Origin of the sequence: Lysinibacillus sp. FN11 (assembly GCF_024628845.1) — a bacterium.
In the GTDB taxonomy this organism is placed as follows: domain Bacteria; phylum Bacillota; class Bacilli; order Bacillales_A; family Planococcaceae; genus Lysinibacillus; species Lysinibacillus capsici.
Genome location: NZ_CP102383.1, coordinates 1,095,757 through 1,211,099, shown reverse-complemented (window position 1 = coordinate 1,211,099; position 115,343 = coordinate 1,095,757). Strand labels below are relative to the sequence as shown.

Sequence of the window (115,343 nt, the reverse complement as noted above, 5' to 3'; positions counted from 1 at the left end):
ATATTGACGCTGTGTACATTCATTTTCATAAATACAAGAGGCCACTCCACCCGTAAAAACAATAGCATCCACAGGTTTATGCCAGTTTGGTAAATGCCCTAGTAATAACGGATGCTTTTCATCTCTGCATTGTCCATAAAGAATCATGGCAAGTGTTTGCACCATTTCTTCAATACAATGTGTCACTCGAATATCTTCGGCCGCATCACCAACCGCTAACGGATTAGCCCATCGTTCCATCAATCGCATGAGTGGCGGAGAAATTGATTGAATCTTGCCATCCTTAAACTCAATCAATCTACCACCAACATGTAAGGTACATGTACCTATGACCTCTCCAAATTGCATAACAGCAATATTCGCTGTCCCTCCACCAATGTCGATATTGGCGATGACTTTGGATGAATTCTTTGATTGCTGTAAAGTACCTGCCCCTTTGGCAGCAATGATGCCCTCTAAATCAGGACCTGCGGTAGCAACTAAAAAATGACCTGCGCCATCTGCAATGGTATGGACAACCTCACTTGCATTTTCCTTCGTAGCTGATTCACCAGTAATAATGATGGCCCCTGTTGCAATATCAGATGGAGCAATTTGTGCCAATTGATACTGTTGAGAAATAAATTCCTCTATCTTTTTCATATCAATGATGTCTTTATTGATGAAAGGTGTTCTGATAATTGGACTTTGATGCAACACCGTTTTCTCAATAATTTCAATCCTTGGCACATGTGTTACGCCAGCCACATTCTTTAACAGAAAACTACTGACAACCATTTTTGTGGTACTTGTCCCAATATCAATGCCTGCACTAAATATTTTTTCAGTTTTCACCCTACACCTCCCTCTCGCTACTGTGAGCAATACATGAGATACGGACTATCGCTTTCCTTAACAAATTGTCGAATTTCTTCATTTGTCTTGAGTTGAATCAATGGTTCAATTAATTCAATGCCAAGTTTTTGCCATGAAGAGGTTTTCACGATAGGGCCCTGCGTCATAACATTTTTTAATAAGGCGGTAGCCCTTTCTACATCTGCATTAGGGGCATCGATCTTGGTAATAACACCTATTTGTATTTTGGGAATCCCTAAGCTAAATTGCGGAGGGAATACATTCCTTGCTGATGTGGCATCCTGCAAGTAAATTACATGGGTTACTTCCAAAGATGTTGCCATAATATTTCTGTAATACATTGGATTTTCTACATATTCACCTGGTGTATCAACAATCCAGTCATCATAAACGAGTGCTTGTGTTTTGTTGGCACTGCTTTCTTTGCCCAACAATGTATTCATCAATGTTGACTTTCCTGCTTGCACACCGCCTATTATCATTACTCGATTTTTCATATGACACATCCTATGATTTTGTTATTTTTGATGGTGTATAACCTAATACCTCGGATAAAAAACGATTGATTTCTAACATCGCCATTTCTACCTCTGACACACTACCAACAATAACGAGACTACCTGTAAAACGATCTAAAAATCCTAATTTGACATTGGCAGCCTTGGTCGCTAAGTCTCCTGCAATAATTACCGTTTCACTTGGCGTACAAGTCATAATGCCAAGGGCACCTGCTTCTTGGATACCTAGCTTTTGAAACATTTCTGGATCAGGATTGGCAATAAGGTGACTCAATGTTAGCTGTTTACCCGGCACAAACTCCTGAATAAATCGTTTTTTCTCTTCACTCACACGTCATCACCTCACTTTTTCATTGATTATGATTTTGATCTGTTAAATACTCGCCTTCTTTAATAATGCCAGCCTTGCGATCCTCAATTTCTAGCCTTAATGCAGTTGGTACTGAAAGCTTATAGGCTAAAATAATCGCAATAACACCCGCTAAAAACTTTCCAGCGATAACAGGCAGGATAATCGTTGGCTGGAAGTTCGCCGTGAATGATAAGTGATCACCTAATAAGAAGGCCGAACATACACCAAACGCAATGTTAATTACTTTATCCTTTGGTGGCATATGGCGAACTAGTGTGAACATCGCCAAAATATTCGCAATCGTTGCTAATAACCCCGCACTTCCTACAGAGGATAAGCCTAATTTTTTACCACCTGCTTCAAGTGGCTTGGAAGCATATTTTCGAATTAGATACACCATTGGGAAGGCACCCGCTAGCATAATCCCGATATAACCGGCTGTTTCTAATGCTCGGAACTGATCGATTTCATCAGCCATGATTGGATCGAAGCCCCACGCGCCAAAAATCTTTGTAAAAATACCTGTAAAAATCTCAACAATAGAGAACACTAACACCAGTTTAATTCCGGCATCCATTACACGACCGAATACCATGAAGCCAGTAATCATGCCGTTTGGAATAAGCTTTAAGCCTAGTGCGATTAAGATAACGAAAATGAATAAAGGTAGTAAGTTAATTAATATTTGTAAAACAGAAATGGCAAATACATATGTAGGAGCCTCTGTTGTACTAATGACTTCACGTACTTCTGTGTTGAATAGCACAATCATGATAGAAGAAATAAATGCACCAATCGGAATTGTTAAAACGCCAGCCATAATCCCTAGCGCCATGTATTTATGATCACGTTTATCCAACATCGCAAGGCCCATTGGAATCGAGAATACGATAGTAGCACCTGACATAAAACCAACAACAAGAGCCATTACCCATCCCTCATAAGACTCCTTTAACGCATTGGCTAATTGGTAACCACCCATGTCCGATGCTAAAATCGTCGTCGCTGCAATTGCCGGATCTGCACCAATTAACTCAAAAATCGGACTAATAAAATGACTAATAAACCATGTTAAGTAAGGTATAGCTGCCATGATCCCTGCTGCTGGGACAAAAATATGACCAACTGTATGGATCCCATTCATAAATTCTTTCCCAATCCCATACTCAGCATCTCGGATAGCTCCGATTGCCCCTAAAACAGCACAAATCATAATAATATAAACGATAATCGTTCCTATCATTGCCATCTTACTCATCACCCCTTTTTTATTTATAAATTTATATAAAAAAAGGCACTTTAAAGAAGAAATCTCTTTAAAGCGCCTTTGCTTCAACTATTGACTTGTAGGTTGTTAATAATTTGCTGTGCAATATGCACCATTTCCTGTTGTGTTTGCATGCTTTCATTACGAATCTTACGGTAAGCCTCGTCCTCGCTTATATTTTCAGCCTGCATCAGCAAGCCCTTTGCTCGTTCAATGACTTTTCGCTTATCTAATTGTGTTTGCTTATGTAAGATCTCCCCATTGAGACGGTTGAATTTATCAATTTGATGAAAAGCAACCTCTAGCACAGGCAACACATTTTTTTCAGAAAACGGTTTCATTACATATCCTAATATATTATCCTGCTTCATGTATAGCAACAATTCTTTTTCACTATAGGCCGAGATGAAAAGAACGGGTATACCAAGCTGTTGTTCAATAATTTTACTTGCCTTTAAACCGTCAAGTTTAGGCATTTTAATGTCCATTAAGATTAACTGTGGTTTATGTAAAAAGGCTAATTCAATGGCTGTTTCCCCATTGTTCGCTTGAGCTACAACTTCGTAGCCGTTATCTTCTAACATAAACTTCAAATCAATCGCAATCAGTGATTCATCTTCGACAATCATAACTTTCCTAGTCATTTACGATAAATACCTCCTCACTTACAGGGAACTGAATTTGAGTATGTGTACCTTCATTACTAGGGATAATTGAAAATGAGCCAGCTAAATCATATTCTACAAGCCTTGTGATAATCTCCATACCAAAAGATGCCTTCACCTCTTGCATTCCAACGCCGTTGTCAGAAATATGAAGCGAAATTGTAGAATCTTCCTGAATGAATTGAATATCGATGACTCCTTCATCACGTCCGATAAACGCATACTTTAATGCATTTTGCAGTAGCTCACAAATAATGAGTGCTAAAGAGACTGCCTTTTTTGAATGGCAGAACAGCTGCAAATTTTCATGATGAAAGGCTAGTTGAATAGTTGCTGTATTAGACGTACCAATCATTTTATGACCAATTTTTTTAGCTAATGCGATAACATCCACTCTTTCTTCAGCGTTATCTTCATTTTCTAAAATCAGCTCATATACCGATGAAATACTATAGATTCGATTTAATGCCTCTTGAAACGCACTTGCATTTGAAGCAGACAGATCATTTCGCATTTGCAAACGTAATAGACTTGTCACTGTCTGAAGATTGTTTTTCACTCGGTGGTGAATTTCTCTTATCGCAAATGTTTTCATCATTAGCTCATTTTCTTTCAGCTTAAGCTCTGTTAGATCATGAATAATGAGTAGTGTGACTTTCTCGTTATGACTGCGAATAGGAATCTTCTTCACAATAAAGGATTTACGATCAATCGTAATTTCTAGGAAAAAGACATCGTCGCCTTTATCATAGACCTCCTGTAAAAAAGGTAAGATTTTATCCAACGCTATATTGTCAAAATTTTCTAATCCAGATAGCTCCGAAATAAAATGATAGCCTGCTGGATTACTATAAATCACTTTATTTTCGTGATTTGTGAGAATAATCGACTCTACGAGTAAATCAGAAACAACTGGAATTGGTTGAGAATTTGGTTCAACAATATGCTCAATTAATGCAAAGGGCATATTCTGAAAATCATCCTTCGGTGTCGTTTGCATCTTCACCATTTTTTCCTGAATCAACACAGCAATTACTTGCTGCTGCTCATTAAAAATTGGAATGACATTTTGCTCCACCGTTATGCCTTCCTGCGTAATTGCTCTGGAAATAGATGATTTTTCTTTATGTTTAAACGCAGCAAATACAGCTGGTTCAAAACTTTCAAATACGAATTTTCCGATAACTGATTTTTCGTATAAACCAATCTCTTTCTTCGGGAATGCCTCTGCCACAACAATTGCATGCGGTAAATTCTCCAACAGGCAATCTATGAACATGTAACAATCAGTCAACTCAGCATAATACGTTAGCGTAGCCTCTATTTCTATTAACTTGTCAATATCCGTTGCCGATAGATTTGTATATTTTCTACACAATGATTGAATGTTCGACAGGTTTAAGCCCCCTATCAATGAATAGTCAGCAAGCAATTTGACTATTCTTAAAAATCTTTGTCATTATTATAAACCTTTTGTGAAATTATTTTCAATATAAAAAATATATTCTTTCACAAGATTTCGTTGCATTACAAAGAACTATATAGCTTAAAAGAGAAATATTCAACAGTTTTTTAAAGATCCATAATTTAACTACACACATAATGTTATTTCAATATAATAAAAAAGAGCTTACCTTTTGGGTAAACTCGCTTCTTTCTATTTTATTTCTGGTACAACTGCTACTATATTTTCAAAGGCTGCACGCTGTTTTTGTTCATCTTCATTTAATAAAATGTGAATATCACCATGGTCATTCGATGTACGAATTAAGCGCCCCATCCCTTGCTGCAAGCGTAATTGCATGAAAGGTAATTCCACTTCCTCAAATGGGTTTTCTGCAAATGTACGTTTCGCATCAAACAATGGGTCCTGTGGAGGAAACGGTAAATCATAAATAATCACACGCGTTAATGCTTCCTCAGGCAAATCTAACCCTTCCCATAAATGATATGAACATAATGTTTTAACTGTTCCTTGCTGGAAGTCTCGAACAATGGCTGATAGCTCTCGATCTCCCTCAAATGCTACATACATACGTTCCATTATTGGTAATTCTGCCTTGAAGTTTAGCATGGCTTGCTTCGATTTAAATAAAATCAACGTTTGCTCGCCATCACGCAACAACTGCTGAACACGTGCTGTTTTGTCTCGTTGTGTAAGCTCATGTAAATAGATTTTCATAACCTCTTCATAGTCGAATGGGGATGGCACAGAAAATGATTGGTAATCTCGAATTCCTAAACTATAGGCAATATAAGAAAAGTCTTTATTGACCGATAGCGTGGCAGAAGAAAAAACGATTGGAAGCTTTTTAGAGAATAATTTTTCTGCTAAAACTTCTGTGATTAAACGAGGCATAATGACGAGCGTTTCTTCACCATCTGTTTCCTCTAACCAATCTACTGCATCTCCCTGTGCGATGAAAATACGCAACGAAGCCTCATATTGTTCTAAATATTCTTCTGCCATATTTAGCTCATATTCAGGAATCATGTACATTTCTGATTCAAAAACGAATTCTTCCATCAATGTTTCTACATCATCTATTAACTGCTTCCCGTAAGTAAGCAATGTTTTTGATTTGTTTATGCGTTTGCGATCTTCATTAGAAGCGACGATATCATCGCGAAGTTGATCAAAAAATAGCTCATGATCATCCTGTAATTTCTCCATTGCATACAGTGTGCGCTCGCGTACACCATCTACCATCAAGCGCTCCAGTAATTGCACAATAGTCGTCGCCTGTACTTTATAGGTCATCGCTTTTTGCGCAGCATACTCCAATAAATGTCCTTCATCCAGCACCATCATTGATACCTCAGGCAATAATGCTAGCTGACCTTCACGCTCACGAGATTCCTTTGTAGCCAAATGCTCCATTAGAAAATCTTGAGAACAAATAACAAGATCGGTTGATTTTCGATAATGAGAGCGATGCAACGTTTGCCCACAGCGATTCCGAAGATCACAAACCGAACATTGCATAATCGAATTGTAATTAACCTTTTGCCAATCCTCATCACTGACTGTTGGATAATCACTGCGTTCCCCATATGGATGAACAGCAATCATCGAACCTTGTGCATAAACACCATCAGGGATAGAAAAGGAAATATCATCAATCCATTCATCCGACTCCACTTTTTCTGCTTCCTCAAAGCGTTTTAAGCATAAATACTGATCTCTCGATTTTGCTAGGCGAACATCAATATCAAGTCCTAACGTTTTTTGGAGTTTATAAATATCGCCCCCCTCTTTTACAAGTTGGTCGATTAATGTTTCATCTGCACAAGCAATCAAGGCCGGTTTCCCTGTGTAACGTGCATAGGAAATAGCTGGAAGCAAATAAGCGATCGTTTTGCCAGTTCCCACTCCCGCCTCCGCAAAGAGAACATTTTTTTCTTTTAGTGCTTGTTCTATTTGATAAGCCATAAAGATTTGCTCATCACGGCATTCAAAGCCCTTTTCTGGTAATTCATCATAAAGAACATCGCCCATCCAGTCACCTAATGAATCAAAAAATGAACGGTCCTTTGATAATGCAAATGGTAAAGATTTACGCAATTAATGTTCCCCCTCTTACTATCTGTTGCTATTATACGCGACGAAACGGAAGATAAGAAAAAATCTTATCTTCCGTTACTATTCGTTAATCTCTTTTAGACTTTTGACCCCAGAACTGATAATAATTTGTTTCAATAAAACCATTAAATAATTTACGTTTTTTCGTCGCTTGGCGTCCATATAATTCTTCAAAATTCTTCATGGAGGATAGCATATAAACAGACCAAGTTGGATAGTTTTTCATGACCTTCCCAACATCACGGATCACCTGTTCCACTACTTCCACATCACCAATACGCTCTCCGTACGGCGGGTTCCCAATCATGACACCATCCGTTAACTGTGTTGTAAAATCACGTGCTTGCATTTGCTTAAACGTGATTAACTCTCCAAAGCCTGCTTCTATTGCGTTTTCTTGCGCAATGCTGACCATGCGGTGATCAATATCGGAACCAATAATTTCTAACGGCTGATCATAGTTCGCTAAACTATCTGCTTCATCACGAACCGTATCCCAGATTGCCGCTTTCATCCATGGCCATTCCTCAGAAATGAATTCACGGTTATAGCCTGGAGCTATATTTTGTCCAAACATCGCCGCTTCCAATGTAATAGTACCAGAGCCACAGAATGGGTCAACAAACGGACGATTTGGATTCCATTTTGAAATTTGTACAAGTGCAGCTGCTAATGTTTCTTTTAATGGTGCCTCACCTTGTGCCTGACGATAGCCACGCTTATGTAGGCCAGCACCAGATGTATCAATTGTTAGTGTCGCCACATCTTTTAAAATCGAAACCTCAACTTTGTAAGTCGCTCCAGATTCATCCAAAAAGCCAAGTCGCTTATAATGCTGTTTCATTCGCTCAACGATTGCCTTTTTGGTAATGGCTTGACAATCAGGTACACTAAACAATTTCGATTTTACGGACTTTCCTGAAACAGGAAAAGCAGCGTCCACTGGTAAATACTTCTCCCAAGGGAGTGCCTTCACACTTTCAAATAATTGTTCAAACGATTTTGCTGGGAATTGCCCAACGACAATCTTTACACGATCCGCTACACGTAGCCATAAATTGGTACGCGCAATCGCCGTTTCATCGCCTTCAAAATATACTTTGCCATTGTCAACGGTTGTTTCATAGCCAAGTGCTTTTACTTCTTGTGCCACAATAGCTTCTAAGCCCATTGCTGACGTAGCTACTAATTGATAGTTTGCCATAGATTATTTCCTTCCTTGATGCTCAATTTCCCAATACTCCATAAACTCCATCAATTCGTTTAATGGGAGTGGTTTGCTGTAATAATAGCCTTGGATTATATCACAGTTCATTTTACGTAGTATATCCACTTGTTGTGCTTGTTCTACACCTTCAGCAACAACTTTCATTTTTAAGCGATGGGACATTTGAATAATCGCATCTACAACTGCCTGTTTTTCATCGAGTGATCCAATATGCTGGATAAAGCTACGATCAATTTTTAAACAATCTAATGGGAAGCGAACTAAATAACTTAAAGATGAATAGCCAGTCCCAAAGTCATCGATTGAGATTTTAAAGCCTAATTGTTTTAAACGAACCAATTTACTAACTGTCTCATTGGCACTGTTCATCACCGTTCGCTCTGTCACTTCTATTTCAAAATTGTTAGCTGGCATATTATAGCGCTCTAATATTGTTTGGATCGACTCCAAAAAATTCTGCTGTTTAAAGTGAATGCTCGAGATATTAATGGCGACAGGTGTTTTCCAACCATATTGTCGCATTTGAATGACTGCCTCACATGCTTTTTCGATAATGAGCTCACTTAATGGAATGATTAGACCTGTATCCTCCGCATAAGTGATAAACTCAGCAGGTGAAACAAAGCCTAGCCTCTCGCTATTCCAGCGGACTAGTGCTTCTAAACCTTGAATTTGCTCATTTTCCATAGAAATCTTTGGCTGAAAATGTAGCTCAAATTCACGATTTTCTATTGCTCTTCTTAACTCAGAATCTAGCAATAGCACTCGTTGTGCGTCTGTTTGCAGCTCATCAAAATAGAAGGAATAGCCGTTTAATTCATTCTTTTTTGAATAAGTCATCGCTCTATCTGCACAATTGATCAGTTCTTCTGTGTTTTTACTATCAACTGGATAAACGCTAATACCAATACTCGTTGAAATAAAAACTTCCTGATCATTTATCATCATTGGCTGTTCAATACTACTAATAATTTGTTCAGCGAATTGTGCAGCCTCTTTAACATTTTTCACATTCGTTAATGTAATGACGAATTCATCTCCGCCATATCTTGCAATAATATCTTTATTTTTCAGTAATTTTTTTAGTCGATTTGCTACTTCTATTAAAATTGAATCTCCAACAGCATGGCCTAATGTATCATTAATTTGCTTAAATCGATCCAAATCTAAGAAATAGATCGCATGCTGCACTGAATGAGAAATAGCAGAAGTCGATTCCAAGAGATTATCCATTCTTTCGATATAGGCAAAACGATTGGATACATCTGTTAATGAATCCGTGAGCAAACGCTTTTCTAATTCATTTTCTACTATTTTTCTTTCAGACAAATCTGTGAAAATACCACAGTAATTTGTAACCTCACCCTCATCGTTGGTTACACAAACAATTGTTAACCATTCAGGATATACGTCTCCAGTTTTACGACGATTCCATATCTCACCTTGCCAAATGCCTTCTTGTCGTATCTGCTCCCACATCTCTAAATAGAACGGCAATTCATGTACACCAGATTGTAAAACGGCTGGCGTTTTTCCAACCACATCGTCACATGTATAGCCTGTCACAAATTCAAAGGCAGGATTAACCATTACTATTTTTTTGTACTCATCAGTAATCATGATACCTTCAGATACATTTTCGAAGATTTTAAGTATTAAGGTAGTCGGATATTTAGATATCAGTTTCAGTTTATCCGTACTTTCCCAATTGTTTACTCCGTTCATGTTTCCGCTCCATCCTATCTCTCTATACTCCTCTCAGAAGGGCATTTACGTCAGGCCAACCACTATGTAATCTATTACGCTCGGTGTAATTGTCACTGACGCTTCTCTTTCGTGCAATGAATGCGTCCAGATTTTTCGAACTTGCTCGAAAAGCGCCTCAAGTAAATCTATGACAATCGCCGAGGCATTCTCTTGATAAACAGGTAACCATACACCTTCAACTGATAAACCATTTAAAGAGGTGGTTGTTATTCCTGGCGTTTGCTTACATTACAAAATATGTGAGCAGTCAAGATCAATACATCACATTGATGCGATAACCGTTTTCAGATGTTGTGACTTAGAAGCGGTAGCGATACTTCTCAAACGTATAGCGCATACCAAGACTTGATTAACAAGGTTACTTTTTCCTCATGAATTCAAAATAAAAGCTCTCCACCGAATTGGAGAGCGCTTGTTATTTCGTAGATAAGCATCAAAAAATTCCATAAGCCATGTTTTGTTCCTGAGTACTCAAACAGCTTGCGCCTCGTACGATCAGGTGGTAATCATCTATCTACAGAGCAAACTCTGTCCCTCTATCCGTTCAATTCCTTCTAGAGAGTGCCCCTACCATAATTTGGGTTTCTCACTCGTGGGGTTTACCTCGTTCCACCTTGCAAGTTTCCAAGCAAGCTTCGTCACTGTGGCACTTTCAGGAAGTGTCAACCATATCCAGAGGACTTAGGTCTTCCTTCCGCCGTCAGCCTTAATAGCTGCCTTACCTTATTTTTTCAGTAAGCACGAACACTACGGTCATCTCAGAACCGTGCGAGCATGGACTTTCCTCTACGACGTCTAGCGCCGCAGCGATTACCAGAATTTCGTGATGATACGAAAGATTATACTAGAGTTTTATGTTAAATACAATATAATTAACTAAATTTATTCGTACAGCTTGCTACCAAATACATGTTTTTCTAAATTAGAAAGACGTTTTAAAATATCAAAATTCGTTGTACCAGCTGCCGCTGAAGCAACCGGTTGTCTCTTAGGTGTGCTTTCAATTTCTTCTTTTAACTGTCTATTTTCTTCACGTAGTTGGGCCACCACTTTTTCAAACGTTTCATAGTCTTGAATAATTTCATCAAGAAAAGAATCTACTTCTTCTACATTGTAGCCTTTAAAGTTCTTTTTAAATTCCTTTTCAAGGATCATTTTTGACGTTAATTTAATGTCCATTCACATCGCCCTTCCTCACACTACATACACGAATACATTATAGCATACTTCATCACATTATATCGTCTGAAAATACTAATTGTAAGGCTAAACTTGTCGTTTCATGCGCTTACCCAAGAATTTATTTCTTATTTCCTAATCTGTGTAGTCTCTTTTCCCAAGAAATTTCCCATTTTTGTTTTTGTTCTACTCTCCATTGCCCATTATTTTGAATGAGACGTATGCCTTCTTGCGTATAATAAAGGGCCTGCTCATAATCCTTCATTTGGTGCTCATAAAGTATGGCTAGCTGCTCAAGGGCATGTAACTTTGTTCTTGCTTCAACAAAATGAAGGGAGGCCACGAATGAGTCAATAGCTTCACTATAGCGTTTATTTTTCTTGTGCTGCAAAGCTAAATAATATTGAGCATGACCCGCTTCTAGTGCATCAAATTTCGATGTCACCTTTTCTAAAATCCTCACACTTTGTGTGCTTTCTCTTAAATCACCATACCATTTCCCAATGTTGGTGAAAGTTTTTGCCGATTCTTCATGGTCCTGCTCGAACAATAAATACGTAGAATGACTATACAGTGTGATAAGTGATAGTAAATCCCACTCATTATGGTGCAAAACCTTTATAAGAGCATCTGGAATGCCACTTTTCACTGCATCCAAATAAATAATAGGTGCGAGATGGCCTGGAATATCCCCTTTACGCGAAAAACCAAGCTTTTCTTCCTCAACAGATTTTAATTTTAAGCGCTCCATATCATTTTTCCATAAACGCTTCGAACTATGCAACAAATCGATCTGTCGCTGAGAGCGTAATTTTGGTAAGGTTTTTTGATGCAATGTCCATCGTGTTTCAAGCTGTGGCCAATCAAAGCTTTTCCCATTATAGGTAATCACAGTAGCTGACTTTTGCCAAAGCTTGGATTCAAATAAGAAGGCTGCTTCATGTGCAGGATCTGCCATAATATATTGTGTGAGGATAAAGGATTCTTCAGCTACCTCTAAAAATCCAAGCAAAAAAATATGGGTACCAACACCCTTTAAACCTGTTGTTTCCGTGTCAAAAAATAAGACGGACTCTTCCATATCGAGCGCATAAGGATGCTCAAACTCAGCATCTTGCCATTTTTTCAGGGCTTCAAAGAATGATTGCAGTTGATAATGTCCATGCTGATAGCTAAACGGATAGCTTACCTGACGCTTAAATACGATGCCGAAATCATTTTCAACAACCGTTAATCCCGCCTGTTTCCATTGCTCTGTATAGCTTGGCCTAGCAGGTTTTTGGAACGCTGGTTCTTCAACTTTTTGTTTAGCGGACATCGTTTTTTTTCCCAGCATTTTTTTCATTTGTAATATTTTATTTTCGTAAGACATGAATTTCACTCATTTTCTGCTTATTGTATAAGACATCTCTCTTGCAAGAGTATCATGATTGTTACCCCATTCAAAGTCATTATGTCTAGCTTTTCACGACTTAGGAGCAGAAGCTAACTATGCTATCCGCGAAATCAAGATAAAAAACGCAATGGAAAAAATCCCACTGTGTTTCTAACTGTATCACTTTCAATTAAATACATAGGCTTCAATTTGATGTAACCAATCTGACGCGCTTTCCTGCAGGTTATCTTCTGTATAGCATTCTACATTATTGAGGATAATAATGGTAAAATCAGTCTCTACATAACGGCATAACATCGTAGAATAACCAGGCCAACCACCACTATGAAATACCTTTTTTCCTATTTTGGTGATTGATCAATGAACCAACCAAAGCCACATGGTGTTTTTTTGGCCATCCTTTGTTACAGTTGCGGACATAGCCAATTCTAGTGATGAAGCACAAAGCAAATGACCATTTTTTAAGCGCTCTGTCAATCGAAAATAAGTCCATTATCGTTGAATGACCCATTCCATCCCCTTGGATTCCGTCTAAATAGTTCACAAATTCATAACCTGGAAGATCGTCAGGAAAGGTAAATAATGCACGATTCACATCACGGATATAGCCAAAAGCAAAATCCTCAACCTTTTCAGGCTGATATCTCCGATTCATGACCCTTATTCGTTGCATGGCTGACGGTTTAAATATATGGTGTAACATGAACATGGTATAGGACATACCTGATACTTCTTCAATGACCATCGCTAGGCAAACATAGCCTGTATTACTATATTGATATTTTTCACCTGGCTCAAAATTGGCCTGTGGTCTATGTTCGGTTAGTAAACGAAGTACATCTGTATTTGTTGCAATATCTCGATGATCCTTCATTCCCCCTCACTAACAAAAAAACATACTGTGCTCAGGGGAAGTGTACGCTAAGCTAGCAACGGCATCTTGTACAGTCTGGTATTCTAACAACCATTTCCTTGCTTCCAGCTCTGTATCTAGGATTTTCGCAATCTCGAGCAACTTTTCACGCCATGATAAACTACTCCACGCAAGTCGATAAACATGCCCTCGCTTTTGTAATACTGTCAGCTGCTCATCCGTCACATTATCTAAGCAAAATATATAATCATAATGCGGATTTATAAAATGTCCTCTTTAAGGGGACTCTCTACCAGCGACATAAGACTGTTACAAAGACGGATGATTTCTTCTGTTTGTTCAAGATTTATCACTTCTCCTCCATCATTCGTCTCCCATCGCTTTGCACTTTGAGAGAGGGCATTAAAGGTAATAAGGTAAACTGTAGTTAGCTTCTCTAAATCCACCTTTAAGATGCGAGCACTTTCAGCAGAGCAGAGGTAAACACCATTTTTGGGCAGTCTGTATTGGTGATCTCCAAGCATTAAATTAGCAGTCCCCCTTTGTGGTAAACAGTAAGCAATGGCTCTCAAGGCTTTGCTTGATAAAATCTTAATATCAAGAAAATGAAAAAGAAACTGCGTCATATGATCGAATAGCAAATCGACTTCCTCCTCCCCACAAATCTAGAAGGTAACCTTCGTTTACGTAACTAATAATATTTATAAAACATAAAAGGGCTTGAGGAACGAACTTACTTATTCCTTAAGCCCTCTTTATCTAATTTAACATCCTAAGTAAATCTGAAGCAGTATCCACTGTACCATCCGATCTACAAGATAAAGGGATAGCGTATTTATGGTTATTCTTTATCAAAAGCAGATTACAATACAGCATAAATTGTTAAATATTAGTTCCACTTTTCCGTGCGAAAATACAAAAATTTAATTTAATGGAAAAAGAAGAATCCCACAGAAAAACTTAATAATTAAACGTTTCTTTGTGAAAAATGAATCGTAACTTTTTACAATCATCGTGACTTTATTTTAAATATCGTATCTTTTTTATAAACATCAGATCTTTATTTCAAAGCTACTTTTCAGAGTAAACTAATGACATAGAAAACTCCCCCTTAAGATAAATCAGATTTTTATATTTTATCTGTCTACCTTAAGGGGAGCATATCAATATTATATTTTTTCTAATAATTGAAAGCGCTGTTCAATTAGACACCTTCCACGCAGAAATGTTTATTGGGAAAACTCTTAAAAATACTCGATTTAGCTTAAAACACTTTCTGGTGGATATGCAAAAAAATTATCCATTATTTGAAAAGACTCTTGTTTTGCTGGTGGATGAAAATGAAGTAACTGACAGACTAATAATTGATAAGAAATCTCTTTATTCGTTATAAATTGCATTCCACCTAAAAGTCTTGTTGCATCAGAAGCAACACCCTTAATAATATCTTCAATACTTTTACGTACAAAAATTACTTCTGACAACACATTTTCAGTATAATTCATGCTAAACTTGTGTGCCAAACCTTCAATTGCATTCATCGCTGCCTCTATCAATGATACCATGTTCCTCATTTCATAGGGAGGCAAACTGCCTTTTGAAATTACTTTCTCAATTAATGAGGAACAAACACCAATATAAGATGTAGAAACTATTAATTCAAACCATATTAATCCTCTTACAATTGAAGGATGCAATTCTTCTTCATTACCTGCAACAAACATTGACTCTTTTGGTACTTTTACATCTGTTAATACAATTTCTTCAGTCTCACTACCCTTTAATATCCAATGTTTCCAAAAGTCTCTCACTTCGATACCCTGACTATCTTTAGGGATTGTGAAAACACCAAGTCTTCCATCAGGTAACTTTACACTACCTGTTAAAATATCCATTGATTTCGATAAAGTACACGGTTTTTTGGTACCGTTAACAATATAATACTCTCCTATGTCTTCAGCACTTACTGAAGGAGAAAAAGTATTATTTGCGTTTCCTTCCGCAAAACAAGAAGATAATAATAATTTTTCTTCAACTATTAATTTTAATACACTATCTAAGTCCCCATTTGATTGAACAATTTCTACTAAAGATGCAACTGAAAAATGGTGCATCGTATATGCAATTGCTAGCGATGGAGATCTTGTTGCTATTGCTCTTTGAATGGATAGACTTTCAATAATATTGGCTCCAAGACCACCATATTTTTTGGGAATCAACAAAGAAGTGCCATTTATGTTTCTAAACTTGTTTATGAGTATTTCCGTTTCTTCTTCACGTTTTTCAAAAGTGAAAGATTTTAAGTAATCATCAAAACCCGGGAAATATTTTTCTAATACCGCACGTTCTTTTGCTAGAAATTGTGTCATCAAATCTCCTCCTTCAAGGCTAATGTCTGTATATTAATACTCCTAAAATGAATATTATCAAAGAGCCCTTTTAATATTTCTTGTATTGTATGTGCAAGAATATCACCTGCAATTGGATCCAGTATATCTTCTAATAAAGACATGCCCAAATCATATTCTGCTTCAAATGTTATTACTGAATCCTCCTCTTCCTGTGACACAATCCAAGTCCCAATAAATTTATCAATATCACCTTCGAATTTTTCAAAATTAATTCTTAACGCAGCCCTATCAAAAGAATCTTTTTCTTTCCAGCACAGAACTCCATTTTCAAAATCTACTTCCCACTTCGATATACTTGAATTATCATTTATTACTTCTACTGATATATCTCGTATCACATCTATAAAATTTGAATACTCACTAAAATCTGAAATTTTAAGATAGGTTTCTAGTGCTTTTGTCGCTGGTATACAAGATGTAATTATAATTTTCCCCATCATATAACTCCTTCGTATAATTATATTTTTACTCTGGTATTCGCAATTTGGTTCACTACTTCTTTGATAGAATTTTCTATATATACTATTTGTTCATCATCTAAAATAGCAGGTGGCGTAATACGAACTACTTTATTAGAATTTAAGGAATTTGATACTATGATTTTTTTCTTCAAAAGCCCCATCATAAATCTCCCAGATAGCCCACTATCTTTAAATTCGAATCCCCATAGTAATCCTCTTCCTCGTATATCGGTAAGGACGGCTTTATTTTCTTCTAGAACTTCTTCAAAATTTTTTTGAAATCTTTCTCCTATTATTTTTGCTTTTAAAATAAGACCCTCTTCTTGAATCACACTAATTGTTTCTTGTACAGCTACCATCGCCAAAGCATTTCCCGAATATGTAGAGGTATGAAGCAAAGGATTTTTATTCAATTGCTCAAATGTTTTCTTATTTGCCAGAACGGCAGAAACAGGCATAATTCCTCCACTTAATATTTTTCCTGTTAGCAGCATATCAGGGATAACCCCCTCTTGGTTTATCCCCCACCAATCACCTAATCTACCCAGACCCGTTTGTATTTCGTCAATTATTAATAATGCTTCATATTTATCACATAACTCTCTAACACCTAGTAAGTAACCTTGTGGCGGTATGTTTACTCCACCTTCAGCTTGAATAGGTTCCAATATGACAACTGCATTTGCCTGATGATTTTTTAATGTTGCTTCAAGATCTTCCAACGATCCATATGTAACATGAAAAACATTAGGTAAGAGTGGTTTAAAAGGTTCTTGAAACTCCTTTCTACCGGTCGCACTAAGTGCTCCAAGTGTTTTCCCATGAAAGCCTTGTTTTGTGGAGATTATTGTACTTCGATTATTAAGTCTTGCTATTTTCAAACCCGCTTCAACTGCTTCTGTTCCTGAATTTAAAAACAGCACGTAATCCAAACTCTCGGGGGTAATTTCTACTAATGCTTTAGCAGCTTTACCAATTTCCGGATTTATTAATAGCTTATTTGATAGTGCATCCTTATCTATTTGTTGCTTTATTCTTTCAATAATACGATGATGAGAATGACCTAATAAAAAGACACCGTATCCTCCACAATCTAAATATCTCTCTCCAGTCTCGTCATACACATAAGGTCCATTGGACTTAACTTGTAAGGGTACTTGCATTAGTTCAGACAGTTTTGCAAAACCACTATTCACATGATCTCGATACATATTTATTACAACTTCTCTCTCAATTTCACACATAAGATTCTCCCTTAAGAAATGTTATTTTAGTATCATTAGGCAATGAAAGGTTCTAATTAGGCCACTTCAGCGAAACGATAAAAGTCATTCACCGCTTGAACCAGATATAAACTGAATACTTTTCTTATATAATGTATGAAATTTTTAGCTATATTCTCTTAACATTCCATGTAATATGGTCTTTTCAAGTGCCATTTAGTCTTTTTCAAAGCCTCTAAAGCTCCCTCAATATTCATACAGTTATATTCGATTAGTTCAATACCGACGAGAATTTTGCTTTTTTCGCATATTATACGTACAGCCAGAATTAGTAAATAAAATACTTTAAAACTTACATTTAATTGCTTAAAAAAGATTAGTTTTTAAATCGCGCGCCCTTAATTATCATTCTTGCCTTACTTTTTTCGATAACAATGCATATGACAAAAGTATTCTCTAAATCCATTGAACAGGTATATTCCTATACAGATGCTTTTAATAATTCATTTTCTAAAATATTCTTTACATTACTATATATAACACCACTTACATCGGGATGTTCTTCCATCCCAATGGTATCTCTCAGAAATTCCATTGAACTAGGTAAAGAGCCACTAATATTTATGTACTTAAACATATACAATGCCACTTTTATTTCTCTTCGATATTGAAAGGGTAGTTTTGGTAAAAATACTGGTTTAATTAATCGGTCAAATATCTCACCAGAAACTATTTTCGGCATTGTAAGCGCCTGGCCTGTAATTTCTATACCTGAATGTATAATATTACTGACTACTTCCTCCAATTTCGGTGCATTATTTCCCAGTGTCACAAAAATTCTCCTTCTCTATTGTTACTTCTTATTAAATGAGAAATAACATCTGCAACATAGTCTTGAGATACTATGTCTATTTTTGAATCAGCATCACCAGGTATAATAGGGATTCGATTTTGTAATAATAATTTGGCAATAAAGTGAAATCCTTGTTGATTAGCAATTTCTCCAGTTTTAGAATCACCTAAAATAATTGAAGGTCGGATTACTGTAAGAGGGATACCACTGTCACATAAGTATCTTTCAGCTTCTATTTTTGAATCCTCATAACCGTTGCCCTTTGTAATATAAGAATCCTCTTGATTGAAATTGTGAACATATGCAGTGCTAACATGATACAAAGGTACTTTTGCATCCTTTGCTAGTTGCAAAATATTTAAAGTCCCAGTTACATTTGTAGTACAAACTTTTTCATACGACATATTAAAATTTGTAAGTGCAGCCATATGAACAATCAAATCTATATTTTCACACAATTCTAAATAATCTTCGTTATTTAACCCTAATTGTGGTAAACGTATATCACCTATAATCGTATTAACATTATTTTTTTTTAAAGGAGTATTGTGAACTAAACAGTGTAATTTAAAATCATGTAGTTTCTCAATGACAGAGGTTCCAAGTACCCCACTTCCCCCAGTAATAAATATATTATTATACAAGGCAAACCCTCCTATTTTTTGTTATTATAGAATCCAGTAAAGAGAATTAATGAATATGCCCACATTAACCATGATGCGAAAAATCTATCTGTTTCGACAGACAAATTTACAAAAACTTGATCAAAATAGATTAATACAACGGAGTCTATTAGCATTCCAGGAAGAGCTATAAACACAGCGGCTTTTATTCTATCCTCATTCTCTTGAATTTTTTTCAACTTATAAATTGGAAATGTAAGAACTAGAATCAACGGAACGACAAAAATATAAGACAATACAATTAATAACGTGTTATCAGGAATAAAAAAAACTTGACCTAAAAACCTAAAAATAAGGCTTGCACCTAACCACACAAGGAATCCCCATAAAAAGAAAAATGGCATTTTAATACCTCCCTATAAAAACTGATATTTCAACGGGTTGAATCTTTCCTTTAAATAGTGAAGAAATTTATTCACTTCGAAATACATATAGTATTTTTCGATTTCCTTGATTCTTTGTAATTCAAAGGAATACGAAAAAATCTTTTTTTCATATTTTTATTTTCTTGCTAGATGCTAGACTATTTTGCATTTCCAAAATATAATGATTAGCAGCATCCCTTATATTACCGTTATATTTATGTGTATTTTCCATTATATTTTCCAATGATAACTTAATATTTTTTTCCACTTTATCAAATATGTCTTCGAAATTTGCTTGTCCAGAAGCCAACATTCCAAAAAAAGCAGCTGCTCCACTATTACAAATGAAATCTGGAACAATAATAGTTCCTTCGTTTATAAGGAGGTTTTCTATACCTTTTTCAATTGGTATGTTTGCTGCTTCAACAATTACAGAAGCTTTCACTCTATCTACATTTGTTTCATTTATAGAATGTTTAATAGCAGCAGGTATTAACAAATCTGCATCCTCTAACCATGCTCCATTTGGTTTTAATATATAATGATCAAATATTTTTTCACGATTAATTATTCCAAATTTATCTGTTTTTGATATTAAATAAGGAATATCCAAACCTCTGTCACAGTAAATACATCCTTTTTTATCTTCAATTGATATAATTTTTCCACCCAGATTATAGATAGCTTCTGCGCTTACCTGACCGATTGTTCCAAATCCTTGAATTCCTACCTTGGTATCCTCTATAGACTTCTCTAACTTTTTTAAAACCATCAGTGTCGAATTAATGATAGTGGAGCCTACCAACTTTATTGAATTTTCCTTATTAAATAGTACATTTAATGTTGTATCTTGAGGAACTTCCACTTTTATTCCTTGTAATTCAAGCTTACTTTTCATTGCTGAGACTGGGTCAAAGTAAATTGATTTATAAATATTTTCTATATCTTCTATTGTTATTCCTAAGTCTTCGCCTATTAAATAATTCTCTGTTAAAAATGGCTTCGCTAATTCTGCAAATCTCTTTAATAACTTCTCTCGGTCGTGCTTTTCTGGATCATATACAATTCCTGATTTGGCTCCACCCATGCGTGCTCCAGAGATAATGTATTTTTTCGTCATCACTTGAGCCAATTGTTCTACCTCTTCTAACGTAACGTTGCTCGTCATCCTAAGACCACCTGCACTCATTCCATTTACAATAGTATCTATAACAATATAAGCTTCTAAATTAATTTCAGGATCACATAAAATCACTTTATACACAGACATCATTTTTCACTTCCTTTTTTTAGTTTTCCAACTTCAAATGTAAAAGCAAAAGACCGATCATCATTATTTAACTGGTTTATAATATTCTCTTTTCTCTCAATCTGTTCAAAATATTTTTCCGGAATTTTTCTCGTTGCTAAAAAATTCCGATAACAAAAGATACTTTCATTCTCACCTGTACGAATTATTTCGTTAAGAATTTTGTCAAAAAGCTTATCAGAAACCCAGCCTGAAATATCAGAAAGAGAATACTTATTAAAGAAATTATCTGGCATTGATTTCAAATAACAATCAATTGGACTGGTTACAATTTCTACTCGATTTGCGTATTTACGAATTTTCTCGTAATTTTCTTTTAATAAATAAACCGGTAATGAACGTTCATATATGTAATTTCCTGTTAATAAAAATGTAAGCAAATGATTATCTTTAACCGGATGATTTTTAAGCGTGTATTCTAGTCGGGAATGCAAAAATTCACCTAAAGAATTCACCTCGCTATAAACGAAGTAGCTAGGATCTTTTAAAATGTGCTTGTAAAACCCCTTCTTGCATAGTAATTTTAGATTCTTCTCCCAACGACCATTATTTAATTTTTCATAAGCAATTCTTTGTTCTTCAATCGTTCTACAATTAAGAATTTCCTTTATTCCCGCTCTGTGAAATAGTTTTATCCCCGGACCAACTATATGACGATAAAAAAGTTCCTGCCTGCCAGTAAATAAAATGCCTTTTTCAATCTCTTTTTTATGCTTATTCCAAAATTCCAACGCATTAGATGACAAATCAACTTTAATTTTTTGATAATAATTTAATCTTTCTTTGGTATGATATATACCTAGGAAAGCTAAAAGTTCTTCATAAGTTAAATGTTGAAAGGCACTTAATTTTAATTCCATTAAATAATTTTGTTTTTCATCCGCATCTATAGAATATAATCTTTTAGGACCTTTTGTTAATAAAGCTAAACTTCTACATGCACTTCCAGTAATTGATACAACAGAATCAGTCTCTGTTATATTCAAAGCATTTAACTCTGATTGAGAATCTTCATTAGAGGTTGTATACAATAACCACGAATCATCAGTTTGTCTCATTAAATGAATTACTTCTTTAAAAAATTTAAACATAGATTTAAATACATCCCCCTAATTCTTAAATTAAATGTAGACTAAAACCTTCATGAAATTCACGCAAATGAAAAGTGATTATTCAGACAATCGAATGTGCAAAAGAAATGCACGAAGTCAACTAGTGCTCAAAATGAAAAACACTTCGTTTATTAAAAACTACTATGTTGTTTCTCTTCATTTCTGATGGCTATACGAAAAAAACCCTATCGCCATCTATCCTTAAAGTAAAACAGTTGAACCTAACTGAAGCACAATTTTGAAGATGGACTATTCGATATGGCGGTTTTGAACTCTGGTTTATTTTTAAAGAATACAAAATCATAAAAATAGTAAAAGTTTTTGTTTACTTGGCGTACTGGATTACGAAAAAGGTACAATTTTTTTGATTATAGAAGAATGTTTCGTATACGTATTTTCTGTGATTATTGATCTTAATCATGATTCAAAGTATTTTCAGCCGTTTTCGCAGAGACCAAAGAGTGATTCATGACCCCTCGTTTGAATTTAAAAACTATGCCTAAATTCTCACATTATCTACAAGCAGTTTTATCCATCTTTTCAGTGTTTTCAAAAGCGTGTCAATATGTTTATACATGTTTTTAATTGAAACCATGGAAAAGTGTTCAATCGATTACTTTTAGCGTATGTTTCTTTAGTTCTTTCTTAGATGAGGTGTGATGTGGTGTGGTGTGGTGATGTGAGGTCTGATTATTTTTTTTATCCCCCTTTCTAGTTAGTCAACTAACTATCTCTAACATCAATATAACATTTAATGTAATTAATGTAAATAAATATAATCTATTTTCCACTTAAAATTATTTTTTAGGAAAAGTCTTTTCTACGGTTTAAATGGACATTGTCCTTTTACTCAATGGCAAAATCTTGTTTCGATTGGATGTAGCGATCGATTTATAGATGGAAAAATAAGTACGATTGGCTACGATGATAAAACATAGATATTCTAACTACTGCATATAGTACCATCCTGTTTTAAATCTATTGATTCGAGGAAGAATGATACAGCGCCAATTGAGTGTCGAAACCTTACATTTATTTGTAGTACCTGTAAAATCAAATTCCGCTAAAATTGTTTGAACTTCTTCCTCCAAAAGAAAGTTTTGAAGTAGGTTGAAAATCATGCTTTTCTTAGCCAATAGAGATTCCTCCTTCGTAAAAAGTTTGTTATGGTGATTTCTACTTTAAAAGAGGAACTCTCTTTTAAAGTAGAAACTAGATCATCTACAGACGTGATATTTTTCCATTGATTTTACAACTTAATCAACATTGATCATTGACAGAATTACTATCCAGCAAATCTAAAAACTAAGTTTTCACTCAATTTAAAAATCTCCATGATAGAAAATATCTCATGTGAATCCTCCATTACTAATTAATTATCTAATTGATGGATAGTATTAAGTATTTTTTCTAGTTCTTCATAGAAAGTATCTAATGGGAAATTTTCACATGTAACAAGCTGTATTGCTATACCATCAATCAATGCATTAAAAAAAATGCTCCATGTTGTTAAAGACACGCCTTTAATTGGAGATGATTTCCATATTCTTTTTAAACCAATAAGTAAACTATCATTTTCATTCGTTAAAACTTGTCCAAGTTGTTCTTTTATTAAGCGATTATTAAATCCTAGTGCTACCAATGCAATTAATAATTTATGATAGAATACATCGTTTTCATAACGACTTTTTACAGATTCAAGAGCAGCGCTTATTGTGAATTGATCATTTGCAAGTAGTTTTCCCCAAGAATCCTCACATATAAATTTAATTATTTCTAAAAGAATTTGTTCTTTTGTCTTGAAATGGTAATAAATAGTACCTTGTGTTACATCAGCATATGATGCGACCAATTTCAATGTAAAATTTCCTATCCCGTTGTCTACTAAACATTGCATTGCCGCCTGTACTAATTCCTGCTTTGATTTTCCCATTGGTTTCGCCATTAAAACATCTCCGATTCAGATAAAGTTAGTTATTTATATAACTAACTTTATTTAAAATTATTATGATAATTCCGATTTTCAATTACCTATCAAACCTTATACTATCTCATTTTCTTAGCATCAATTTGCCAATAAAAAATTGTACCATATATCTTGGTAATAACTTTGTACTTAATATAGTAGCTTTGTAACGTTTACCGGGTATATTAATTATTTTTTTCTTTATTAATGTTTTATAAGCTATTTTTGCTACCTTGTCTGGTTGGGTACCAACAATATTTGCTATTTGATCCAATTTATTCATATTATTATTTTTTGAAAAGTTTGTTTTAGTTGGTCCAGGGCAAATAGTTGTTACTAAAAAATCTCCTTTGTTCTGAAGTTCTATATTTAATGCTTCTGAAAAAGACAATACATAAGCTTTAGTTGCTCCATAGACAGCCATACTAGGTGTTGCAACAAAAGATGAAATAGAAGCTATATTCATTACACGACCGTAACCACTATTAAGCATATCCTGAATGCATAAATGAGTAAGTTCAGTTAAAGTCATAATATTCAATTGAATCATACGTAGCTGTTCTTGCTCTGACATTTGGTGAAAATACCCTTGTAACCCCATCCCTGCATTATTAACAAGTATATCAATTTGTTCTCCTTTAGACTTTATTTCATCATAAATTTCCTTTGCCGCTCCAATTTCTGATAAATCTTTCTCAATTATAATTACTTCAGTAAGTTGATTGAGATTTCGAAACACTTCATTTAATTTCATATGGTTACGGGCAATCAAAATTAGTCTATCACCTTTTGCAGCAAATATTTTTGCTAGTTCCAAGCCTATCCCTTCACTAGCTCCTGTCAATAAAACTGTTTTCTTTTTCATTTTATAGTCCTCTCTTTTATAAGTTTTTCCACATATATTAAAGTTTCTACAACTAAAATCTCATTCAAAATTAGGAATTCCTTACATTTTAGTATATCGCACACTTAGAAGAAGTACATACTCTTTTCTCCAAATAATTATATATTTAGCTATTAATGTATGGAAAGACCTCAATTAATTCATTAGAATTTAGCAAAGAAAGGTCGTGTCTGAACATCTTAATCATAAATTTAAATAAGCAATAGTTGAACTCTAACACTCTTTATTTATAGATAAGTTTCTTTTTAATTTGATAATTTTTTCCTATTCTAGTTATAAATTAAAATAATTATTGGGATTTTCACAAAATTGCATGCACAAAAAAATTCACCGATTTTTGTATACTTTAATTGTCTAGAAACAAGTAATAGTAAGGTGAACTTATGAATCCCAATATAAAAGATGTAGAGATTACTATTTCTATTTTAAAAGCTATCGTTTTGAATAAATATGTTAATAAAACGATAGCTTTCTTTATTTTTAAGAACTCTTTTCATAAGAAAGATTGATTATTATAAATCTTCTTATTCCACGAAAGCCCCTGTTAGTTCTATAGGTAAAGCTAACCTTCTTCAAGAATCGCACCAATTGTTGAAGATCACTTATTAAAGGAGAACTACTCTTCTTAAATGACCCCAACTTAGGGTTTTTTCATTAATAATTCACAATTTCATTAATTACAACCAAGCATATACTATATAATGGTTCAGTCTGATATAAAAAAACAGTAAGTGTATGAAATTTCAAATTGTTTTATTTGGTGGGATCGATTAAATTGCTGCAATTACTTTTGAGTTTTTTGCACCTGCAGCAATTTTTTACCTAAAAATGTAATAGTAGAGTTTATAACAGTTGCAGGGAAAAGACTAGTCAAAAGTGGCGTTAATGACATAGAAATTGATGCCATAGGAATAACCGATCCGAACGCTGAAGGTACTATTTTAATTATGGGTGGAGCTGGAGATATGTATGGTAATGGTAACAATTCGAATTATGCGCATGATTTTAAAAAACTTAGATAATAAATGATTCAGAAAAAAACTGAGGATTTTTTGAAGAAGAATTTTAAAGTTTTAAGTTGTATAGTTGGACATTATTCGCTTGCATACTCTTTGCACTCATTTATAATGACTAATCCTTCTATACTTTTATAAAACTGAGGAGGATAGGTAAATGAAGCAACGCAAATTCCTAATTACGATTTTATTAATTATTTCAGGAATGTGGGTAATGCATACACTAACAAAGAATTTTGTAGTTGATCCAAGTTTTCAGGGATTCCTATCAAAAAAAGATGAACTTCTTTCTAATCAAATGCTATGGGTATTGATGATACGAGTTCATATTATACTTGCGATAATTGCACTTCTTACAGGACCTCTCGGAATAATTAAGAGATTACGTTTAAAATCTTTAACATTTCACCGATGGAATGGTCGAGTCTATGTTTTATCTATTGTGTTAAACTTTATAGCCGGTTTATACGTTTCGTTCTTTGCGACAGGTGGCTGGCCAAGTACAATAGGGTTTCTTATCTTAAATACACTTTGGCTTATAACAACAATATTAGGCTATATATATATAAAAAGAAAAGATGTCTTACGGCATAGTCAATGGATCATCCGAAGTTTCTTTCTATCCTTTGCCAATATGATTATTTATATCATGGTCGCAATTACACATAATGGATTAGATCTTTCCTATGATCTTTCATATACGATTGCAGTATGGCTTTGCTGGATTTTCAGTTTAGCAATAGCCGAAATTGTGATTAGAAAAAAATACTTGTATGATATAAAATAATTACAAGCCTTTTTGACATTTGTTAAAATCGAGGTAATTGTCATAAAAAATGCTTATCGTTGGAAATTCGCATTTTCTGATGTTACCCCAAATTCCCTTTCATCCCTATATTTTGAGCAGCAATCACATTATTTTTGGTGCGGTCTCCAACAAATATACATTAGGAGAAACATTCAGAAGCTCCAAGGCTTTCTTAAATATTTGAGTGTCAGATTTTTTAATTCCTTTTCATTCAGATAATAAAATTGGTTCAAAATACCTAAAGTCCTTATATTATTACCTTAAACCCCTTTTCAATTTGTAATCATTCCTAGAACAAGATTGTTACTTCGTAATTTTTCTAACATGCTAATAAGATTTGGAAATGGGACGCAACTATTCTTAAATTGGCTTATGTAAGCTTGAAGTAAATATAGGTTACAAGGTTAGTAGACATCGATTCCTTAAATTATGTGCACAACAGTACTGTTTGCCATAATCTCCACTCAATGATTTTCGAATGTCAAATTTCTGGCCCGGTATGAGATCAAAAACATCCTCATGCTTTAGGACTAACTGGTATTAACCTCAAAAAGATTTATAAATTAATAAATGGAGAAGGCTTAAGGAACTAACACGGTCATCCCTTAAGCCTTCTTTTAATTTCATTTTAATTTAATTTGGTTTAATCATTTAATATTCGAAGAAGTTCTATTACCCTCTTCTTCCCTTCATGTAAACTATCTTGAGCCCCTATACAGGATGGACACCCTGACTCACAAGGACAATTCGCCACATGTTGAAAAGTTTTAGTCAATAGATCCTCCCATAAATCATAGACTTTTTCACTTAGCCCGATACCACCAGGATACTTATCATAGACAAAAAACGTAGGCAGCTCATTATGGGATGCTTTTACTTGCGGAACTACTGCTACGTCACTGCTATCACACTGAATGAATATTGGAATAAACGCATTCATTGCGTAAGCAACTCCAGTCATTGCATCCGTAAGCTCTGCCTCTGACCACTGAGGTGTGTTATTGAACGATAACCACGAAGCACTTGTATGCATTTCATCTGGTGGCAAATGTATAGGTCCTGAGCCAATATTGTCATGTGTGCCGAAGCGTATTTTCTTGAAAATCGTTGCTTGTGCAACTAAGCCAACATCGCCAAAGCAAATTGTACCACCTGCATATGAACGGCTACGATCTTCCTCTAAAACTTTCATTTCAACTGCTAGATTGGCATCTGTATAGTAATCAACATCTACTTCACGTACATAGGCTTTCTTTTCTTCCCAGTCAAGCTTCTCTACTTGGAACTGAATACCTTGGTGCAAGTAAATGGCTTCTTCATGCAAGAGTGTCATGGCACTATGTCGATCCATTTCACCAATAACCTTTGTCTGTGCAGGAATGGTAAGATCAATAATGACTACATTTTCTTGTGACGCTGAACGTAGGCTAATATCATGCGCCGGGAAACGATCACTCATCCAATGCCATTTATCACTCGTCTTAAAAACTACCCCTTCCTCTGCTAAATACTCCAACAATTCCTGTATGTCATATTCTCCATACATATCGCCTGTTGAGAAAGGTAGCTCGAAGGCAGCACATTTCAAATGATCCATTAAAATCAGCATATTTTCTGGATAAATACGTGCTTCCTCTGGTGTACTGCCTAGTAAAAATAGTGGATGATTGACCACATACTGGTCCAACGCGGAAGATTGCGCAACATAAATAATCAATGCCTCATCCTGACGTCTCCCTGCACGTCCTGCTTGCTGCCAAGCACTCGCAATATTTCCTGGGTAACCTGTCATAATACATGCTTGTAATTGACCGATATCGACACCTAATTCTAATGCATTGGTGCTAACTACTGTTTGGATTGTCCCATCACGCAAGCCTTTTTCGATGACACGTCGCTCAGATGGCAGATACCCACCTCGATAGCCACGTACAGATTCATCGAGCAGCTTATTATTACGTGTAAGTTCCTTTAAATAGGTTACAATCATTTCTACGCGTACCCGGCTTTTGGCAAAAATAATGGATTGAATGCCAGCCGTGTACAACCTCTTAGCTAAATCACTTACCTCTAATACAGCACTTCTACGCACGCCAAATGTTTTATGAATAATCGGCGGATTGTAAAAAAGAAAGGTTTTCTTACCAACTGGAGCACCCGAATCAGCAATGAGCATGTGTGATTCATTCGTTAGCAGCTCAGCAAGCTCTTTAGGATTTTTAATGGTAGCGGATGTACAAATAAACACAGGTTTACTCCCATAAAACTCACAAATTCTTTTTAATCTCCGAATAACATGCGCCACATGGGAACCAAACACACCTTTGTATGTATGCAATTCATCAATCACAATATATTGTAGATTTTCAAAAAGTGAAACCCATTTTGTATGATGCGGCAAAATCCCCGAATGAAGCATATCAGGATTCGTCATCACGATATGCCCTGCCTTACGAACCTTTTGGCGAATGCCTGGAGCCGTATCTCCATCATAGGTATAGCTTAAAATCTCCTCACCGCTTTGCTCAATAAGTTCATTCAAATCATTTTTCTGGTCCTGTGCCAGTGCCTTTGTTGGAAATAAATAAATGGCACGTGCATTTTTATCCTCCATTATTTTTTGTAGCACTGGCAGATGATAGCAATAGGATTTACCTGAAGCAGTTGGTGTAACCGCAGTAAAAGACGTACCACTCTGTGCCAAATCAAATGCCTCTCGCTGATGGGTATAAAGCTGCTCAATACCCCTTGCCTGTAGGGCTTTCACTAAAGAGGGGTGTAAATTCCTAGGAAATGGTGCATAGTTAGCTGGACGCCCTTCTAATGTTTGCCAATGCAGGATACGCTCTTTAAGTTCTTCATCATATCTCCACTCATGTAAAAGCTCACTAATCGTTCGTTTCTTCGATAGCATCCTTCTCTCCCTCCTTAACTAATCGTTCAAATATTTTCAAAGTATAGGAAGTAGAATGAATGGCATCTAAAAAACGTTTTTTACTTGTTTCTTTATAAAAAGATTGCACAACAAATTGCTCCATCGATTCAACGACTGAAGCAATTTGTTGCGTATGCATGTATTTTGGTCGATTTTTTTGAATCCATTTATTGGCTTCTTGCTGCCATTCCTTCAAAAGTTGATGGATTTCATCTGCATGTGGCTTTACCTCTTGAAAAAAATCAGGTGTCCGATCTTCCTCACGCATTTGCCAAAAACGTGAAACACACTGATCACATTCATCTATTAATTTGGATGTTTGCTGGATAACTAACAATTTTGCACCTCATCTCTCAACAATTACACATAGCAAATATATTTCATAGTGACGGCATATACATGGTGAGTATGTTTTGTTTTGCACGTCAGCAATGGAAATATCACTGTTTATGACACCTATTTACCACACCTTTATGGAAAATAATGTCTCAATCTTCATGCTATTGCGTTAGTTCAATTGCTTATGAGATAAGTGTACCAAAGTCTATGATTTTTCACTACTAATAGGCGAACAAGCATTCTTTACTTGCCAGTTCTTTTCTGCTAAGCTTACTTTCTGGCTAACTGCTTTAAGTTGCATAAAAAAATGCAAACTATGAGCATTGTTTTCCAGCGACACTCTCGTGAAAAGTAATTGATTGACCAGATCTAACTGCGCAACTAATTGTTCTAACTTGTTCAAAATAACGCCTCCTTTGCTTTAACTTTAGTATTCCTCGTATGTATAGAATTACCTTCATGCGTGACAAAATAAGCGTAAGTTAGCTGAAAGAAGAAGATTTTCGATAAAATTTTAATAGTGAACCTCTGACAAAAAAAATCGTCATGAATGAAAGGTCACTGTGTGAGTATATTTTCATCCCAATGACCTACTTAAATTTATCAGTTATTTTGGCGATTCTAGTAAGAATAAAGCTGGCGATTTTTCGACGCAAATTATTCCTACTTACCATTTGTTTTCTACTATTCTAGTAACAATTTCATGAATGATTGAGGTAGAGAACAGCTATTAAAACATGGTAAACTAGTGGATAGAAAAGCAGTAAGGTAAAGGGTGAGCTTAATGACAATTCGTTATCCAAACGGGAAATTGTATACCCCAAATGCTTCTGTACAGAAAACAGAAAAAAAGAGCAAAAACAAAGATTTATCTTTTAGTAATCGTGGGAAGACGCTAGAAGATGAAATTAATGAAGCAAACGACTATTATATAAAAAGACGACTTGCTATCATTCATAAGAAACCTGTTCCTGTGCAAATCGTCAAAGTAGAGTACCCTTCACGAAGTGCTGCTGTCATTCGTGAAGCTTATTTTCGAACACCCTCTACAACCGACTACAATGGTGTTTGGGAAGGGCATTATATAGATTTTGATGCAAAGGAAACTGCTTCCAAAACAAGTTTCCCCTTAAAAAATATTCATGAGCATCAAATGACACATATGCAGCAAGTGACGGAACAAAATGGTGTGGCTTTTATTATCGTTCGTTTTTCTGCTTTTGAACGATATTTTATTGTGCCATACAAAGTTTTACAAAAGGCCTGGCAAGCAATGGAAAATGGCAATCGTAAATCGATACCCTTTTCGATTATCGAAGAAGAGGCATATGAAATTCCCACGAGCTATTATCCGCGTATCGATTATTTACCCATTATCCAACAATTGATTGATGCAAAATGCTACGGGTCTGAAAGTGAGGAGAAATAAGAATGACTGAACGTCGTCGAACACGTGGAGAGCATCAAAAAGCTCTCGCTGAAAAAAATAAAAATAAAAAAACGAAACCAGCCTCATCCGCTAAGTCATGGTTTAAACGCATTTTTTTAACAGTCTTAGCAATCGGTGTAGCAGGCTTAATTGGAGGAGCTGCATTATTTGCCTTCTATGCAAGCACGGCTCCAGAGCTCGATGAAGAATTACTGAAAGATCCTGTTTCTTCCAGAGTTCTACGATAAAAACGGTGAATTATTTGCAACAATCGGTGCTGAAAACCGTAAATATATAAAATATGAAGATATACCTGAAGATATGATCAATGCGATTCTGGCTACAGAAGATGTACGCTTTTTTGAGCATCATGGGATGGATTTTTATCGTCTAGGCGGTGCAATCCTTGCAAACTTCCGTGATGGCTTTGGTGCGCAAGGTGCATCGACTTTAACACAGCAAGTAGTTAAAAACTCATTTTTACAAAACGAGAAGAAATTAAAGCGTAAAGCACAGGAAGCATGGCTTGCCTTCCAATTAGAGCGTAAGTATACAAAAGAAGAAATTTTTGAAATGTACTTCAACAAAATGCTTATGTCAGGTCGTATCTATGGCTTCGGCACAGCCGCACAATACTTCTATGGTAAAGAATTAAAAGATTTAACATTAGATGAAGAAGCATTATTAGCAGGGTTAGTGCAACGACCAAATGCGTATAATCCATTAAAAAACCCTGAGCTTGCAAAAAAACGACGTAATACCGTTTTAGGATTAATGTATCAACACGGAAAAATTTCTAAAGCCGAAATGGAAGAAGCAAAAAAAGCAGAAGTTCAATCAGGTTTAGCGGATGATGCAACACGTCAATCATTTGCAGGTTCCAAATATGATGCCTTCCTGGATATTGTTATTAATGAATTAGAAAATAATGGTGACGGTTCGGCAATGGCAGAAGGAATCAAAGTCTATACGACACTTGATCCAAATGCTCAACAAGTTGTAGAAAATGTCATGAATGATGATAGTAATTTCCCAACTGAAGAAATTCAGTCAGGTGTGGCGGTCGTTGATACAAAAACTGGTGCCATTCAAGCCGTTGGTGGCGGTCGTAAATATGGTGCAGAACGTGGCTGGAATTATGCCGAGGACTTAACAAATAATCAACCAGGTTCCACAATGAAACCATTAGTCGACTATGGGCCAGCAATTGAATATTTAAAATGGTCTACAGGTCAAACACTTGTCGACGAACCAATGAACTATACAAACACAAAGCAAACAATCACAAACTGGGATGGCAGATATATGGGTGCCATGACTGCACGTAAAGCATTATATGCTTCAAGAAACGTTCCAGCTGTTAAAGCATTACAGGAGGTTGGCACTGAAAAAGCCAAGGAATTTGTTGGACGTTTAGGGATAGAAACAGAAAACCTCTATGAGTCCGATGCAATTGGTGGTGGTGCTATTACTATCTCCCCTATTCAAATGGCAGCTTCCTATGCTGCTTTCGGTAATAACGGGGTCTATACAGATCCGCATTCGATTACAAAAATTGTTTATCGTGATGGTAAAACGTCTAAAAACTATACACCTGAGTCTAAAGTGGCTATGAATGATTATACGGCTTACATGGTAACAGACATGCTACGTGATGTAGTCGGCAATAAGCCTGATGCCTCAGGAACTGCAGCCAATGTGCCTGGCTTAGATATCGCAGGTAAAACAGGTACAACTAACTATTCAGCAGAAGACTTTAACAAATATAATTTACCGAATACAAGTGTGCCAGATTCATGGTTTGCTGGTTACACAACTAACTATTCCATCGCTATATGGAGTGGCTATGAAAAACACTTTGATCCAATTACAACGTGGGAAGAACGTCGATTACCACAAAACCTATTTAAGACAATTATGCAAGAGATTTCAGCAAATGTTGAGACAGCTAGCTTCAAAAAGCCAAGTACTGTTGTAGAAGCAACGGTGGAAGTAGGCTCTAATCCTTTAAGATTGGCAAGTGACTATACACCTAGCGAACTACGTCAAACAGAGTTATTCGTTCGCGGAACTGAACCAACAGAGGTTTCTGAGGTCTATGAGGCGCCAGAGCTATCTACACCTTATAATGTTTCAGCAAGCTTAGATTTAGGAGCACAGTCGATCAATATTTCTTGGGAACATGATGCCATCCTAAATCCAGAAACCGATGAACCATTACCAACTTCATTTGAAGTTTCTGCCACACGTGAAGGTGGAGAAACGGTTATCCTTGGCACAGCAGACACGAAAGGCTTAACTGTTGCTAACACGCTTGAAGATGGTAACTATACAATCTCTGTCGTAGCCATTGTAGACGGCACACGCAGTGAGCCTGGGACAACTACCTTCCAGATCACAAGTACCCCTGAGGAAGATTTGGAAACGGAAGATCCAGATGAACCAGATATTCATTTACCGATTGATCCTGATCAAGAGGACAATGATCAAGGTAATAACAATAATGGCAATGGCGACAACGGCAATAACAACAATAATAACGGGAATGGCAATGGGCATGGAAATAACGGCAACGGTGGAAACAATGGCAATAATGATGGAAATCAGCAGCCAACACCTCCTACCGAGCCTACCAACCCAAATGAAGAAGACCAAAGCTCAGAATAAAGAAAAAAACCGAGAAGCAGTGAATGAACTGCTTCTCGGTTTTTTTATTGATGAAGGCTCTGAGGCTATCCGTCAGTTTTGACGATCTATCCGCCACTCTACACGGTCTATCCGTCACTTTTCGCGTCCTATCCTTCACTTTACCTGTTCTATCCATTAGCTTGAATTCGCAGTCGTGCTGCGCGCTTTTTCGTTTCTTTAAATAGCTCATCTAGTTGACGATAGCATGCATATTGACCTGGCTTAGCTTTAATAAAGGCTAGTCGCTCAACACCATTAATCGGTAGCACTTCATCGCCTGCAGCTTGCACAAGTTGTTCAAATAGCTCGATGGCATCTTCCATTAGCCCTTTTGCCAGTCCATTTCTTGCATCATGTGCTTTATGGATAGCGGCTTGTAGAGAAGTCCATTGGGCAAACCATGCATCAACCTTTTCTTTTGCTATGGCTTCACTATTCACGCATCCTTCACCAGGCCTTTCTTTAAACGCTTTTGCCCTTCACGACAATCGTCCAGTAAAGGGCAAGTACGGCATCCAGGATTTTGGGCCTTACAATGATAACGTCCAAAGAAAATTAATTGGTGATGCGTTTTTGACCATTTCTCCATTGGCGTTTTCTTCATAATCGTTTCTTCCACTTCAAGCACCGAATCTTTCCATCGACAGAGCCCTAGGCGTTTGGATACTCGCTCCACATGGGTATCCACTGCAAGTGCTGGAATATCGAAGGCTACTGAAAGCACAACATTGGCCGTTTTTCGTCCTACACCTGGTAATGTCACCAAGGCTTCACGTGTTGCAGGGATTTCACCATCGTACTCATCTAGTAAACGTTGACATAGAGCCTGAATGTTCTTCGCCTTATTGCGATAAAGGCCAATAGAGCGAATATCCTGTTGCAATTCCTCTATAGAAACAGCTAAATAATCTTCTGGTGTTTTATATTTTTGAAATAAGGTTTTCGTTACTTTATTGACAAGTACATCTGTACATTGCGCAGATAATAATGTGGCAATTGTTAGCTCAAAAGCATTATCATGAACGAGCTCACAATGTGCGTCGGGAAACATTCGATCCATTTCTTCTAGACAATGCTCCCACTGTTTTTTCGTTAACAAACTGGATGCCCCCTATTCTCTTTCTTCCAACCAATTATAAAATGGAACTCTCCCCGTTGATTGCGTTTCTTGTTGAACTGTTCGAGCTGGTGCTCTGTTAAATGTCTGTTTCTCACGGAACTGTTCACTTTGCTTTTGTGCGGCTTGTGGTGTTGTAATATTTTTCTTTTTCCATTCTAATAAAATGCGATCAATATAGCGAATACTCAGTTTCCCAGCAAAGACAGCCTCCTTTAGCGCCTCTTTGATGAGTGCGGGACTATGCTTGTCCTCATCAAGCCAACATCCAATTTTTTCAAGTTCTAAAGGAGATAAAAGACGCCCCATTTCCTCTTCAAAAAGACGGAATATCTCTCCTTCTTCTTGTTGAAGTGTCACTGCCGTTTGTTGCTGCTCTTTCATATCGATCATCTGTAAAATGCGCTCCCATAGCGGGTATACGGAATACTTTTCATATAGCTTGCCGCCCGCGTCGACATCTCGTGTAATTTCAAGAAAACCCTTTTGCATTAATCGCTGTAAACGTGATGTGATATCATTATCAGACATTGTGAGACGATTTTTTAGATCATTAGGTGTTGGGAAGTCATTCTCTTCCATATGAAAGGCCAATAAATGCATGACAATCAGTGCCTCTTCATCCTCCATATTTAACTCCTTATAAAACTGAAAAAAAAGCTGAGGAATGGGAACCATTCTCTGCTCAGTCCATGTACGGAGCCGATGATTATTTATGTTCATTATTCTCCAGACTCCTTCTTTTAAGTAGAAAAGCCGCGTAGATAGTTCACTACGCGACTTTTAAATTGATTAGCTTATGGATATAAGCGGTTTAGTAAACGTGGGAATGGAATTGTTTCACGGATATGCTCTGTGCCTGAAATCCATGCTACAGTTCGCTCTAACCCAAGACCAAAACCTGAATGTGGGACAGAGCCATGTTTGCGAAGCTCTAAATACCAAGCATAGGCCTCTAATGATAGGTTATGCTCTTCCAGACGTGATTTTAATAAATCGTAGTCATGAATTCGCTCAGAACCACCAATAATTTCTCCGTAACCCTCTGGTGCAATTAAATCAGCACATAATACAACATCATCACGATCTGGGTGTGGTTGCATATAGAACGGTTTAATGCCTACTGGGTAACAAGTAATAAATACTGGTTTGTCAAATGAATTCGCAATCGCTGTTTCATGTGGCGCACCAAAATCATCGCCCCACTCAATATCGTCGAAGCCTTGTTCGTGTAAAAGCTTAATCGCATCATCATAAGAAATTCGAGGGAATGGCGCTTTAATGTTTTCAAGTGTTGATGTATCACGGCCAAGTCGCTCTAGATCTAATTTGCAGTTTGCAAGTACAGATTGTACGATATGCGCTACATATTGCTCTTGTACTTCTAAATTTTCTTCAAACTCTACGAATGCCATTTCAGGCTCAATCATCCAAAACTCGATTAAATGACGACGAGTCTTAGATTTTTCAGCACGGAAAGTTGGACCGAATGAGAATACTTTTCCTAAAGCCATCGCAGCAGCTTCCATGTATAGCTGACCAGATTGAGATAGATAAGCATCTTCATCAAAATATTTTGTATGGAACAGCTCTGAAGTACCTTCAGGCGCAGAACCTGTTAAAATTGGTGGGTCCATTTTTGTAAAACCGTTGTTATTGAAAAATTCGTAAGTAGCGCGAATAATTTCATTCCGAATTTTCATAATGGCATGTTGTTTACGGGAGCGCAGCCATAAATGACGGTTATCCATTAAGAATTCTGGACCATGTTCTTTTGGTGTGATTGGGAAATCTGTTGCTGCATGTAGTACCTCGATACCAGTAATAGCAAGCTCACAGCCAAAGCTTGAACGTTCGTCAGCTTTCACCTCACCAATCACATACATAGAAGTTTCTTGTGTCATCCCTTTTGCCGTAGCAAAAATTTCTTCGCCTACTTCTTCTTTCACTACAACGCCCTGTACAAAGCCAGAGCCATCACGAAGCTGTAGGAACGCGATTTTTCCGCTTGAACGTTTATTGGCTAACCAAGCGCCAATTTTGACTGTTTCACCGATATGCTGTGGCATATCTTTAATCATAATTTTTTTCATAGAAATCCTCCAAAGTTGACTAGAAGGATTAGTCTTGCCATTTTGATTTTACGAATGTATCAATACGACGGACTGCCTCTTCTAATAAGTCTAAAGATGTAGCATAAGATAATCGCATAGTAGTTGGTGTACCGAAGCCAGAGCCTGGAATCACTGCTACGTTTGCTTCTGTTAAAATATCCGCAGCAAATGCATCTACTGAATCATAGCCAGTGTGAGCCATAGCTTCTGCTACGTCTGGTAATAGGTAGAATGCACCCTGTGGCTTTAATACATGGAAGCCAGGAATAGCACTTAACTGTGGGTAAATTTTTTCAAGACGAGATTCAAATGCCTGACGCATTTCCTCTACCGTATCCTGAGAGCCATTATACGCCTCCACAGTTGCATATTGTGCTGTTGTTGTCGCATTAGATGTTGAGTGTGATGCAAGGTCAGTCATTGCTTTAATAATGTCTGCGTCACCTGCAGCATATCCAATACGCCAGCCTGTCATAGAGTGAGATTTTGCCACACCATTAACAACGATTGTACGTGCTTTCACTGCATCAGAAAGTTGTGCAATTGAAAAATGCTCAATACCATTGTATACAAGCTTCTCATAAATTTCATCTGACACGATTAAAATATCTTTTTCTTCTGCAACAGCAGCAAGTTCTGCAAGCTCTTCACGAGAATAAATCATCCCTGATGGGTTACTAGGAGAATTTATAATCACTGCTTTTGTCTTGTCTGTCACAGCTGCTCTCAGTTGATCCGCTGTAATTTTATAGCTTTGTTCACGTGTACCTTCAACATAAACTGGTACGCCGCCAGCTAATTTCACTTGTTCTGGATAAGACACCCAATAAGGAATAGGAATAATAACCTCGTCGCCTTCATTTAAAATCACTTGGAATAGCGTGTATAAAATATGCTTTGCCCCTACACCAACAATGATTTCATTTGGCTGATAAGTAAGGTTATTGTCGCGTTGAAGCTTATCAATAATGGCTTTTTTCAGAACTGGAAGTCCGCCAGCGGGTGTATATTTTGTATAACCTTTTTCCATTGAATCAATGGCAGCATTTAAAATATTTTGAGGTGTATTAAAGTCTGGTTCACCAGCTCCAAGACCAATAACATCAATACCTTGCTCTTTCAATGCTTTTGCTTTTGCAGTAATCGCTAATGTTGAAGATGGTGTTAAAGTTTTTACACGTGTTGCTAATAAATTTTTCATTCGGGATCTACTCCTCTTATAAATTCGTAATGCGCTTCCACCAGTCGCCATCCTTAAACAGAATATAGACATAGTTGAGCTGGTCGTGGTCGTTCAGATACGTAATTTCCCAAACTGCGCCAGGCTCCTCATAGCCTAATTTCATGTGGAGGACTTTTTGTACATTTCCTTCATTTTTAAAAACCGATAATGCTTGCTTTTCCGTAATACCATCTTCTAATAACACTTCCTGAATGGAATCCTCGTCTAGATTCGTCGGAACAAAGACAGCTTTTTTATCACCGTATTCGTCTACCCCGAACACAGTAACATACGAATGTTTGCCATTATATGTGTAGGACTCCGATACAATTGCGAGGGCTTTGGCATCGAGTGCCAACTGTTCAGCCTGCTCTTCAATTGAACGGAACGGAGCCTCGGCTTTCCAGAGTACTAAAATACTAATGACAAGTGACAACGAAACAATAAAGACAGAAATGAAAATTAACCAGTTTTTCATCTATTCACCTTATGTTTCACATCGAGCTGTTTTGGCATAACACATAGCTGATGCATGTGTGTGTCTATAACTGTGTAACCATTCATTTTGCTTTCCATTTTGTCAACCTGCTTTCTTTCCTCATACCACAACATTATACAACAATTTTGTGCTGTCGTGTTTCTTAATTTCATATATTGTACGTTGCTAGAACAACGTTTTCAAATGATGACTACAGTAAATTTCATTCCACCTCATAGAAGCCTCGTTTTGGGCATAAAAACATGGTCCAATCACAAGAAAAATTCCTATTTAACTATGTAAATAGGAACCTGTCATTATGATAATTCGTATAGCACACAGCTAGCACGGCCATTCGCTTTTGCTTGGTATAAACAGCTATCTGCTTGCTCAAATAGCTCCTTGTATTGATAGTCTTTCTGATTATTCACACAAGCACCCATACTAACCCTTAAAGGATAACTTTGCTGTTCTTGTTCGAGCTTTAATGAGAGCAAATAGGCATGTGTGTTATGGACCAATGTTTTGATATAGTCCTTTTGCGAATGCCTGAAACAAAGGATAAATTCATCTCCGCCATAGCGAATAATTTTCACATCTTCATCCTGTAAAAAATCCTTCAAGCTGTTAGCTAAAAGCTGTAAAATCATATCTCCAAATAAATGACCATGCGTGTCGTTAAATAGTTTAAAATAATCGACATCCAAAACCGTAATACATACATAGGATTGCGCTATTTCGGCTGCATTGAGCCATTCCTGTAGCTCATAGTCTAAAAAATGACGATTTAAAACACCTGTTAATGGATCATAATGTGCTTTTATCTCAAGCTTTTCCTTTTGACGCTTAAATTCCAAGTTCATTACTTGTTGTAATAAATTTGCAACACTCATTTTTTCTGAGAGATCAATATATTCACGCTGTACATCAAAAATTTCATCTCGCCAATCCAATTGATACAATACGTTTAACAGTAAGCGCATCACTTTTTTGTTATCGGCTTATCTCCATAAGATTGGGCAAGATCTATGGCTTGTTTATAATAGAATACGGCTTCTTCAAGCTTTTCCTGTTTTTCAAATAAAAAACCGTAGCCAAACAATGCCGCTACTTTTTCTCGTTTATGATGATGAATAATTGCAGAGGATAAAGTACTGTCCAGCAATGCCTTCCCCTTTTTAAAATCCCCTTCTAAAATATACACATCTGCTAAATTATTATTAATACGAATATCATGTAATTTTGCTAGCTCAGGAATTGTTCTAGCAAGAGATTTATTATATTCTCTAGCTAATAGCCCTGCTTGAAGTGCTTCCTTTGTACAGCCCTTCTCTACCTCTAAATAGCACAGATTATTATGACAGCGAACAAGCATGACAGGATCTTGTAGCTCCTGTGCATAGGCGATAGATTTCTTCGTCATTTCCACCGTTTTTTCACGGATGCCCACTAAATCATAGATTAATGACATCACTAAATGATAATGCATTAAATCTTTTGTCGTACCATAATTTTGACAAATGGCCTCATAATCATGAATAAGATTAACCATGCTTAATGTGTCACCTAAAGAATGATGAACTAATATTTTTTGATAGTACAAATCCATGACATATGCATAGTTATTGCTCTCTAATGCGACTAAAAGACCTTGATCTGCAAGCTTTAGTGCTTTCGTTAAATACCCCTTTGTGCGCATCTCCATTATCGTTTTATTTAATTCTTCTAATGTTAATTCCACCGTTTCATCACTTCTCCATGCCCCATATCATCCAGTTTACTTTGTGCTTTCTCAATTATAAGACATATTTATTCACTTCGTCCCCTTTTTCGTAAGATACCAACTATTACCTACAACGCAAAAATCTCTTGTGACGATTGTTTTAAAATCTTCCATCTGTTTGCTTTAAAATGAATCATTTTATTCCTATAATATGTAATTAATTTTTTTATGTTCTTTACACATTTTTCTCCATTTTTGTCCTCGTTACCTGTTGTTTTTACCCATATGATGAGTTTATTAGCTATTTTAGTATCGAAAAGGGATGTGATGTTGTGAGTATGCAAATTAACCCTTCTGATCCAGCAACGATTCCAAAATTTGTAGATGAACTTCCAAAACCAATGATCGCCAAACCAAAATACAGCAGAGGGCAACAGAAGAATGATTATTACGAATTGGTCATGATGGAAGGCCAGCATCGTTTTCATAAGCATTTTCCAAACTCATTAATTTGGGGCTATAATGGACTTTACCCAGGGCCAACCATAGAAGCTTCAAAAGATAAAACTATCTATGTGAAATACAAAAATCAGCTGCCCTTACAGCACTTTTTGCCAGTAGATTTTACGCTTCATGCTGCAAACGATTCACAAGAAGTAAGAACAGTTACTCACCTACATGGTGCCAATGTGGATTGGCAGAGTGATGGTCATCCTGAAGCATGGTACACAAAAGACTATCGGCATACTGGTCCAAAATTTAATAAGGAAATACATGAATATACGAATCATCAGCCTGGCACTACCATGTGGTATCATGACCATGCCATGGCTTTAACACGTTTAAATGTTTATGCAGGATTAGCAGGCTTTTATTTATTAAGGGATGCCCTTGAGGAACGCTCTAATTTACCATGTGGAGACTATGAATATCCGATTTTGATACAAGATAAATCGTTTAATGAGGATGGCTCATTGTTTTATCCTGACGAACCACCATTTCCCGTGCCTGTTCACCCCTCTATCACACCAGGCTTTGTTGGCAATACGATAGTGGTTAATGGAAAACTATGGCCTTATTTAGATGTAGAGCCACGTAAATATAGATTTCGTTTCCTAAATGGATCTAATCGACGAGGCTATGTCATTAGTCTTTCCAATGGTCAACCAATGTTTCAAATTGGTACAGATGGCGGTTTACTACCAGCCCCACAGCTTATCCAATCTGTCGAGTTGCTGCCAGCTGAACGCACGGATGTCATTATCGATTTTTCAAGCTGTGCTGGACAGGAGATTACCTTACTTAATACTGATACCGATTTCAGTGATGAACATACAAACGTGATTATGCAGTTTCGAGTAATTTTACCTTTGAAATGTGAAGATACAAGTGAAATTCCAGAAAGACTTGCCGTTTCTATGGATCTACATCCACACCATGCACATATAGAAAGACAACTGCCATTGACGGCGACTACCGATGAATTTGGGCGACCTATGTTGCTATTAAATGATCGTATGTACCATGATCCAGCAACGGAAAAACCTTCTTTAGATAGTGTTGAAATCTGGAACTTTATTAATGCTACACCCTTTATCCACCCTATTCACCTACATCTCATTCAATTTAAAATTTTGGAACGAAGGCCGTTTGATTTAGATATCTATCAAAATGAAGGCATCGTACAATTTACAGGGCCGCCTGAAGAACCAAGAGACTATGAGCGAGGTTGGAAGGACACGGTGAAGGCTGACGCTGGAAAGGTTACAAAAATTATTATGCATTGGAAAGATCATGTCGGGAATTATATGTGGCATTGTCATTTCCTTGAGCATGAGGATCATGATATGATGCGACCCATTCTCGTTATGAAAGACGTCCATGCTGTTCAGCAGCCTCATGCAGCAGTAGAACATCCCGTAACACATCAAGAATCAACAGCTCCGACAAGTACTACAAGTACTACAAGTACTACAAGTACTACAAGTACTACAAGTACTACAAGTACTACCCATCATAGCGAATTTTCAGCACCACTATTAAATGAGGTAGAACACTCAGTACTTGAGGAAGAAAAGGTAGCCTTACCTAATGAAGAGGAATCCATTACTATTCATATAGGAGATAATACACGACATATGCCAACGCTACTGTTACCAACCCTTCCTACCAATACTCCTACCAACAGGCATAGTCCTCGTCGTAGAACCAGAAGATTTTAGCTAGGTATCGCTTTACAAAGAAAACTACCAATGAAAAGGTGGTTTTCTTTGTTCTAGCAATTTACTTGGCCTCCAATCGCCATATTCTTTTCGTTACGAAAGCTAATAATAATACACACACAGAGATCATCAGGACTGGTATATAGATATTGGCTTGAAAGTACTCAAATAGCAACCCATACCCCATCTGTCCAAGTGGTGCCATACACTGTGATACTGCCATCATAATCGCCATGACCTTCCCCAATTGTTCATTTGGTGTTTCTTTTTGGACAAGGGTCATTACGTAAATGGAGATGATCGTCATCATCATCGCAATGATAAGCGCACACCCAATAAATAAGCTATACGAGGGATAATAGCCAATTTGAAGGGCGTGAGGGAGTACAGACATAGCCATAGGAATCACCAAAAAGGCTGACACCAATACCCAAATATAGAGGGTGTGCATACGCAGCTTTTTTGCAAAGTAACCCATCGTTAACGCGCCTAAAATCGTCGCAAAATCAATAATCCCCATTCCTATTCCATACAATGTATCACTACTTTTCATCGTGACACGAAGAATAATAGGCACACCAACGATAAAAAGTGGGGTCAATAGTAAATTCAATAAAGCAGCAAGTAGCGTACATTTTAAAATAAATGTTTGCTTCACCACATAAGTAAAACCTTCTTTCATGTCTTTGATTAATGTCGGTACCAAATGACCATCATAGCTACGTTTCACAAATGGGATCGTCATAAACATTTCTACAATAGCCGTAATGAAAAATAATAAACCACTTACTATGACGAGAAGTTTGAGGCCGAGCATTCCATATAAAATCCCACCTAGCACAGGTGCTGTCACCCCCGCTAATGCCTGGACCCCATTGACGATCCCATTAGCCTGCTCAAGCTTTTGCTCACTAACCAATAGCGGAATACTAGCCATTACAGCTGGCGTGTACATCGCACTAATGAATGAAAGAAGCACCATAACCGACCCAATCCATAGCACAGAATGATTGTCTGTTAGTAATACAATAAAAAAAATCAATACAATGCCACTACTGACAAAATCAAATAGGACCATTAAATTTCGCCGATTAAAACGATCTGCTATTGCGCCACCAAATGGTGTAAGTAAAACAGGTAGGCTTGAAATAGCAAAAAGCACAGCAAAAAGATCTGCCCGTCCTGTTATATCTAAAACAAAAAGTGAAAGAGCAAACCTTAAAAGTGCAGAGCCTAAAATAGAAATAATTTGCCCAACTACCATAATGATAAAATCTTTCGAAAAGCCTTTTTCTTTGACTAGCATTTCCATATGAAAAACACCCCTTATTATTTTTAGACCGACAGTCGGTCATTTAATATGTTAAAAAATTGTAGGCACAAGTTGAGGCTTTACAGCTTCTTGAACTTGCCCTACAAATTAGACTGACTGTCGGTTTATAAATAGTATATGTGAACTCTCCAAAAAAAGGAACATTTTTTTATATCTTCCTTTTTGTTCATCCTATTTGCTTTTAAAGTAATGTTTAATTTGCTCAATCATAGCCGTTGTTGCCTGACTAACATAGCGATCTACACTGAAAATAATGGATAGGCTTCGGCTTTGAGCATCATTTGAAAATCATCACCCGATTTGGCATGTATCATATGTACACCCTCTTTATGTGTAGGAGTACTACTATTTCGCTCCTGCTTCTAGTAGAATTTTTTCAATTTCAGTAAATCCTTTTTCTTTAGCCATTGTTAATGGTGTCACACCATATTGATCTACTAATTGTGTATCTGCTCCATGTTCAACTAATAGACGAACTATTTCTTGTTGCTCTTCTCCACCATCATTGAGGAGAATGGCTTCAATCAATGGTGTCCAGCCACAAATATTTGTATGGTTGACATTGATGTCTGTAGTCGTTACAAGTTCACGAACTACCTCTACAAAGCCCTTCTCACTTGCTGGATGAATCCCTACACCGCCAAAGCGTGTTAAACGCTCTAAATCTGTGTTTGCTTGTAGCATTATTTTCACAAGCTCTAACTTTCCATTTATACATCCATACAAAAATGGGTTCAAACAAATTTGATCTTGAAGGTCAATATCTGCACCTTCCTGAATCAAAAATTTTACTGTTTCTAATTGATCATTCATTGCAGCAAGTATAATTGCTGTACGTTTGCGCTTATTTTGAGAATTAATATCCACACCTTGTTGTAAATAACCTTTCAGAGCATTAATATCACCTGCTTCAGCTGCAGTTAAAAATTCTGAGACCACATTTATATCTACCAATTTCATTCCTCCATTTCTCTGACCTATTGTTCATTTTGACTAAAAAGAAATAAACTGCGAGAATGTTATTACTTTCACATTTCCGTCTTACAAGCTTTATTTTATTCTCTTATCCTGTAGATATCATTGTTTAGCAAAACCAAAAAGAATGTAGATCATTTAGGCAATATGTACAATGTTTTGTGATAAGATTATGGCGAAGGAGTGAAATCATTTGCTAACAATTAAAGATATATTAGAGATAAAAGCACTTGAAGGAATTAAAATTGTTGCTGGAGAGCAAGGAATTCACAATGAAATTGCACTTGTGAACATTATCGAAAATCCCGATGCATTTGATTGGCTGACACCGAATGAATTACTGTTAACGACTGGTTACATCTTCCAAGATGACGAAGCCTTACAAAATAAAATCATCCAAGAAATCTCTAAAATCAATTGTGCAGGCCTTGTTATTAAAATGAGACGCTATTTACAAAAGACGCCTCAAAACATGATCGATATTGCCAATCAGCATGGATTGCCGTTATTAGAGTTACCTTATAATTACACCCTTTCCAAGGTCATCTCGATTATCAATGAAAAGGCATCTGGACGTTATGATCTATTAAATAGAAAATCTTAGGACATGCACAATACGCTATTTAAGGTGGCACTTGAAGGAGGAGGCATTGAATCCATTTCCTCTAAATTAGCTGAAACAATTAATAACCCGATAATCTTTTTAGATAATGACTGGAATTTACTGCATTATACAGATCTTGATACGAATCCTGTACCACTTGCCTATGGGATCAACCTACAGAAGAATCGTCCAACATTTTCAAAGGATTTTATTGATACCATTCCAAACGATCTCAACGAAATGCAAAAATCCATTACACGAATCTATCAATTAGAAGATCTAGCAGTAACCTGTAGAATTCTCCCTGTCGCAGTGGCCAACTATATTTATGGCTATATTGTCATTTGGCAAACTGTACGGGATCTGAATGAGTTTGATTTCATCGTTTTAGAGCAAGCCTCCACGATTGTGGCACTAGAAAGGATAAAACAGAAGGAAATTGAGGGTGTACGTTTAAAGATTAAACAAGAGTTTTTTGATGATTTATTGACTGGAAAAATCACTTCGCTTGAAACGCTACAAACACTATGTGATCTCCACGGCTTAAAGATCAACCATAAATATTTTTGCATCGTCATCTCTATTAGCCATGAAAATTTGCAAAACCAGCATGATTTAATCTCTAGAAAATACGAAACCGATAATATTGCAAAAAATTGTATGAACTTAATTTATGAGCACTCTAGCACAATTAATGGGGAAATTACATGCCTTTATCGCAATAACCAAATCATTATATTAGTTGGACAGCAAGACGACAAACAAGATTTCACGATCAATGAAACAAAGCAATACGCAGAAAACATTCTCCAATTATTAGTACAACAACATACGCAAACCTCCTTCTTAATTGGAATTGGCAAAGAATATAAACATATACGTTTTGTCCATAAAAGCTTTGCAGAGGCACATGAAGCTCTCCGTCTTATGCACCGCTTCGAAGAGCGTGGAGCAGTGGCTCATTATGCAGATCACTCCATTTATCATTTTTTAGATTCAAATATTAATGAAGTGCAGCTAAAGGACTTTTTCTTAGAAAGCTTGGGTTCTGTCTTTGAGCACGATCTATTACACGGGACAAGCTATCTACTTACATTAGAAAATTACTTTATCAATCATATGAATATAAGTGAAACAGCCAAGGAAATGTTTATCCATCGCAACACGTTAATTTATCGAATTGAAAAGATTAAAGAAATTTTAAAAACCGATCTAAAAAGCTATGAGGAGCTGTTACAAATCCAGCTAGCTTTGAGAATCTATCGCTTGCTTGGTAAGTCTTTATACCACGATGAATTCGCAGACTAGTATCAAAAGGTGGTGATCGCATCACCTTTTTTGATGACCATTCATTTCATATTCAGTTCATAAACGCATGCTATAGTAAAGCCATAGAAACGAAATACATTGTTTTCAGACAATGAAGGAGGCTTATTTCTTTGCAAGAAACATCAAATGATATGTCTAAACAAAAAGATTGGCGCCGTTTTATACAATTAGTAAAACGTGCCGAACCACCGATTTGGCTACTTGTCATCGCTTTAGTGATGAGTTTAGCAACGACAGGTGTAGGGTTTATTGTTCCATTATTTACAAAACAATTAGTGGATGGCTTTTCGTTAGAATCGCTTAATTATTGGCAAATCATTATACTGGGTATTGCCTTTATTGCACAGGCTATTGCCAGTGGATTATCCATCTACTATTTAAATCGAGTTGGACATCATGTTGTGGCAAAATTACGCGACCAGCTATGGAGAAAGCTGTTGCATTTACCAATCCCCTATTATGATGAACATGATACCGGTGAAACATTGAGCCGTGTTACGAATGACACAGCGGTTGTGAAAGAGCTTATAACAGAGCATTTAGCCAACTGTTTATCTGGCGTTATCTCCATAATAGGTTCTATTATCATTCTTCTATTTTTAGATTGGAAAATGACTTTAGTCATGCTGATTGCCGTGCCATTGGCTATGGTGATCTTAATGCTGCTAGGGCGACGCATGTTTGTGATTTCAAAAGGGATGCAAGATGAAACAGCGAAATTTACGTCTGTATTAAATCAAGTATTACCTGAAACGCGCCTAGTCAAGGCTTCAAATGCTGAGCAAATTGAATATGAGCGTGGAAAAAAGGGCATTACTAATCTCTTTACATTCGGCTTAAAAGAAGCAAAAATCCACGCACTGATTTCCCCGCTGATTTCATTCGTTCTGATGTCCGTGCTTGTAGCTATTATTGGCTATGGTGGTGTTCGTGTTTCCTCTGGAGAGCTGACGGCTGGCGATATGGTGGCATTTATTTTATATTTAATCCAAATCATTATGCCAATGACGCAATTAACGATGTTCTTTACCCAGCTCCAAAAAGCCATGGGTGCTACAGAACGAATTAGTGCATTACTTGAATACGAGGAAGAACATATTGAAGAAGGCTTAACTGTAGAAAAAGTAGATCAACCCATTTATGTTAAAAATGTTGATTTTTCTTATGGTGAGGAACCCATTTTATCCGATATTAATTTCACAATTGAGCCAGGCAAAGTAACAGCCATTGTGGGTCCAAGTGGTGGCGGTAAAACAACTACATTTTCTCTGCTCGAACGATATTATCAGCCAACAAACGGTAGTATCATGCTAGGAGATACACCTATCGAAACATTCTCACTCCACTCTTGGCGCAGTCAAATCGGCTATGTAGCGCAGGAAAGTGCCCTGCTATCAGGAACGATTCGAGAAAATATTTGCTATGGTATTGACCGTGAAGTGCAAGATGATGAGCTAGAAAAAGTGGCTAAAATGGCCTATGCGGATCAATTTATTAACGAACTTCCAGACAAGTTTGACACTGAAGTTGGAGAACGAGGCATCAAGCTTTCAGGAGGACAACGTCAGCGTATCTCTATCGCAAGAGCGCTATTACGTAATCCGCAAATATTAATGCTGGATGAAGCAACATCAAGCTTAGATAGTAAATCAGAAATTTATGTACAAAAAGCATTAGACAACTTAATGCAAGGACGCACAACACTAGTCATTGCGCATCGTTTATCGACAGTGGTAGATGCCGATCAAATATTGTTTATTGAGAAAGGGCATATTACTGGCTGTGGTACACACGAAACACTCTTTGAAACACATGCTATGTATCGTGAGTTTGCCATGCAGCAATTACGCATTAAAGACGTTGAATAGAGGGGTTTGTTGAGATGACAAAACTATTAGTCGTGGATGATGATGCACATATTCGAGAATTGGTAAAAGTGTTTCTGCAAAATGAGGGCTTAGAAGTGATAGAGGCTATCGATGGTGTCGATGCACTGTCTAAATTAGACACTGAGAAAATCGATATGGTCGTGATGGATATTATGATGCCCAATATGGATGGCTGGGCATTATGCGAGGAAATACGTTCATTCAATACAGATCTACCAATCCTTATGCTAACAGCTAAAGGAGAAACCTCTCAAAAAATCAAGGGCTTTCATTTAGGGACAGATGATTACCTTGTAAAGCCATTCGAGCCTGCCGAGCTAATCGTACGTGTTAAGTCTATTTTAAAAAGATATCGTATCTCCCTTTCTCAAGTTTTAGAGGCTGGTAATGTCAAATTAAATCGCCATACATATGAAGTGGAAATGAACGGCGAGACGATTCTACTTCGTCTGAAGGAGTTCGAGCTATTATTTACACTTGCAAGCTATGTTGGCAAAACCTTTTCCCGTGAACAATTAATCGAAGAAATATGGGGCTACGACTATGAGGGAGATGAACGAACAGTTGATGTCCATATCAAAAGAATACGAGAACGCTTTCCACAGGAGACGAGCGGTATTACCATTCGCACCATTCGTGGTCTTGGTTACCGCCTGGAACTAGGCACATGAGAAAACGAAGATTCTTGTTAAGATTAGTGATGGTCTTTTGCCTGTTTCTTGTAGCAAACACCGTTTTCGCTTTTATTTCCTATCATGTAACTACGTGGCTATATGGTCGGTTAGGGGTAGAGCCTCAGGGATTTTGGCTACAACTAGCAACAGTGATTGGTGTATTTGCACTCTTTGCCTGTTCAGCAGCCATTATCTTTTTCATCGGACTAAATCGACAACGCAACTATTGGGACACGATTGTAGATGCATTAAGCCGTATGGCAAAAGGTGATTTTGATGTTCAACTGGATTTAAGAGCAGATGAGGAGGATCAATTTGGGCAATTGATTCATGGTATTAATCATATGGCCGTTGAGTTAGGTGAACTGGAAAGAATGCGTCAGGAGTTCATTTCCAACGTCTCCCATGAGATTCAATCACCTTTAACGTCTATTAATGGCTTTGCAAAGGCGCTGAAAAATATTAACCTACCTGAAGAAAAACGTCAGCATTATTTAGCTATAATCGAATTAGAAAGTAATCGTTTATCAAAAATTAGCGACAATTTGCTCAAGCTAACTTCCTTAGAATCGCAGCATCATCCATTTGAACCTATAACTTATCGACTCGATAAACAATTACGTAATGTAGTGTTGGCACTGGAACCGAATTGGTTAGCCAAACAGATTGACTTTGATCTCGATCTTGATAACCTGAGCATCACTGCAGATGAGGATTTGATGAATCAAGTCTGGATGAATTTGCTGACAAACAGTATTAAGTTTACACCTACCAATGGAACCATCACATTATCTATGAAAAAGCAATTCCACACGATAATGGTGATGGTTCAAGACACTGGTATTGGCTTAACAGAAGAACAACAAAAGCATATTTTCGAAAGATTTTATAAGGCCGATCACTCGCGAACTGCTGGAAATGGCGGTAGCGGATTAGGGCTAGCCATTGTCAAAAAAATAATTGAGATGCATCATGGAACCATTGCTGTAGAAAGCAAAATAGCAGAATATACAAGATTTTTGATTACTGTCCCCATCAACAGTACGCCAACTCGTGCAAACGACTAACACCGTCTGCATGAGTTATTTTTTCTAATAAGCTACTTTGCTAAAGTATCGATATACTTTATTTAGTTTTTGCTGTTGCTTCCCCTTTTTACTTTCCATATTACCAAACTCAAAAAACTTCACTTTTTTCATTCCAACAAACTTAAACAACGCCCTTTTCATTAAAATTTTATGTGCATTGTTCAACCATAAAAATGGATAATTGGTTGGCCCCTTCATCGTGGACACACAAACTACAGACTTCCCTTTTAAAAGACCCTCTGGAAATAACCCCTTTGTATCTCGATAAGCAAAATTTGCTGCAAATAATTGGTCGATATACCCTAACAGCATGGCTGGCGGTCTCCCCCACCAGATCGGATAAACAAATACAATTTGATCTGCCCAAGAGAGCTGTTGGCGGTATTTCTCCATTTTCGGATCCCGATACATATCACGACGTCGTTTATGTTCATGGAAAATTAAGCGTGGATCAAACTCTTCTTCATATAAATCGAGTATCTGAATCTCCTCAATTGCAGGGTTCTCACGACACCCCTTTATCACTTCTTGTAAAAAAGCATAATTTAAACTTTTATGGTTGGGGTATGTATAAACAATTAACGTTTTCATTGTGTGCCTCCTCATTACTTATCATTTGATAACAAAATAATAGTTCATTTCATTTTAGTTGTCAAATGATAATTGTTTTAGGACAAGTTATTTGTTATCTTGACAGTAAGAGGTGATCCCATTGAATAAAAGCGCTTTATTTCATCAGTTTGTAGCATTTACAGCAACAGTCCATCAAGTGACACATGATCTCACACAAAATGTTACCGCTGCGAATATCACACCGCTACACTATAAAATTCTTGAATATATTAAAGTAAGCCAACCTGTCACACCAACCGAAATCAGTGAGTGTCAGCATATGTCCTTACCCAACACTAGCCGTGAACTTCGGAAATTGCAGGAACGGCAGCTAATCGAAAAATTTAGTGACACAGCCGATCGTAGAAAACAGTATGTCCGTTTGTCCAAAGAAGGTGAAAAATTGATGGAGGAGGCATTTGTCTGTATAGAAGAACGCTTTTTACAGCTTATTCACCACGCAACACAGGATGATCTAAAGGACATCCAGCATGCTCTAACCATTTTAGAGGAAAAGGTTTTTCATCAAAACGACTAAGACTATACTTCTTTGATCACTATTGGCGTAGCAGGGGACGAGATCTTTTTTTGACTGAATTGCTTTTTCTTTGGTTTGAAGTGATCATTTTTTATTCAAAACCGCTCTTTCTCTGGCTCGGAGTGCTCACTTTTGAACCGCTACCGCTCTTTCTTTGGTTTAAAGTGCTCACTTCTTATTCACAGCCGCTCTTTCCTTGGCTTGTAGCTCTCTCTTTTAAATTGCTCATCTCCTTGCTCGAAGTGATCACTTCTAAACCAAAAACTGCTCATTCTTCTTCATGGAATCATTTTTCTTTTCACGCAAAAAGGTTAGCCATAATTTGACTTGATTCATTAAAAATCTTTAGTGTCACGCACCACAGATTCGTAACCACTTTGTCTTTTCTTTAATAGTATAAAGGTGAGTAGAAGGAGGAGTCTCAAGTGGAAGTAGTAGTATTTGATCGGGAGTGGATTGAAGAACAGTTTGAAACACTTCCATTATGGCAACAGTCGGCCTATACAGATTTTGCTGCCACGATTGCGGATGAAGCGAATACGTTTCCATGTATACCAGCAAGAATGGGCTTTTTATCAAACCATTTGCGCTATAGTTTTATCGGGGATCCACGGGAAGAGCAATCGATTAAAATGTTAGCACAATGCTTAAAGGACTATACGAAAGCATCACGAACTTTCGGGAAGTATACAACTCTTACTGTGTTCTTTCATACCCCTCACGATATGCAAGATAGCTTTGAGGTGGCAGATTATCAGCAGTTATTTTGGTCCATATTAAATAATTTAACCAATTTGGATGAGATGAATTGGCCTGAGGGAATACCAATGGAGCCTACTCACCATGAATGGGAGTTTTGCTTTCATGGTGAACCCTATTTTATCTCTTGTGCAACACCAGCTCATAAATTACGAAAGAGTCGTCATTTTTCCACTTTATTAATGGCCATTCAACCACGTTGGATATTCGATGATATAAACGACACCACAGCCTTTGGGCGAAAAATCAAAAAGCTCATTCGTCAGCGGATTGCAGACTACGACACAGTCCCAGGACATCCAGATTTAAAATGGTATGGGCAAGAAGATAGTTATGAATGGAAACAATACTTCTTAAGTGATGATAACCATAGTCCATCCAAATGTCCTTTTTTAAGGATGTCTCAGGCAAATGGTTCATTACGTAATGTTTTTTTGCCTTTTCACAACAATCCAGGTCGCCACACTGATTAAGACTATAAAGAGCAGGCTCACGTAAAAACCGAGTCTGCTTGTTTTTTCACCTAAAGTTCCAGATACCGTCACAGCAATGAGCAACATCCCCATACCATTCTTTACATGCCCCCACTTTGTTAACTCCATGAGCTTCCAGTAGGTCACTAAAATAAAAAGCCAATTATAGATCAACATTAAACCCGCCGCTGTAATCAAATATTCAAAGATTTTTTCTGGCATCAAAAAACCAATCACAATTGTGATTACTAGTCCACTCGTTAAAAATAAAAGGGCTGGAAAAGGAACTTTCATTTTTCCTTTCTTTGCAAGTACTGCCGGTGCATCATGATCCTCTGCAAGTGTAGTGAGAATGGTGATAACCGCATAAAGCGAGGCCACCATTGTTGAAAAACCAGCAATGATTAGCACACCATTAAATATATCTGCCACATAAGGGATATGGTATCCTTGAAGCGCTGTAATAAAAGGACTTTCATCGATCGAAAAGTCTTTCCACGTAACGAGTGCTAATGAAAGGGCGATGGCCATGATGAAAATAACGGTAATCACGATCAGCATAATTCTCCCCGCTTTTGGCGCCTCTTTTGGATTTTTCAAATCGATGACCATTAAACCCATCACTTCAATTCCTCCATAGGCATAAAAGGCATAAAGTAATCCGAGCCAAATACCTTTTAGTCCTTGTGAAAAAAATGCTTCATAATTAGCCTGAAGTGAAGCCATTGTAGTAGATGGTGTACCTCTCATGATGATGAACACTGCTACAATAATGAACATAATGATGGCAGCTGCCTTTAAGGCACCGAAGATATTTTGGAAATTTTCAAAGCCCTTCATGCCTGTGAGAATAACAACTAAACCAATAGCAGCATAAATCGAGGCAGCAACCCACAGGGGCAGCGCCGGAAACCAAAATTTCGTAAAAATGCCGAGCGCCATCAGCTGGCTTCCCATGATTAATAGCTCAGAAATTAAGTACACCCAGCCATTGCTAAATCCTGCCCAGCGTCCAAAGGCTTGCTTGGCATAGGTACGAAATGAGCCTTTATCTGGGTTTTCCACAGACATTTTAACAAGTGCATCATACACGATATACGTACAAATGGCCGCTAATAAAAAAGGAATTAATACGGCAGGCCCACTTTTATGAATGGCCATACTTGTCCCAAGAAAAAAGCCAGTGCCCAAAGTACAACCAATACCTAGAAGCGAAAGCTGCCACCAGGCCATACTTCCTTTAGCTGATTTTGAAGTCATTGTTCTCAACCCTTCGTTACGTTCTTACCAATGGCAATGTCATACATCGAATGCCACCACCGCCTTTTTCAAGCTCAGTGACATCAACTTCAAGCAAGTTTTTATTCTTCAGTAGTGGATGCGCCAATAATTGTGGCTTTGCCTGCTTACTTATTATGATTGTTTCTGGATTCAGGTTAATAAAGTTGATGTCTGGAATGGTCTTATACGAGTCAAGCCAGTAAACATCCAAACCATGACGCTTTAAAAATGACTCTACCATATCAAAACGACTGCTTTGAACTGTTAATACCTGAACAGGATAATGGCGTACAAAGCTTTTAGCAACAACCAGATTCGCGTTTACAACATTACAATTCATATCTAAATGCAGCGTATCATTGCTTTTCGGTAAATCAATTACGGCAATTTCAGAAAACCCCTCCTGAAAAATGCTTTCCTTTAAGCTTTCGATAGCTTCTATCGATGTTCTCATTCCAAGATTAATAAGCACAGCATCTTTATTTAAAATTAACAAATCTCCGCATTCGAAGGAATGAAGCGGTTGCAAATTAGCTTTCCATTGTTGTGGAAACCATTTTTCTAATAGTGAATGTGCAAGAGGGTACTCTGGTTTTCTAAGTGAGCTTCCAGCATTTCCAAGTAAAAGTCGATTCCCAATGACACAGGCTAGGTCACGCACAAAATAACGATTAAGCAGCTGTTCACTTAATAGCTGCTGATCATGGGCTAGTTCCCTTGCATAATCAAGTACATGTACCCCTGCGTTTTCGAATGTTGTCTTTAATGCCATGAAATTATCCATTGCCTTCTGATGGTTGACTGCATCACTCCAACCAACCTGCTCTGCTATTGTTAAATCCGTTACATCTACGACGGAAGGTGCACAAAGCATCACCACTTTCAGTTCTCCATGTTCTGACCAACAATTTAGTTGAAATGAATCCATTCAAGTATTCTCTCCTTCTTCACAACAATCTCTGTTAGCGTTACCATTGACTTTAAGATTATACAAGGACCATAATCAAGAAAATTTCCCCAATTAAATGTAGGTATTAAACAATCGTTTTACCTGGTTTGGTGGTCTATTACTGTAAAAAAGATAGAAGGGAGGATGGGGACTTCCTGGTAGTTTGCTGAAATTAGGCAAGGGCTTAAAGAATACTGTTAAAAGGACTAGCCATTACGAATTTACAGTTACTAGGTGGTTTTTCACGTACTAATTGTTACCTTAAAGTCAATTGTACGCCGTTACCGCATTCTTCTATACAAGAGATGGACTCGGTCATTTAGTGATTGATTACAATGAATCAGAGATACAGCAATATTTATCTCTTCTCCATTTACCAAACGATTTAAAAGACCATCGATATATCGCATAATTAATTTAGAGAGAAAACAAGCCGTTCTCTCTCTAATTGTCATGTAAAATATTCTAATTTTGCTTGAGGGAAAAACTTCTGCATGTAACCATACAGATGCTCTTTTATATCTTCCTCTTCCTCTTTTTGATAGATATATTTACCAATGCCGTATTTACCCCATTTATATCGTCTTACCGTCTCGTCGAGCTCTAGCTTTGTCATTGGATAATTTTTTTCAATCACTCGTTTTGCAGGTTTTGTAAAGCGATGTTGAATAAATTCAAAGGTGATGTCATCGCGCACATCCTTTGGCAATTCAGCATCCAATCGCTCAAACATACGATAATAGCCCTCCTGCCAGCCATCATGAAGATAGATTGGGGCAACAATAAATCCGAGTGGGTATCCAGCTCTTGCCACTTTCCCCGCTGCCTCAATGCGCTTTTCCAATGGTGATGTACCTGGCTCAAAGTGCTTAATCACATAATCAGCATTGACACTAAAACGAAACCTTGTACGACCATTATGCTTGGCATCTAATAAATGATCCACATGATGGAATTTTGTTACAAATCGTAACTGACCTAGCTCACTTTGTCCAAAATGCTCAATGGCTCGCTTTAAGGTATGTGTAAGATGATCAATCCCTACAATGTCAGAAGTACAGGATGCCTCAAAGCGAGTGATGTCAGGTGCTCGTTCTGCCATATAGTGATCGGCCTGTTCTAGGATTTCATCGACATTGACATACGTCCGAATATAAGGTTTGCTGCCCATAGTTGTTTGTAAATAGCAATAATGACAATGTCCCATACAGCCAGTCGCAAATGGGATGGCATATTCCGCTGAGGGCTTAGATGTATCAAACTTTAATGTTTTTCGGATACCCACTACTAAGGTCGATTTTGCTACCCGATACTTTTGAAAATCATTGTCTCCAGGAAGGTTTCTCACTTGATTATGGGAAGTGGTATAGCGAATTTCAATTCCCATCTGCTCAAACTTCTCTTTTAGCTCCTGACCTAATGGATACTGGAGGGCATCTGGCTCAAAATAAACAAGCTGAGGGGTAAATGGCTTCATCATGTGAGTCCTCCCTTAATGAAAATACTGGTGATAGGCCTGTTCAGCCGCCATCTCACTTGCAAAAATTACCATATCATTCGTGATTGGATAATAGGTTTCAAATAAAAATAGAGCTAGCTCCTCTGGTTTTTCTGGATGATAAACGACTGCTGCTTCCTGTATATTCGTTACATCTTGAATATGTGGATTGCGGTAAAAAATATAAACAATATCACCCACATCAAATGGTTGTTGCATCTCTTCACCTTCCTCTGCCTTTCCATTAGTTTGGTGAAAGTGTACAAAAAATATGTCATAAAAAATTTAGTTGGTAAAATCCAATATATTTTCGGTTATTTTTTAATAAAATAGCAAGCTAGTGATGGTATAAACAATTATGAGCAAGAAAATTGCCACTGCCTAAGCATTGTAACGTCGTCCTTCAATTTAACCTGCTTTATTCAACTCTCCTGCGTTGAATAGTGGGACGATATCCACTCAAAATCCCCTAACTCTTTTCAGTCCAGTTATAAGGAAAATAAGCCAGAAAAAGTATCAATACTGTGTGATGGTTAAATTTTCTTCAAAAGGTAAAAGAGTGAAACTTTTATGCTGCTCATACGTTAAATTAGGTGTCATGCTAAGTCAATCAAATGGCATGCAGAAGGGTGGAATTTATGAAAAAAATATGGACTTTACTTTTTGCTGCGATACTTATTGTACCGTTATTATTACAGCCGGCAACCGCACAAGCGGCAAAAGCCATCACAATTAATGTGGATGGGGTTCAATTAAAAACCGATCAGCCACCAGCGATGATTCAAGGACGTGTTATGTTGCCACTTAGAGCGATCTTTGAAGCATTGAATGCAAGCGTAAACTGGGACCAAAAGACTCAAACAGTCACAGGGATAAAAGGTGATACAACGGTAGTTCTCAAGATTAAATCAAAGACAGCTACTATTAATAACCAGACAGTAACGCTTGATGTACCAGCACAGGTATTAAAAGGTAGAACAATGGTGCCAGTACGCTTCGTCAGTGAAGCACTTGGTCAGGATGTTGATTGGAACTCGGAAAAGCAGCAAGTATCTATTAAAACTGACAAAGACATCCCAAGTAATAATAGTATTGCTCCAGTGAGCAATGTGTCAGTTCGAGATGTCAATGATCAGGGAGATGGGCGTGATCTTGAGGTTAACTTCTCTAAATCGTCTACAGAATCATACGTAGATCATTATCGGGTTATGGTTGTGAAGGCTTCTAAAAGTTTTAATGTTTCATCAGCTCTGAAAGTCTCCTCTTCTAATTATTCGGTGGTATCGACTTCAAATTCGAATCGTGCCGTAACTTTATCGCAAAGCACACGAGATGTGGACGGAGACTACATAAAAAATGATCAGTCTTATGTGGTTTATATACTTGCCATTGGCAAAGGTTCTTATTCTAGCGTATTATCAACTTCTTCACCGAAAATTACACTAACAAACATGTCTACTGTTACCGCGGTAACAAATGTGAAGATTAGCGATATTAATGATTTTGGCGATGGACGTGATGTCTCAGTTAGCTTTACTCGTCCACAAAATGATAGCAATACTTCCAATTACCGTGTGTTTATAGTAAAGACCAAGGATGCTAACAATTTTAGTCTTACCACTGCAAATAATTTATCCAGCAATTATTATACAACAGTGGACAAATCGGGAAGCAACGGCAGTACGTTGATAGCAACACTGTCCTCCTCAACACGAGATACTTCAGGTGACTTTATAAAGCATAACGAATCCTACACAGCGTTCGTTATGTCTGTAAGTAATACGAATTCGGGCATGAATAAACTCTCGCCTGCTTCATTATCAGTAACGCTTACTGTATCTACTCCGACTATTACACAAGTAGATGATGTTAATGATTTTGGTGATGGACGCGATTTGAGAGTTAGCTTCAACAAAGTGTCTGATGAATCTAATGTTAACTCTTACCGAATTTTTGTTGTAAGAGCTAACAACTATACGAACTTCACATTGACTAAAGCCAACAGTTTATCTAACACTTATTACACACAAGTGAACAAAACAGGCAACAATATTACTCAGGTACTCTCTGCAGGGGCAAAAGATACTGACGGTTATGCCATTCAAAATGGCGTTAGCTATCGTGTATTTATTATGGCAGTAACTAATAACTCTGCAAATAATGTGCTATCTTCAGCCTCCAATATGATTTCGCTGCTTAGCAACAATGTGGGTGCAGTGTCGAATATTATTGCCAGCGATGTGAGCGATTATGGTAACGGTCGCGACCTCTTTGTGTCATTCAATAAAGCTGTTGATGAGACACCTATTAATCACTATCGAATTATGGTGGTACCAACAGCAAATTACAATAGTTTTAGTCTGACGGATGCTAATAGCATATCCAGCAGCAATTACACGACTATTAACAAAACTGGGAAATCCACATATGAGCAAGCGTTATCTGAAAATACTCGGGATGTACGCGGAAATTCTATTAAAGAAGGTACGAACTACCGTATCTATGTATTGACGGTTGCCAATGGAAATACCATAGGAAACAATGCGCTAACTGCCGCAACATCTACGATTACACTAACTAAAAACTTCACTGTGCAAGCTGTAACTAATCTAAATGTTGCAGATATAGATGATAAAGGGGATGGCCGTGATGTGCAAGTAACATTCACGAAGCCTACGGATGAATCGAATGTTAATCATTATCGGATTCTAATGGTACCAACTGCATATTACAGTAGCTTTAATCTTTCACAAGCCAATAGTAGCTCTTATTACATCACAGAAGGCAAAGGTGGAAATTTAGTAGCAAATAGAACCTTGGATGGGATTAGGGATGTACGAGGTAATTTTATTACAGAAGGAACTAGCTATCGCGTCTATGTACTGACTGTTGCAAATGGTAATTCTTCAAATGCCTATGCACTGTCCTCTCCTTCATCTGTGATTACAATTAGTAAAAGCAAAGCTGTTCAGGCAGTAAGCAATATTAATGTAAGCGATGTTGGTGATTATGGAGATGGTCGAGATCTACAGATATCGTTTACAAAACCTTCTGATGAATCAAATATAGATAGCTACCGTATTCTAGTTGTACCCGCATCAAAGGCAAATAACTTTGATCTGAACACAGCTATTAGAGCAACTAATTATACAGGTTGGGGTAAAGGCCAGTATAGTATGAAATTGGGAGCTACTAGTAAAGATACAGACGGTAGACTTATAACGAATGGCGAAGAATATCGCGTATATATATTGTCTGTAGGCAGTGGGAATTCTAAGGAAATGTATAGCTTATCCTACCCATCTTCCTACATTGCTTTGGAAGACCTTTCAGCCTCTGGATCAGTGGAGAAAGTGACACTTAGTATTTTGAATAAGGGATATAAATATAACGATATAAACATTAGCTTTGATGTCAAAAATAGTCAAAGCGTAACGGAGTATAGAGTGTTTATGTTACCTAAGGATAAAGCAGATAGTTTCAAATTGGAGGATGCTATTAAAAGTACACATAGTACTAGAATTTTTCCGAATAGCCTTCCCAACGTTAGCCAAGCGCTAAGCACACCTTTAGATGCATTTGGTAATCAACTTGATTCATCTACAGAATATGTTGCTAAGGTTCTGATTTTGGCGAAAGGAACTTATTCGCTATCAAACACATCCAATAATTCAGTGCAACTCCAGAAATCTCCTGATAATATCAATAATGAGGCGGCCCAAGACCCTCAAATTAATTAATTGGTCCATTATTTTTTATAGCAGGTACTCCCTATGGCGTATACATCACCATAGGGAGTACTTTCTTGTTTTGTAATAATGGATTACTTTTTATGGCTCGTATACTGAACGACAACTTCCTATAGTTCCTTTGTCATCTGTACCTGCTCTGTTGTCACCTTTAATCCTTGCTTCAATAAATAGCTCGTTGCTGGATTGCTCGCTAAGAAATTCACTGTCGTCAAATGGACTTTATCTGTTGTAATACTTGCTAAAAACTGCGGGAGTAAATCTACATTACTATCTTCTAGTATTACCAATTGGTAAAGTAGAATACGTTCCACCTCACCACATTCATTCCACAAGGTTTTGTATAGCATATAGCCCAGTGGTTCATTGCTATCATTATAAAACACCCTTGCTTCTCCCTGCTTTACGCTCTGCCAGCTACACTGCCATGGAACATTTTCCTGATAGAAAGATCGATGTGCTAGCTGCTCTGGGCGAATGGCCTCTATTTGAAGGGCTACTGTAGGTATCGCCTTCGCTTCATACTCGCCGCTTAAAAATAGTAATTGATTGGCAACCACATAGCCATATTTTTTATACAAAGCAATGGCTACTTGATTTTCCTTAATCGCTTCTAACGTGCCCAATTCAACATTTTCTCTCTTATAGATAGCTAGGGTTTCCTCCATTAGTAGGCGCGAGACTCCCTTACCACGATACGCTGGAGAAATACCAGTCCCCCCATTCCAAGCTGTTTTTTGGCCATCGATGGTACGAAAGCCATTCACCACAATGGCAATTGGTTCCTCTTGATCAAAAACGACGATAGAATGCTCAGGAGATAGCCCCTCCCCCACTAGTCGCTGTAAAAACATTTCTGCTGTCATATTAATTTCAATAAAATAACCTTCAAAGCCTTTGTTCCATGCTTTCAATACTTCATCTAATGTGCATTGTGCAACTGTTTTAATCTTCATACTCTCCCTCTTTTCAAATGGAATCTAATGCTGCTAAATTTTCTAAGGTTAGTTTTTTCACAATCTCATAACCTTGTCCTTGACCTTTAGGCTTTATGACAACCGTCCCCATATTCGAAATGATACCCAGCCCCACATCTCTTGGAAAGCTATGACCAATAATTATGTTGTTTATGCCCTCGGGTGGGATGATTTCCAGCATTGTTGTAGAAATCGTTAATATACTGCTTTGCACTACTGTAGGAAGACTGCCACCTAGCATAAAGATTTCAAACAAGAAGGGGTCAATTTGGATATTGCTGTTTGGAAATGCCAAACGTGCTGTTTCAATGGTCCGACAAAAAGGACTGGTAGTGATGGTGGAAAGGATGGGAATTTGCCAATAGCGTAGCATTTGACCATAATAAATTGCCTCCCTACGACCTTGATCTGATAAATTCCGTTGATTTTGACAACTTTGAAATGTACTATATGCTTGATCTACACCAATAGTTGCTGTCCCGTGTCTTGCATATAAAGTGAGCCCACCCCTTCTCAATAACGCTAGGAGACCCTTTTCCATTTTCTTCATCTCCTTCATCATATCACTTTCTACTTTGTAATGTATGTGCTATACATAGAAAAAACTCCCACAACTTTTTGTAGGAAGCTTTTTTTCTGTTATTTTATTGGAATTCTGACAATAGCAGTCGTTTCTAAATGTTTTGATGAATCAATTGAAATATGACCATTATATTTAGTGATAATTTCTTTGACAATAAATAAGCCTTGTCCTCTTAGTCTACCATTCTCATGTTTTTTCGTTGAAAATCCTTGTTTAAATATTTGATCAGGATTCGCAATATTTGGCCCTGTATTGGTAATTTTAAATTCATACTGTGATTCATCTGCAGTACAGCAAATCTTAATTTTACGTTGTTCCTCAGGTAATTCAACAGCAGCATCAATCGCATTATCAATTAAATTGGATAGAATCTTGATTAAATCTGTCGTTTTAATCCTATTAAAGTCATTTTGAGAAATCGTAAAATCCATATCAATATGATGATTTTGAGCCGTTAATTTCTTCGTTTGCAATAAGATGGACAAACCTGGATGATCAATATTTAATTTTAATGACTTAATCGCTTGCACTTCTTTCGATAGTGAGGATAAATATTGTTTCGCCTGATCTGTTTTTTCTAATTGTAATAAACCATGTAACACTTGAATATGGTTTGTAAAATCATGACGTAGGGACGACACCGAAGTAATCAATGTTTTGATTTCTGCTAGATACGTGTCTTCTGTAGCGCCAACTTCCTTCGCCACCTCTTTTTGATACCATCTTTGTAAAAATAAAAAAGAACCGATGACAATTAAAATAAGTACACCATTAAAAATAAAATTAAATAGGTTGTCTTCAATGACTTTACCCTTAATACCATTTAGCGTATCTGCACTAATGTCAATGCCTAAATACCCGATAATTGTTCCATTATCATCTTTGATGGGTGCACCAACAGATAAATAAGACCCATGTTCAGAATCATGAATTACCTCTGTAACATAGGTTTCACCATTATAGGCCTTTTCTACATGCTTTGCAGGAACAGTACAAACTACTCCAATACCGAAGCCCTCTTTCATTTCTTTTGGCATGCCTGTAATCATGGCTATAGATACTTCAGGATTATCCACCTTTAAAGTGTAAACAAATAGTGCACCTAATTTTATCCTAGCATCGTTTAAATAATTTCTTACTTTCCAATAATAATCATTTTCCTGTGGATTATTTAAAAATTGCTGATAGGCATCCGTATCAATGGATGCAGCAATAGAATGGGCTGCCTCTAAACTTTGATTGGCAATCGACTCTTCAACGGTCTTTTTTATTTTTACATAGGATGTAAAGACGTTTAAACTTGTAAACAAACATAATAAAATCGTTGATAGAATTAATATTAGTTTTATTTTTCTATTTTTCATAAAAAACGGTACTTCCTCATCTATAAATATTCTAGAATATTATTATATTATAATTAACTCTATTTTTTTGTTTGTAAAGCAAACATTGCTTGTATATCCTACATAAATTAAAACACAAAATCAATTTTTATTTTATTCATACCCAAAATTACACACTGTAACAAATAGTTTAATAATCCCTGACAAGAAAGTAAACTAAAAAGGTAAGCAATAATGTTTTATGTCTCATTTCCTAATTTAAATGGAAAATTAAAAGACTAACAAAAAGATCAGGTATCCACTATACCTGATCTTTAATAAAATTACTTATTTTTTTTTTCTGAAGTACGTGTTCGATCCTGGGGCTTTAAAAAGGCAGGCCGTTTACTATAGCCCTTGGGAGAGAGTCGTAATAATGACTTACCAACATCCCCTTTTTCAAAATCTGCACTAAAGTTTACATACGGTACTCCTAAGACTTTCATATTTGTAGTATACAAAAGGATGAAAAACACGGCTATAAAAAAACCAAATAAACCAAAAAACGCCGAAGCCATAATAATGATTAATCGAAAAATACTCATAGCCGTTACAAACGATTGATTGACCAATGTAAATGCAGCGATACTGGAAATGGCAATTACAACAATCATTGAGGGGCTTGTAACACCTGCTTTAATAGCAGCATCTCCAATAATTAGCCCCCCTACCACACTAACTGAGCCACTGACTGCACTTGGAAGACGTAAGTTGGCTTCACGAAACAATTCAAACATAAATAGCATCATTAAAATTTCTAGAATAGTTGGAAAAGGCAATCCCGTTCTCGATTCGACAACTGTTGCAAGTAGTAGAAATGGAAGCTGTTCTTGATGATAAGTTGTCAATGCAAGCCAAAAACCTGGCAGCAGCATACTTATTAATATCCCGACAATTCTGAGTAATCGTTCCATCGAGCTAACAATGATTGGGTACTCATTATCCTCTGCCGATTTAAAGAGCAACATAATATTCGTAGGTGTAATTATAGCATAGGACACACCATCAATCATTAAGAGTATTCTTCCTCTAATTAACGCCTGCATTGCAAAATCAGGTCTACCTGTATAATCATGTCTTGGAAGAATTGTCGCTGTCTTTTCAACTGTTTCCATTAATAAGTCACCATTGATAACAATATCCGTATCAATTTTTTGTAATTGAAGTCGAATTTGTTCCAGCATATCTAAATTTACGATGTCTTCCATATATAAAATGGCTACGGTTGTTTTAGAACGCTTGCCAATTTCTAATGTCTCTACACTAAAAGAATTAGTGGGTAATCGTTTTCTTAATAAAGCAATATTAATAAAAACGTCTTCAATAAAGTCATCTCTAGGTCCCTTTACTACTAGTTCTAATGTTGTTTCCCCTGGCTCTCGATTGGGTCTTTTTGAAATATCACTAGAATAAAGTAATTGATTTTCTTCAAAATACAATAAGACATGTCCTTTATAGACCCTAGTTACCGCATCCTCTTTCGATAAAATCTTTTGTAAATAGGGAATGTGTAAATGCTGTTCGATTTCTTCCTCTAGCATGTCCTCAGTGACATTGCTTAACAAAGATTGAACACGTTGAACAACCACAGTTTGAAGAATTTGCTCATTGACCATTGCATCACAAGTTATCAAATGTACTGTATATTGCTGAAAATTATATTGTTGGAAAATCACATCAGCAGAGCGTTGAAATAGTGATTTCAACATTTTCAAATTAATTTGTTCCATTGATGAAATACTTCTCATCTCCTACTGAGCCAGCTCAAGATTAGTACATTTATGAAAACAATCACATTCAATAAATACACTTAAGCATATTTTTCCCATGGTTGTTCAAAATATTCAAAGAAACAAATGTTGTGACGACTATTTAAATTGTCCTGATCCAATCATTTTCTTTAGATTTGCCATCTCAATTGCAGACATTGCCGCATCATAGCCTTTATTACCAGATTTCGTTCCTGCACGTTCAATTGCCTGTTCAATATTTTCGGTAGTAACAATTCCAAAAATAACTGGTACATTCGTTGACAATGACACATTGGCAATGCCTTTTGCAGATTCATTACAAACATAATCATAGTGTGTTGTAGAGCCACGAATAACAGTACCTAAACCAATAATGGCATCATACTTCTTTGTTTCTGCTAGTTGTTTTGCCATAAAAGGAACTTCAAAAGCCCCTGGCACCCATGCAACATCAATAGATGCAGGATCAACCCCATGACGAATTAAACCATCCATTGCCCCATCCAATAATTTGCTAGTAATGAACTCATTAAAACGACCCACTACTACTGCAATTTTCAAATCCGTTCCAATTAATTGTGCTTCAAATGTTTGACCCATTGTTCTTTCTCCTTTTTACATAGAAATTTTAGATTTATTAGTGGATAATTGTTTACGATAAGCAACCAATGCTTCTATCGATATCATTTTTAAGCCATGATGTGCAGCGAACTTTGTCAGTTCTTCAAACCGAAGCATGTGCCCATCATCACCCATAATTTCGCAAATAACACCTGCAGTTACACTATGACAAAGCTTCGCTAGATCAATCGTCGCCTCTGTGTGCCCTCTCCGTTCCAGCACTCCTTGCTCTTTCGCAATCAACGGAAAAATATGGCCTGGTCGACGAAAATCAGTCGGCTTAGCTTGCTTTTCTATCATCCTTTGTATCGTTAGCGCACGCTCAAAGGCGCTAATCCCTGTCGTTGTTTCTACATGGTCGATACTTACCGTAAATGCGGTTTGATGGTTATCCGTATTGTGCTGAACCATCGGATATAAATCTAGCTGTTGTGCAAGCTGCTGCGAAATCGGCGTACAAATTAAACCTCTACCATTGGTTGCCATAAAGTTGATTGTTGCTGGTGTGATGAATTCAGCGAGTGCCAGAAGATCTCCTTCATTTTCCCGATCCTCATCATCAACCACCACAATCATATTGCCCTGCCTTAAATCCTCTATGGCTTCTTCAATTGAATGTAGCACGATGATCAACTCCTATTCTATGATTTAAAAACCATGTTGTGCTAAATAATCTCTTGTAATAGCTGGCGTTGTTTGCCCTTTTTTTAATTGCCCTATAATGTATTTTCCGACTAAATCGGTTTCGATATTAACGATTGCTCCAACCCTCTTCAAACCTAAAACGGTTTCTTTGTAAGTATGAGGAATGAGCGAAATCGTGACACTATTGGCTTCAACATGAAAAAGGGTTAAGCTTGTGCCATCAATTGTTATGGAACCCTTTGGAATACAAAAGTTGGTTAGTTCCTCTGACATTTCGATATCAATATAAACAGCGTTTGCCACTGGACGTTTTCGCAAAATTTTGCCGACTCCATCAACATGACCAGCAACAAAATGACCCCCAAATCGTCCATTAGCAGGCATGGCCCGCTCCAAATTAACAGAATCACCTATTGCCAGCTGCTGTAAATTTGTTGCTTTGACTGTTTCAAGCATAACATCCATCGTAAGCTGCTGTTGTGTGAAATGTGTCACCGTTAAACAAACTCCATTGACCGCTATACTGTCACCAAGCTTGACATCCTCCGTTATCTTGGCTGATTGAACCGTAATTTTCATACTGTTCCGATCGCTTTGCACGGCTTTTATGATACCAATATCCTCTACAAGTCCAGTAAACATTCCATCACCTACTCTACTTTATTAGCACTTCTATCCTTTACTTTTAAAGTTTATCCACCTGTTTTTGTGCCTTATCCTTCTCCCTTCTCTCGTTAACAATAAAAAATAAAAACCCCTTTACATCAAAGGGGTTTTGGGAGTATAAGACATCAACAAATAAGCCTATTTGAAAACAATTTTTTCATAGACTGTCATCTCATTCGTTCTTCTCCCATCCAGACTATCACTGTCGGTTTTGGATTTGCACCAAATCAGCTTGCGCTCACGGACTTTGAATTGCTTCATCACCGCCGATTGGGAATTTCACCCTACCCCGAAGAACATCTTCTATTCGATTGTAGCTAAATAAAAAAACTTCCCACAAGGTGATTGGGAAGTTTTGTAATAAATGCATAGTCAAATAAACCTTCTAAATTAGAATCAATTTAAAAAGTTCGCATTTTTACCCTTCTCCCATCCAGACTGTAACTGTCGGTTTTGGATTTGCACCAAATCAGCTTGCGCTCACGGACTTTGAATTGCTTCATCACCGCCGATCGGGAATTTCACCCTACCCCGAAGAATATTTTTATTTAGCTAGTCTTACGATAACACTATTTTATTATATTATCCATCCTTCTTTTTAAATTTTTTTGGAAGCATAAATTTTAAACAGCTCTGACGAGACTTAAAAAATGTAAAAGATGTTATTAAAATGATGACATTTAACCTGTTAATGGAACTTCTTAATCAAAAAAACGTTCCTTTACAAGTGACTATTCAGTCTAGCCGTTTGGAGGTCATTTACTTGACATTTTTAAAAAATATACCTTTTAAACAAGCTATTTGCTATGCCCTATTAGCATTCTGTTGTGGGGTTTCGATTGTTTTCGTACATCATAATGAACAATTTTATGATCGACCGATAGCGAAAATAACGCAAGTGGATGTAACAAAATCAGAACCAATGACAGACATGTATGAAAATAGGGATTTTTTATTTACACAGGAAATTATGGCCATTATCAAAAATGGTCAGCATAAGGGGCAATCCATTCATTTGACGAATGACTATTCTTCGTCTGGTGCTTTTGATCAAGAATACCATGTAGGCAATGAAATCTTTGTCACGCTAGATGATCGCACAGCACAATCAGTTTTAACAGGAACCATTGTCGATTTAAAACGTGATCAAACCATGGTAATGATTGCATGGATTTTTATTTTTGCCCTACTTATTATAGGTAAAAGACAAGGCTTATTTTCTATCATTAGCCTGGTGGTCAATGCTGTGATTTTATCATTCGCATTAGATCTTTATGTGAAGCATGGGGGCGTAAGCCTATTAGTAGTCAGCGGCATTTGTGCGGTGCTATTTACAATTATCTCGCTACTACTTATTAGTGGATTAAATACAAAAACATATGTAGCCATCGTGTCCACACTTTTAGGCACTATTCTAGCGCTTATCATAAGCTCTATTGTAATGTGGTTGACAGGTGAAAATGGTCTTCGTTATGAAGAAATGCAATTTTTAACGCGTCCCTATCGTACCGTCTTTATGGCAGGTTTATTTATTGGCTCACTCGGGGCAGTAATGGATGTTTCTATTACAATGGCTTCCTCGATTTTTGCTTTATACGAGCAAGATCCTACGATCCCTGTCAAAGCACTTAAATCTTCGGGACATGAAATCGGTAAAGATATCATGGGTACTATTACAAGTATTTTATTCTTTGCCTACCTTTGCGGCTCCATACCTATGATTATTCTCTATTTAAAAAATTCTTCCACATTAGGGCTTACATTGTCCTTAAATCTTTCTTTAGAATTAGCCCGTGCCTTAGCAGGGGGTATTGGTGTTGTCCTTACGATTCCTATTAGTCTGTATACCGCTATATTTTTCATTAATCGAAAGAGGGTTCGAGAATGAATGTTGTCGTCTTATTAGCAGTTATATTGTGCGTGTTAATGGTTCTAGTCGGCGGTAGACAGGGGATACGCTCATTTCTTTCTTTATTCCTAAACTTTGGTGTACTCTTTGTCACCATTTTTTTAATGACAAACCCTAAAAATAGCCCTATCATCTTGACGTTTATTGCCTGTACGATCATTAGCTGTATTAGCCTTTTCTATATCAATAAAACAAATAGTAAAACCATTACAGCCTTTATCTCGACGATGGTGACGATAGTTGTGTTACTACTCTTTATTACCTTTGTAACGGAAAAGTCGATGATCCAAGGGTTTGGCGAAGAATCAACTGAAGAAATCAGCATCTTTTCTCTCTACATTGGTGTTAATTTTGTGCAGATTGGTGCATCAGTCATCATTATGAGTACGATAGGTGCCATTATGGATGTAGCTATTTCTATCGCTACCTCCATGCATGAGATTTTTTATCGCAATCCTTCGATTAGTAGAAAAAAACTATTTGCAGCTGGCTTAAGTATAGGAAGAGATATATTAGGAACCGATACCAATACGTTATTTTTTGCTTTCTTTGGTGGCTATTTAAGCTTGTTAATCTGGTTCAAGGACCTCTCCTATTCGATTGGAGAAATTGTTAACTCCAAGGTTTTTAGTGCAGAAATGACAACCATTTTTTGTGCAGGTATCGGCATTGCACTGATTATTCCGATCGCCTCCTGCATCAATGCCTATTATTTAATTCGTACACGCGAAAAATCAGAAAAACTTTTATAAAAATTACCAGCACCTATCATAAAACAAACTTATGAGACACCTCTTTTTGTTGTAGCATTTCCATTGCAATCGCCTCATTTTCTGATAATATTTACCATAAGATGTTTACGTACGCTCAAAATGGTTGTTATTTCAGGATTACTAGATCGCCCATTCCATGTAACATTTTTTAGCATAGAACGTCAATACAACGAGATGAAAAAGGAGAAAGTTTGCAATGAAGCATATTATCTTTGATTTTGATGGGACGCTGGCAGATTCTACTGCTGTGTTTGCATCAGCATGGAATACTTTAGCCCAAAAATATAAATTTAAAGGCATTGAATTGAAGGAAATTGATACATTAAAAAAATTATCAATTTCAGAACGCAGTAAATTATTCGACTTTCCAATGTATAAGTTGCCTATGATTTTACCGCAATTTTATAAATTGTATCGCCAATCATTAAATGATGTTCATCTGTTCGAGGGAATGAAGGAAGTATTAATAGAGATTGATAAAAGAGGCTATAAAATCCTGATTATTTCCTCAAACTCTAAAGAGAATATTTTAGAATTTCTTAAAATGAACGGTATTCATTGTGTAGCAGATGTACTTTGCTCCAACCGCATTTTTGGTAAGGACAAAGTAATGAAAAAGTTTTTAAAGGAAGCGAATGTTGACTCATCTGACGTCGTATATATTGGAGACGAGCAAAGGGATATTGTTGCGTGTAAGAAAGCCGGAGTACCAATTATTTGGGTGGAATGGGGCTATGATGCCAAAGAGGTCGTGCAAAATGAAGAACCTGAATACAGTGTCACAACACCACAGGAAATTTTAGAGATCATTTAATCATGAAAAAGGATAATAGCACTTGTCTATTATCCTTTTTATATGACTATCCTTTGATGTCACTAATTTGCATAAGCTTTTCTGCTGTACTATTAACCCCTTTGTAGGCATCTGTTAATTCATGCATACTCGCAGCAAACTGCTGTGTAAACGCAGCAATTTGATTCGATGATGCATTGACCTGATCGATGGATTGTTTAATGTTTTCTAGTTGCACAGTTATGCTATCAGCACTTTCTGTACTACTCTGAGACATTTTTTGAATTTCAGAAGCGACCACCGCAAAGCCACGCCCATGCTCACCTGAACGTGCCGCTTCTATGGATGCGTTTAGACCAAGAATTCTCGATTTCATAGCTAAATCTTTTACTAAATGGACAATCACATTAATTTGCTCTATATCGCCTGTCATTGATTCTGAGAAATTAGACAACTCTTCCAAACGATTGGATACATCCTTACTGGCAGTGGCTAATCCTTCATTTGTAGCTGTCATTTCTTCTACAGCACTTGAAAGCTCGGTTGCCAGTAGGCGCATACTATCCATTTTTTCATTGGAAATAATGGCACTTACTACGCCAATAACACGTCCTCCTTCAAAAATAGGCTGGGCAGAGGCAATATAGGCCATACCAAAACCTTCTGCACCACGCTTCTCTTTTACAAATTTCCCTGAACTTAACGCTATTTCTGTTGCTGTACCTCGATATTTATGTACTGGATCACCAACCCCAACTTTTAAGTCAACCTTTTTTCCTGGTTTGTAGGCAAGCACTCTTTCCGTATCTGCCACGATGACACAAGCATCCTCTGGGTAAGTTGCTTGGTATAAATCAATCGAATCGATAGTTGCTTGTAGTTTAGGATGCATTGTCTTTTCCTCCCTAAAATTTTCTGAACTGTATCAATTTAACTATATCATGCGATCCGAAAAAAGACACCAACGTCCAGTGGTGTCTCATTACAAGATTATGATTTTTTCAATAATTCTACATATTTTTCTGCCGTTCGAATTTCAATTGTTAGAGAATTCGCTCCATAGCTTGCCTTAATTAAAAATGGTACATCATTTGAGTTTTGAAACCTAAAATCTAACGTATCATAAGATACCGTAGCATCTCTTCCTTTTGGGACATATCCTACATCTAACGAATGATGATGGCGCTCAACATATTTGATGGGAATTTGGTCTACTGCATTAAACAAGGTTGAAGAAGTTTGACAGATTCCACCGCCAATTCCCATGACTACCTTCTTATTAATAATTTCAGGTGCGGGTTGATAGCCATTTGCCTCATCTCTTGGACCTACAATTGTATTAAAAGAAAAATAATCGCCACTGCCTACAATCACATTATGAATGGCTCTGGCAGACAGCTCTATATTTTTATTTCTTCCTAAATCAGCACGATTGAAATAAGTAGTATAAGATGCAACAACCACTTCCTCTAATAAAGGAAGATCCTCAAAATAATAGCCACTTTCTGTTATATAGAGCGGCATTTCTACCTGACCACCAGTCGCAGAAGCTTCGAAAATACGCTCCACTAGCTCACTTTCCTTTAAAACAATTTGCGGCTTCCCCTTAATCACTTGCCCGTTTTCATCCAATCGATCAAGCAGCATACGCTGATCATAGCCATTTGATGTGTCCGTTCCTCTCGCCCATTCTCTTGCTAATTGTTCTAGATGTTTTTGATAGGCTTGTGGGTCAGTATCGAAGCCAAATTCCTTTGGAGATATTGTTTTAAGTAACTTACTCGTAGTTGGATCAACAACCTCTACAATAGGATCAATCATTTGTTCATATGTAACAGGTTGCTGAACTTCCTCACGTTGTTGAATTTCTTGTTCTAGCTTGTTATGATGGACTGCTTCTTTTTCACAACCTACTAGACCTATCATACAGATAACGCAGCATGTAGCTAACCACTTCTTTTTCAACCATAACACCACCTCTATCTTCATACTACAGAGACATCTTATTCGTCTATTGCTAATAGTGTGTTGTTTTTTGGTTATTTTTATTTGTCAAGACAGCAAAAACACGCTACATTATCCTTATACCTGACATATCTCCAGTTTGATGTTTCAAAAGATGATTATCAACCTGTAAAGTTGTTTTTACTGCTCAGTAAATTCCCATTTTTGCCTTGATTAACCTTTTAGTGATTTAGGAGAATTTAAAAAGTAATATACGCTTCCAATACGGTATACTTTAGAATTTAACGCGAAAAAGAGCATCTACTAGCTATCCCAAAAGCCAATAGATACTCTTTCTTTTTTATTTTTGAATAAACATTTGTGTCCAGTAGTTACCGTCCTGTACATAGCCTACACCAATATGTGTGTAGCTTTTATTAAGGATATTGGCACGGTGTCCTTCACTGTTCATCCAGGCCGTTACAACTTCCTGTGCGGAACGTTGGCCCTTCGCGATATTTTCGCCAGCAGATTTATACGCAATACCGAAGTTTTTCATCATTGTAAAAGGTGTACCATACGTTGGACTTGTGTGGTCAAAGTAATTTTTATCGTGCATATCTTGCGACTTATATTTAGCTACCCTTGATAGCTCCCAATCTTCTTGCAATGCTGATAGACCTGCTTTTGCCCGTTCTGCATTGACAAGTTTAACAACCTCTCGTTCAACTGTTGCCTGTTCTTTTACAGGGACGTTAATTTTTTGTCCTGGAGAAATTTGATTTGGGTTGGCAAGTTGTGGGTTGGCATCAATTAATTCCTGTACACCCGTTTCTGTTTTTAATGCTATTTTCCATAGAGTATCACCAGATGTCACTGTATAGGATTCGGCGGCCATTGCCGCAACTGGCACTAATAATAAAGTTGCTACTACTGAAGCTAGTGCTGCTTTTTTTAATTTTTTAAACATGTTAATCACCCTTCCTAATTGCTCTACCATTATCGTAAATAGTTTTTGAGCCATAATCATCACAAAATATTTGGAAGGATTTTTACAATTGTATGACAAGCTCGCCATATGTTTGGTTAAAGCCCTTTATCTCGCTATACTTTACCATTTGAATTGTCATCAAGTTGCAATATGTTTGTAATTGGCATACATTACTAATAGATTCAGTGATCAATAGCTGCACAATATATCCTACTTTGCTAATTGTTTACGCTGTAATCGATAAATTAAGAGAATATAAAGCCAATCATAAAAGAGCGTTGCTACAGAAATAATGGTAATTAATGGTGTGCGGAAGTATAGATAAAAGCCAACCGCTGCAAATAATGTACCTACCATCTTACAAACTGCTATCCCCATTGATTGACCAGCTAAATTCCCTCTTTGCAATAATAAAGCAATAAATAGTCCTGACATCATAAGATTTTGGAAGAATGCTACGTACTTTCCTTCGAAATCTTGAAATTCATAGACTATACCTAAAATGATCAGCATGCTAAAAATTAATGTGATCAAAAAGGAGAAATACAATAGCTTTTTTGATAGCATCTTTCGATATTCATTTGGAGCATACCGTAAAAATTGCATCAAGATAAAGACATCCAATACAAACCAAATCAGCGTAATATAGCGTTGCAGGTCATTTTGTGGATAGAAAAAGGCAAAGATAAATTCCCATGAAATATTGGCACAAATAGCGACCATAGGCATGCCATAGGTTTTATCTTGCCATCCTTTGTAAATAACAAGTATATATGTAAAAATCCAAAAAAGACCCATTCCTACTTGGCAAATTAATAATATGTCTTGTTCACTCAACATTCACGCTCTCCCCCTCTCTAGCATTCCTTCTACTATATGAGGGAATCGATTCTTTATGTCTAAAAGTTTGATAGACGGGTAAAGGAGTAGCTAAATAGTAAAAAACGGCAACCTATACATTCCATAAGCAATCCTATATAGTAAAATGAGGTGATTAAATGAAAATAAAAATGTATATAGATAATGAGCAATTTATCGCGGGAACGACCTTAAAAGATGAGATGGAAGTAGAACACAATAATATGGCTTTGCATAGTTGCCATGATATTCAAGCTATCATTAACAATCGTCAGCATTTAGCTGTGACATTGAACTGTGATTTACAAAATTTTATTTGTACAGAGCAAACACATAGTGCGAACTTTCATAAAGTCACATTAGCCGATCAAGGACGAGGAGCTGCGCAAATGGATACAGCGGTGAAGAATACAGACGCGCTTTATACCGTAGAGCCTAACTTACTATTATGTAGTTTTACGGCAGATTGCGTGCCCGTTATTTTTTATAATGCTGTGAATGGACTTGTCGGTGTGATTCATTCGGGATGGCAAGGAACAGTCAAAGAAATAACACCCAAACTGTTTCAGCATCTTATGAATGAAGAACAGTGTCAACCTGAGGACTTTCATGTTCAAATCGGTATGGCACTGAGTCAGCAGAAATTTGAGGTAGACGCAGATGTTTATGAAAAATTTCACAGTCTTGGTTATGCCGAAGAATTTATGTATTACAATGTAGAAACGAAAAAATACCATATTGATAATCAGCAAACAGTCAAAAAGCAATGTGAGCTTACGGGTATTCCAGCGAATCAAATACAAATTGATGAAACCTGTACATTCCTTAGTCCTGATGGCTTTTCTTATCGTCAAGACAAACAAGCTGGAAGACATTTAAGCTTTATTATGCGAAAAACACACTAACAGCAAAGACCTATTCTTATCGAATGGGTCTTTGCTGTTATTTTAAAGTACCTGTACTAATAATGGATGTTTCTACATGGACATTCACGTCTAATTTTCTAATAAGCTCTCTTGTTTTTTTCGATGTCCATTTTCCATGATGATACATTCTAAATTCTTCACTTAAGCCAGCTGGATCTACCTCTGTTTTATTTAATCGCGCTAAAAATTCACTAATATCCTGTTCCAGCTGTTTATTCACATCTTTTTCCAGATCACTAATCCTTTCAACTGTAAATAAATGTGATTCTCTTTCTCCCTTATATTCGCTTAATGTACCCTTTATTTTTAAGAAAATCGTTAATTTGGGTGATTCCATATTTTTATTACTCTCTTTTTTCACACTGCTCTCGATTAAATCAATCATTACCTTTTCCTCTCCATGTCCTGCATTTAAATCAAGGTGCAAAGGAGCAAGGTTTTTCTGTCCACTTAAAGCTTGAATAACTAGTGCTTCCTCAGGTTTAATTAATTCGTGCATATGATTCCCTTTAAATATGGCAACACCTTTAATCTCTAATTTCTCCCCTCGTTTTTCTACATAGGGTAATACTGTATCCACTACAGGATTTGTAATCGAGTACATAAAATCATGAATATTGGTATTGGGGTTAAAAGCAGTATTAATACTCGGCTCTAATAGATTGTTCAAATAAAAATTAATACTTGGCTTATCAGGATAATCCCCTTTTAAAATCGCTTCCGCATTATCCTTCACAACAGCTATTAATACTTTATTACCTACTTCCGCATTGCGATACAAGTGCTGAACAATTTTTCGAACATTCCCTTTCCGCGCAAAATCTTCGTTTACTAAGACAACGCGCAATTGATTAAAGACTATTTTCTTATCGGATTGCTTTTCTATTTCCACGATGCCGCTTGATACTAAATCTGTTGTGATAGAAAAAGTTTGTGTGTCTTTTTCTGCTTCCGGAGAATATTGGGGGATCGCTACTGTGAGTCTCATCTGGTTTTCATCGATATAATCAAAGGCCATCGAATCTACCATCCCAACATCCTCGAGAGGAACTTTTAATTCTTTTTTAGAACAGCCTGCAAGTAAAATTAAAATCAAAAAAGAAATGATGCATAGACGTTTATTTTTCATACCTGCACCTGCTTTTTGCGAATAACATATATCAGGATTAAAAGCACTGGCCAAATCAGCAGTACATAGCCCACATAGTTACTTGCCATAAATAATTTTTCTTGGAATTCACGCGAAAAGGGCATTTTTACAATAAAGAAAATGATACAGGCGATGATATACAGCTGATAACTTTGTTTTTTCTTTTTAAGGAAGGTATCCATACCCCTTTTTGCACACCATACATAGGCTGTAATCGAGGATAAGATTAGAAAAACCCAAAGCGTAATGCCAATAATATCGATTCGCTCGATAAAGGTAAATTCTCCTGCCTTAAATAGGTTTAATACTGAAAACTCTACATTTTTTAATTGCCACTCTGAATAATACATGACGCTAATAGCTGTTGTGATAAAACATAAAAATATACTAATCCAAATACCGATTAAGGAATGACGAAATGCCTTTTTTTGATCGATGATATATGGAAAATAAAATAGAATTAATTCGTAACCTAGTATAGAAAAATAACCTTGCTTTAACGCTTCATAAAATTCCCGAGGCGTAAAATTAAATAGAGGTAAAAAATGACTTGGATCACCTTTTTCAATGGCCCAGCGCGTAAAATAGAATAATCCAATGGTAATAAAAAATGTCATTATACAAAACCGTGCAATAGATTTAATACCCCCACTTACAATGTAAATTAGTAACACTAAAAAGCAAAGGACAGGCATGGTAATGGTTTGTTCTTGCAAAGCTGTACTTTGAATTAAGTGCATATAATTACTAATAATCCCTGCACTAAAAACAATAAATTGAATAATGACGAGTAGATTTATAAACTTTCCGAACCATTTCCCCAATAATAGTTCATTCATTCGAAATAAATCATCATTGGGAAACTTCGAACAAAGCCATACCATTGCAAATAGCGTCAGACTGGCAATCACGCCGAAGAGAAGTGGCATAAATGATTGTGTATAGCCCATGGAGCTTAATTTTTGAGGTAGTGAAAGGATACCAGTACCAATCATAATACTTTGTGCTAAGAAGATGACATGATAACGATTTAACACCTTTCCTTTTGTTGTATTCAAAGTTGACCACCTCATTCTCTTTTGGCGCTATTTTTTCTGTGCTTTTGAAATACCCGTCTTACTTCTTATATATTTAGTTGGAAATCGGATGACACTATCTAATAAATCGGTTGGCTTTCTTGGAATGGCAGGTGTCATATAATGCGTTCCTAAAGATTTGAGACTTAATAGATGGTGAATCAACCACGCAAAGGCGAGCATCTGTCCAAATAAGCCAAACAGCCCTGCTGATAAGATAAAAATATACCTTACAAAACGACTTGTATTACTCATTAAGAAAATTGGCGGTAAGAAGGAAAGTAGCGCTGAGGTAGCGACTAATACAATGAGTATATTACTAAGTAATCCAGCTTCTACAGCCGCTGTACCAATTACAATACCTCCTACGATACCAATTGTTTGTCCGACTTTGGCAGGCATTCGGGAGCCCGCTTCTCGCAACACTTCAATAATAAGCTCGATAAATAATACTTCAATCAGTGGAGGAAAAGGTACCTTACTTCTTGATTCCTGAAGATTTAGTAATAATTCGTATGGCAAAATTTCTGGATGGAAGGTTAAGGCTGATATATACATTGGTGTAATCATGATCGTTAAGAAAAAACCAAAAAAGCGCAGCATCCTTAATAAAGATGCTGTTGTCCAACGGTTGTAGTAATCCTCAATCGACACGAACATTTCAAAAAAAGATGTGGGACAGACAATGGCTAGTTGACTATTATCCATAAAAATGACGATTCTCCCATCCAGAAGATAACGGCAAATACTATCTGGACGGACTGTCATGTAGTATTGAGGAAAGGGCGATAATGGATTATCCTCAATTAATTGCTTCAACACGGATATATCCGTAAATAACGGATAATCTACCTGGTCAATACGGTTTCTTAAATCATCTAAATTTTCATGGCTCACGATATTATCCATATACATAATCGATATTTTAATATTGGCTTCTGACCCAACAATTCGATTTTCATTTTTTAGCATGGAGCTTTGAATACGTCTTCTCACTAACGATATATTCGTTTCTAATGATTCTGTAAATGCATCCTGTGGACCAATTACAGTCGACTCTGTTTCCGTATCCGTAATGGCCCTTGTAGGTGCGCTATACGTATCGACGCTTAATAGGGCGTTGGTTTCGTGAAAAAAAAGAAGGGTTTGCCCAGCATTCAATTTTTTAACGACACCTTTCACATCCTTCGGGTCCACATATTGAGCCATTTGATGAATTTGTTTCAAATTATTAGCTAGTGGAATCGTCACCATGGTTTGTAAGGTCATTTTTTCGATGAGTGAGGAGAAATAAATGACCGTCACATCCCCTTCTTCTGTAGCAATCATTTTCAGTTTTACGTCATCGACTTCGTTAATCTCCTGCTTTAATTTAGCGACAATCTGCTCGGGTATCTCGTTCATTTTCGCTCCACCCCTTTTGTTCCGATAAATACCAGTCCATATCATTCAATTTTTAGTAGTTTGTCTTTTTTTCATTTAATTATGTAAAAATTGTGCTAGCAAAAATAGCCATACAAAAAGGATGCATCCCATTTAGAGATGCATCCTTTTACGCTATTCTATAGAATCTTTGCTGTATCGGTTTTTACCAATACCAAATACGTAGTAGCTAATGGTTACAAGAACTAAGAAAATAATACCCACTATTAATGACACGCGTGTATCATCATTGAACCACATGCCGACTAGTACCATGATTAAAAAGATGATTGTTACATAGTTTGTAATCGGTGCGAACGGCATTTTGAAAGGATGCTTAGCTAGCTGCGCTCCCTTTTCTTTTCTAAAACGAATTTGACTTATTAAAATGATAAACCATGGAATCATCCCTGGTAAAACACTTGCACTATACACATAAACAAATAAGTTTTTAGGGGCAATATAGCTTAGTATAACACCAATAACTAACCCCACTAATACACCCGCTGTTCCAAATAAAGGCACGCCATTACTAGAAAGCTTTGCGAAAAATTTTGGTGCTTGTCCATTCATAGCAAGTGTATATAACATACGTCCAGCACTATAGATTCCACTGTTACACCCTGACATTGCAGCAGTGATGACGACGAAATTAATAATGCCTGCAGCAGCTGTGATACCTACCTTAGCAAATGTCGCAACGAAAGGACTACCAATTGTGCCAAGCTCGTCCCAAGGATACACTGTAACAATGACAAAGATTGCACCGATATAGAAAATTAAAATACGCCAAATGATACTTTGAATCGCATTGGTAATTGTTTTCTGCGGATTTTTTGCTTCTCCCGCCGTAATTCCAATGAGCTCCACCCCTTGATAGGCCGCAACAACTAAAGATAAGGCAAAGAAAAATCCTGTCCAGCCACCTGTAAAGAAGCCACCGTGACTCCACAGATTGGATAAGCCGATTGCTATCCCATCATTGCCAAAGCCAAAGAAGATAAGTCCGACCCCTGCAATAATCATTAAAATAATCGTAACAATTTTAATCATCGCAAACCAGAATTCAAATTCTCCAAATGATTTGACAGAAATGAAGTTCGCCACACCTAAAATCACCATTGCAATTAGACCAGGTATCCAAGCCGGTAATTCTGGATACCAATATTGCATATACGTTCCTACTGCTATAATTTCAGACATCCCAACAATAACCCATTGGAACCAGTTACTCCAAGCTGTTAAATACCCTGCTAAAGGATGAATATATTTATAGCCAAATGTGGCAAAAGAGCCTGTACTTGGCTCCATATAAAGCATCTCACCCATTGCCCTCATAATGAAAAAAATAAAAATACCTGCAATACCATAGGCAAGGAGTACAGAAGGTCCCGTCCATTGAATAGCACTTGCTGAGCCCATAAATAGCCCAACACCAATCGTACCGCCAAGTGCAATCATTTGAATATGACGTGCTTCTAATCCTCTTTTCAATTCCTTATTGGCCACTCCATAACGCCTCTTTTCCTGTTGTTCTTTCTACGATGTTTTTACTTTAAAATAATAATCAATTTTTCTAAAAAAGACAAATGTATTTTTAGGAAAAACAAAAAATATTGCTATTTTAATAGAATAACGAAAAATAGGTAATAACGACGATTTAATTGATGTTTGTACGAAATATGATGTTACTTCAACATTATTTAAATCAGAAAATTCAAAAAACTCTATTCCATTCAAGTCGAAAGGAATAGAGTTTGCTTCGTTATTGTAATAAAGTTTGTTCGTGTAATTTAGCAGAGAAGTATTTACGTGCATCTGCTGTTAGAATTTGTAGCAAAGTCACTTCTTCTTGACGTGCAAATTCTACAAACATCCCACTTAAATTTTCGTAGACATATTTGATTTTAAAGCCACTATCTAAATAATGATCTACTTTTTGAATTTCCTCTGTGCTTTGTTGGAATTCAGACATGCCATCACCTCACCTTCTTTTGAAAATGTCTTGATGTTGTCTCACTTACTCGGCACCCTTCATCTCTAACAGAGGATCTGGTTGCTCCACCAGTTCATCTTCATTTGGGACCGCCGTTGGAGCTGCTGGTTGGCCAAATATTTCATCTAAATTATATCCGACTGTAATACCTAAATATTTGGCATCACTTGGATCATCTAGCTCAGCTTGTGGATACTTTTTAAACCACCAATACTTCGCTAATACATAATATACAATCGCGCCTACAGCGAACCCTACTAAAGAAGAGTAAGTTGAAAATATATTGGCAACTGCACCACCGATTACCCAGGCGATTAACCCAGCCATATTAAAGCCCTTATAATATTTAAATTGCCCATCTAATTCATAAAGCTCTTTTACATGTACGCGCCGTTTACGAATCAGGTAGTAATCAGCAAATAAAATACCTACAATCGCTGTTAAAATACCGCCAATGATTAATAGGACATTGACCATGACATCAAATAGACTCCAAGGCTGTGCAAGAATACCAATAATCCCTGCAATAACTACCCCTACCCAGAATGGCACTTTTGGCCCCCCGATATTAGAGAAAATAGTAGCTGCTGGTACAACGTTGGCAGAGGTATTTGTCGACCATTGTGCTAATACAATCATCAGCAATAGAATCCCAAGAATAAAGCCGCTTGCACTTTGCTGTAAGGCATTAATTGGGTCTGCCGAGGCAACTGCCATATAGCAAACTGCACCAATCGTAACAATGAATGTGTTTGTAATGGGCATAACAATTAAAGAGCCTACAAGCTGTGTTTTATTACGCTTAAACCAATTACGCTCATTTTTAGGTGCCTTAAAGAATCGGGACAAGGATGGCATATCAGCTGCTAATGTTGCCCAAAAGCCCATATTTGCCATCACTACTACCATAAAGGCGGTAAAAGCAGCGAAGCCTGTTGTTGGGGTTTCCACCCACGTCCAAATATTTTTCCCCTGAGATGTTGCATTATCTGCCAATGTGTAATACATCCAACAAGAAATTAAAATAATGACAGGGGCTGCTAAATCGGCAAATCGCTCAATGGATTTAATACCAAGTGATGTATTAAAGAGTTGAAGCGCTGCAAACACAAGGAAGCAGATAAACCAATTATCAAAGTCAAACAATAAATTTAAAATTCCGTTTATCGCTAAGGCACCAAAGTACGTATTCAAACCAAACCAACAGGCAGCTGTAATACCACGTACAAGGGAAGGTATATGAGTACCGAATGTGCCAAATGGTGCACGCATATAAACAGGGAAAGATAATCCATGCTCTATTCCTATATCACCAATTAACGTCATAAAGACGCCAATTAAACAAGAACCTACCAATGTTGCCACAATCACCATGGGTAAGGATAAACTCATAATAGCCGAACCACCAATGGCAAAAGCCGCTAATACAATTGCCATTCCTATCCAAATTACCGCAAAACCAAATGTTCCAATATTTCTTTGTTGATGTGTCACTGGAAGTAAATCTGGGGATTTTAAATAATTCCCTTCACGTTCCATAATGTTTCTCTCCTTTTTTCCTAATTTCCGTGACAACCTACTTGAAGTGCCTTCCTTCACCCAAAATGCTGAAGGAAGGTGGAATTTCGATTTTAATCTTTCTTCAAAATTGAACAACGGTCCTTTATTTTGATAGACTGCTAAGAAGTGATTGGCGTTCATTCCATGTCATTGGCGGAATTGTGGATGGACGTTCAACCATTGAAATGGCACCATCGACAGGACAAACAATTGAGCATAAATTACAGCCTACGCAGTCTTCCTCACGAACCTTTAGCATTGGGCGACCATCCTCCGTATAAAGGTCAATACATTGATGGGATGTATCTTCGCAAGCAATATGACACTTATTGCAATTAATACAAACATCATTATTAATTTCTGCGACAATTTTATAATTTAAATCTAAATCACCCCAGTTTGAATACCTTTGCACAGAGCGACCAACTAATTCCATGACGGAAGCTAGACCTTTATCATCTAAATAATTATTTAGACCATCAATCATATCCTCTACAATACTAAAGCCATGGTGCATCGCTGCTGTACATACCTGCACGCCTGTCGCACCCATTAAAATAAATTCTGCTGCATCCTGCCAATTCGAGATGCCACCAATACCTGATATCGGTACATTGACTAATGGATTACGAGCACATTCTGCAACCATGTTTAGTGCAATTGGTTTAACTGCTGGACCACAATAGCCCCCATGAGCTCCTTTTCCAGCCACATGTGGTACGGTATTCCAAGAATCTAAATCAACACCGGCTAAACTGTTAATCGTATTAATCATACTCACAGCATCTGCTCCACCTCGTGTTGCCGCTTCCGCCGTCACGGTAATATCCGTAATGTTGGGCGTTAGTTTAACAATGACAGGTGTACGCGCCGCTTCCTTTACCCAGTACGTTTGTTTTTCCACCAATTCAGGGACTTGACCAGAGGCAGAACCCATGCCTCGTTCTGCCATCCCATGTGGACAACCAAAGTTAAGCTCAAGACCATCAACCCCCACATCTTCTACTCGTTTCACAATTTCATGCCATTTTTCTTGCTTTGGTTCCACCATTAACGAGGCAATAATTGCGTGGTTAGGAAACTTCTTTTTCGTTTCATAGATTTCTTGTAAATTCACTTCTAATGGTCGATCCGTAATTAATTCAATATTGTTAAAGCCTGCTACACGTTGGCCATTATAGCTAACTGCTGCAAAACGGGAAGACACATTTAAAATAGGTTCTCCTAACGTTTTCCAAACTGCGCCACCCCAGCCCGCTTCAAATGCACGTTGTACTTGATAGCCTGAATTCGTTGGTGGAGCAGATGCTAGCCAAAATGGATTCGGCGATTTGATGCCCGCTAAATTAATGCGTAAGTCTGCCATATAAGTTCCCCCTCTAACCGTACTAACAATCTTTTGTCAACTGAAAGCATAGTGCCAGATACAGGCTGTATGACCACCATTTCAGAACATAGGATACTGTATAATCATTCTGAAGAGGGTTAACAGCCTGTAAAAACCCGATTGGTGAATCTAACAATCAGTGGAGGAAGAACCTCCACTGATTGAAGGTTCACTTTATGCAATCTCACTTGGTTTTCTTAAACGTTCATGAATCTTATATGCTGCATCTTTTCCTTGCTGTACAGCGGTCACTACCATCGCTTCACCCTGTCCATTACCAAAGACAACATCTCCACATGCAAATACTTTGTCATTGGACGTTTGCATTGTTGTCTCATCAATGTCTACGACACCATTTGTATGAGCTAAACCAAAGGCTTCAATTAACGATACAAAACGAGTTTGCCCGATGGCTTTAATAACAGCATCCACTTCAATGATAAAATTGGAGCCCTTTACTTCTTCAGGGCGTTGTCGACCATCAGGACCTGCCTCACCGAGCTTCATTTTCACACATTCAATGCCTGTCACCTTTCCTGCTTCGTTGCCAATAATTTTTTTAGGTGCAGTTAGCCATTTAAATTCCACACCATCCTGCTTGGCAAATTCATATTCAAATTTGTATGCTGTCATTTCTTTTTCTGTTCTGCGATAGAGAATTTGTACATTGTCTGCACCTAAACGTACAGCACTTGTAGCACCATCTATCGCCGTGTTTCCAGCACCGATTACGGCTACTCGTTTCCCTACAATATCATTTGTAAGCGGTCCCATTTTTGTTTTTCGAATAAACTCAATTGCATCATGTACCCCTTCTAAATCTTCTCCATCAATGCCCAAGTTTGGGACAGCACCCATACCAACAGCTAAAATCACACTGTCATAGTGCGCCAAAATTTCATCTGCAGAAATATCCACACCTACAGCTGTATTCGTTTGAATGTCCACACCAAGCTGTTCAATCTGCTCTACTTCCCAATCTACGACATCATTTGGTAATCGGAATGCTACAATTCCATAGCTTCCTAAGCCCCCAGCCTTCGCTTCAGCTTCATAAATAGTTACTTGATAGCCTAAGCGACTGAGCTCACGAGCTGCAGACAAACCAGCAGGACCTGCCCCTACAATGGCTATTTTCTGTCCATTATGTGGACCTGCCTTAAATAGCTGAGCATTGGTTTCCATTGCCCAATCCGTTGCATAACGTTGTAACTCACCAATTTTAATTGGCTTTGTTGAAGAATTTAAGACACACGCCCCTTCACACAGTTCTTCCGTTGGACAAACTCTTGCACAGCTTGCACCAATTGGGTTTGCTTCTAATATAGTCGTAGCAGAACCCTTCATATTACCAGATGCAATTTTTTTTATAAAATTGGGTATTTGAATACTTGTTGGACATGCTTTAATACATGGTGCGTCATAGCAATACAGACAACGATTGGCTTCCTCAATAGCCTCATTCTTTGTCATCTTACCCTTTAATTCTACAAAATTACGTCTAAGCTGAACGGTCATTGCATTTTCTTGAATCGGAACCATTTCCACATCCCCCTCATGTGTTCATTTTTTCCGTACCCTAATTACGTAGACCGATTGCTTTGCTCTCCAGTCAAAACAATCGGTCCTATCCTGCAGGAAGCTAAATGTTTAGTGCTTCCGCAGCTACTGTTTTTAATGGACGTTTGATGTATCGTCCACTGCCAAGTACACCTACAAATTCTTTATTTTTAATGACATATTCCCCACGTACGAGTACACTAACAGGCTCACCTGTTACCTCCCAGCCTTCATATGGGTTATAGTCCACATTCATATGATGTGTTTTAGCTGAAATTTGGCGCTGTGCCTCTGGGTCAAAAATGACGATATCCGCATCTGAACCAATTGCAATCGTTCCTTTTTGCGGGAATAAGCCAAATATTTTTGCGGCACTAGTAGAGATCATATCTACAAATTCATTGATGGAAATTCTGCCTTTTGCCACGCCCTCTGAGTATAAAATACTGAAGCGGTCTTCAATGAATGGTCCGCCATTTGGAATTTTCGAGAAATCATTTAAGCCTAACTGCTTTTTACCTTTAAAGCTAAAGGAGCATTGGTCTGAGCCAATCGTCTGTAGCTGTTTTGCCTTTAAGGCATTCCATAAATGTTCTTGATGATATTTAGGTCGAAGTGGCGGTGACCAAACATATTTGGCTCCTTCAAAGCCTGGTTGCGCTAATGCGGATTGATCGAGCGTTAAATACGGTGGACAAGTTTCGCCATAAACATCATAGCCCTTTTCACGAGCAGCAATAATTTCATCTACCGCTTCTTTACATGTCACATGCACCACATAGAGCTTCGCACCAGCTATATGCGCTAATTCGATAGCACGTTTTGTTGCCTCTCCCTCCAATTCCGCTGGACGAGTTAGTGCATGATAGATCGGTTCCTTATGTCCTGCACGTCTTGCCTCCTCTACTAACTCATCTATAACAGAGCCATTTTCACAATGAACCATCACTATCGCACCAAGATCCTTAGCGATTTTAAAGGCTTTAAATAGTGTACGATCTGTTGCTTGGAATTCTTTTGCATAAGCCATGAAGACCTTGACAGAAGTAATGCCCTCTTGCTCCAATAATTGTGGTAATTCAGCTTCGGTTTCAGGTGTTAGATCACCAATCATCAAGTGGAAGCCATAGTCAATAGCAGACTTTCCTTTTGCCTTGTCGTGCCATTTCTCTACGGCTGTCGATAATTTTTCTTCTCCTGCTGTTAAACAGAAATCTAAAATAGTAGTTGTCCCACCAAAAGCCGCTGCAATGGTGCCTGATTTCCAATCATCATCCGTCACCGTGTTATTGAATGGCATGTCTAAATGCGTATGGGGATCAATGCCACCAGGCAATACGTACTTGCCTGTAGCATCAATAATTTCAGCACCAGCTTCGATTAAATTTTGTCCAATCTGAACAATTTTACCGTTCTCAATTAAAATATCTGCCTCAAATACATCAGCAGCTGTTGCTACTCGTCCACCTTTAATGATTTTTTTCACTATGCCTCTCACCCTTCATCACAAAATTAGAGAATGCTTGATAGTTAATGCAGTGTATATGTTTCGCCCATACTAAACTTCGTTTGTAGCGTTAACACCGTTTCCAATAAAATATCTGCGCCCTTTGCACAATCTTCAAAGGCCGTTTCCTCTTCTTCACAATGACTCTTCCCTTGAATACTTGGAACAAAAATCATCGCGGAAGGAACCATACTTGCCATATACTGTGCATCATGTCCTGCGCCACTAAACATACGATGAGATGAATAGCCAAAGCTTTGACAAGCTCTTTCTACTTCATTGCAAATCGCACTATCAAAATATACGGTATCTCTTCCCCATAATTTGACAGGCTGAATATGGCATCCGCCTGCTGTCTCAGGAAGCGCGTTGAGAATATCCTCAACCTGTTGCATGACCATTGGTTTTTGATGACGTGAATCAATTGTAAATGTCACCTTATTTGGGATGACGGTATGAATATTTGGGGAAACATTCATACGACCAAAAGTAAAAACAAGTTGTTCGTCAATTTTTCCTAATTGTTCATATAGCTCTTTAATGATGGTTGATGCCACAATCATTGGGTCTTTACGCATTGACATTGGGGTTGTACCTGCATGGTTTGATTGCCCTCTAATTGTAATTTCATAGCAGACCATACCTAGCACACCCTCAACCACACCAATTTCCTGCTGTTTTGCTTCTAATACTGGCCCTTGTTCAATATGCAATTCGATATACGCAAGTGCTTCCTTCAGACGATTGGCTTGCTCTCCCTCATAGCCACTTGCTTGTAAAGCTTGTTGAAAACGAATGCCGTTTTTATCCGTAGATTGGAGCATTTTTTCTTTGTCAAATTTCGAGGTGATGACGCCTGAACTCATCATGGCTGGATCAAAACGTGCCCCTTCTTCATTCGTGAAATTGACAATCGTAAGAGGAATGTCCACTTCGATATCATTTTCCTTTATTGTTCGAATGGCCTCGATCGCTGTTAGTACACCTAACACACCATCAAATTTTCCACCTTTTTCTACTGAATCTAGATGGGAACCCATGACAATGGGTGGCACATTCTTTTTACCAGGAAGAGTGGCGTAAATGTTACCCATATCGTCCACCTGAATATCCATTCCTAACGCTTTGCAACACTCACAAAAATAGTTTCTTGCTAATACATCCTCATTCGAAAGAGACAAACGTGTGACGCCACCATTTTCAGTGGCCCCAAATTGACTAAATTGTTCAATTAACTCTTGCAATCGTCTACTATTACATTTATACATATGCAAGTCCTCTCTTTCACAGTAGTTAATAAACATTCTAAAATAGATAAAATTTGTGAGATATGGATAGTAAACTAAAAAAATATGTGCAACTGCACATCATATATGGTAAGTTATGTTCATAATTAAGGGGGGAACGTATGGGAACGATTCGTAAAATTGTAGAGGGAGTTCATTTCCCAATGCTCACATTAGTCGCTGGACATAGTGGTACGTATCGCAGAGTTACTGGTATTAATGTTGTGGAAAGCAGTGATTTAATCATGTTTTGTAGACCCAATGAATTGGTTGTCACAACAGGCATTCATTTAGATGCGCAGCAAGACTCCTTGGAACATCTTGTCAAACAGGCATACACGAAAAAAGTAGCTGGCTTTATCATTAATACAGGACCATTCATTCCTAGCATTCCAGAAGCCGTCATCTCTTTTGCCAATCAACATGATTTCCCTATTTTTCAAATGCCATGGAATTATCGCATTGCTGATCTATTAAAAACTACCTTTCAATTTATTGCCAATCACCATCAAGAGCTTTCTATCGAAGAAAAGGTTCTTTTCAATCTACTATTTCATTACAAACAAAACACTAACACAATGAAAGATCAACTAGCACAGCTAGGATTTCCTCAAGGAAGAGAATTAGCGATCATAACTTGTACAACCATCGGCTCTCAAACAGCTATTGACCGTTATGAGGTCATGATCCAATTCGCTTTTCAAAATCGCTATCAACGCTTCTTAAAATTAAAGCATAAAAATCACCTCATCTTTTTAATTGATAAAGCACAAATCAATACACCTAATATCCCCTTCTCAAAAGTTGTGGAAGAAATCTATGAAAAAATCACACTAAAAAATGGTTACTTGGATATTATTATCGGCAAAGGTAACTTTCATAAAGAGCTAGAAAATGTTCGCCAAAGCTATGATGAGTCCTTAACCGTCATCCATTTAGCACAGCTTCATAACAACCGTTATTTGTATAAGTATAAAGAAATCGGTGCCTATAAAATATTGATGGCTGTGAAAAATCAGCCCCTAATGAAATCGTTCAGTCAGGATATTTTAGGACAGCTTTATCGCTACGATGAATTACATGGGACAGACTATGTACCTTTTTTACGGATTTTCGTTGAGGAAAATGGCAGTACAAGCAGGATTAGTGAACGTCAATTTATACATCGAAACACGGTCCTCTATAAAATTAAGAAAATTGAAATGCTATTAGATATGGACTTAGGCAATCCCTTTACGAAGACTAATTTGTATATTGCCTTTTTAATTGAGGATGTCTTAATGCATCAATAGCCTGTCACAATTTTAAATTAACTGAATTATCTTTCTCGTTAAATACTCCTTCTAAAATTCTGGAAGCATACATATAAAGTACAAATGGGGGCGACTGTGCATTTTTGTTGTCCACATCTGAGGAAAACATATGCATGCTAATCAACTACCTGTTTAGAAGGAGTGAAGCTTCGTGACAAATGTAACAAGTCCCAATTGGCAAGTAAAAGATGAACAATTTGTATGGCATTCTATGAAGCCCTACAATCCAAATGCAACAATGATCGTCCAATCCTCTAAAGGAGCATGGATTACTGACATTGAAGGTAAGCGCTATTTAGATGCAATGGCAGGTTTATGGTGTGTGAACGTTGGCTATGGACGTGAGGAGATTGCCAAAGTTGCCTATGAGCAACTGCTAGAAAATACGTATACCCCATTATCTATTGGGCACATCCCTGCTATTCAATTAAGTGAAAAAATTAATGAGCTTTTAGGGGATGATTATGTCATCTTTTTCTCTAATAGTGGCTCTGAGGCAAATGAGGCAGCCTTCAAAATTGCTAGACAATATCATCAACAAAAAGGTCAAGTCAATCGAACGAAAATTATTTCTCGTTACCGTGCCTATCATGGTAGCTCGATGGGTGCTCTTGCAGCAACTGGACAAGCTCAACGAAAATATAAATATGAGCCACTGGCACCAGGTTTTTTACATGTCACACCACCTGACACTTATCGTGCTAATGAGGACCATATTCAAAGTAAGGACCCTTGTGCATTACCATCCGTCCAAGCAATCGATCATGTTATGACTTGGGAAATGTCAGATTCCATAGCAGCAGTCATTATGGAGCCTATTATTACTGGCGGTGGGGTAATTATGCCCCACGACCGTTACTTACAAGGAGTTAAAGCTGTTTGTGAGAAGCATGGCGCACTACTCATTGTCGATGAAGTCATTTGTGGTTTTGGTCGTACAGGCAAAGCTTTTGGATTCCAAAACTACGGCATCCAGCCTGATATTGTGACTATGGCGAAAGGCTTAACAAGCGCTTATATGCCACTGTCTGCTACAGCTGTTCGTCGTGAAATTTATGAGGCGTTTGCTGGAACTGAGGAATATGACTTTTTCCGTCATGTCAACACATTCGGTGGATCACCAGCAGCATGTGCCGTCGCATTAAAAAATATTGAAATAATGGAAAAGGAAAATTTATTTGCCCACTCGGCTGCTCTAGGTGCTACATTACTCACTACATTACAGGAGCAATTAAAGGAGCACCCGAATGTTGGGGATGTTCGTGGGAAAGGCTTATTAATTGGCGTAGAGCTAGTACAAGATAAAGACAGCAAAACACCGCTCGACATGACACTTGTGAACAAAGTAATCACACAATGCAAGGAACAAGGGTTAATCATTGGGAAAAACGGGGTAACCGTGGCAGGTTTCAATAATGTGTTAACCTTATCTCCTCCTCTGAATATTTCCTCAGATGAGAAGAATTTCATTGTTGAAAAATTTGTACAAGCCTTACATTCTATTAAACTGTAGGAGGAATAACTAGATGGTAACGAATACAGACATACAGGATTTAGGTCATTTTATCAATGGACAAACAGTTCTAGGGAAAAGCGGACAGTTTTCAGATGTATTCAACCCAAGCACTGGTACTGTCATTGCTCGCGTACCTTTGGCAACAAAACAAGAGGTACAGGAGGCGATTGCTGCTGCCCAAGCGGCTTTTCCTGCTTGGCGTGCCTTATCAGTTGGTAAACGAGCTGAAATTATCCTTAAATTCCGCCAACTCATAACAGAAAATATCGATGAACTAATTGATATGATTTGTACAGAGAGTGGCAAAACGATTGAGGATGCCAAGGGCGAAATTACTCGCGGGTTAGAATCTGTTGATTTAGCTATCAATGCTCCACATTTACTTAAAGGAGAGTATTCGGTGAATGTTGGTGGTCATATCAATGCCTATTCTCTGAAAGAACCATTAGGCATTGTAGCGGCTATTTCACCATTTAATTTCCCTGTCATGGTACCGCTAGCAATTACAAGCATGGCGGTGGCTGTAGGAAACTGTGTGATTCTGAAGCCGTCAGAGCGGGTTCCTTGCTCCGCATTATTTTTATCAGAGCTGTGGAAAGAGGCAGGCTTACCAGATGGGGTTTGGACTGTTATTAATGGGGACAAAGATGCTGTGAATGAGCTGTTATGCCATCCAGCCATTGAAGCGATTTCCTTTGTAGGCTCTACGCCAGTTGCAGAAGCCATTTATGCTACAGCCTCTAAACATGGGAAGCGTGTCACAGCACTAGGGGGAGGTAAAAATAATATGGTGGTTATGCCAGATGCTGACTTAGAGCATGTAGCAAATGCCTTTTTAGGGGCTGCCTATGGAGCTGCCTCCCAGCGTTGTATGGCACTGTCTACCATTATTCCTGTTGGTGAGGATACAGCCAATAAATTAGTGGGTATTCTTGCCGATAAAATTGCCAAATTAAAAGTGGGTCCCTATACAGATGCCGAAGTTGATTTTGGACCAGTCATTACTCAGCAATCTAAGGATGCCATCATTGGCTATATCGATCGTAGCCTAGAAGAAGGCGCAACACTGGTCTGCGATGGGCGAAATCCGGAAATTGCCAAACAATCGAACGGTTTCTATCTTGGACCTACATTACTCGATCATGTAAAGCCTGGGATGGAAATTTATGAACAAGAGGTTTTTGGACCTGCACGGAATGTCGTCCGCGTGGCAACATTAGAGGAAGCTATAGCCCTTATTAATGCCCATGAATTAGGAAATGGTGTAACCATCTTTACAAACAATGGTGCAGCAGCTCGAAAGTTTACCACTGAAATTGAAGTAGGTATGGTAGGTGTCAATGTACCGATTCCTATTCCAGTAGGTTATCATAACTTTGGTGGCTGGAAACGTTCAAGATTTGGTGAGGGGTATATGTTTGGACCTGACCAAGTACGTTTCTTCACAAAAGCGAAAACCATTTCAGAAAAATGGATAGAACAAGGGAATGACGTTACCTCTTCCTTTGCATTTCCAAGTAATCAGGACTAATCCTAAAAAATAAATATTCGCGTAGTCAATAACTACGCGAATATTTTGAAAAAACTGACATACCAACATGGTCATCAGTTTTTACAGTTTAACTACTTGTTCTCTTTTTTCTCTTCCGTTTTTCTTACTTCTGAGAAATCTGTTTCTTCCCCAGCCTCCATGCCATAGCTAGGATTTCTATCCATACGAGTGAATGTATCCACATCATCCTCGTCTTCAAATCGCTTTACAAGAATTGGAATCGAAACTAGCCCAGCAAGACCAACGAGTGCATAAATCCAACGAGATAAGACCGCCGTTTGTCCACCAAATAAATAAGCCACTAAATCAAATCTAAAGAATCCAATGAGTCCCCAGTTGATTGCACCTATAATAACTAGTACTAAGGCGATTCTATAAAGCACGCTCATGTGTACACCTCCTTTATTTTCAATACTCCAAGCTATATTTCTTAGCAGGGAGGTGTCATAAGAAGCGATAAAATGACAAAGACTAGTCATTACAACCGCCGTTTTGACGGTCTTATTTTTTGCAATAACCTCTTTTTTATACTGTGTACAAATGGCGAAATAACGTACGCTGATGAATGGCGTTACTTGGATGGATTTTTATGTGTCTGCTCATGCTGAAGCAGCCATTCTTTGCGCCACATCCCGCCTCCATAACCTGTTAGCGTTCCATTGGAGCCGATAATTCGATGACATGGCACAACAATGCTGATATTATTTTTACCATTCGCACTACCAACAGCCCTTACAGCTTTTTCATTGTTAATAGCAATGGCGATATCCTTATATGAAGCCGTTTCACCAAATCCTACACTCTGTAAAACATGCCAAACAGCTTGTTGAAAATCTGTACCTTGAAAAACATAAGGAAATGAGAACTCCTGACGATCACCTAGAAAATACTCATGCAATTGCTTAACACATTCTAGTAAAACTTCAGGTGTGTCTTGCTGAGGAGCATTGACGACTTGCTCTCGCTCTACAAAGTTAATGGCATCAATTGCTGTATCACTTCCCTCAACTTCTATAATCCCAATTGGTGATGGATAATCTAATTTATACCGTTTCATACAGTGACCTCCATAAATAAAAGGTGGCATAAGCTTGCCAGCCTTGCCAATGTTCCGCATAGTTCTTTAATTCTTCAATTGTTGGTTTTCGTTCTAAGCCTAGTTGTGTTTTTAAAGCATTATGCAGACCAACATCTGCTATAGGAAATGCTGTCGGTTGTTGCAGACACTTCATAAGCACATAATCTGCTGTCCATGCTCCAATACCTCGAATGTCCATTAATCTTTTTTTCATGGCTTCGTAGTCCTCTTGTTGACACAGCAAATCTTTTGTCAATTGACCGCTTGCGATCATTTTGGCAATATCAATAATGTATTCTGATTTCCGCCGTGTAAATTGGAGGTTGATCAAATTATCTACCTCAATAACAGCTATTCTCTCTGGCGTTGGAAACAGCCAATAGCTTTGCCCTTCAAAGTAAATATATTCTCCAAATTGCTCGACAAATCTCTTTTTTAACGTATAGGCAAAAGATAAATTTATTTGTTGACCAATAATTGCCCAAACTAATGCTTCAAATAAATCAGGAATCCCGATTAACCGTAATCCGCTATATTTTTTCACAAGTGAACTTAAGATTTGATCGTTTTCAGCCATCTGGTAATACCCCTGTAAATCCTTTGTTAAATCAAACCACTCTGCGACATATTTTGCGATGATTGCCTGTTCATGGCTAGCTGGCTGTTTCATTGGAAATGTTACTATTATTTTATGGGCTTGCTCAGTTATTTCACATAAAATAAACTGTTCATCAATCTTCAATAATTTGTAGAGCACATTATCCTTTATATGGTGAAGAATTTCGTGATGTGAGCGCTTTATGAACTGCAAACACTCTCTATAATTAAATGCTTGTGGTAACTTGATCACTAAATAACCAACATCGTTTGTCCATTTCATATCATGTCCCCCTGTTACGATAAGTTACGGTATTCTGTAGGTGAACAATTTTTCATCCGTCGAAAAACTTTATAAAAATTAGATGGACTTTGAAAGCCAGCTTCATAACATATCTCTAAATTTGTAAAGTCGGTATGTTTTAATAGATGGGCAGCCTTATCAATTCTGATTTTCTCTAAATACGTTCGGGGTGTCTCAGCAGTCTCTTGTTTAAATAGTCGTTCAAGGTGAAAGGGACTGAGGCCAACATGCTCAGCCATATCCTGTAAAGTCACTCTTTGTTTATATTCGTTCATCATAAAAGTCGTGACATTTTTAATCAATTGCGAGTGTGGGGAATGTTCGATTTCAGGCTGACATCGTTTACATGCCCGATAGCCAGCCGCCTCTACCTTTTGGATATCTTCATAAAATTCAACATTCATCTTTTTCGGTTTTCTGGATTTACAGGAAGGACGACAATAAATCTTAGTAGTTTTAACCGCTGTATAAAAAAGCCCATCATAGGTTTGATCACACGTTATAATCTTTTCCCATTTTTCCTCAAATGATAAATTGACTGCATCGTCCATGATTATTTCACCTCATTCCCATCGACTAAATATATAACACAGAAGTATCTTGGTCTTTTAATAATTTTGCAGCATGCTGTGTTAAATGCGCAATTATTTTATCTGAAAGTGCATTACCAAAGCTAAAACGTTTCACCCCTAATTCTTTTAACAGCTTGACATTCGTTAAATTAGGTAAAGAAAGAAGATTAATGGGCGCATTTATATTACAAGTCACCGTGCTTATTTCATTGGCATCTGTTAAGCCTGGGATAAATATACCACTTGCTCCGCTCTCAATATAAGCTTTTGCTCTTGTTATTGTTTCCTCAAATGGTTGCTCCAATTGAAAGTACGTATCCGTTCGAGCATTTATAAAGAAATCTTTATAGCCATGATTATCTAATTCTTTCCTCATGTTTGTTAATAAATAACAGTGTTCAATTATGCTTCTTAAGCCTGTTTGATGTTTAAGGGAATCTTCAATGTTAATCCCTGCTACTCCCACATCTGCCGTTCTCAAAACATTGTCGATAATACTTTGTTCATCATGGCCATACCCTGCTTCAATATCTGCTGATACGGGTATGTTGACTTGCTCTGTAATGGATTGAATAATTGTTAGATGTCGTTGAAAATCGATTTGTTCACCGTCCGCATAGCCAAGTGAGTTCGCTATGCCCCAGCTTGTTGTGCCGATTGCTTGAAAGCCTGCCTTTTCTAATGATAATGCTGATAAAACATCCCAAGCATTCCCAATAAATAATAGCTCTTGTGAAAAATGTAAATCATAGAATTGCTGAATTTTTGACATAATATAAGCCTCCATGCTGTTTGTTAGACCTTATATTATCAGGAACTATCCTTTTATTTCGTCCTCAATCTTGCTGTTATGGTCTATAATGATGTTGTGGCAAATATCTTGTAATAGGCTATTCAATTGTTTACATATAATCTAGTAACTGTAGAATAGGAGCTATGACCCTTACATGGAAAATAAAATAGTCAGAAGAATAAATTTATTCACACTTATTATCCTAGTTATGTTCGCTCTCATCCCCCCTGTTAGTGCAATCAGCCCAACAGATAAGCTGCTAGATCCTATTGTGTTAGGACAGCATTATGAAATTTTTCGAGACACTTCCAAAAAGGCCTCTATCGAAGATTTATTGAGTGGTGTTCATGACCATTCTTTTGTTGCTAGTAATCAATCGTATCCATTCTTCTGGCATACGGAAGATACTATTTGGTTACGTTTATCCATGGATGATATTTTAATAGATAAAAATAAATCCTATTGGCTAGAGGTAACTGATAAACTAGATAGCATTAATATGTATGTCATTAAAGCAGATGGGACCTACGAGGTACAAAAAAGAGGAATCGCCAATCTAGGGGAGCAATCGATACCTTCACGATCTAATTTATTTCAAATCAATGATCCTGCTATTCGTGAAATCTATTTCAAGTTAGACGGAGCATTACCATTCAGTATAACATCCTATCTTTATAGTGAAATCAGTTTCATCAACAAGATCAGCGAATATAAATTTTTAACAGGTATCTTTTATGGTTTTTTATCCGCCCTCTTAATTTATAATTTATTTTTATATTTTTCATTAAAAGACAAAGCATATTTCTTCTATGTTTTATATATGCTGAGCTTTATTTTCTATCAAGCTACGTTAAATTCACTAGACATTGAATTATTAGGATCATGGTTGCCTAAAGCGTTCTTTATCAAATCTTTAACAGTCAGTGGAAATCTTTTGCTTGTATTTATGCTTTTATTCTGCATTCAATTTTTAGAGTTAAAAAAATTTCTACCGCTATTCCACAAAATAGGGAAATTGCTTTTATGGATTACGATCTGTTCTTTAATGGCCTCCTTTATCATTCCGGATGTGTCCATCACCAATAATTTTACAACTAGCTTTGCTGTTGTTGTCTTTATTTTTTTATGGTTGTCAGGCATTTTTGTATTAGTAAAGGGCCAAAAAATGGCTCGATTTTATCTAATTGGTTGGACGGTTTTACTTGGCTCCATTATCGTTCAAGCACTAGCCTTTTTAAGTGTGATCCCGTTCCATCCACGTATATTTGAGGAGGTTCCGGCTATTGGAGCTATTTTTGAATCAATCTTTTTATCTTTAGCATTAGGAGATAAAATCAATATTATCAAGAAAGAGCATCAAATCATGCAAGAAACGTTAAATGAGCAACTTGAAGAGAAAGTACACGCTCGCACCCAAGAGCTTGAATTAGCGAAGCTGAAGCTTGAAGTATTAGCTAACACAGATCATCTAACACAGATTCCAAATCGTGTACGCCTAGATGATGTATTAGAAAAAGAATTAGAACAAGCTCAAAGAAATGGAACACCTCTTTCTACGATTCTGTTAGATATTGATCACTTCAAAGCCGTTAATGATGAACATGGTCATCAGGTAGGCGATATTGTATTACAAACTGTAGCAGAGCTATTGAAAAATAATGTACGAGCTGAGGACATCGTTGGTAGATGGGGTGGTGAAGAGTTTTTAGTCATTTGCCCATGTTCCCATTTAAAGGATGCTGTGCAGCTATCTGAAAATCTAAGACAGCAGCTTGAACAGCATTCATTTCCAGTTGTTGGTCACAAAACAGGAAGCTTTGGTGTGACATGCTTTGTGATGGGCGATACAATTCATTCCTTATTATCTAGATGTGACATGGCTTTATATCAGGCCAAACACCATGGTAGAAATCGTGTGGAATTTTTACTAGATCATACAAAACCGGAGACGAAAACAGAGGCGTCATTACCTTGACGCCTCTTTGTCCTTGTTTACACATTGACATTTGAATAATTAATATATCGGCACCTAAAATAGTAAAAAAACTATTCGCAGCCTTTTTTTGCTTTGGAAGAAACCAACGTTAGCTCTCTGTTTATCTAAATTAAGTAAGTGCCTGTTCCTTCGAAAGCTTTCGTTGTAAGGCAATTTCTCGGCGTTTTTCTTTCGTCACACGCTGCCAAATGACTACAGTAATGAATCCTATAATAGCTAAGCCTAATAAAATACCAAAGAATACTTTATAGCCCGCAGTGCCACCCCAGTAATCTAAACAGGCTCCTGCAATAATTGGCATAAAGATTTCACCACTATAACCAATTATCATCAGTGGCATAGACACAGTTCCTGTTGTTTCTACTGGATAATCGCCTTCTACTAGAATTGCAAAATGCATCGCTTGTAAAGCATACATAGATGTATAGATAATCCCAATGAACACTAAAAGCATAAGGATAAAAGAAGCTTTTCCTGGCAACAAAATGAGCCCTACTAAACCAAACGCTAATAAAATATAGCCGATTAACACCATATTCGACACACCAATTCGGTCGCCTATGATTCCTGCACTAAAACTACCAATTGGACGACAATATTGCGAAAAGTAGCCCAAAGCCGCAGCAATTAACGTAGACGCACCAAATGCGGCCGTTGCATAAGGTGTAATGTAATAATAGCTAATAATCATCGCATAGGACGTAAAGATAAGGATAGTCGCAAGCCAAGTAGTTGGCATCTTCAACACTTTCCAAAGGACTGCCCAATCAAACGTTTTACTGCTCTCCCTATCTTCTGGACTGACAGTTGCTTGATCTGGATCTTTATACAGCATCATAATCATGAGGCCCAACAAAAGACAAATGACAGAATACACCGTAATCACTGCTGAGAGAGCCATTTTATCACTCATATGTTTTGCAAAAAAAGCAAAGATTCCTAAAATCACAGCGGATTGAATAATATTGGTTACACCACGTCCGCCTTCAAAAAAACCAAAAGCTTTTCCTTGTTCATTTTCAGAGCCTAAAGAACGAACCGCTTTTACTAATGCTCCCCAGAACGTCATAATGGACGTGATTCCCCAAGCAGCATGTATTAGTAGAAGTACTGGATAGGGTGGATACAATAATAATGTAAACCCTAATAATCCTGTGGCTACTAAAGAAATGGTTAATAAATATTTCGTTTTCCAACGATCTGCACAAAAGCCTCCAAAAATGTAGGAAATTAAACAACAAACACCATACGCACTACCAAGTGTCCCCATTTGTGTATTGGTTAAATGAAATGCATCCAGAAAGACATCATAATAGTAGTTTCTAAAATAAGGCAATGCGTAAATTAATGCACCTGAAACAGCTAAAATAACTAAAGTAGCTGTATTCTTTTTTAACTTAGCCTCCATATGTTTACCCCTTATATGTTATTTACAAGCCATGACGTTTAATTTTTTGATTCCATTCCTTATGGAAGACTTGTTTGTCATTTTCTTTGATGGCCATTTCCCCAACAATTTGGAAGTTTTCCTGATCTGATGTTTTGGTAACAGTAATATCAGCGTCAATCCACCAGCCTTCACGACCAATTTTCATCTTTTGATAGATTGTATACTGAGCAGATAGTGGATCAGCATTCGTTAAGGTTAATTCTCGTTTCAAATTATGTTCTACAGTGACATCAATATCATCAAAGCGATAAATGCCTTCACCAAATACGCCTCCAACTCCATCTGTAATACATGTCCATGTATCTGTTAAAATATCATAGGCTATAGAACGATCGACTCTTCCTTCTTGTAGCGTTGTGATTGGTGTTAACGGTGCACTTTCAGGATTCATATTAGGTCCTACTACTTGCTGACCATGGAAGGTTGGCAATGATAAGGTAGCCGTTTCAAGATTCAATGTCAATGTAGCATCTTCCGGCATTGGCCAAAACATCGGCCAAAACGTTGTCGCTAAGGATAAGCGTAAACGATGCCCTGCTTTAAATTGATGTCCACAGCAATCTAACTGAACAAAGGCCTTCACTTTTTCACCAGGTGTTAACAGGTCAACACGATCATGCCCATTTAAGTGTGTTAAATTCATCACGCCATAGGATACACGTGTGACAGCTCCATTAGGCGCTACATCTGATAGCTGTGCAAACAGCATTGCATGTGGTTTGTCACTCATTAATTCCACTTCAAATTTTGGATAGCCCACAATCTCTAATGCATTCTCTAGCCTATCCGTTTCAAAAACCATTGCCATCCCATCATCTAATCGTTGGTCTGCTGGACTTTCTCCTAATACGCCAGCTCCCATCCATTCACCTGATAAAAGACCATGATTTTGAGGAGTTTTCAAGAGAACTTGCTCTTTTTGATCGCCGCGATTTTCTACTAGTTTGCCATGTGTCAGTTGATATCCCTTTGTTTGTACCGCTTCCGCAGTTGGCCACGATTCTAATCCAACCCAATAGCCTTTGCTGATTGGTTTCTTAACGGATGGTTCCATGCTTTCTTCTACCCAGACATTCACCATTGGTCCATCCATTACATCATTGTCTATTCCTTTTAACCAATGATCCCACCATTTCACAGCTTCTTGCAGAAAGCCCATTGCTGGACCTGGCACGCCATCATGTGGATAAACATGTGCCCATGGGCCAATGATGCCTTTTCTAGGAACAGAAAGCCCTTCCATTAAACTTAAGACTGTGTTTGTATAAGAATCTTCCCAGCCATCTAACGCAAAAACAGGGATTTCTATGTCATTATAATTCTCACAAACCGAACCATGTTTCCAATAGTCGTCTCTTGTTTGATGCTCCATCCATTGTGCCATCCACAAAGGCATATTTTCTAATCGTTCCATCCATTTATCACGCCAGCTATCGCCAACAATATGTGGATCAATCGGACGAAGCTGGTAGGCTAACATAATAGCGCCCCACCAGAAGTTATCGTTTAATAAACAACCGCCCTTATAGTGAATATCATTATTAGATGCCTCACTCGGGAAATCTGCTGAAATGTTTGTTGTGAAACCTCTTGAAAGTCAGTGTTCTCGGGGTTTTGATTTATACTCAAAAATATGCGTAGGAAAACAAAAGAAAAAGAATGAAGTTATTTGAGGAACTTTGTGGGGAACTAAAATCTAAACATTTAATATTTTAATTACACAGGCAGGTATGTATACAAGTCACTAAACAAAAGTGACTTGTGTAATTTATTGAACATGATATTTTTTAAAAGCTTGTTTTTTTCTTTCTTCTGATACGGGTGCGTATCTTAAAGTGGTGGCTGGATCTTCATGGCCCAACAAATGTTGTAAATCTGTTAATTCAATTCCTGAATCCATAGACAATGTGGCGAATGTATGACGCATGACATGTGGTGTTAATGGCTTTCCAACCTGTGAAAGCTGTTCTATTTTATTTACCTGATATTGAATTCCCCTATTAGTTAATCTTCGAATTGGGTGTCTAGAGGTAACAAATAAAGCGTTACATTCATCGTTTCGTGATTTTAAGTATCGTTTGAGATGATATAAAGCCTTGAAGCTAAAGAAAACCCTCCTCTCTTTATTTCCTTTTCCGATGACGACTGCGCTCATATCCTGCCAGTTAATATCCTCTATATTCAAATTCTTTAACTCGCTTAATCTACACGCTGTACTATAGAGTACTTCAATTAAAGCTCGCTGACGTAGTGAATCACATGACTCTCTCACTAATTCTAATTCCTCAATTGTCAGGCCCTCTCTTAATCGTTTAGGAACTTTTGGTTGCTTTATTCTCAGTGTGGGATTCTTTAAAAGTATTTCCTCTCGTACTAACCAAGCATAAAATGCTCTAATAATTGTTAATTTAGTGGCCACTGTTCCACTTTTTAGATGACCATATTCAGCAAGGTATTTTCGTATATCTGCTGTTTCAACTTTCAATAGTGATTTATTAATAAACTTCAAAAATCGTTTCAATTCATATTGGTAATTAGTGATAGTGGTATCAGAATAATTTTCTATCTTAATAGCATTTATGTACATACATAGATAGTCTGCATTATCAGATGTATATTGTCTTTCATCTTTTGGCTCTATACTATAGTTCGTCAATAAGTCATCTAAAAATAATGAAAGCTTTACCTCTTCGATTTCTTTCGAAGCCATTTTCACTACTGTAATTATTTCATTTAATAAAAGTAATTTTGACAAAAGTGTTTCCCCCTTTAACTAAACAAAATCAGTCATGCTAATGATCGCGGAATCAATTGACGAGGCTATTACTGTAGTAATGAAGGTCGTTCCTAAAAAAAAATAACCAGGTACTCATTCGAGCGCCTAGTTATTAGTTTATTGCTTCTGGAATTTTATCAAAATCGAAACCTTTAAATGATACAATCCTTAAAGAACCTGATGCGGTTTTCTCTAAATATTGAACTTTACAATGTAACCTTGGCTCTATCCACTTCACATCTCGCTCAACCTTGGTAACGATTTGTTTAGCTATTTCTCTGAATGCAGTTTTTTCTTCAGGCTTGAACCCGAATTCAACATTTGCAAGTGGTTTATATTTACCATTGTTTAACTGTTTACCAACCAACATAGTAAACGGATTTTCCTTATAACCTAAAATAACTGCATCTGTGATTTTAAAATGCTTATATTTTAACCAATCATGTGATCGATGATTAGTTTTGTATGTGGAGTTACTTCGCTTTCCCACAATACCTTCCATGTTTCGTTCTTTAGTTATCTTAAAGACATTACTGCCATTCCCTACAACTGATGGTGTGACAAGTAAACTGTTTGATGGTTCTATAATTGAAGATAATATTTCTTTCCGTTCCATTAATGGCTTGTTTGTGTGAGGTGTATCAGTCGCTAGTACATCGAATGTTATAAAAGTAGCTGGATGGGTTAAAGTAGCCTGTTCAATCTTGCTTGTGTTAGTGAGCCTACCCCTATATGCAAAGTCATCAAATACAGATACACCATTCCTTAACACCACACCTTCGCAATCAATAACTGCAGTATGTGACTGAATAGAACGGCCAATCTCTTGAAGTTCAGGAAACTTAGCTGTCACATTGTTACCATGTCGAGTGAAAGCCTCTATCCGTTCGCCTTGCTTGTGTAAAAGGATGCGCCAACCATCCCATTTTATATCGTAAATCCAACTTGGATCATCATTTATTTCATCGTTGTTACCCATGTGAAGTAACATTGGTTTAATTGGAGTAAATAACATTATCTATTCCCCCTCATGTACCATTATCTCATAGCAAAGAAGACAAAAATACATGTAAATCAAGGTACTAGTGGTAATCATTTAGATATCTAAATATCAACTCTTCTGTATGGGTTTTTAGCGCTTGATTGGCATATTGTTGCACTTCATCCTCGCCAGGTGTTCGTATTGTTACCTCGCTAAAATGCTCACTTATTTTCACCCACCTTACTACCTCAATCTTTTGTTTAGCAAGATAACGCTTTTTGTTGTAATAATCGTTTCGTATATCCTTTAAAAGTGCATCTATAATATTGATGTATACTTTGCCCATTTTCAGATTTGTTAAGCTGTCATAATCACGCTGCAATGATTTGATGGCCATATCTAATTTTATATACTCATAAAGTGCTTGGCGATCTTCTCTTTTAATCATCGCCGTCTACTATGGAAGCTTTTTGAATGTTATCGAATGTAACGCGTTTTATTGAAAAATCAGTGTCTAACAACAACTCTTTTTTATAAACGTCAGTACCAGTGACTGTGCCTACCTCATTATGCAATTTGTGATTATCCCATAAAGTTAATTTAACAAGCTTTTGCATCTTACAAGCACGCTGGATGATTTGCTCTATTTCTTCAAGTTCCCACTCTGTTAATTCTCGCTTTTTATCGTAAAATTGTTCCTCTTTCCACTTCTTAATCTCTACAAGATGCTCTGGAAGCATCATTGCTGTCCATTTCATGTTCCCACGGTCTCTTAGCATCACAAACAACCTCCACTAATATTCAGTATCTGAAATACTTAAAATATCTAAGAAATGTACCTTATGAATGCCCATATACCTGTCTTTTATGTGGATTAATTTAGTGTTAGCATCCATTTTTGTTATGGTACCTTCCAGATTTTCATCATGTTTATAGATGCTAAAGACTTTGGTTTGATTTTCTTCCAGCGCTTCAGTTAATGCGTTTGCGATTTCTTCTAAGTCGAATTCATCACGATCTGGGTGCTTAGGCTCCTTTTTCTTTGCAGGTGTTTTTGTTTTTGCCATTTAAACCTCTCCTTTTAAGAACATTTGTTTGTATACATTATAGAACTAATGTTCTGTTTTTGGCAATAAAAAAAGGACCTAAAATTTTAGATCCTAAAATAAATTTATCTCGCGCTTATATCGCTATTTAAACTTAATATTCCATCTGTAGGTAATATGTGGATTGGTGAATTTTTTTCATTCATCAATTCAACCACTTCAGTAAATAACGGTTCACATATATCAGGTCTAACCGTGGTTCTCATTTTAGTGGGTATTGTTACTCCACTTATACCGAACTTTTTATCACAATCAATAATCGACTTTCTTTGGAAAGGATTCCTAGTTACATCGGCATTTTCTATTATGTAATTAAAAGGTTCTTTATTATTTAGCAAATGATGTGGTTTATATGTTTGGCATTTTGCTAAATGCTTATCTTGACCGTCTTCTAAACATACATACATATGAGCAGAGATGGCGAGTGCCGAACTGATATTCGGAAATGGCACTCGCATCCTAACAACATCTTTCTTATTAATCAATTTCTAGAACGCCGTCCTCTCCTAAAGATACGAAAACCGGATTGTTTAATTCTTGATCTGCAATTGTGAATAAAGCCAATCTCTGCTCTTCTGTCAGCTGTTGATTTAAATTTTTTTCTAATACGAAATTAGTTTGATTAATCGTTAATACTTCTACTTCATTTAAATTGATATCTTGATACATATGGAATAATTCCGTTACGAAACTATGATCAGAAAAATCAATATCTGTTTCATACATTGGTATATGAAGTATTCCTCTATGAATATTACCTCTATGCACTTTCCACATATTAAGCTCATGTGTTAAATCAGATAATTCGTCTTCATTTAATATGGACACAATGAAATTAGCATAGTCTGCTAAATATTCCTCTACATCATTTCTAACATCTAGATTCTGTAGTACAGCGATAAAACTTTCTTGTCTATAGGTAAAATCACCATAAACATCACTGTAAACTGGCCCATTTTTATAAGCTTTTAGTGAGGAGAAATCAGCAGTACCTTTTTCAATTTTAGAAAACATTTCGTATAAAAATAAAAATTTCTGCAATTTCAACTGACTGAAAAATTGAGAATTATTCTTTTCTAAAAACCAAGCAGATAGTTGTTGACGATGGTTACTGGAAATCATCATAACATTATCAACTCCTTTAGCTGTTGTCGAAGTAAACAAAATGTCACCTCCTTTGTTAAATTATTCAATTTACCTTATCAAAATTCCTTCTTTTTTTCAATAAATATAATTCACGCTCTGTTAACGCCTTCTAAAACAAAAAAAGACCAGCTCAGCTAAAGTAGCTTTGCTGGTCCGTACATTTTAGTTACTACGCTGACTAATAATAATTTTCAAACCTTCATAATCACCTGTAGTTAATTCTCTTTTATCAAATTTTTCAAGCCATGACTTATCAATTTTCCCTTTATCTACAGCCTGTTTAATGTAATCACGTACTGCTGCTTTAGTTGTCTCGTTTGTGAATTTCATAAAATCATCATCCTTTTCATTTAGAATTGGCTTATTATCATCCTTGATCAATTGCACTTTAACAGAACTACTTGTAGGTACAGTCACTTGTCCCTCTAACTTGTAACCTTTAGGCATTGACCAATTCGTAGGTATTTCAAAATGAGGTGCATCATATTTTCCAGCTTCCCAATACCCACCCCATTCAATACCTAACTTCTTAGCAATGGCACCAATTTTTGAAAGTGTTGAAATATCATAAAGATTTCTAGGCGGTGCCACTGCAATATCCCATGCTCTGCGTGATGTATGATTACTGTTACGTGTCCAGGTAACTACTTGGCCTGGTCTTGTTCGACCTTGCTCATATAGATAATTTTGGCGTGCTTGGCTACGGTATGTCTCTGTGATGAAAACAAAGTCAATGCCTGCCTTGTAGCATTCTTGAAAGAGTAATCGGCATGCTGTTTGTGCTGCTGCTGTTAATTCGCTTAAGTCACGACATGTAGTAGTTACACTTGTCATTTTGCATCATCCTTCGGTTTTTTATATTTTAATGCTTGTTCACTATCACTGACATCGCTAGTGGTTGGATCAATGACAATACCTAACAAAATCAAAATGCTTAAAATGGTATTAAAAATAGCAGTGGCTTGTTCGCCAACTGCCTCAGGTAAATTGTATCCAAATGCTGTTGTCACTTGCTGTACCAGCAATAACAAAAATGCGAATAATGATACTAAAAATGGCTTGTGTTTTAATCGGACTTTCCAGTTGATTTTCATTTTATTTCCTCCTATAACATTTTATTTGCTGCAAAAATTATTCCTATTGCTCCAGTAATAATCCCAGTAACAATTCCACCAATAATCAAGCGAACAATCCAAGTTGTATTGGATTTAATTGCAGTCAAATCGTCTTTCATATCCTTAATGTTGTTTTCTGCAATAGAAATTCGAACCTCATGAGCATTTACTTTTTCTTTCAACATATTGTGTTCTGAGACACTTACATATGATCCTTCCATGCCCTCACCTATCCTTTGCCCTAAAATAAAAAGCCATGAGATGCATCAAGATACAGTAACATGTACTGCTGCCCATCTCGATTGCTCTCATAGCTATAAAAAACATAAAAAACAACGCTAAGCTTCTGCTTGCGTTTCACCTTCGTCTAACTTCTTATAAACAATTTCACGTAAATTAGATAGATTAGGTACCTGTTCGCGCTTGTCAGGATTCATTTTTACAAAGTTGCACCAAATTCCTACTAAGCCGCTGTTTTCATTAAACATCACTTTCACCCCCAGGTAACGACATGGAAATCAATGTGGAAAGCTCCATTATTGCATTCTCTTGTCCTTGTAGACGTTGTTCTTGCATTGCCATATAAGATGACATTTCCATCATGCTACCAAGTAACAATTTATTTTCTTGCTCTAAACGAGCAGCCTTTTCCTCTGCTGTTTCTTCAATCCCGAATTTTTTCATTGCACCTATAGATCCGTCTGGATTACGTACTTTGTACTCAAATGGCATTTAGTCCACCGCCCCTGATATTAAGTGAATTTTATGATTGAACGATAAATCTGTACGTGATGGCGTTATTTTTAGAATAATATTTTGCTTTTCTTCTGACACTGTGTATTCAAAAGTATCTTCTATAGTGTCATTATTAGTTGGTGCTGTATTAACTGGTGTGAGGGTGATGTATTGCTCCTGTTCTCCTGTCAAAGTCATTGATAACTCGACTTTTACTGCCAACCCTGCGTCACGTTCAATAAATAATAAAACACCCTTCGCTGATCCCCTCGGAGGCTCAATCTTATATCGAGCGACAGATTGCAAAATAGGCGTTTTTACTTCGTTTTTATTTAATTTAATAGTTTTGCTGACCTTAAAATTATAGCTATCTGTTAGTTCTACAACGATAGTATTTTGACCTATGAGCAATTGAGCGAGTGCAATATCAAAAGCCCATTTACCCTCTACAATTTCTAAAGCTATGCTGTTTCCTCCATTAATACGATAAGAAGCAGTTAATGGATTGTCATCTGGGTCACTAGAAGTACCAGTGATTTTAAACTTATCAGTATTTATTATGCCACTTGGTTGTACAGCATCCACTGTTAAAATTGGAGGTCTATTTGGTACTACATAAAATGCACGTTCAACTATTGTGGATTGTCCACCATCACCATCTTGCGCCCAAATTTTTAAAGTGTGTGGTAAGCCATCGGTAAGATTACCTGTAATGACGGTATCGCCATCATACAGTTTGGCGCCCTTAAATTTGAGCTGCTTGCTAAAAGATATTGGAGTATTACTTAAGCCTATACCTAGCACGATACGTTGTTCCAAATTAATCTGGGCGTATATTGTTACTGATTGATTGGCATTAACATCAGAAGCTGAACCTGTGATATTAAAAACATCATTCTCATACAATGTGACGTTTGCAGAGGGCGATGATACAGATACCGTTGGTGCTGTATTTGTCACATTCAATGTAAATGTCTGTGATGTTGTTAATTTTCCATCGTTTGCTGTGACAGTTATTGTGACATTCCCAATTGTTTTACCTATTAGTGATAACGTATTGCCCGATACAGTTGCTGTAGCGATGTCAGTATTGCTTGACGATGCAGTATATGATAAAACATCATTATCAGCATCACTAGAGTAATTTGCGAGATTCAACGTTATGCTTTGATCTTTTTTTGTGCTCTGTGTCGGGATGTTTTGCCACATTGGAGGTGAGTTTTTTGATTCTCGTTCAACTATCAATGTTACATTCATGACTTGTCCAGTTCCAGGAATAGGGCTGTTAGTAGTAGGACCATAGATAGTTTGGTTTTCCGTTAAAGAATTTTCTATATTCAAGTAGTTAAAATAATTTTCATAGTTTAATATAGTAAAACGATATCGATAATGAGAGTAATCGAACTCAGATGACTGGTAAGGAACTAAAACTTGTGTAGATTCATTTTCTCCAACCCCTCCATGGCCAATATATATGACAAATCGTAATTGTGACGGCTGCGCCAATAGATAAAAATTTGTTTTTAAACCAGTTTTTCCTAACGTAACTGGAATTGTTTTAAATCTTTCCCACGCCATTCTTATACCACCTCCACTAATTCCACATTGTATAAATGCCAATAGCCAATACCCATCTCAGCGTTCGTAATATCAATATTTACATTACTACGAGCCACTTTAGAGCCCTTTTTATACGCAAAAGCAAGTGCCTGTACAGTGATAGTCTTAGTACTTGCATCAATTGCTGTAATTAATACATCTTCATTATTTACATCATCAAAAATAGTGACCTGTGTAAATGGTGTAAAACCATCAACACTAGCTACTTTTAAGGTAGTTGTGCTAGCTGTAACAGCTTCAATAATGTCCGTTAAGGCTTTATCCAAACTGATTTTGTTTGAGCTGCCATCTAACGTATCACTAAATGTTCCTGAATTACCTGGCACACGTCCATCTAACTCAAGTTGAACTTGTATACGTTGCATTTGACGAGCGTGTTCTATTAAAACACGATAAGCGTTGTAGATTCCCCACTCAAAATTGTTAGCATACTCAGACATGTATGGTGTGCCATCTTCAATGACTTCTCCGGTTACTGGGTCCGTTACGTCATCATGCCATTGTGTACGATCATACGGATTTTTCTTAAAATTCAATGGTATTTCACCATTCATTAGATTACGCATTTACTTTCACTTCCTTTGCTTCGAGCTGCAATGGGAATGCAATCACATACCCCTGAACCCCTTTTTGGTAGTTCATGGTTTTCACATACAACTCACGACCGTAGTTGTCTACCAATGCAGCACGTGTTACCAAGCCTTGTTCTATCGATAACTTTACGTACTTTCTTAGTCCAAACTTTGTGCTAGTATGATAGATTTCTTTGTCATGTACGACCCCATCAATCGTTACCTTGGCTCCTGCTACAAGATTACTTAAAAATTGCTGAGTTAAATCTATCATCAATGGTTGTATTTCATTCAATTCCTCACACCTCCTGCTCTAAATCGGCCACAAATACGATTGTTCATATCGAAACCATAAGCATCGTTTGAAACGCTTAATATTTCATTGCCTAATGCGCCGTGGGTTTTAGCTGTTTTAAATCGGCCACAAATTTTTGTTGGTAACGTCCATGAATATGATCCTCCTACCATCTGAATTACGTCTTTTAAAATCCCCTCTGCAATTATCATATAAATATTCAAAGGAATCATAGGCTCTAAAATTTCCGATACTTCACGATAATAATTCTGTTCACTCGGTAACAACAATTCTAAAATGTACTCTTGTGGGTCTAAGTTGATTTGATAATTACCCTCACCAAAAATAGAATTCAGTAATTGTTGTAACGAACGCCAAGTGTAAGGGAGTTTGTTATTAATTTTTGAAAGAACTTTCATTCGACGGGTTTCAAGTGTATCTGATGGACGTCGTTTTAACTTCAACATTTTCTCCCAACGAGCAATACCTATTTCGTCTGTTGCGTTTACAAATCGCATAGAAAATAGTTGTAATAACTCAATTTTAACCCGATTAAAATTAGTGTTTTCAACTTTAGCTATTTCAATAAATTCCTCAAAATCACTAATAGTCGTTGGGTAAAGTTTTGAAATATCCATCTCATTTGTTAACGGTTCATACATTAGTAACCTCACCTCTTTTTGGAATAGAATCGTTGTCTAAAGTGAAATTACTTGCAGTTCCGTTAATGGTTGTATTTTGCACATCAATTATTCCATTGATTTCAAGCATTCGAGATTCTAAATGTACTATTCGTAAAATAAGTGGTGATAAATCTTCCCAACTCTTTTTAAGCTCAAGCAAATAATCATCTACCATTTGTTGTACATCTATTTCAACATCTGCCCATTCAAACCCCTCATCAAAAGTGATGTTAGGGAAGTTAATATTAATTACTGTATTACTTACACCTTCAACTAATACGGTATGTCCGATTGGCGCAATACCTAACCCCTCACCTTGATTGGTTACTGGGTCTATATCAGTCTGCAATGATTCTAGCAATGTTGGTGAAGGGACATTGTAAGTTGCATCTAAAACAACCAATTTCGCATTGTAAATTCCTTCTCTTATGCGGTAAGCCTTTACACCACCCACACCTTGAAGTTTATGAACTTTATCCAAATAATCTTTTCGGTTTCCACCATAAGCTAATGCTTCAAAACTGTCTAAATACCGTTTTCGCAAGCTTTCTGTATCTTCCTCATCTTCACCAGGTATTAATAATTCAGTTAATTCAGCATTTGTTAATCCGTCTATATATTCAATTGGAATTAATGGACCGAAATAATTGTTACCAATCATTCCTGGCGTTTCACATTCCAATTTAAAAACACCGAAACTGATTTTTTCAGTAACGGTGTAATTGTGAATATCTAACGAAAAACGGCTTCCAATAGGTACGTCTAAATTAAATATTCCTTTTAAGATTGCCTTTTCAGCAGAATAGGGTGATATACCTCTATCTTTACATAAGCGAATTAAAAATTCTCTAGATGCTGTATCACCAAACATTTCTTGTAGCATACCTTCCATAGAAAGATATAGCTCATATAACTGTATAGTGTGAGGTGAAAGTGCATCCCAGATAATTGAACCTTCTCGCTTGTCTACGTTTGATTTCACCATTTCTAGTGCATCATCTAGTAATTGCTCCTGCGTAATATGCTCAAACATTAAGAAACCGCCACCTCTTTTGTTATTTCAATTTCGCCTGCTATTGTATGAGCTGTAAATTGCACATGTACTTTATTCTTTACGTGACTAAAAGAAAAAGCATCAACACTGTCGATTCGATCATCGTGTGTTAACGCTTCGGTTATAAGTCTTTTTAATTCACTGTATACATACGGAATAGGCTGACCAAACAGTTTTGCTATTTCGGCACCGTAGTTCCATGTGTAAATTAAATGATCATAGCGCTCTGTACTTAATGCTTTATAGATAGCCTGTTCAATGGCTTCTCGTCCATCACAATAACCGACAATACGCTTTCGTTCTAAATCTAATTTGTAGGTGCGAGAGGGTTGGACCACTTCTTCGAAATCCGCTGTTAACTCTTCATCCAAAATATTTTGTGGAATCATCAAACCACCTCTTTATTGATAATTAAGTACTGTTGACCGCCATGAGCACGAATCATAGTCACCTTGTCACCTTCAATAAGACCATTGTGGATTTTAATCTTCTTTCGGCCTTTATATTCGTGGATATGGCCGTCTGTTTCTTCCGTTTCATGGTCAACTGTTATTTCTACTTCATAATCCATCACAGCACGAGTGAGCTTTAACTGTTCTTCTTTTAGAGTAAGTTTTTGGTCAATTTGAACCTCCAACGGACTTACACTTAAAACAGTACCATACACAACCGTAGAGAGCTTTTGAGCATTGATAACACCAAGGACTAGCTTCTGAATTTCTTTTAAAATGTCTTCCATGCTACGCAATGAAATCACCGCCTATTAACTTCAAATCCATTCGATGATCAGATTCTTTGAAGATGTGTTTTACCGATTCAACCATCATGAAATTCGCCACAGTCAAATCACCAACATACAACTGGACAGCTACCTGACTGCCACCACGTACAATTGGATTGCCAAACACTTTATTAATGTGGAGCTTACGTGATTTGCGGTTATAAAGCTGTAACATGCCATCTGCCTTTGCTTTAGCGTTATCCTTTTCTCCTAACTTCTCTGTGAGTTGCAAAACGCCCCACTCGTTGATTTTGCTGCTGTCTTGGGCAATATAAATTTCACGTTTCCCTTTCTTCTTATCTTCACGTATCAGCTTAATTTTGTTGTACGTATTTTCATCAATGGATGTCGTGTATTCAAACGATTCACCTGTACTTTCATCAATCAGTAAGTCCGTTTTAAGTGTCCTGGCTTCACGTAAATTAAGAGAGCCGAAGTCATCATAAAGCACATATAAACTTTTAGTGTGTAGAGTCGTTTCAGCTAAAGCATTAGCCATTATAGTAAACAATTCTTGATTATCCTCGACCATAGAGGGAATGACATGCTTTGTATTATCTACAGTGCCTGTCTTTAATCTAAAGTCCTTCGCAATCATTTGAAGTACTTGAGCAGCCGTCTTTTTGGAATATACATATGTGTCCTTATTTTTAAAGTAGCGCAGCTGATCATAGCAAGTAACAGTAATAACCCTGTTATTCGTACGCTTCTTGGTAAAGACAAAACCGTAAAATATCTTATTACCGTCATATTCAAAACGAACTGCATCACCCTCATGAAAATTAAGTACATCGTCTTTGATCACTTTGAATGTCAATTTACCTGGTGTGCCTTTACGATGCGTTTCCCATTCAATACCTTCTTCGACTGCGCATTCGTATAGCTGCCCTCTACTCATGATATATAGTTTTGATTTAGCCAAGTTTGATCACCTGCCCTGCTTTAATGACGCTTGGATTACTGATGTTATTGATTTTTGCTAGCTCGGTATACTTCGATCCATCACCTAAATACTTTTTAGCAATCGCCCATAGTGTTTCTCCATCTTTTACGATATGAGTTTTCGGTGTCGTCTTACCTGTTGTTGGCCGTTTTTGCTCTACAACAGCTTTAGTAGCCGTCTTTGCAGTGCTTGTTGCACTACTAGCTTTAGCAGTAGCTTTCAAATTGATTTTTTTATTGCCATAAGCTTTATACTGCTTTAATTTGATTCTTACATTGACATCAAAGCCATTTTCAGCCGATTCTAATATCTCGTATTCTTCAAGTGCTACGGTCATGTTGGTGTCAAAAAGTAGGTTTCCATTAGGCATCATGCGATTGACAATAAACTGAAAGGGCTTGTCATCAACTTTCAGCTTTTCTAGTTTTTCGAGGTAGTAGGTAGCTTGCTGAAAACCGTTTGGATAAACAGAAAACGGATATTTGACGTTTGGGAGTAGTACCTCAAACTCAATATCCGTTAGTCCTGTTTTCTTTATTATGTTGACTTCGCCTTCGTTCATTAGAATAATCGTTTCGTTACGTCCATTTATCTTTGTACTAAGTTCAGCAGGGGCAACAGGAAACTGTACACCATCTACAAAAAAGTTATACATCTGTTGAACCTCCTTCTGCTAGCATTTCGGCAACTTCTTCTACACGTTCTCCGAATTTATCGATAATGCCATCAACATCTAACTCACTGTTGATATGATTTTCATTCTTCATATCCACTTTAATCTCAGCTGTTGTGTATCGGTTGATGGCTTCGCGCTCAGCGATGTCACGTAAATACTTTAAATCTTCATTCATCATTTTAATGCCATCAGCTGCTTTCTTCGTATTGTCAGCTGTTTTCTTACCTGCTTCGTTACCTTTGTCTAACTTGTCACCTAATCCAAGTGCATCATTAATCGACTTCATAAGTGCATCGGTGTTGCCACCTGTATTACCTTTGTCAAAGTTGAATAAATCAGCACCCCAGTTGTAACCTGTATCCCAAGCAGCACCTAGTGATTTCATCTCCATTTTAGGAGCTTCCCAGTAATCAGCAGGGGCTTCACCAACCCAATCTCCTAATGCACCTTTGAGACCTTTTAAATCACTTGTAATAGACGTTGTATGAGCGATTTCGCTACCTTTTCCAATACCAATTTTTGCAGCAATATCGGATGGTAATAAATCAACAAACCAGTTCCAAGCTTTAATAGCGCCATTTACCGCACTGACGATTGCGTTGACGAAATTTGTTGCGAAATTATCCCAACCACTTGTCATTGAAATTATAGAATCTAATACATTTGATGACAGATTATAAAACAATCTTTTTACAGAATACATCGGATGTTTCCATACATTTACAAAAAACTCTGCATAAGAAGCCCACATATTCCACAGATATGCTATCACATTAAAAATTGCGGAACCGAGGACCATAAATGCTCCAGCAATAATGCCTGTTGCACTTATAGAGGAACCTGTAAAATCATTTATTGCAGCTACAGCTAAGTATATTATTGCGATTAAAGCAATAATAGCTATTACTACCCATACAATAGGATTAGCTGCAAGCGCAGCATTCCAAGCCCAAACTGCCGCTGTTTTTAACAAAATAGCAGTTCGAACTATAATAATGTAACTAGCAAGAATAAGTAATGCACTTCCTACACCAAAGATAATAGGGGCAATCCATTGCCAATTATCATAAATAAAGGCTCCTATTGAAGCAATTGCATTCATTACAATGCCT

At 37.1% G+C, this 115,343-nt stretch carries 111 protein-coding genes, 1 other RNA gene, 1 pseudogene and 2 riboswitches (2 of these 115 only partly in view); of the genes and pseudogenes, 20 read left to right on the top strand and 93 right to left on the bottom strand.

The features are described from left to right. The 25 genes from NP781_RS06240 to NP781_RS06120 form a co-directional block, all read right to left on the bottom strand. Positions 1-834 carry the 5' portion of an ethanolamine ammonia-lyase reactivating factor EutA gene (locus NP781_RS06240; RefSeq protein WP_221680700.1) on the bottom strand. The gene continues 588 nt to the left of window position 1, outside the view, so only the first 834 of its 1,422 coding nucleotides appear in the window; it begins with the start codon at positions 832-834; its stop codon lies off the left edge, out of view. A gap of 17 nt (positions 835-851) precedes the next feature. Then, positions 852-1,352 carry a EutP/PduV family microcompartment system protein gene (locus NP781_RS06235; protein ID WP_257521767.1) on the bottom strand — a complete coding sequence of 167 codons (501 nt, stop codon included), beginning with the start codon at positions 1,350-1,352 and terminating at the stop codon, positions 852-854. Positions 1,353-1,362: 10 nt separating this feature from the next. Continuing rightward, positions 1,363-1,704 (bottom strand): ethanolamine utilization microcompartment protein EutS, encoded by a 342-nt coding sequence (eutS, locus tag NP781_RS06230; protein WP_004269314.1) that lies wholly within the window; start codon positions 1,702-1,704, stop codon positions 1,363-1,365. Positions 1,705-1,723: 19 nt separating this feature from the next. Next, the gene (gene eutH, locus NP781_RS06225) at positions 1,724-2,974 is read right to left on the bottom strand and encodes an ethanolamine utilization protein EutH (protein WP_004269313.1); all 1,251 of its coding nucleotides are present in this window, start codon (positions 2,972-2,974) and stop codon (positions 1,724-1,726) included. Between the two features lie 83 nt (positions 2,975-3,057). After that, a complete protein-coding gene (locus tag NP781_RS06220) occupies positions 3,058-3,636 on the bottom strand; it encodes an ANTAR domain-containing response regulator (RefSeq protein ID WP_004269312.1) in 579 nt (192 codons plus the stop codon). Next, positions 3,629-5,089 (bottom strand): sensor histidine kinase, encoded by a 1,461-nt coding sequence (locus NP781_RS06215; RefSeq protein ID WP_026023345.1) that lies wholly within the window; start codon positions 5,087-5,089, stop codon positions 3,629-3,631. Before NP781_RS06215 ends, NP781_RS06220 begins: the two co-directional genes overlap by 8 nt. 225 nt (positions 5,090-5,314) lie before the next feature. Then, positions 5,315-7,222 (bottom strand): ATP-dependent DNA helicase, encoded by a 1,908-nt coding sequence (locus NP781_RS06210; RefSeq protein WP_221680697.1) that lies wholly within the window; start codon positions 7,220-7,222, stop codon positions 5,315-5,317. An 85-nt stretch (positions 7,223-7,307) separates the two neighbouring features. Continuing rightward, entirely contained in the window at positions 7,308-8,444 is a 1,137-nt protein-coding gene (locus NP781_RS06205) for a THUMP domain-containing class I SAM-dependent RNA methyltransferase (RefSeq protein WP_221680696.1), read from the bottom strand. Positions 8,445-8,447: 3 nt separating this feature from the next. Continuing rightward, a complete protein-coding gene (locus NP781_RS06200; RefSeq protein ID WP_221680695.1) occupies positions 8,448-10,193 on the bottom strand; it encodes a GGDEF domain-containing phosphodiesterase in 1,746 nt (581 codons plus the stop codon). 483 nt (positions 10,194-10,676) lie between these two features. Then, positions 10,677-11,057: RNase P RNA component class B (gene rnpB / locus NP781_RS06195), an RNA gene on the bottom strand. A 60-nt stretch (positions 11,058-11,117) separates the two neighbouring features. Next, entirely contained in the window at positions 11,118-11,414 is a 297-nt protein-coding gene (gene gpsB / locus NP781_RS06190; protein ID WP_004269307.1) for a cell division regulator GpsB, read from the bottom strand. A gap of 121 nt (positions 11,415-11,535) precedes the next feature. Further along, positions 11,536-12,786: a ribonuclease H-like domain-containing protein gene (locus NP781_RS06185; RefSeq protein ID WP_257521766.1), complete on the bottom strand. Its 1,251-nt coding sequence runs from the start codon at positions 12,784-12,786 to the stop codon at positions 11,536-11,538. Positions 12,787-13,132: 346 nt separating this feature from the next. After that, positions 13,133-13,684, bottom strand: a complete 552-nt coding sequence (locus NP781_RS06180; RefSeq protein WP_257521765.1) for a serine hydrolase — start codon at positions 13,682-13,684, stop codon at positions 13,133-13,135. A 260-nt stretch (positions 13,685-13,944) separates the two neighbouring features. Then, the gene (locus NP781_RS06175) at positions 13,945-14,325 is read right to left on the bottom strand and encodes a hypothetical protein (protein WP_257521764.1); all 381 of its coding nucleotides are present in this window, start codon (positions 14,323-14,325) and stop codon (positions 13,945-13,947) included. A gap of 618 nt (positions 14,326-14,943) precedes the next feature. After that, entirely contained in the window at positions 14,944-16,053 is a 1,110-nt protein-coding gene (locus NP781_RS06170; protein ID WP_257521763.1) for an acyl-CoA dehydrogenase family protein, read from the bottom strand. Next, positions 16,053-16,532 (bottom strand): SRPBCC family protein, encoded by a 480-nt coding sequence (locus tag NP781_RS06165; RefSeq protein ID WP_221680690.1) that lies wholly within the window; start codon positions 16,530-16,532, stop codon positions 16,053-16,055. The genes NP781_RS06170 and NP781_RS06165 overlap by 1 nt, the downstream gene beginning before the upstream one ends. Positions 16,533-16,552: 20 nt before the next feature. Beyond that, a complete protein-coding gene (locus NP781_RS06160) occupies positions 16,553-17,800 on the bottom strand; it encodes an aspartate aminotransferase family protein (RefSeq protein ID WP_257521762.1) in 1,248 nt (415 codons plus the stop codon). Between the two features lie 460 nt (positions 17,801-18,260). After that, positions 18,261-18,611, bottom strand: coding sequence for a hypothetical protein (locus NP781_RS06155; protein ID WP_257521761.1), 351 nt, complete (start codon positions 18,609-18,611; stop codon positions 18,261-18,263). Further along, positions 18,608-19,276, bottom strand: a complete 669-nt coding sequence (locus tag NP781_RS06150; protein WP_257521760.1) for an SDR family oxidoreductase — start codon at positions 19,274-19,276, stop codon at positions 18,608-18,610. Before NP781_RS06150 ends, NP781_RS06155 begins: the two co-directional genes overlap by 4 nt. Positions 19,277-19,287: 11 nt before the next feature. After that, entirely contained in the window at positions 19,288-19,659 is a 372-nt protein-coding gene (locus tag NP781_RS06145) for a DUF5367 domain-containing protein (protein ID WP_221680687.1), read from the bottom strand. 148 nt (positions 19,660-19,807) lie between these two features. After that, positions 19,808-20,953, bottom strand: a complete 1,146-nt coding sequence (locus tag NP781_RS06140) for a Glu/Leu/Phe/Val dehydrogenase dimerization domain-containing protein (RefSeq protein ID WP_221680686.1) — start codon at positions 20,951-20,953, stop codon at positions 19,808-19,810. Next, positions 20,950-22,080 (bottom strand): DUF3419 family protein, encoded by a 1,131-nt coding sequence (locus tag NP781_RS06135; RefSeq protein WP_257521759.1) that lies wholly within the window; start codon positions 22,078-22,080, stop codon positions 20,950-20,952. Before NP781_RS06135 ends, NP781_RS06140 begins: the two co-directional genes overlap by 4 nt. A 968-nt stretch (positions 22,081-23,048) precedes the next feature. After that, entirely contained in the window at positions 23,049-23,237 is a 189-nt protein-coding gene (locus NP781_RS06130; RefSeq protein ID WP_257521758.1) for a hypothetical protein, read from the bottom strand. Positions 23,238-23,473: 236 nt separating this feature from the next. Then, positions 23,474-24,046 (bottom strand): TetR/AcrR family transcriptional regulator, encoded by a 573-nt coding sequence (locus tag NP781_RS06125; protein ID WP_221680683.1) that lies wholly within the window; start codon positions 24,044-24,046, stop codon positions 23,474-23,476. Positions 24,047-24,152: 106 nt separating this feature from the next. Then, the gene (locus NP781_RS06120; protein ID WP_221680682.1) at positions 24,153-24,932 is read right to left on the bottom strand and encodes an SDR family NAD(P)-dependent oxidoreductase; all 780 of its coding nucleotides are present in this window, start codon (positions 24,930-24,932) and stop codon (positions 24,153-24,155) included. A gap of 1,212 nt (positions 24,933-26,144) precedes the next feature. Here NP781_RS06120 and NP781_RS06115 point away from each other — a divergent pair. Next, positions 26,145-26,774 carry a DUF2306 domain-containing protein gene (locus tag NP781_RS06115; protein WP_257521757.1) on the top strand — a complete coding sequence of 210 codons (630 nt, stop codon included), beginning with the start codon at positions 26,145-26,147 and terminating at the stop codon, positions 26,772-26,774. Between the two features lie 664 nt (positions 26,775-27,438). On the opposite strand, the gene NP781_RS06110 is transcribed toward NP781_RS06115, so the two are convergent. The 3 genes from NP781_RS06110 to NP781_RS06100 form a co-directional block, all read right to left on the bottom strand. Continuing rightward, positions 27,439-29,709 carry a DEAD/DEAH box helicase gene (locus NP781_RS06110; protein ID WP_257521756.1) on the bottom strand — a complete coding sequence of 757 codons (2,271 nt, stop codon included), beginning with the start codon at positions 29,707-29,709 and terminating at the stop codon, positions 27,439-27,441. Beyond that, positions 29,684-30,067: a YppE family protein gene (locus NP781_RS06105; protein WP_257521755.1), complete on the bottom strand. Its 384-nt coding sequence runs from the start codon at positions 30,065-30,067 to the stop codon at positions 29,684-29,686. Before NP781_RS06105 ends, NP781_RS06110 begins: the two co-directional genes overlap by 26 nt. Positions 30,068-30,274: 207 nt before the next feature. Beyond that, on the bottom strand, positions 30,275-30,472 hold the full coding sequence (locus tag NP781_RS06100) for a hypothetical protein (protein WP_004225568.1): 198 nt from the start codon (positions 30,470-30,472) through the stop codon (positions 30,275-30,277). A gap of 381 nt (positions 30,473-30,853) precedes the next feature. Here NP781_RS06100 and recU point away from each other — a divergent pair, with 381 nt between their 5' ends. Further along, a complete protein-coding gene (recU, locus tag NP781_RS06095) occupies positions 30,854-31,498 on the top strand; it encodes a Holliday junction resolvase RecU (RefSeq protein WP_221680678.1) in 645 nt (214 codons plus the stop codon). Positions 31,499-31,500: 2 nt separating this feature from the next. Continuing rightward, positions 31,501-34,165 (top strand): annotated as a pseudogene (locus tag NP781_RS06090) (PBP1A family penicillin-binding protein). Between the two features lie 149 nt (positions 34,166-34,314). Here the strand turns inward: NP781_RS06090 and NP781_RS06085 are convergent. From NP781_RS06085 to NP781_RS06050, 8 genes are all read right to left on the bottom strand, one after another. After that, the gene (locus tag NP781_RS06085) at positions 34,315-34,626 is read right to left on the bottom strand and encodes a YpoC family protein (protein ID WP_221680676.1); all 312 of its coding nucleotides are present in this window, start codon (positions 34,624-34,626) and stop codon (positions 34,315-34,317) included. Further along, on the bottom strand, positions 34,623-35,285 hold the full coding sequence (gene nth, locus NP781_RS06080; RefSeq protein ID WP_257521754.1) for an endonuclease III: 663 nt from the start codon (positions 35,283-35,285) through the stop codon (positions 34,623-34,625). Before nth ends, NP781_RS06085 begins: the two co-directional genes overlap by 4 nt. Positions 35,286-35,297: 12 nt before the next feature. Continuing rightward, positions 35,298-36,026, bottom strand: a complete 729-nt coding sequence (locus tag NP781_RS06075; protein ID WP_221680674.1) for a DnaD domain-containing protein — start codon at positions 36,024-36,026, stop codon at positions 35,298-35,300. 74 nt (positions 36,027-36,100) lie between these two features. Further along, the gene (gene asnS, locus NP781_RS06070; protein WP_221680673.1) at positions 36,101-37,396 is read right to left on the bottom strand and encodes an asparagine--tRNA ligase; all 1,296 of its coding nucleotides are present in this window, start codon (positions 37,394-37,396) and stop codon (positions 36,101-36,103) included. 28 nt (positions 37,397-37,424) lie between these two features. Further along, positions 37,425-38,618: a pyridoxal phosphate-dependent aminotransferase gene (locus NP781_RS06065; protein ID WP_221680672.1), complete on the bottom strand. Its 1,194-nt coding sequence runs from the start codon at positions 38,616-38,618 to the stop codon at positions 37,425-37,427. Positions 38,619-38,634: 16 nt separating this feature from the next. Beyond that, positions 38,635-39,117 carry a cell wall elongation regulator TseB-like domain-containing protein gene (locus NP781_RS06060; protein WP_016994292.1) on the bottom strand — a complete coding sequence of 161 codons (483 nt, stop codon included), beginning with the start codon at positions 39,115-39,117 and terminating at the stop codon, positions 38,635-38,637. Positions 39,118-39,434: 317 nt separating this feature from the next. Next, entirely contained in the window at positions 39,435-40,100 is a 666-nt protein-coding gene (locus NP781_RS06055) for a GGDEF domain-containing protein (RefSeq protein WP_257521753.1), read from the bottom strand. Then, complete coding sequence (locus NP781_RS06050; RefSeq protein WP_257521752.1) at positions 40,100-40,858, bottom strand: tetratricopeptide repeat protein; 759 nt, start codon at positions 40,856-40,858, stop codon at positions 40,100-40,102. The genes NP781_RS06055 and NP781_RS06050 overlap by 1 nt, the downstream gene beginning before the upstream one ends. Before the next feature lie 320 nt (positions 40,859-41,178). Between NP781_RS06050 and NP781_RS06045 the strand changes: the two genes are divergently transcribed. Continuing rightward, the gene (locus NP781_RS06045) at positions 41,179-43,062 is read left to right on the top strand and encodes a multicopper oxidase family protein (protein ID WP_257522503.1); all 1,884 of its coding nucleotides are present in this window, start codon (positions 41,179-41,181) and stop codon (positions 43,060-43,062) included. Positions 43,063-43,123: 61 nt separating this feature from the next. Here the strand turns inward: NP781_RS06045 and NP781_RS06040 are convergent, their stop codons facing one another. Both NP781_RS06040 and NP781_RS06035 read right to left on the bottom strand, forming a co-directional pair. Next, positions 43,124-44,374: an MFS transporter gene (locus tag NP781_RS06040; protein WP_221680670.1), complete on the bottom strand. Its 1,251-nt coding sequence runs from the start codon at positions 44,372-44,374 to the stop codon at positions 43,124-43,126. 366 nt (positions 44,375-44,740) lie between these two features. Then, positions 44,741-45,349 (bottom strand): ankyrin repeat domain-containing protein, encoded by a 609-nt coding sequence (locus tag NP781_RS06035; protein WP_306830718.1) that lies wholly within the window; start codon positions 45,347-45,349, stop codon positions 44,741-44,743. A gap of 214 nt (positions 45,350-45,563) precedes the next feature. Between NP781_RS06035 and NP781_RS25600 the strand changes: the two genes are divergently transcribed. From NP781_RS25600 to NP781_RS06015, 5 genes are all read left to right on the top strand, one after another. Further along, positions 45,564-45,974 (top strand): PucR family transcriptional regulator ligand-binding domain-containing protein, encoded by a 411-nt coding sequence (locus NP781_RS25600; protein ID WP_373880540.1) that lies wholly within the window; start codon positions 45,564-45,566, stop codon positions 45,972-45,974. Between the two features lie 3 nt (positions 45,975-45,977). Continuing rightward, entirely contained in the window at positions 45,978-47,282 is a 1,305-nt protein-coding gene (locus NP781_RS06030; protein WP_373880539.1) for a PucR family transcriptional regulator, read from the top strand. Positions 47,283-47,413: 131 nt separating this feature from the next. After that, positions 47,414-49,171 (top strand): ABC transporter ATP-binding protein, encoded by a 1,758-nt coding sequence (locus tag NP781_RS06025; protein WP_257521750.1) that lies wholly within the window; start codon positions 47,414-47,416, stop codon positions 49,169-49,171. Positions 49,172-49,185: 14 nt separating this feature from the next. After that, positions 49,186-49,863, top strand: a complete 678-nt coding sequence (locus NP781_RS06020; RefSeq protein ID WP_257521749.1) for a response regulator transcription factor — start codon at positions 49,186-49,188, stop codon at positions 49,861-49,863. After that, positions 49,860-50,933, top strand: a complete 1,074-nt coding sequence (locus NP781_RS06015; RefSeq protein WP_221680666.1) for a sensor histidine kinase — start codon at positions 49,860-49,862, stop codon at positions 50,931-50,933. The genes NP781_RS06020 and NP781_RS06015 overlap by 4 nt, the downstream gene beginning before the upstream one ends. Positions 50,934-50,957: 24 nt before the next feature. On the opposite strand, the gene NP781_RS06010 is transcribed toward NP781_RS06015, so the two are convergent. Further along, positions 50,958-51,545 carry an NAD(P)H-dependent oxidoreductase gene (locus NP781_RS06010; RefSeq protein ID WP_004232802.1) on the bottom strand — a complete coding sequence of 196 codons (588 nt, stop codon included), beginning with the start codon at positions 51,543-51,545 and terminating at the stop codon, positions 50,958-50,960. A gap of 121 nt (positions 51,546-51,666) precedes the next feature. On the opposite strand from NP781_RS06010, the gene NP781_RS06005 reads away from it, so the two are divergent. Both NP781_RS06005 and NP781_RS06000 read left to right on the top strand, forming a co-directional pair. Beyond that, positions 51,667-52,104 (top strand): MarR family winged helix-turn-helix transcriptional regulator, encoded by a 438-nt coding sequence (locus NP781_RS06005; RefSeq protein WP_221680665.1) that lies wholly within the window; start codon positions 51,667-51,669, stop codon positions 52,102-52,104. Between the two features lie 425 nt (positions 52,105-52,529). Next, on the top strand, positions 52,530-53,336 hold the full coding sequence (locus tag NP781_RS06000; RefSeq protein WP_257521748.1) for a YqcI/YcgG family protein: 807 nt from the start codon (positions 52,530-52,532) through the stop codon (positions 53,334-53,336). On the opposite strand, the gene NP781_RS05995 is transcribed toward NP781_RS06000, so the two are convergent. The 4 genes from NP781_RS05995 to NP781_RS05980 form a co-directional block, all read right to left on the bottom strand. Next, on the bottom strand, positions 53,283-54,596 hold the full coding sequence (locus NP781_RS05995) for an amino acid permease (RefSeq protein ID WP_257521747.1): 1,314 nt from the start codon (positions 54,594-54,596) through the stop codon (positions 53,283-53,285). The genes NP781_RS06000 and NP781_RS05995 overlap by 54 nt on opposite strands. A 16-nt stretch (positions 54,597-54,612) precedes the next feature. Beyond that, positions 54,613-55,545, bottom strand: coding sequence for an arginine deiminase family protein (locus NP781_RS05990; RefSeq protein WP_257521746.1), 933 nt, complete (start codon positions 55,543-55,545; stop codon positions 54,613-54,615). 472 nt (positions 55,546-56,017) lie between these two features. Next, positions 56,018-57,046, bottom strand: coding sequence for a spore photoproduct lyase (gene splB, locus NP781_RS05985; RefSeq protein WP_036219626.1), 1,029 nt, complete (start codon positions 57,044-57,046; stop codon positions 56,018-56,020). Positions 57,047-57,058: 12 nt separating this feature from the next. Further along, positions 57,059-57,283 (bottom strand): transcriptional regulator SplA domain-containing protein, encoded by a 225-nt coding sequence (locus tag NP781_RS05980; protein WP_004232790.1) that lies wholly within the window; start codon positions 57,281-57,283, stop codon positions 57,059-57,061. Positions 57,284-57,702: 419 nt separating this feature from the next. On the opposite strand from NP781_RS05980, the gene NP781_RS05975 reads away from it, so the two are divergent. Further along, the gene (locus NP781_RS05975) at positions 57,703-60,804 is read left to right on the top strand and encodes a copper amine oxidase N-terminal domain-containing protein (protein WP_257521745.1); all 3,102 of its coding nucleotides are present in this window, start codon (positions 57,703-57,705) and stop codon (positions 60,802-60,804) included. A 119-nt stretch (positions 60,805-60,923) separates the two neighbouring features. On the opposite strand, the gene NP781_RS05970 is transcribed toward NP781_RS05975, so the two are convergent. The 7 genes from NP781_RS05970 to ribE (NP781_RS05940) form a co-directional block, all read right to left on the bottom strand. Continuing rightward, complete coding sequence (locus tag NP781_RS05970) at positions 60,924-61,769, bottom strand: GNAT family N-acetyltransferase (RefSeq protein ID WP_257521744.1); 846 nt, start codon at positions 61,767-61,769, stop codon at positions 60,924-60,926. A 13-nt stretch (positions 61,770-61,782) separates the two neighbouring features. Beyond that, a complete protein-coding gene (locus NP781_RS05965; RefSeq protein ID WP_257521743.1) occupies positions 61,783-62,331 on the bottom strand; it encodes a histidine phosphatase family protein in 549 nt (182 codons plus the stop codon). Positions 62,332-62,429: 98 nt separating this feature from the next. Next, positions 62,430-63,737 carry an ATP-binding protein gene (locus NP781_RS05960; protein WP_257521742.1) on the bottom strand — a complete coding sequence of 436 codons (1,308 nt, stop codon included), beginning with the start codon at positions 63,735-63,737 and terminating at the stop codon, positions 62,430-62,432. A 302-nt stretch (positions 63,738-64,039) separates the two neighbouring features. Further along, positions 64,040-65,485 carry a spore germination protein gene (locus NP781_RS05955; protein WP_257521741.1) on the bottom strand — a complete coding sequence of 482 codons (1,446 nt, stop codon included), beginning with the start codon at positions 65,483-65,485 and terminating at the stop codon, positions 64,040-64,042. A 138-nt stretch (positions 65,486-65,623) separates the two neighbouring features. Then, positions 65,624-66,106, bottom strand: a complete 483-nt coding sequence (ribE, locus tag NP781_RS05950; RefSeq protein ID WP_221680656.1) for a 6,7-dimethyl-8-ribityllumazine synthase — start codon at positions 66,104-66,106, stop codon at positions 65,624-65,626. A 15-nt stretch (positions 66,107-66,121) separates the two neighbouring features. Beyond that, a complete protein-coding gene (gene ribB, locus NP781_RS05945; protein ID WP_221680655.1) occupies positions 66,122-66,751 on the bottom strand; it encodes a 3,4-dihydroxy-2-butanone-4-phosphate synthase in 630 nt (209 codons plus the stop codon). A gap of 24 nt (positions 66,752-66,775) precedes the next feature. After that, positions 66,776-67,414 (bottom strand): riboflavin synthase, encoded by a 639-nt coding sequence (ribE, locus tag NP781_RS05940; RefSeq protein WP_257521740.1) that lies wholly within the window; start codon positions 67,412-67,414, stop codon positions 66,776-66,778. 199 nt (positions 67,415-67,613) lie between these two features. Beyond that, positions 67,614-67,739: riboswitch (FMN riboswitch) on the bottom strand. Between the two features lie 116 nt (positions 67,740-67,855). After that, a riboswitch (FMN riboswitch) is annotated at positions 67,856-67,981 on the bottom strand. Between the two features lie 220 nt (positions 67,982-68,201). Here ribE (NP781_RS05940) and NP781_RS05935 point away from each other — a divergent pair. From NP781_RS05935 to NP781_RS05925, 3 genes are all read left to right on the top strand, one after another. Beyond that, complete coding sequence (locus NP781_RS05935; protein ID WP_257521739.1) at positions 68,202-69,326, top strand: YibE/F family protein; 1,125 nt, start codon at positions 68,202-68,204, stop codon at positions 69,324-69,326. After that, complete coding sequence (locus tag NP781_RS05930; protein ID WP_257521738.1) at positions 69,323-70,099, top strand: YibE/F family protein; 777 nt, start codon at positions 69,323-69,325, stop codon at positions 70,097-70,099. Before NP781_RS05935 ends, NP781_RS05930 begins: the two co-directional genes overlap by 4 nt. 217 nt (positions 70,100-70,316) lie before the next feature. Further along, positions 70,317-70,934, top strand: a complete 618-nt coding sequence (locus tag NP781_RS05925; RefSeq protein WP_257521737.1) for an HAD-IA family hydrolase — start codon at positions 70,317-70,319, stop codon at positions 70,932-70,934. Positions 70,935-70,980: 46 nt separating this feature from the next. Here NP781_RS05925 and NP781_RS05920 read toward each other — a convergent pair whose 3' ends face one another. From NP781_RS05920 to NP781_RS05905, 4 genes are all read right to left on the bottom strand, one after another. After that, positions 70,981-71,805, bottom strand: coding sequence for a methyl-accepting chemotaxis protein (locus NP781_RS05920; protein WP_257521736.1), 825 nt, complete (start codon positions 71,803-71,805; stop codon positions 70,981-70,983). Between the two features lie 98 nt (positions 71,806-71,903). Further along, on the bottom strand, positions 71,904-72,878 hold the full coding sequence (locus NP781_RS05915) for a VanW family protein (protein WP_257521735.1): 975 nt from the start codon (positions 72,876-72,878) through the stop codon (positions 71,904-71,906). 340 nt (positions 72,879-73,218) lie between these two features. After that, entirely contained in the window at positions 73,219-73,827 is a 609-nt protein-coding gene (locus NP781_RS05910) for a CAP domain-containing protein (RefSeq protein WP_257521734.1), read from the bottom strand. A 231-nt stretch (positions 73,828-74,058) separates the two neighbouring features. Beyond that, positions 74,059-74,688, bottom strand: coding sequence for a transmembrane-type terpene cyclase (locus NP781_RS05905; RefSeq protein ID WP_016995451.1), 630 nt, complete (start codon positions 74,686-74,688; stop codon positions 74,059-74,061). Positions 74,689-74,846: 158 nt separating this feature from the next. Here NP781_RS05905 and pgeF point away from each other — a divergent pair, with 158 nt between their 5' ends. Then, positions 74,847-75,611, top strand: coding sequence for a peptidoglycan editing factor PgeF (gene pgeF, locus NP781_RS05900; RefSeq protein WP_257521733.1), 765 nt, complete (start codon positions 74,847-74,849; stop codon positions 75,609-75,611). Between the two features lie 37 nt (positions 75,612-75,648). Here the strand turns inward: pgeF and NP781_RS05895 are convergent, their stop codons facing one another. The 10 genes from NP781_RS05895 to NP781_RS05850 form a co-directional block, all read right to left on the bottom strand. After that, positions 75,649-76,761 carry a Ger(x)C family spore germination protein gene (locus tag NP781_RS05895; protein WP_257521732.1) on the bottom strand — a complete coding sequence of 371 codons (1,113 nt, stop codon included), beginning with the start codon at positions 76,759-76,761 and terminating at the stop codon, positions 75,649-75,651. Then, the gene (locus tag NP781_RS05890; RefSeq protein WP_257521731.1) at positions 76,758-77,840 is read right to left on the bottom strand and encodes a GerAB/ArcD/ProY family transporter; all 1,083 of its coding nucleotides are present in this window, start codon (positions 77,838-77,840) and stop codon (positions 76,758-76,760) included. Before NP781_RS05890 ends, NP781_RS05895 begins: the two co-directional genes overlap by 4 nt. A gap of 27 nt (positions 77,841-77,867) precedes the next feature. Beyond that, positions 77,868-79,262 (bottom strand): spore germination protein, encoded by a 1,395-nt coding sequence (locus NP781_RS05885; protein WP_257521730.1) that lies wholly within the window; start codon positions 79,260-79,262, stop codon positions 77,868-77,870. A gap of 153 nt (positions 79,263-79,415) precedes the next feature. Further along, positions 79,416-80,789, bottom strand: coding sequence for an amino acid permease (locus tag NP781_RS05880; protein WP_221680643.1), 1,374 nt, complete (start codon positions 80,787-80,789; stop codon positions 79,416-79,418). A gap of 256 nt (positions 80,790-81,045) precedes the next feature. Further along, a complete protein-coding gene (locus NP781_RS05875) occupies positions 81,046-81,255 on the bottom strand; it encodes a hypothetical protein (RefSeq protein ID WP_004232753.1) in 210 nt (69 codons plus the stop codon). A gap of 45 nt (positions 81,256-81,300) precedes the next feature. After that, complete coding sequence (locus tag NP781_RS05870) at positions 81,301-82,815, bottom strand: NCS1 family transporter (RefSeq protein ID WP_221680642.1); 1,515 nt, start codon at positions 82,813-82,815, stop codon at positions 81,301-81,303. Positions 82,816-82,939: 124 nt separating this feature from the next. After that, positions 82,940-84,202, bottom strand: coding sequence for an NAD-dependent dihydropyrimidine dehydrogenase subunit PreA (preA, locus tag NP781_RS05865; RefSeq protein WP_221680641.1), 1,263 nt, complete (start codon positions 84,200-84,202; stop codon positions 82,940-82,942). Between the two features lie 195 nt (positions 84,203-84,397). Beyond that, positions 84,398-85,765, bottom strand: coding sequence for an NAD(P)-dependent oxidoreductase (locus tag NP781_RS05860; protein WP_221680640.1), 1,368 nt, complete (start codon positions 85,763-85,765; stop codon positions 84,398-84,400). A 100-nt stretch (positions 85,766-85,865) separates the two neighbouring features. Beyond that, positions 85,866-87,269 (bottom strand): dihydropyrimidinase, encoded by a 1,404-nt coding sequence (gene hydA / locus NP781_RS05855; RefSeq protein ID WP_221680639.1) that lies wholly within the window; start codon positions 87,267-87,269, stop codon positions 85,866-85,868. 44 nt (positions 87,270-87,313) lie between these two features. Continuing rightward, positions 87,314-88,558, bottom strand: coding sequence for a Zn-dependent hydrolase (locus NP781_RS05850; protein WP_257521729.1), 1,245 nt, complete (start codon positions 88,556-88,558; stop codon positions 87,314-87,316). Between the two features lie 140 nt (positions 88,559-88,698). Here NP781_RS05850 and NP781_RS05845 point away from each other — a divergent pair, with 140 nt between their 5' ends. The 3 genes from NP781_RS05845 (at position 88,699) to NP781_RS05835 (ending at position 92,936) form a co-directional block, all read left to right on the top strand. Continuing rightward, complete coding sequence (locus tag NP781_RS05845) at positions 88,699-89,868, top strand: PucR family transcriptional regulator (protein WP_221680637.1); 1,170 nt, start codon at positions 88,699-88,701, stop codon at positions 89,866-89,868. A gap of 172 nt (positions 89,869-90,040) precedes the next feature. Then, the gene (locus tag NP781_RS05840; RefSeq protein WP_263082388.1) at positions 90,041-91,402 is read left to right on the top strand and encodes an aspartate aminotransferase family protein; all 1,362 of its coding nucleotides are present in this window, start codon (positions 90,041-90,043) and stop codon (positions 91,400-91,402) included. A 13-nt stretch (positions 91,403-91,415) separates the two neighbouring features. Continuing rightward, positions 91,416-92,936: a CoA-acylating methylmalonate-semialdehyde dehydrogenase gene (locus NP781_RS05835; protein WP_221680635.1), complete on the top strand. Its 1,521-nt coding sequence runs from the start codon at positions 91,416-91,418 to the stop codon at positions 92,934-92,936. Positions 92,937-93,028: 92 nt separating this feature from the next. Here the strand turns inward: NP781_RS05835 and NP781_RS05830 are convergent, their stop codons facing one another. The 5 genes from NP781_RS05830 to NP781_RS05810 all read right to left on the bottom strand — a co-directional run bounded on the left by NP781_RS05830 (position 93,029) and on the right by NP781_RS05810 (position 96,280). After that, positions 93,029-93,346 (bottom strand): DUF378 domain-containing protein, encoded by a 318-nt coding sequence (locus NP781_RS05830; protein WP_004232735.1) that lies wholly within the window; start codon positions 93,344-93,346, stop codon positions 93,029-93,031. Positions 93,347-93,528: 182 nt separating this feature from the next. After that, the gene (locus NP781_RS05825; RefSeq protein ID WP_221680634.1) at positions 93,529-94,014 is read right to left on the bottom strand and encodes a methylated-DNA--[protein]-cysteine S-methyltransferase; all 486 of its coding nucleotides are present in this window, start codon (positions 94,012-94,014) and stop codon (positions 93,529-93,531) included. After that, the gene (locus NP781_RS05820) at positions 94,001-94,915 is read right to left on the bottom strand and encodes a DNA-3-methyladenine glycosylase family protein (RefSeq protein ID WP_257521728.1); all 915 of its coding nucleotides are present in this window, start codon (positions 94,913-94,915) and stop codon (positions 94,001-94,003) included. The genes NP781_RS05825 and NP781_RS05820 overlap by 14 nt, the downstream gene beginning before the upstream one ends. A 14-nt stretch (positions 94,916-94,929) precedes the next feature. Then, positions 94,930-95,487, bottom strand: a complete 558-nt coding sequence (locus NP781_RS05815) for a bifunctional transcriptional activator/DNA repair enzyme AdaA (RefSeq protein WP_257521727.1) — start codon at positions 95,485-95,487, stop codon at positions 94,930-94,932. 25 nt (positions 95,488-95,512) lie between these two features. Beyond that, positions 95,513-96,280, bottom strand: a complete 768-nt coding sequence (locus NP781_RS05810; protein WP_257521726.1) for an isocitrate lyase/PEP mutase family protein — start codon at positions 96,278-96,280, stop codon at positions 95,513-95,515. 175 nt (positions 96,281-96,455) lie between these two features. Between NP781_RS05810 and NP781_RS05805 the strand changes: the two genes are divergently transcribed. Next, complete coding sequence (locus NP781_RS05805; protein ID WP_257521725.1) at positions 96,456-98,276, top strand: sensor domain-containing diguanylate cyclase; 1,821 nt, start codon at positions 96,456-96,458, stop codon at positions 98,274-98,276. 130 nt (positions 98,277-98,406) lie between these two features. Here the strand turns inward: NP781_RS05805 and NP781_RS05800 are convergent, their stop codons facing one another. The 24 genes from NP781_RS05800 to NP781_RS05685 form a co-directional block, all read right to left on the bottom strand. Continuing rightward, entirely contained in the window at positions 98,407-99,705 is a 1,299-nt protein-coding gene (locus NP781_RS05800) for an MFS transporter (RefSeq protein WP_257521724.1), read from the bottom strand. A gap of 22 nt (positions 99,706-99,727) precedes the next feature. Further along, complete coding sequence (locus tag NP781_RS05795) at positions 99,728-101,281, bottom strand: CocE/NonD family hydrolase (RefSeq protein ID WP_257522501.1); 1,554 nt, start codon at positions 101,279-101,281, stop codon at positions 99,728-99,730. Between the two features lie 234 nt (positions 101,282-101,515). Then, entirely contained in the window at positions 101,516-102,502 is a 987-nt protein-coding gene (locus tag NP781_RS05790) for a tyrosine-type recombinase/integrase (protein WP_257521723.1), read from the bottom strand. A 133-nt stretch (positions 102,503-102,635) separates the two neighbouring features. After that, positions 102,636-103,538: an ATP-dependent DNA ligase gene (locus NP781_RS05785; RefSeq protein WP_257521722.1), complete on the bottom strand. Its 903-nt coding sequence runs from the start codon at positions 103,536-103,538 to the stop codon at positions 102,636-102,638. Positions 103,539-103,605: 67 nt separating this feature from the next. Then, complete coding sequence (locus tag NP781_RS05780; protein ID WP_257521721.1) at positions 103,606-103,953, bottom strand: YhjD family protein; 348 nt, start codon at positions 103,951-103,953, stop codon at positions 103,606-103,608. Further along, positions 103,946-104,284 (bottom strand): YolD-like family protein, encoded by a 339-nt coding sequence (locus NP781_RS05775; RefSeq protein WP_257521720.1) that lies wholly within the window; start codon positions 104,282-104,284, stop codon positions 103,946-103,948. Before NP781_RS05775 ends, NP781_RS05780 begins: the two co-directional genes overlap by 8 nt. A 15-nt stretch (positions 104,285-104,299) precedes the next feature. Further along, the gene (locus NP781_RS05770; protein ID WP_257521719.1) at positions 104,300-104,572 is read right to left on the bottom strand and encodes a YolD-like family protein; all 273 of its coding nucleotides are present in this window, start codon (positions 104,570-104,572) and stop codon (positions 104,300-104,302) included. 104 nt (positions 104,573-104,676) lie between these two features. After that, entirely contained in the window at positions 104,677-105,096 is a 420-nt protein-coding gene (locus NP781_RS05765; protein ID WP_257521718.1) for a hypothetical protein, read from the bottom strand. After that, complete coding sequence (locus NP781_RS05760; protein ID WP_257521717.1) at positions 105,089-105,775, bottom strand: hypothetical protein; 687 nt, start codon at positions 105,773-105,775, stop codon at positions 105,089-105,091. Before NP781_RS05760 ends, NP781_RS05765 begins: the two co-directional genes overlap by 8 nt. Positions 105,776-105,919: 144 nt before the next feature. Further along, the gene (locus tag NP781_RS05755; protein ID WP_257521716.1) at positions 105,920-106,591 is read right to left on the bottom strand and encodes a M15 family metallopeptidase; all 672 of its coding nucleotides are present in this window, start codon (positions 106,589-106,591) and stop codon (positions 105,920-105,922) included. Then, complete coding sequence (locus NP781_RS05750; RefSeq protein WP_257521715.1) at positions 106,588-106,851, bottom strand: phage holin; 264 nt, start codon at positions 106,849-106,851, stop codon at positions 106,588-106,590. Before NP781_RS05750 ends, NP781_RS05755 begins: the two co-directional genes overlap by 4 nt. A gap of 11 nt (positions 106,852-106,862) precedes the next feature. Next, positions 106,863-107,093: a hemolysin XhlA family protein gene (locus NP781_RS05745; protein ID WP_257521714.1), complete on the bottom strand. Its 231-nt coding sequence runs from the start codon at positions 107,091-107,093 to the stop codon at positions 106,863-106,865. Positions 107,094-107,210: 117 nt separating this feature from the next. Then, positions 107,211-107,360, bottom strand: a complete 150-nt coding sequence (locus NP781_RS05740; RefSeq protein WP_257521713.1) for a hypothetical protein — start codon at positions 107,358-107,360, stop codon at positions 107,211-107,213. Beyond that, the gene (locus NP781_RS05735) at positions 107,353-107,604 is read right to left on the bottom strand and encodes a hypothetical protein (RefSeq protein ID WP_257521712.1); all 252 of its coding nucleotides are present in this window, start codon (positions 107,602-107,604) and stop codon (positions 107,353-107,355) included. Before NP781_RS05735 ends, NP781_RS05740 begins: the two co-directional genes overlap by 8 nt. Beyond that, positions 107,605-109,185: an Ig-like domain-containing protein gene (locus NP781_RS05730; RefSeq protein ID WP_257521711.1), complete on the bottom strand. Its 1,581-nt coding sequence runs from the start codon at positions 109,183-109,185 to the stop codon at positions 107,605-107,607. Between the two features lie 2 nt (positions 109,186-109,187). Next, a complete protein-coding gene (locus NP781_RS05725; protein ID WP_257521710.1) occupies positions 109,188-109,793 on the bottom strand; it encodes a hypothetical protein in 606 nt (201 codons plus the stop codon). Beyond that, positions 109,786-110,094, bottom strand: coding sequence for a hypothetical protein (locus tag NP781_RS05720; RefSeq protein ID WP_257521709.1), 309 nt, complete (start codon positions 110,092-110,094; stop codon positions 109,786-109,788). The genes NP781_RS05725 and NP781_RS05720 overlap by 8 nt, the downstream gene beginning before the upstream one ends. After that, positions 110,091-110,756, bottom strand: a complete 666-nt coding sequence (locus NP781_RS05715; protein ID WP_257521708.1) for a YmfQ family protein — start codon at positions 110,754-110,756, stop codon at positions 110,091-110,093. Before NP781_RS05715 ends, NP781_RS05720 begins: the two co-directional genes overlap by 4 nt. Next, positions 110,749-111,810: a baseplate J/gp47 family protein gene (locus NP781_RS05710; RefSeq protein ID WP_257521707.1), complete on the bottom strand. Its 1,062-nt coding sequence runs from the start codon at positions 111,808-111,810 to the stop codon at positions 110,749-110,751. The genes NP781_RS05715 and NP781_RS05710 overlap by 8 nt, the downstream gene beginning before the upstream one ends. Then, positions 111,810-112,220 carry a DUF2634 domain-containing protein gene (locus tag NP781_RS05705; RefSeq protein ID WP_257521706.1) on the bottom strand — a complete coding sequence of 137 codons (411 nt, stop codon included), beginning with the start codon at positions 112,218-112,220 and terminating at the stop codon, positions 111,810-111,812. The genes NP781_RS05710 and NP781_RS05705 overlap by 1 nt, the downstream gene beginning before the upstream one ends. Continuing rightward, the gene (locus NP781_RS05700) at positions 112,220-112,570 is read right to left on the bottom strand and encodes a DUF2577 domain-containing protein (RefSeq protein ID WP_257522500.1); all 351 of its coding nucleotides are present in this window, start codon (positions 112,568-112,570) and stop codon (positions 112,220-112,222) included. Before NP781_RS05700 ends, NP781_RS05705 begins: the two co-directional genes overlap by 1 nt. A gap of 1 nt (position 112,571) precedes the next feature. Next, complete coding sequence (locus tag NP781_RS05695; RefSeq protein ID WP_257521705.1) at positions 112,572-113,534, bottom strand: XkdQ/YqbQ family protein; 963 nt, start codon at positions 113,532-113,534, stop codon at positions 112,572-112,574. Further along, on the bottom strand, positions 113,527-114,210 hold the full coding sequence (locus NP781_RS05690) for a LysM peptidoglycan-binding domain-containing protein (RefSeq protein ID WP_257521704.1): 684 nt from the start codon (positions 114,208-114,210) through the stop codon (positions 113,527-113,529). The genes NP781_RS05695 and NP781_RS05690 overlap by 8 nt, the downstream gene beginning before the upstream one ends. Further along, positions 114,203-115,343: the 3' portion of a tape measure protein gene (locus NP781_RS05685; protein WP_257521703.1), read on the bottom strand. It continues 1,043 nt past the right edge of the window; only the last 1,141 of its 2,184 coding nucleotides appear in the window; its start codon lies beyond the right edge, outside the window — the gene reads right to left on this strand; its stop codon occupies positions 114,203-114,205. The genes NP781_RS05690 and NP781_RS05685 overlap by 8 nt, the downstream gene beginning before the upstream one ends.

Coding starts and splice junctions, on each gene's coding strand:
- NP781_RS06235 (WP_257521767.1), bottom strand. CDS start 1,352: ATGAAAAATCGAGTAATGATAATAGGCGGTGTGCAAGCAGGAAAGTCA.
- eutH (WP_004269313.1), bottom strand. CDS start 2,974: ATGGCAATGATAGGAACGATTATCGTTTATATTATTATGATTTGTGCT.
- NP781_RS06220 (WP_004269312.1), bottom strand. CDS start 3,636: ATGACTAGGAAAGTTATGATTGTCGAAGATGAATCACTGATTGCGATT.
- NP781_RS06205 (WP_221680696.1), bottom strand. CDS start 8,444: ATGGCAAACTATCAATTAGTAGCTACGTCAGCAATGGGCTTAGAAGCT.
- NP781_RS06200 (WP_221680695.1), bottom strand. CDS start 10,193: ATGAACGGAGTAAACAATTGGGAAAGTACGGATAAACTGAAACTGATA.
- gpsB (WP_004269307.1), bottom strand. CDS start 11,414: ATGGACATTAAATTAACGTCAAAAATGATCCTTGAAAAGGAATTTAAA.
- NP781_RS06185 (WP_257521766.1), bottom strand. CDS start 12,786: ATGTCTTACGAAAATAAAATATTACAAATGAAAAAAATGCTGGGAAAA.
- NP781_RS06180 (WP_257521765.1), bottom strand. CDS start 13,684: ATGAAGGATCATCGAGATATTGCAACAAATACAGATGTACTTCGTTTA.
- NP781_RS06170 (WP_257521763.1), bottom strand. CDS start 16,053: ATGACACAATTTCTAGCAAAAGAACGTGCGGTATTAGAAAAATATTTC.
- NP781_RS06165 (WP_221680690.1), bottom strand. CDS start 16,532: ATGGGGAAAATTATAATTACATCTTGTATACCAGCGACAAAAGCACTA.
- NP781_RS06160 (WP_257521762.1), bottom strand. CDS start 17,800: ATGTGTGAAATTGAGAGAGAAGTTGTAATAAATATGTATCGAGATCAT.
- NP781_RS06145 (WP_221680687.1), bottom strand. CDS start 19,659: ATGCCATTTTTCTTTTTATGGGGATTCCTTGTGTGGTTAGGTGCAAGC.
- NP781_RS06140 (WP_221680686.1), bottom strand. CDS start 20,953: ATGATGTCTGTGTATAAAGTGATTTTATGTGATCCTGAAATTAATTTA.
- NP781_RS06135 (WP_257521759.1), bottom strand. CDS start 22,080: ATGTTTAAATTTTTTAAAGAAGTAATTCATTTAATGAGACAAACTGAT.
- NP781_RS06125 (WP_221680683.1), bottom strand. CDS start 24,046: ATGGCGAAACCAATGGGAAAATCAAAGCAGGAATTAGTACAGGCGGCA.
- NP781_RS06120 (WP_221680682.1), bottom strand. CDS start 24,932: ATGAAAAAGAAAACAGTTTTATTGACAGGAGCTAGTGAAGGGATAGGC.
- NP781_RS06115 (WP_257521757.1), top strand. CDS start 26,145: ATGAAGCAACGCAAATTCCTAATTACGATTTTATTAATTATTTCAGGA.
- NP781_RS06110 (WP_257521756.1), bottom strand. CDS start 29,709: ATGCTATCGAAGAAACGAACGATTAGTGAGCTTTTACATGAGTGGAGA.
- recU (WP_221680678.1), top strand. CDS start 30,854: ATGACAATTCGTTATCCAAACGGGAAATTGTATACCCCAAATGCTTCT.
- NP781_RS06075 (WP_221680674.1), bottom strand. CDS start 36,026: ATGAACATAAATAATCATCGGCTCCGTACATGGACTGAGCAGAGAATG.
- asnS (WP_221680673.1), bottom strand. CDS start 37,396: ATGAAAAAAATTATGATTAAAGATATGCCACAGCATATCGGTGAAACA.
- NP781_RS06065 (WP_221680672.1), bottom strand. CDS start 38,618: ATGAAAAATTTATTAGCAACACGTGTAAAAACTTTAACACCATCTTCA.
- NP781_RS06060 (WP_016994292.1), bottom strand. CDS start 39,117: ATGAAAAACTGGTTAATTTTCATTTCTGTCTTTATTGTTTCGTTGTCA.
- NP781_RS06055 (WP_257521753.1), bottom strand. CDS start 40,100: ATGCGCTTACTGTTAAACGTATTGTATCAATTGGATTGGCGAGATGAA.
- NP781_RS06045 (WP_257522503.1), top strand. CDS start 41,179: ATGCAAATTAACCCTTCTGATCCAGCAACGATTCCAAAATTTGTAGAT.
- NP781_RS06040 (WP_221680670.1), bottom strand. CDS start 44,374: ATGGAAATGCTAGTCAAAGAAAAAGGCTTTTCGAAAGATTTTATCATT.
- NP781_RS06030 (WP_373880539.1), top strand. CDS start 45,978: ATGCACAATACGCTATTTAAGGTGGCACTTGAAGGAGGAGGCATTGAA.
- NP781_RS06020 (WP_257521749.1), top strand. CDS start 49,186: ATGACAAAACTATTAGTCGTGGATGATGATGCACATATTCGAGAATTG.
- NP781_RS06015 (WP_221680666.1), top strand. CDS start 49,860: ATGAGAAAACGAAGATTCTTGTTAAGATTAGTGATGGTCTTTTGCCTG.
- NP781_RS06010 (WP_004232802.1), bottom strand. CDS start 51,545: ATGAAAACGTTAATTGTTTATACATACCCCAACCATAAAAGTTTAAAT.
- NP781_RS05995 (WP_257521747.1), bottom strand. CDS start 54,596: ATGACTTCAAAATCAGCTAAAGGAAGTATGGCCTGGTGGCAGCTTTCG.
- NP781_RS05990 (WP_257521746.1), bottom strand. CDS start 55,545: ATGGATTCATTTCAACTAAATTGTTGGTCAGAACATGGAGAACTGAAA.
- splB (WP_036219626.1), bottom strand. CDS start 57,046: ATGATGAAGCCATTTACCCCTCAGCTTGTTTATTTTGAGCCAGATGCC.
- NP781_RS05980 (WP_004232790.1), bottom strand. CDS start 57,283: ATGCAACAACCATTTGATGTGGGTGATATTGTTTATATTTTTTACCGC.
- NP781_RS05975 (WP_257521745.1), top strand. CDS start 57,703: ATGAAAAAAATATGGACTTTACTTTTTGCTGCGATACTTATTGTACCG.
- NP781_RS05970 (WP_257521744.1), bottom strand. CDS start 61,769: ATGAAGATTAAAACAGTTGCACAATGCACATTAGATGAAGTATTGAAA.
- NP781_RS05965 (WP_257521743.1), bottom strand. CDS start 62,331: ATGGAAAAGGGTCTCCTAGCGTTATTGAGAAGGGGTGGGCTCACTTTA.
- NP781_RS05960 (WP_257521742.1), bottom strand. CDS start 63,737: ATGAAAAATAGAAAAATAAAACTAATATTAATTCTATCAACGATTTTA.
- NP781_RS05955 (WP_257521741.1), bottom strand. CDS start 65,485: ATGGAACAAATTAATTTGAAAATGTTGAAATCACTATTTCAACGCTCT.
- ribE (WP_221680656.1), bottom strand. CDS start 66,106: ATGGGTCAAACATTTGAAGCACAATTAATTGGAACGGATTTGAAAATT.
- ribE (WP_257521740.1), bottom strand. CDS start 67,414: ATGTTTACTGGACTTGTAGAGGATATTGGTATCATAAAAGCCGTGCAA.
- NP781_RS05930 (WP_257521738.1), top strand. CDS start 69,323: ATGAATGTTGTCGTCTTATTAGCAGTTATATTGTGCGTGTTAATGGTT.
- NP781_RS05925 (WP_257521737.1), top strand. CDS start 70,317: ATGAAGCATATTATCTTTGATTTTGATGGGACGCTGGCAGATTCTACT.
- NP781_RS05920 (WP_257521736.1), bottom strand. CDS start 71,805: ATGCATCCTAAACTACAAGCAACTATCGATTCGATTGATTTATACCAA.
- NP781_RS05910 (WP_257521734.1), bottom strand. CDS start 73,827: ATGTTTAAAAAATTAAAAAAAGCAGCACTAGCTTCAGTAGTAGCAACT.
- NP781_RS05905 (WP_016995451.1), bottom strand. CDS start 74,688: ATGTTGAGTGAACAAGACATATTATTAATTTGCCAAGTAGGAATGGGT.
- pgeF (WP_257521733.1), top strand. CDS start 74,847: ATGAAAATAAAAATGTATATAGATAATGAGCAATTTATCGCGGGAACG.
- NP781_RS05895 (WP_257521732.1), bottom strand. CDS start 76,761: ATGAAAAATAAACGTCTATGCATCATTTCTTTTTTGATTTTAATTTTA.
- NP781_RS05885 (WP_257521730.1), bottom strand. CDS start 79,262: ATGAACGAGATACCCGAGCAGATTGTCGCTAAATTAAAGCAGGAGATT.
- NP781_RS05875 (WP_004232753.1), bottom strand. CDS start 81,255: ATGTCTGAATTCCAACAAAGCACAGAGGAAATTCAAAAAGTAGATCAT.
- NP781_RS05870 (WP_221680642.1), bottom strand. CDS start 82,815: ATGGAACGTGAAGGGAATTATTTAAAATCCCCAGATTTACTTCCAGTG.
- preA (WP_221680641.1), bottom strand. CDS start 84,202: ATGGCAGACTTACGCATTAATTTAGCGGGCATCAAATCGCCGAATCCA.
- NP781_RS05860 (WP_221680640.1), bottom strand. CDS start 85,765: ATGGTTCCGATTCAAGAAAATGCAATGACCGTTCAGCTTAGACGTAAT.
- NP781_RS05850 (WP_257521729.1), bottom strand. CDS start 88,558: ATGTATAAATGTAATAGTAGACGATTGCAAGAGTTAATTGAACAATTT.
- NP781_RS05845 (WP_221680637.1), top strand. CDS start 88,699: ATGGGAACGATTCGTAAAATTGTAGAGGGAGTTCATTTCCCAATGCTC.
- NP781_RS05835 (WP_221680635.1), top strand. CDS start 91,416: ATGGTAACGAATACAGACATACAGGATTTAGGTCATTTTATCAATGGA.
- NP781_RS05830 (WP_004232735.1), bottom strand. CDS start 93,346: ATGAGCGTGCTTTATAGAATCGCCTTAGTACTAGTTATTATAGGTGCA.
- NP781_RS05825 (WP_221680634.1), bottom strand. CDS start 94,014: ATGAAACGGTATAAATTAGATTATCCATCACCAATTGGGATTATAGAA.
- NP781_RS05820 (WP_257521728.1), bottom strand. CDS start 94,915: ATGAAATGGACAAACGATGTTGGTTATTTAGTGATCAAGTTACCACAA.
- NP781_RS05815 (WP_257521727.1), bottom strand. CDS start 95,487: ATGGACGATGCAGTCAATTTATCATTTGAGGAAAAATGGGAAAAGATT.
- NP781_RS05810 (WP_257521726.1), bottom strand. CDS start 96,280: ATGTCAAAAATTCAGCAATTCTATGATTTACATTTTTCACAAGAGCTA.
- NP781_RS05805 (WP_257521725.1), top strand. CDS start 96,456: ATGGAAAATAAAATAGTCAGAAGAATAAATTTATTCACACTTATTATC.
- NP781_RS05800 (WP_257521724.1), bottom strand. CDS start 99,705: ATGGAGGCTAAGTTAAAAAAGAATACAGCTACTTTAGTTATTTTAGCT.
- NP781_RS05785 (WP_257521722.1), bottom strand. CDS start 103,538: ATGTTATTTACTCCAATTAAACCAATGTTACTTCACATGGGTAACAAC.
- NP781_RS05780 (WP_257521721.1), bottom strand. CDS start 103,953: ATGATTAAAAGAGAAGATCGCCAAGCACTTTATGAGTATATAAAATTA.
- NP781_RS05775 (WP_257521720.1), bottom strand. CDS start 104,284: ATGCTAAGAGACCGTGGGAACATGAAATGGACAGCAATGATGCTTCCA.
- NP781_RS05770 (WP_257521719.1), bottom strand. CDS start 104,572: ATGGCAAAAACAAAAACACCTGCAAAGAAAAAGGAGCCTAAGCACCCA.
- NP781_RS05755 (WP_257521716.1), bottom strand. CDS start 106,591: ATGACAAGTGTAACTACTACATGTCGTGACTTAAGCGAATTAACAGCA.
- NP781_RS05750 (WP_257521715.1), bottom strand. CDS start 106,851: ATGAAAATCAACTGGAAAGTCCGATTAAAACACAAGCCATTTTTAGTA.
- NP781_RS05745 (WP_257521714.1), bottom strand. CDS start 107,093: ATGGAAGGATCATATGTAAGTGTCTCAGAACACAATATGTTGAAAGAA.
- NP781_RS05740 (WP_257521713.1), bottom strand. CDS start 107,360: ATGTTTAATGAAAACAGCGGCTTAGTAGGAATTTGGTGCAACTTTGTA.
- NP781_RS05735 (WP_257521712.1), bottom strand. CDS start 107,604: ATGCCATTTGAGTACAAAGTACGTAATCCAGACGGATCTATAGGTGCA.
- NP781_RS05730 (WP_257521711.1), bottom strand. CDS start 109,185: ATGGCGTGGGAAAGATTTAAAACAATTCCAGTTACGTTAGGAAAAACT.
- NP781_RS05725 (WP_257521710.1), bottom strand. CDS start 109,793: ATGCGTAATCTAATGAATGGTGAAATACCATTGAATTTTAAGAAAAAT.
- NP781_RS05715 (WP_257521708.1), bottom strand. CDS start 110,756: ATGTATGAACCGTTAACAAATGAGATGGATATTTCAAAACTTTACCCA.
- NP781_RS05710 (WP_257521707.1), bottom strand. CDS start 111,810: ATGTTTGAGCATATTACGCAGGAGCAATTACTAGATGATGCACTAGAA.
- NP781_RS05705 (WP_257521706.1), bottom strand. CDS start 112,220: ATGATTCCACAAAATATTTTGGATGAAGAGTTAACAGCGGATTTCGAA.
- NP781_RS05700 (WP_257522500.1), bottom strand. CDS start 112,570: ATGGAAGACATTTTAAAAGAAATTCAGAAGCTAGTCCTTGGTGTTATC.
- NP781_RS05690 (WP_257521704.1), bottom strand. CDS start 114,210: ATGTATAACTTTTTTGTAGATGGTGTACAGTTTCCTGTTGCCCCTGCT.